53 protein-coding genes, 17 tRNA genes, 1 other RNA gene and 1 pseudogene (1 of these 72 running past the window's edge) are annotated in these 115343 nt (G+C 70.7%); 45 read left to right on the plus strand and 27 right to left on the minus strand.

Features of this window, described 5'->3' with window-relative positions:
* A partial coding sequence (locus G406_RS47295) for a hypothetical protein (protein ID WP_037076921.1) occupies positions 1-2935 on the minus strand: 2935 nt, incomplete at its 3' end.
* A gap of 1080 nt (positions 2936-4015) precedes the next feature.
* Entirely contained in the window at positions 4016-4504 is a 489-nt protein-coding gene (locus tag G406_RS0115910) for a GNAT family N-acetyltransferase (RefSeq protein WP_037076922.1), read from the minus strand.
* 224 nt (positions 4505-4728) lie between these two features.
* Between G406_RS0115910 and G406_RS0115915 the strand changes: the two genes are divergently transcribed.
* Positions 4729-5211, plus strand: coding sequence for a hypothetical protein (locus tag G406_RS0115915; protein ID WP_028934607.1), 483 nt, complete (start codon positions 4729-4731; stop codon positions 5209-5211).
* Between the two features lie 83 nt (positions 5212-5294).
* Here G406_RS0115915 and G406_RS0115920 read toward each other — a convergent pair whose 3' ends face one another.
* The gene (locus tag G406_RS0115920; RefSeq protein ID WP_028934608.1) at positions 5295-6173 is read right to left on the minus strand and encodes a metal-dependent hydrolase; all 879 of its coding nucleotides are present in this window, start codon (positions 6171-6173) and stop codon (positions 5295-5297) included.
* A 115-nt stretch (positions 6174-6288) separates the two neighbouring features.
* Between G406_RS0115920 and G406_RS0115925 the strand changes: the two genes are divergently transcribed.
* The gene (locus G406_RS0115925; protein WP_028934609.1) at positions 6289-6882 is read left to right on the plus strand and encodes a TetR/AcrR family transcriptional regulator; all 594 of its coding nucleotides are present in this window, start codon (positions 6289-6291) and stop codon (positions 6880-6882) included.
* A 357-nt stretch (positions 6883-7239) separates the two neighbouring features.
* Here the strand turns inward: G406_RS0115925 and G406_RS56890 are convergent, their stop codons facing one another.
* Complete coding sequence (locus tag G406_RS56890) at positions 7240-7389, minus strand: hypothetical protein (protein ID WP_156934923.1); 150 nt, start codon at positions 7387-7389, stop codon at positions 7240-7242.
* Positions 7390-7441: 52 nt separating this feature from the next.
* Here G406_RS56890 and G406_RS0115930 point away from each other — a divergent pair, with 52 nt between their 5' ends.
* From G406_RS0115930 to G406_RS0115940, 3 genes are all read left to right on the plus strand, one after another.
* The gene (locus G406_RS0115930) at positions 7442-29995 is read left to right on the plus strand and encodes a preprotein translocase subunit SecA (protein ID WP_156934924.1); all 22554 of its coding nucleotides are present in this window, start codon (positions 7442-7444) and stop codon (positions 29993-29995) included.
* 110 nt (positions 29996-30105) lie between these two features.
* Complete coding sequence (locus tag G406_RS0115935; protein ID WP_169736710.1) at positions 30106-31422, plus strand: cytochrome P450; 1317 nt, start codon at positions 30106-30108, stop codon at positions 31420-31422.
* Positions 31419-32471 carry a terpene synthase family protein gene (locus tag G406_RS0115940; RefSeq protein ID WP_028934612.1) on the plus strand — a complete coding sequence of 351 codons (1053 nt, stop codon included), beginning with the start codon at positions 31419-31421 and terminating at the stop codon, positions 32469-32471. The genes G406_RS0115935 and G406_RS0115940 overlap by 4 nt, the downstream gene beginning before the upstream one ends.
* 30 nt (positions 32472-32501) lie before the next feature.
* Here G406_RS0115940 and G406_RS0115945 read toward each other — a convergent pair whose 3' ends face one another.
* Together G406_RS0115945 and G406_RS59375 are read right to left on the minus strand one after the other, a co-directional pair.
* On the minus strand, positions 32502-33815 hold the full coding sequence (locus tag G406_RS0115945) for a hypothetical protein (protein ID WP_028934613.1): 1314 nt from the start codon (positions 33813-33815) through the stop codon (positions 32502-32504).
* Positions 33816-33870: 55 nt separating this feature from the next.
* Complete coding sequence (locus G406_RS59375) at positions 33871-34182, minus strand: DUF397 domain-containing protein (protein WP_281172446.1); 312 nt, start codon at positions 34180-34182, stop codon at positions 33871-33873.
* Here G406_RS59375 and G406_RS0115955 point away from each other — a divergent pair.
* Positions 34065-34580 carry a hypothetical protein gene (locus G406_RS0115955; protein ID WP_156934925.1) on the plus strand — a complete coding sequence of 172 codons (516 nt, stop codon included), beginning with the start codon at positions 34065-34067 and terminating at the stop codon, positions 34578-34580. The two genes, G406_RS59375 and G406_RS0115955, sit on opposite strands and share 118 nt — an antisense overlap.
* A gap of 144 nt (positions 34581-34724) precedes the next feature.
* Here G406_RS0115955 and G406_RS0115960 read toward each other — a convergent pair whose 3' ends face one another.
* Both G406_RS0115960 and G406_RS47300 read right to left on the minus strand, forming a co-directional pair.
* On the minus strand, positions 34725-35468 hold the full coding sequence (locus G406_RS0115960) for an MBL fold metallo-hydrolase (protein WP_051342188.1): 744 nt from the start codon (positions 35466-35468) through the stop codon (positions 34725-34727).
* A 103-nt stretch (positions 35469-35571) separates the two neighbouring features.
* Positions 35572-36162, minus strand: coding sequence for a TetR-like C-terminal domain-containing protein (locus G406_RS47300; RefSeq protein WP_051342181.1), 591 nt, complete (start codon positions 36160-36162; stop codon positions 35572-35574).
* Positions 36163-36258: 96 nt separating this feature from the next.
* Here G406_RS47300 and G406_RS0115970 point away from each other — a divergent pair, with 96 nt between their 5' ends.
* Positions 36259-37536, plus strand: a complete 1278-nt coding sequence (locus G406_RS0115970; protein WP_028934616.1) for an alpha/beta hydrolase family protein — start codon at positions 36259-36261, stop codon at positions 37534-37536.
* A gap of 35 nt (positions 37537-37571) precedes the next feature.
* Here the strand turns inward: G406_RS0115970 and G406_RS47305 are convergent, their stop codons facing one another.
* Positions 37572-38297 carry a molybdopterin-dependent oxidoreductase gene (locus G406_RS47305; RefSeq protein WP_064742940.1) on the minus strand — a complete coding sequence of 242 codons (726 nt, stop codon included), beginning with the start codon at positions 38295-38297 and terminating at the stop codon, positions 37572-37574.
* A gap of 55 nt (positions 38298-38352) precedes the next feature.
* Between G406_RS47305 and G406_RS0115980 the strand changes: the two genes are divergently transcribed.
* From G406_RS0115980 to G406_RS0115995, 4 genes are all read left to right on the plus strand, one after another.
* Entirely contained in the window at positions 38353-38928 is a 576-nt protein-coding gene (locus G406_RS0115980) for a TetR family transcriptional regulator (protein ID WP_028934617.1), read from the plus strand.
* A gap of 133 nt (positions 38929-39061) precedes the next feature.
* Entirely contained in the window at positions 39062-40369 is a 1308-nt protein-coding gene (locus G406_RS0115985; RefSeq protein ID WP_028934618.1) for a flavin monoamine oxidase family protein, read from the plus strand.
* Positions 40366-41739: an LLM class flavin-dependent oxidoreductase gene (locus tag G406_RS0115990; protein ID WP_028934619.1), complete on the plus strand. Its 1374-nt coding sequence runs from the start codon at positions 40366-40368 to the stop codon at positions 41737-41739. The genes G406_RS0115985 and G406_RS0115990 overlap by 4 nt, the downstream gene beginning before the upstream one ends.
* Positions 41740-41755: 16 nt before the next feature.
* Positions 41756-42601, plus strand: a complete 846-nt coding sequence (locus tag G406_RS0115995; protein ID WP_245607128.1) for an IclR family transcriptional regulator — start codon at positions 41756-41758, stop codon at positions 42599-42601.
* On the opposite strand, the gene G406_RS0116000 is transcribed toward G406_RS0115995, so the two are convergent.
* Entirely contained in the window at positions 42595-42816 is a 222-nt protein-coding gene (locus tag G406_RS0116000; protein WP_028934621.1) for a hypothetical protein, read from the minus strand. The two genes, G406_RS0115995 and G406_RS0116000, sit on opposite strands and share 7 nt — an antisense overlap.
* Before the next feature lie 176 nt (positions 42817-42992).
* On the opposite strand from G406_RS0116000, the gene G406_RS0116005 reads away from it, so the two are divergent.
* Positions 42993-43253: a hypothetical protein gene (locus tag G406_RS0116005; RefSeq protein ID WP_028934622.1), complete on the plus strand. Its 261-nt coding sequence runs from the start codon at positions 42993-42995 to the stop codon at positions 43251-43253.
* An 81-nt stretch (positions 43254-43334) separates the two neighbouring features.
* Here the strand turns inward: G406_RS0116005 and G406_RS47310 are convergent, their stop codons facing one another.
* The 3 genes from G406_RS47310 to G406_RS56895 form a co-directional block, all read right to left on the minus strand.
* Positions 43335-44219 carry a hypothetical protein gene (locus G406_RS47310; protein ID WP_051342182.1) on the minus strand — a complete coding sequence of 295 codons (885 nt, stop codon included), beginning with the start codon at positions 44217-44219 and terminating at the stop codon, positions 43335-43337.
* A gap of 20 nt (positions 44220-44239) precedes the next feature.
* Positions 44240-44440 (minus strand): hypothetical protein, encoded by a 201-nt coding sequence (locus G406_RS0116015; protein WP_028934623.1) that lies wholly within the window; start codon positions 44438-44440, stop codon positions 44240-44242.
* Positions 44441-44518: 78 nt separating this feature from the next.
* On the minus strand, positions 44519-44677 hold the full coding sequence (locus tag G406_RS56895; RefSeq protein ID WP_156934926.1) for a hypothetical protein: 159 nt from the start codon (positions 44675-44677) through the stop codon (positions 44519-44521).
* Between the two features lie 182 nt (positions 44678-44859).
* Here G406_RS56895 and G406_RS0116025 point away from each other — a divergent pair, with 182 nt between their 5' ends.
* The 5 genes from G406_RS0116025 (at position 44860) to G406_RS47320 (ending at position 92672) form a co-directional block, all read left to right on the plus strand.
* On the plus strand, positions 44860-45231 hold the full coding sequence (locus tag G406_RS0116025) for a hypothetical protein (RefSeq protein ID WP_156934927.1): 372 nt from the start codon (positions 44860-44862) through the stop codon (positions 45229-45231).
* Between the two features lie 162 nt (positions 45232-45393).
* Complete coding sequence (locus G406_RS0116030) at positions 45394-45801, plus strand: YciI family protein (protein WP_028934625.1); 408 nt, start codon at positions 45394-45396, stop codon at positions 45799-45801.
* A gap of 26 nt (positions 45802-45827) precedes the next feature.
* Positions 45828-46973, plus strand: coding sequence for an RNA polymerase sigma factor (locus tag G406_RS0116035; RefSeq protein ID WP_028934626.1), 1146 nt, complete (start codon positions 45828-45830; stop codon positions 46971-46973).
* 546 nt (positions 46974-47519) lie between these two features.
* A complete protein-coding gene (locus tag G406_RS47315) occupies positions 47520-91796 on the plus strand; it encodes a preprotein translocase subunit SecA (protein ID WP_156934928.1) in 44277 nt (14758 codons plus the stop codon).
* Positions 91797-91853: 57 nt separating this feature from the next.
* Positions 91854-92672 carry a hypothetical protein gene (locus tag G406_RS47320; protein WP_156934929.1) on the plus strand — a complete coding sequence of 273 codons (819 nt, stop codon included), beginning with the start codon at positions 91854-91856 and terminating at the stop codon, positions 92670-92672.
* On the opposite strand, the gene G406_RS0116050 is transcribed toward G406_RS47320, so the two are convergent.
* Positions 92663-93271 (minus strand): mycothiol-dependent nitroreductase Rv2466c family protein, encoded by a 609-nt coding sequence (locus tag G406_RS0116050; RefSeq protein ID WP_028934627.1) that lies wholly within the window; start codon positions 93269-93271, stop codon positions 92663-92665. The two genes, G406_RS47320 and G406_RS0116050, sit on opposite strands and share 10 nt — an antisense overlap.
* Positions 93272-93380: 109 nt before the next feature.
* Positions 93381-94040 carry a GntR family transcriptional regulator gene (locus G406_RS47325; protein ID WP_051342184.1) on the minus strand — a complete coding sequence of 220 codons (660 nt, stop codon included), beginning with the start codon at positions 94038-94040 and terminating at the stop codon, positions 93381-93383.
* Positions 94041-94116: 76 nt separating this feature from the next.
* Between G406_RS47325 and G406_RS47330 the strand changes: the two genes are divergently transcribed.
* Positions 94117-95316: a CaiB/BaiF CoA transferase family protein gene (locus G406_RS47330; RefSeq protein ID WP_156934930.1), complete on the plus strand. Its 1200-nt coding sequence runs from the start codon at positions 94117-94119 to the stop codon at positions 95314-95316.
* 16 nt (positions 95317-95332) lie between these two features.
* On the opposite strand, the gene G406_RS0116065 is transcribed toward G406_RS47330, so the two are convergent.
* The 5 genes from G406_RS0116065 to G406_RS0116085 all read right to left on the minus strand — a co-directional run bounded on the left by G406_RS0116065 (position 95333) and on the right by G406_RS0116085 (position 99529).
* Positions 95333-95809 carry a GNAT family N-acetyltransferase gene (locus tag G406_RS0116065; RefSeq protein ID WP_245607129.1) on the minus strand — a complete coding sequence of 159 codons (477 nt, stop codon included), beginning with the start codon at positions 95807-95809 and terminating at the stop codon, positions 95333-95335.
* Between the two features lie 36 nt (positions 95810-95845).
* On the minus strand, positions 95846-97174 hold the full coding sequence (locus G406_RS0116070; protein ID WP_028934629.1) for an epoxide hydrolase family protein: 1329 nt from the start codon (positions 97172-97174) through the stop codon (positions 95846-95848).
* Between the two features lie 129 nt (positions 97175-97303).
* Positions 97304-97774 (minus strand): MarR family winged helix-turn-helix transcriptional regulator, encoded by a 471-nt coding sequence (locus G406_RS59735; protein WP_084216112.1) that lies wholly within the window; start codon positions 97772-97774, stop codon positions 97304-97306.
* A 38-nt stretch (positions 97775-97812) separates the two neighbouring features.
* Positions 97813-98601, minus strand: a complete 789-nt coding sequence (locus tag G406_RS0116080) for an SDR family NAD(P)-dependent oxidoreductase (RefSeq protein ID WP_028934631.1) — start codon at positions 98599-98601, stop codon at positions 97813-97815.
* Between the two features lie 172 nt (positions 98602-98773).
* On the minus strand, positions 98774-99529 hold the full coding sequence (locus G406_RS0116085) for a phosphotransferase enzyme family protein (protein WP_211241169.1): 756 nt from the start codon (positions 99527-99529) through the stop codon (positions 98774-98776).
* Between the two features lie 368 nt (positions 99530-99897).
* On the opposite strand from G406_RS0116085, the gene G406_RS56900 reads away from it, so the two are divergent.
* The 18 genes from G406_RS56900 (at position 99898) to G406_RS56905 (ending at position 102755) form a co-directional block, all read left to right on the plus strand.
* Positions 99898-100038: a hypothetical protein gene (locus G406_RS56900; RefSeq protein WP_156934931.1), complete on the plus strand. Its 141-nt coding sequence runs from the start codon at positions 99898-99900 to the stop codon at positions 100036-100038.
* A 411-nt stretch (positions 100039-100449) separates the two neighbouring features.
* A tRNA-Arg gene (locus tag G406_RS0116090) sits at positions 100450-100527 on the plus strand.
* A 119-nt stretch (positions 100528-100646) separates the two neighbouring features.
* Positions 100647-100722 (plus strand) — tRNA-Glu (locus G406_RS0116095).
* Between the two features lies 1 nt (position 100723).
* Positions 100724-100795, plus strand: a tRNA-Arg gene (locus tag G406_RS0116100).
* A gap of 211 nt (positions 100796-101006) precedes the next feature.
* Positions 101007-101082, plus strand: a tRNA-Thr gene (locus G406_RS0116105).
* 41 nt (positions 101083-101123) lie between these two features.
* Positions 101124-101199, plus strand: a tRNA-Leu gene (locus G406_RS0116110).
* Positions 101200-101229: 30 nt separating this feature from the next.
* A tRNA-Gln gene (locus G406_RS0116115) sits at positions 101230-101300 on the plus strand.
* A gap of 22 nt (positions 101301-101322) precedes the next feature.
* A tRNA-Gln gene (locus G406_RS0116120) sits at positions 101323-101396 on the plus strand.
* A 15-nt stretch (positions 101397-101411) separates the two neighbouring features.
* Positions 101412-101497, plus strand: a tRNA-Leu gene (locus G406_RS0116125).
* A gap of 17 nt (positions 101498-101514) precedes the next feature.
* Positions 101515-101604, plus strand: a tRNA-Ser gene (locus G406_RS0116130).
* A gap of 56 nt (positions 101605-101660) precedes the next feature.
* A tRNA-Ile gene (locus G406_RS0116135) sits at positions 101661-101735 on the plus strand.
* Between the two features lie 40 nt (positions 101736-101775).
* Positions 101776-101864: transfer RNA gene (locus G406_RS0116140), tRNA-Ser, on the plus strand.
* Between the two features lie 28 nt (positions 101865-101892).
* A tRNA-Lys gene (locus tag G406_RS0116145) sits at positions 101893-101966 on the plus strand.
* A 27-nt stretch (positions 101967-101993) separates the two neighbouring features.
* Positions 101994-102066: transfer RNA gene (locus G406_RS0116150), tRNA-Arg, on the plus strand.
* Positions 102067-102081: 15 nt separating this feature from the next.
* Positions 102082-102156: transfer RNA gene (locus G406_RS0116155), tRNA-Asn, on the plus strand.
* A 144-nt stretch (positions 102157-102300) separates the two neighbouring features.
* Positions 102301-102372, plus strand: a tRNA-Val gene (locus G406_RS0116160).
* Between the two features lie 41 nt (positions 102373-102413).
* Positions 102414-102487: transfer RNA gene (locus tag G406_RS0116165), tRNA-Val, on the plus strand.
* Between the two features lie 194 nt (positions 102488-102681).
* Positions 102682-102755: transfer RNA gene (locus tag G406_RS56905), tRNA-Cys, on the plus strand.
* Between the two features lie 235 nt (positions 102756-102990).
* On the opposite strand, the gene G406_RS0116170 is transcribed toward G406_RS56905, so the two are convergent.
* Positions 102991-103773: an MBL fold metallo-hydrolase gene (locus tag G406_RS0116170; RefSeq protein ID WP_028934633.1), complete on the minus strand. Its 783-nt coding sequence runs from the start codon at positions 103771-103773 to the stop codon at positions 102991-102993.
* 92 nt (positions 103774-103865) lie between these two features.
* Here G406_RS0116170 and G406_RS0116175 point away from each other — a divergent pair, with 92 nt between their 5' ends.
* Positions 103866-104468 carry a TetR/AcrR family transcriptional regulator gene (locus G406_RS0116175; protein ID WP_028934634.1) on the plus strand — a complete coding sequence of 201 codons (603 nt, stop codon included), beginning with the start codon at positions 103866-103868 and terminating at the stop codon, positions 104466-104468.
* An 878-nt stretch (positions 104469-105346) separates the two neighbouring features.
* On the opposite strand, the gene G406_RS58865 is transcribed toward G406_RS0116175, so the two are convergent.
* Positions 105347-106027, minus strand: a complete 681-nt coding sequence (locus G406_RS58865) for a CocE/NonD family hydrolase (RefSeq protein WP_425414596.1) — start codon at positions 106025-106027, stop codon at positions 105347-105349.
* Between the two features lie 59 nt (positions 106028-106086).
* A pseudogene (locus G406_RS58870) lies at positions 106087-107340 on the minus strand (CocE/NonD family hydrolase); the annotation flags it as partial.
* Between G406_RS58870 and G406_RS47340 the strand changes: the two are divergent.
* The 5 genes from G406_RS47340 (at position 107225) to G406_RS56915 (ending at position 110175) form a co-directional block, all read left to right on the plus strand.
* Entirely contained in the window at positions 107225-107878 is a 654-nt protein-coding gene (locus G406_RS47340) for a TetR/AcrR family transcriptional regulator (RefSeq protein ID WP_051342186.1), read from the plus strand. The pseudogene G406_RS58870 and the gene G406_RS47340 sit on opposite strands and share 116 nt — an antisense overlap.
* 99 nt (positions 107879-107977) lie before the next feature.
* A complete protein-coding gene (locus tag G406_RS47345) occupies positions 107978-108496 on the plus strand; it encodes a nuclear transport factor 2 family protein (RefSeq protein ID WP_051342187.1) in 519 nt (172 codons plus the stop codon).
* Between the two features lie 12 nt (positions 108497-108508).
* A complete protein-coding gene (locus tag G406_RS0116195; RefSeq protein ID WP_156934932.1) occupies positions 108509-108820 on the plus strand; it encodes a ParA family protein in 312 nt (103 codons plus the stop codon).
* Positions 108817-109164 carry a hypothetical protein gene (locus G406_RS56910; RefSeq protein ID WP_156934933.1) on the plus strand — a complete coding sequence of 116 codons (348 nt, stop codon included), beginning with the start codon at positions 108817-108819 and terminating at the stop codon, positions 109162-109164. The genes G406_RS0116195 and G406_RS56910 overlap by 4 nt, the downstream gene beginning before the upstream one ends.
* Before the next feature lie 537 nt (positions 109165-109701).
* Positions 109702-110175, plus strand: coding sequence for a hypothetical protein (locus G406_RS56915; protein ID WP_156934934.1), 474 nt, complete (start codon positions 109702-109704; stop codon positions 110173-110175).
* A gap of 28 nt (positions 110176-110203) precedes the next feature.
* Here the strand turns inward: G406_RS56915 and G406_RS55720 are convergent, their stop codons facing one another.
* Entirely contained in the window at positions 110204-110371 is a 168-nt protein-coding gene (locus G406_RS55720) for an ATP-binding protein (RefSeq protein WP_084216113.1), read from the minus strand.
* Between the two features lie 558 nt (positions 110372-110929).
* Between G406_RS55720 and G406_RS56920 the strand changes: the two genes are divergently transcribed.
* The gene (locus G406_RS56920) at positions 110930-111085 is read left to right on the plus strand and encodes a hypothetical protein (RefSeq protein WP_156934935.1); all 156 of its coding nucleotides are present in this window, start codon (positions 110930-110932) and stop codon (positions 111083-111085) included.
* 61 nt (positions 111086-111146) lie between these two features.
* Here G406_RS56920 and ssrA read toward each other — a convergent pair.
* Both ssrA and G406_RS0116225 read right to left on the minus strand, forming a co-directional pair.
* Positions 111147-111535, minus strand: a transfer-messenger RNA (tmRNA) gene (gene ssrA, locus G406_RS55200).
* Between the two features lie 696 nt (positions 111536-112231).
* The gene (locus tag G406_RS0116225; protein ID WP_211241170.1) at positions 112232-112852 is read right to left on the minus strand and encodes a YwqG family protein; all 621 of its coding nucleotides are present in this window, start codon (positions 112850-112852) and stop codon (positions 112232-112234) included.
* A gap of 502 nt (positions 112853-113354) precedes the next feature.
* On the opposite strand from G406_RS0116225, the gene G406_RS56925 reads away from it, so the two are divergent.
* Entirely contained in the window at positions 113355-113636 is a 282-nt protein-coding gene (locus G406_RS56925; RefSeq protein ID WP_156934936.1) for a hypothetical protein, read from the plus strand.
* Here the strand turns inward: G406_RS56925 and G406_RS0116235 are convergent.
* Complete coding sequence (locus G406_RS0116235) at positions 113615-114211, minus strand: GntR family transcriptional regulator (protein ID WP_245607130.1); 597 nt, start codon at positions 114209-114211, stop codon at positions 113615-113617. The two genes, G406_RS56925 and G406_RS0116235, sit on opposite strands and share 22 nt — an antisense overlap.
* 154 nt (positions 114212-114365) lie before the next feature.
* Between G406_RS0116235 and G406_RS0116240 the strand changes: the two genes are divergently transcribed.
* A protein-coding gene (locus G406_RS0116240; RefSeq protein ID WP_028934640.1) for an MFS transporter crosses the window boundary here: on the plus strand, positions 114366-115343 show its 5' portion. Its footprint extends 342 nt past the window's final position; only the first 978 of its 1320 coding nucleotides appear in the window; its start codon is at positions 114366-114368; the stop codon falls past the right edge of the window.

The following is a 115343-nucleotide window of genomic DNA, read 5'->3' on the forward strand; positions in this document are numbered from 1 at the left end:
CGGACGGCTTGCTGTTCTGGGTGAGGGCCTTGCTGAGCTGGTCGGACAGTTCGTCGAGTGCGTGGCCGACCTTGGTGGCGGTCTTCTTGCCGGCGATGTCGCGGACGATGCCGGTGGCGAGGTCGGTGAAGCGGTCGTACGCGTCGCTCAGGTTCGGCGCGGGTCGCTGTGGGGTCTGGCCGTTGGTTCCGGTGTTGCCGCCGACCAGTGTGAGCAGCTTCTGGACGAACCCGGCGGTGAGGCCGCGGATGTCCTCGCCGAGCTCCTGGCCGTGACCGGTACCGGCCGAAGCGGGCCGGGTCTGGGCGGCCGGCCGCGTTCCACCGTTCTTGCCGGCGCCGGAGAGGAGCTGCTCGAACAGTGAGCTCAGTGCCTGCTGGGTCTCCTGGCCGGCTTTCTTGCCCGCGGTCTGGGACACGAGGCCGGAGGCGACGTCGACGAAGTGGCCGAGTGCGTCGCCCGCGCTGGGCCGCCGCGGGACCTGACCGGATCCGGTGCCGACCAGCTTCAGCAGTTTCTGGACGAAGCCGGTGGTGAGCGCGGTGATGTCCTCGGCGAGCGAGCCGCCGGGCTGCTGCGCCTGCGGTCGAGCAGGGGTGCCGCCGGTCGGCTGGTTCGAGGTGGGCTTGGTGATGCCGAGCTTGCCGAGCAGGTCGGTCAGGAAGGTGTTCACCGAGCGGCTGATCGTTGTGGCGAGGTTGTCGCCGGTGGTCGGTTTCTGCTGGCCCGTGTTGTTCTGTGTGCCGCTCGCCGGGGGCTTGCTGTTCTGGGTGAGGGCCTTGCTGAGCTGGTCGGACAGTTCGTCGAGTGCGTGGCCGACCTTGGTGGCGGCTTTCTTGCCGGCGATGTCGCGGACGATGCCGGTGGCCAGGTCGGTGAAGCGGTCGAACGCGTCGCTCAGGTTCGGCGCGGGTCGCTGTGGGGTCTGGCCGCTCGTTCCGGTGTTGCCGCCGACCAGCTGGAGCAGCTTCCGCGCGAAGTCGTGGGTGAGCGTGCCGATGGTCTGGCCGAGGTCGGCGGACGGACGCGACTGGGCGGGCGACCCGGTCTGGCCCGGGTTCCGCTGGCCCGCGCTGTTCTGGGTGAGGGCCTTGCTGACCTGCTCGGACAGGTCGTCGAGTGCGTGGCCGACCTTCTTGGCGGCCTTCTTGCCCGCCACGTCCCGTACGACCCCGGTCGCCGCGTCGACGAATCGGTCCAGCACGTCGGTCAGGCTGGGTGCGGCAGGCTTGCCCGCCGTCTGCGCGGAACCGCCGGAGGTGCCCGTTCCGGCCGATCCACCAGCCCGACCGACGAGCGAGAGCAGCTCGGAGACGAAACCCTGGGTCAGCTTCCCGATGGCCTGGCCCAGGTCCGCCGGGGACTGGGGCCGGCCGGCCGACCCGGGCTGCCCCTGGTTCGTGCCGCTCGGCCGTGAGATGAAGTTCTGGATCAGTGACGTGATCGCCGAGGAGAGCTGCGCTACCGCGCTCTCGACCCGATCGCCCACGTGGTTCTTGTTCTGGTCACCGCTGTTTCCGACACTGTTCTGACCGTCTGACGCGTGCGTCGCCGGAGGGCCGCGACCGCGCAGGGCCTGCAGCAGGTTCGATTCGAGCTGGTCGAGCCCGGCGCACCGGGTTCCGTTGTCCAGGTCGCACCCGGCCGTCTTCCGCGCCGAGGCGAGCATGCCGGTCAGCTGGTCCCGGTCGCCGTCACGCGAGCCGGCTCGCTTGTCCCGGTCGACCGCGATGGTCCGGTCACGGGTGGAGTCGGCCAGCGCGAGCTGCGCGGCGCCTCCGCCCTGGCCGGCCGCGTTCATGCCTCTGCCGAGCGCGGCACCCTGTTCCAGAGCCGACTCGACCTGGCCGGCGACCCGCGACAACGCCTGATGGGTTCGCTGGCCGGCGTCACGGCCACCGACGGTGGAGACGACCCCGGAGACCAGATCGACCACGGTGGAGAACAGCTGCTCCACACCCGGCCCGGTCATCGACGAGTTCGATCCGGTGACGCCGACCTTGCGCAGCCGGTCGGTGACCGTCGGGTCGGAGACCGGAGTCGTGGCGGCGGCCCCGTTCTTCCCGGGGCTCGACGCGGTCGGAGCGGAGCCGGCGGGAGACTTCTGGGCCTGCGCGAGATCGTTCTGGGCGAGCCAGCTCTGGACCAGTGAGGTGATGCGCTGAGCAAGCTCGTCGCCATCGGCCGACCCGGGCTGCTGCCGCTGTCCGGTGCCCGACTGCTGGGCCACCGGCTGGGCGCTGCTCTGGTGACGGTTCTGGACCGCCTGGTTCTGGTGGTTCTGCGCGGCCTGGTTCTGGTCTGTCGGTGTGCTGTGCGCGTTCGGCGCGCCGGAGCCGGTCGCACCGCCGGAGCCGCCGCCGAGCACCCGGTCGATCAGTGTGGTGACCAGACCGAGAATCCGATCGACGATCGACGAGCCGTCCGTTGCTGTCGGCGCCGAGTTCTGCGCGACGCCGGTCGAGCCGTTGTCCGAACCGGAAGTGGCGTCGCCGCCGAACAACCCGCGCACCCAGTCCAGCAGACCCGAGTCGTCGGCGGGCTCGGACACAGCCTCGGTGGAACCGATACCCGATGCGCTGCCACCGCCCCGGGTGGTGGCCGTCCAGTCCGGGAGCTCGTCGTCGGTGGGCTCCGACACGTAGCCGGTGGCGCCCGAGGTACCGCGCCCGCCGCCGGTGGAGGTCCACCAGTCGGACAGGTCGGAACCGTCGCCGCCGAGCCCGGAGTCGAGATCGGTGAGCGTGCTGGCCGCGGCCAGCCGGACGTCGTGGCGCTCGCCGCCCGCGACGTGGCCGCCGAGGAACACCGTGGCGATCAGCAGCATGCCCGCGGCCGCAAGGACCTTCCCGAACGACAGCGACAGCGCCACTCGCGACAACAGCGGCGCGACGATGCCGAAGCACCGCCTGCCTGCCGAGGTCGCGCTGATCACGATGCCACTCCGATACGAGAGAGCCGGACATGAGGAAGAGAGGAGATCGGAACCAGCCGCGGTGATCTCACGCGGGGAACATCCTCGGTGTCCGACGCCGTACGAGGGCTTTCCGGCGAACCGAGTCGATCAGATGCAGCCGCGGTGGCTGCGCGCTCTGAACTGGTCGATGCCAGCCGCGGTCGTCCTCACGCGGGGGCACATCCTCCGGCCGCGACGCTGACTACGCATCTACGAACGGCCGAGTCGATCAGCAATGTGGGCCATGACTTCTGACGTCACATCGGGGCCTTGAGCTGGCCTTCACTCGAAGTTAGCCCACATCGCTTCCGTTCGCAAACAAAAAACCGAACCGGCAGAGCCCCTTTCCGGCAGATCATCACCGGCCTTGATGACGAAACGTCGATTCAGGGCACGAGCAACGGGCGGTCATGGCCGCGTCGAATACGCGGCCACTCATGGCCACCTGTCCTCGGCGGCCGTTGCCGGGAGCCGTGGCCAACGCCGGTGGCCGTGGCCGCGACCGCTGGACGGCCACCGGGTGACCGGCCACCTGGCCTGGCCACAGGTCGATGAGCAGGCGGAATGGCCGTGGCCACACCGGCCGTGGCCACGGTGCGGCCGCGCCCGGTCAGGGTGAACATGCTGGACAGGACTGTGAATCAGCACGGTCGATGAATCACATCAGCTGTGCTGATCATCGGGGTCCGGCGGCCGCGGCCATCAGCCGCCGGAGTGATTCGCCGGCCGAATAATCAGCACGGGGACAAATCGCCGATGCGATTGTCCCGGCCGATTCCTTCGTCCGGTCCCGGACGGCCGCGGCCGTGGCCGGCGGGCTCCGGGGACGTGGCCGTCGCGGGAAAGGGGCGGGGGCTCGCCGAGGCGGGTCCGCGCGGCCGGTGAGGCATCAGTACACGTGATTCGCCGAACTCGAGCGAGTCTGTCCCGGATCACAGAACCGGGCGGGTGCCGTCGTCGTTGAACCGGGTGGGCCGCTCACTGGTATGGGATGTGGGTGGCGCGGGGCGCGGTAGCCGTTATCGACCCAACGGCGACCGCGCCCCGCACACATCATGGCTACCGCTGGGTGCGGAACCGCGCGATGGACGAATCCTCGCTCCAGCGTCGGAGCCCGGCCTTCTCCAGCACACGCACGGACGCCGGGTTGGCGAGTTCCACATCGGCTTCGACGGTGTGTACGCCGGGCGCGGTCAGCCCGTGAACCACGATCGCGCGAGTGGCTTCGGCCGCGTAGCCCCGGCCACGTCGTGACTCGACGATCCCGTATCCGACCTCGAGCGCCCCGTCGGTCGGCGGCCAGAACAGCCCGATGGACCCGACCACCAGCCCGGTCGATCGTTCGAGGATCAGTCGGTGGCCGTACCTGTCGAGGCCGGCGGGGTGGTCGCGCAGAAAGCCCGCGATGACCTGGTCACCCTCGGCGGGGAAGTCCTCCGCCCAGTGCGGCAGGCGGGTGTGGTCGAGAACAGCGGTGAGCTCGTCGGCGGACCAGGTCCGGAGGACGAGTCGGTCAGTGGTCAGGTCGGCGGGGATGAGGGAAGTCAAGCGACACTCCTGGTCGGGTGGGACGACCGGGCCGCTGCTTATCCTCGCGCGACCCGGACATGGGCATGCTGATGAACCGCCTGGCGGGCCATATTCATCAACCTCCTCACTCCGGGCGCAGCTACCTGCGACTTCGTGTGCCGAACAGTATCAAGCCGCACGAGACCCGGACCGCGTCCGAGGGTGCGTTGATGGCACCGTGAGAGGGATCCGAGGGGAGCGACATCGTGCGTATCGGAATCACCGGGCACTCCAACCTGGCCCCGGACAGCGTCGCCTCGGTACGGGCGGCGTTGCTGGACCTGCTGGCAGCGGCCGGGCGGCCGCTGGTCGGGGTGACCTGCCTCGCGCGCGGCGCCGACCAGCTGTTCGCGCGCGCCGTTCTCGACGTGGGCGGTGAGGTCGAGGTCGTGCTGCCGGCCGCCGACTACCGGGAGCGCAAGGTCGGGCCTGCCGATGCGGCCGAGTTCGACGAGCTGATCGGCAGGGCCGCCGAGGTGCTGACCTTGCCGTTCGAGAGGTCGGGCCGCGACGCCTATCTGGCGGCCGGCGAACAGGTACTGAGCACGGTGGACCGCATGATCGCGGTCTGGGACGGGCAACCGTCGGATGGCCGTGGCGGCACCGGCGACATGGTGAGCGCGGCCCGGGAACGCAACCTCCCGGTGTCCGTCGTCTGGCCGGACGGCGCCCGCAGGACACTCTGAGACGACCTCGCGGACCTTGATGTCGCATCGCAGACGCTGCGGTGTCTGCGACGCGACGTGTGGCTCTGCGAAGAGACGCGGGGTCAGGCGATGGGCCTGCGTAGCTGGTCGTTCAAGGTGCCCTGCTGGCCGAAGAGGCGGTCGCGCCACTGCGTTTCCAATGCGACCGTGTCGCGCTTCGCGGGGTGGAAGTCGCGCCGCCGGAACCTCGGCATGCCGCGCAGGACGCCGCGCAACGCCTTGCCCGGGCCGAGCATCGCGCGCAGGCCCTCGGCCAGGTCACCGCGCCGGGTCAGCGCCCCTTCGGTCACCAGCAGCCACCCCCAGCTCGCCAGGAAAGCGGGCCCGACGGTCGCCAGCACCAGCAGCTCGGCGAGGAGCCGTTCGGCGCGACGGTTGCCGACCAGCTCGTACACCTCGTAGCTGACCGACTTGTGCTCCAGCTCCTCCAACGCGTGCCAGAGCCACAGTTCGCGCAGGTCAGGATGGATGTCGCCGTCCGCGCCCTCGTACACGAGGGTCTCCTCGGCGTACAGGGCGGTGAAGTGCTCCATGAACGCGGTCGCGGCCAGCTGCGTGCGAGCCGGGAACCGGGACAGCGCCGCCAGCGCGAGACGGATCGCCCGGTCCGGCACGCCGAGCCGGAAGCCACGCTCGGAGAAGACCTCGTTGAGCCGCTCGTGCTCGCGGCTGTGGATGACCTCCTGGCCGGTGAACCCGGCCACCTGCGCACGCAACGTCGGATCGGTCACCCGGTTCTTGAAGTGGTTGACCGACTGCACGAAGAAGTCCTCGCCGGGCGGGAAGAACGCCGACAGCACGGCCAGGTAGGTGGTCGCGGTGACGTTGTCCGCGTACAGCCAGCGCGGCATGTCGCCGGAGAGCTGGAAGTTGAGCTGGCGGGCCGGAATCCCGACGTCGATCCCGCGCAGCGGTCGGGACCTGGGGGTCTGCTGCGTCATTGCCGCACCTCACAAGGCTCGTTTACAGTTCTCGCTCGACTGTAAGCGGGTGGTGTGATGGCGGTCAAGTGCGCGGCTTACACCCAGTAGGCTTCTGTCAACGACAGGAGGATGAGTGCCGCAGGCGCAGGAGATTCGAGCGCGAGTCCTGGCCGCCGCCGAACAGTGCCTGCTGGAGGGCGGGTTCGGCGACGCGCGGCTGCATTCCACGATCGCGCGCCGGGCGGGGCTGTCCCGGCCGACGGTCTACAAGTACGTCGGTGACCAGGATGCGATCAACGCGGCGCTCATCCAGCGTGAGCTCGGGGTGTTCCTCGAACAGCTGCAGCCGATCATGGACCGTCATCTCCCGTTCGCCGAGCACCTGGTCACCGTGATGGTCTTCGTGGTCGGCCATGCGCGGGAGCACCCGTTGCTGCAGGCCGCCCTGCGGGACGCCCCGCAGCTGCTGCTGCCCTGGTTCACCACTCGCGCCGGCGTGCTGATCGAGCAGGTGGAGACGGTCGCGACGGACACCGTGCGGCGCTACATCGACGACGGCGAGCTGCCCGACGTCGAGCCGCGAATCCTGATCGACGCGATGTGCCGGATCGCGCTGTCCCTGGTGTTCACCAACGGCGTGGTCGATCTGAGCGACCCGGACGCACTGCGTGCCTACCTGGTCGGCTTTCTGAACCCGCAACTGTATTCCAGGTTGAATAAAGGTTAACGAGCCGACAAGAATGAGCGGGAAGCCATTCCGGGTTTGCCCGCCGCGGGTGTGGTCGACTAACTTGAACGACGAACCGCAGTAGTTGGGTTCAGTGCGTCGTCGGGATTTCAGGCTCGCACAGAAGAACGACCCGACGGGTCTCCGCGTGACATCGACCGCGGCTGGTCCGGAGGGAGGACGACGGCTGCCCTCGGGCTGCCGGCCCATGGAGTCAACGCGGCTTCTGGGTGCGTTGCTGCTGGTCAATCGCATGCAACGCCGATCGACTCGGCTGTCGGCAGCCCGAGGATGTGCCGTGGTTGGGCCTGGGAGCCCGAGGCGGACACCGATCCCCTTTCGTTTCTTTCGCATTCTTCAGATGGAGCGGCAGCACATGATGATCGTGGCCACAGCAGACAGGCGGTGCACCAGCACCGTCGTGTCGCTGTTGTCGCGATTCACGTTCAGTGCAATTGTCGCCGCGGTCGGACTGGTCTGGATCGCGCTGACCGCGATCTCGACCAATGCCGAGTCGGAAAACCGGTCACCTATTGTTCACGTGGCATTCAACCGGCCTGTGTTGAACGCCGACACCGGATTCGGGACCGACGGCTCGGCCGACGCGGGCCTGACCGACTGGTGGGGCACCGCCGGCGGTGGATCGGCTCGCGGCTCCGCCACGGTCTCCGGCGGACAGCTCGACGCCGACGGCTCGGAGGACCAGCTGCCGACCTGGACGGCCACCACCCGGGGACGTTCGAACGGCGGCGAGCAGAGCGCACCGGCCTCCACGGTCGGCTCGTCGATCGACTCGCTCGCCGGTTCGATCCTCGGTGAGGTTCAGAACTTCGCCGCCGGGATCGTCCGGCGGACCGCGGCCACGGTGACCGAGGCAACCGGATCGGACGGCGACCCGGCCGAGGCTCTTCCCAGCCCGGTCGGCCACGCACCGGGCGCGATCCGGCGGCCGGCGGCCACGGCAGGCGGACCCACCGGCCTCGCCGCCGAGCCGGAGAGCCGGGGTCTGCTGGACTGGCTGCACGGTCTGCTGGGCGGGTTGCTCGGCGGCTCGGGTTCCGGAACGGGCGCCTCGAACCAGCCCGGTGTCTCGAACCAGGCCGGCGCCGTGACTCATCTGTCCGGTCGGCTCGACGATCTGTTCGGGATGATCGGCCAGGGGCTCACCGAGCTGGGCTCGGTCCTGCGACAGCTGGGCGGTTCGAACAACCAGCCCGCCGCGTCGCCCGCGCGGCCGACCGGTTCGTCGCAGAACAGCCGGCCCGAGGCCCCCGATGTGGAGGAGCTGGGTCAGCGGATCACCTCGGTGGTCCAGAACTGGCTCGCGCACGACGGTGCCGGTGGCGGCCTGCCGGACGGCGGCCGGATCGAGAAGGCGGCGTCGCGGTTCTCCGCGCGGCTGTCCTCGCTGGTCGACGATTTCGTAGCCGACGTCGCCGGAAGGGTCGGTGGCCAGCAGGGCGCCGGATCGGCCCGGCGCGTACAGACCGAGGCGCCCGATGCGGAGGAGCTGGGTCAGCGGATTTCCTCGGTCGTCCACGACTGGGCCGGACAGCACAGCACGGCGCGGCGCGACCCCTCGTCGTCCGAGGACGCGGAGCAGCTGACCGACCGGATCGCTGAGCCGAGGCGGACGGCGTCGAACACTCCGACCCGGAGCCTTCCCGCCGACCTGACGGGCCCGGGAGTGGACGAGCTGTTCTCCTCGGTGGTGGACATGGTCTCCGGCGTGGTGTCCACCGTCGGCGGCCGCGCCGCCGGGGAGCGAACGCATCAGGCGCTGTCCCACGTGGCCGATCAGGTCGAGACGGCGCTGGTGCGCGGCGCGGCGCTGGGCCGTGACGCGGGAGCGACGGGTTCGGGCCGCGACGGACAGCAGCCGGTCATGGCCGAGGGCCGGTCCCAGCTCGCGGGTCATCCCGGGCGGGGTGACCGTGGACCTGTGGACGGCGCGATCGCCGATGCGCGTGCCGTTCTCGGCTGCGGCGTCGACCGGGGTGTCCGCTGCGCGGACCCCGACAAGACGGCGTCGACCGTCCTCGCCGCGCTGCGTGGCCGAGGCCCACCGCACGGGACGGGCGATCACGACAGCGACAACAGCCGGAACGGTAGTGCGGGTGATCGGGCCGATCGGGCCATCGCGGGGCTCACCTCGCGGATCACCTCGGTAGTGAACGACTTCCTCTCGGAGCTCGCGGGCACCGACCGTGCGGGTCAGAGCTCGAGCGGATCGGTCTCACGGGCCGGTGGCTCTGGCAGCTCCTCGCGCAACGCGCCGGATCTGGGCGAGCAGATCAGCTCGCTGGTGCAGGACTGGCTGGCTGGCAACGGCTTCTCGAACAAGGGTCCGGCGTCGGGCGGTTCGAGTGACGGCTCCGGTACGACCGCGAGCCCCGTCCAGCAGCTGGTCTCCTCCATCCTCGACCTGGTGTCGCGGTTCGTGCGGAGCACGGTGTCCCAGGCGGGCCAGTCGCAGGGCGCGAGCGAGCAGCCCGGCCAGGGCGGCGGCAAGCAGATCTGTGGCGTGGCGTGCACGGCGGGCGAACCGAACTCGTCGGCGTTCCAGTCCTCGCTCGACCAGCGCCAGGCCCCGGACCTGCTGCCGGACGGGTCGACCGACGACCCGTACCGGCTGGCCTCGTGGTGGGGCCCGATCGACTCGCCGACGGCGGCCAACCAGGCCCTCGACGACCGGCTCGCGGCGGTGAAGGGCGAGCAGTCCCTGACCGAGGCGCAGGCGAAGGTCAAGGCCGGGACGATGACCCAGGCCGACTACGACAAGGCCGCCGCCGACCACGCCGCCCTGGTGAAGAAGGCCGACGACGAGGCCGCGCAGCTGTCGCCCTACACCAGCGGGCTGATCACCGATGTCGTCTCCGGCCAGCGGGGGCTGGCCAAGGGCCAGGCGACCCTGGACGCGGAGAAGGCCCAGGTCGCCGCCGGCACGCTGGACCAGGCGACCTACGACCAGCACGTGGCGGCGTTCCAGGAGCAGACGCGCCAGGTGAACTCACGGACCTCCGCGCTGGCCTATGCCACCGGCCACGATCCGACGACCGGCCTGCCGAACGACGGGTCCGGTTCGACGGCGGGCTGCGGCGCGAGTGGTGCGTTCACCACCTGCACGACCTCGGCTCCCGGCCAGGCCTCCGGCTGGTACGACCGTTCCGACCAGGACTACTGCATGGGCCTGACCGGGGTGTCCGGGTGCAGCGCCTCATCGGGCACCGGGGAGCAGACCGCCGCCGCGTCCTGCGCGGTCACCGGTGGCTGCACGACCGCGGTCGTGAACGGCACGCAGTCCGCCACGACCTCCTGTGGCGCCGGGGACTGCAACACCAACTCCCGCGCGACCGAGGACGAGGCGTCGACGTTGTGCCAGGCCAAGGGCGGCTGCACGGTCACCTCGACGACCCCGACTTCGGAGACCGCGGGGGACAAGTCGGAGTCGACGGGCACCTGCGTCGGCAACTGCGCGATGGACACCGACACCGACCGCCGCGCCGCCTACGTGACCTGCCGCGCCGACGCGGGCTCCTGTGACACGAACTCGACCGGCCACACCCACACGGCCCCGACCAGCTCGACCGACCTGCCGGCCGACAAGCCGGCGACCGCCGCTGGGGACGCGACGGGCGCGGCGCACTGCGTCACGAAGACCGGCGAGTGCACCACCAGCTCCAGCGCCACAGCCTCCCTCGTGAGTGTTGAGGATGGCTATGGCCACACTCACCACTCACGAGCTGAGGACGGCCCGCAGGCGAGGGCCGGCGCCCAGTGCGGGCAGGGCGCGACCGGGTGCACCGGCGGGACGAACACGGACACCACCACCAACGGCTCACACACCACGGCCCTGCCACTCACCCCCACCCCGGTTCCCGATGACACGAATGTGGCTTTGGGGACGTTGAACGTCCCTAAAGCCACATTCGTGCCAGCGGGGGCGGCGGGTGGTGCGGTGGAGACGACCGAGGTCAAGCGGGCCGGCAGCGGGCAGACCACGTGCACCGTCAGCGGGGGTGGCTGTGAGAGCCAGTCCGGTTCGGACGGCGTCTCGGCCAGTGGAGCCTCGGTGGCCGTCACCTGCGAGCCCGGCCAGGTCGGCTGCACCGGCAACGGCTCGTCGAAGACCTCCTCCACCGGTGCCGGTGACGTGACCGTCGACCCGCTCACCGGCAAGGCCACCCCGGCGGCGGCGAAGACCTCGACCGGATCCTCGACCTGCACCGCGACCGCCACCGATTGCCAGGCGCAGTCGAACTCGGCGACTCGGTTCACCGAGCCCACCGTCGACTACACGACGGACAAACCGGTCGTCACCGGTGGTCTGGAGAGCACCTCGGACGCCTCCGGGAAGGTGAGCTGCCCCGAGGGTTCGAGGTCCTGCTCGGGTGCGGTCACCTCGGAGGCGACCGGCTCGGACGCGGCGGTGGACAACGGCCGCGCCAAGTCGAGCAGCGGTTCGGGTGACTGCCAGGTCAACGGCGGGGCGTGCGACGCGGCCACCGATTCCCAGGCCTCCTCCGGTCCCGGTCTCACCTTGCCAGGCCAGAAGGCGGCGGCCACCGGCCCGTCGGCCATCTCCACCTCCCAGGCCGCCGTCCACTGCACCGAAGGAGCGAACTGCTCGGGCACCGCGAACTCGACCGCGACCAGCAACGACCCGGCGACGGGGCAGCCGCGCACCACCACCGGCACCGCCTCGTGCACCGCCGGCGGAGGCGCCTGTGACCCCCAGACTGTGTCGGTCGCCTCCACCGGCCCCGGTGCCACCGACTACCTGGCCGGGGATCACCCCACCGGCAAGGCCACGACCGGCCCCTCGGCCGCCTCGGCCTCCGGCGCGGCGCTGCGCTGCGGGCAGAACGAGTGCACCGGCAAGGTCACCAGCTCCGCGACCGGCACCGACCCCAACATCTCGAAGGACCCGCGCGGCTCCACCGGCACCGGGGACTGCCAGGGCGCGACCGGCGGCTGCACCGCGGTCACCAACTCCGGCGCCTCCGCCGGACCGGACGCCTCCACGATCGCACCCCTGGTCGACACACCCTCGACCCAGAACGCCACCACCACCTCCCAGCAGACCGGCACCCAGCAGCAGGCCACCCAGAGCGGCGACACCGACACCCCCACCGGCGGCGGGCAGAGCCAGCAGCAGCCGGCCACCCCACCCGCCGGTTCCCCGGGCGCCGGCGCCAACGTCGCCCCGACCGTCCCCGGCGCGTCCAGCTGGTCCAACGCCTCCGCCACCCTCGACTGCCAGGCCGGCACGACCGGCTGCGCGGGCAGCGTCCACTCGACCGCGGTCGGCTCGGACGGCCCGAAGACCGTCAACGGCGAGACGGGCTCCCGAGGGCCCCCGAGCGGAGACGCCTCCACCACCGCAACCTGCACGAACAGCACCGAATGCCAGGCGACCTCACGGTCCACCGTCGCAACCGGTCAGGTCGTCGCCGACACGATCGCGCTGACCAACCAGACCGCCGCCACCCAGGCAGCACAGCAGGCCGACGACGCCGAGCAGGCAGCCCAGCAGGCGCGACAGATCGCCGCCGCTGCGGGCGCCACCGCCGCACAGCGCACGGCCACGACAGACGCCGAGACCACCGCGAAGCAGGCCCGCGACACCGCCACCCAGGCCGCCGACGTCGCGGCCAAGCCGGTCACCGACGCCCCCGCCACCTGGTCCGAGTCCTCCGCCGCCGGCCAGTGCACCGGCCCGGGCTGCACCGCGACCGTCACCGGCGCCACCCAGGGACTCCCGGGCAGGTCGAACTCCACCGCCACCTGCACCGCCACCAGCGAAGGCTGCGGCGCGACCGCGTCGGCCACCGCACTGACCCGCGCCGCCACCGACAAGACCCCGGCCGAGGGCGAGGGGCGGACCGAGTCGGGCGTCCTGTGCCCCGACGCCGGCTGCGCGGCCGCGTCCTCGAAGACCGAGGCCGGTTCGTCGACCGTCACCAGCAACTCCACAGCGACCTGCACACCCGGCGCCCCGTGCCAGGCGGGCACGGACGGCGCGACCGCGACCGACTACGCCGAAACCGGCGTCACCTGCCCGGACACCGGCTGCGCCGAGGCATCCTCGAAGACCGACGTGGCAGGCACCGCCACCGCCCACGCCACCGCGACCTGCGCGCCGGGCACCCCCTGCCAGGCCAGCACGAACGGCGCGGCCGCGAAGGACTACGCCCAGACCAGCGCCGTCTGCGCCGGCACCGGCTGCACGACCCACACCGACGGCGCCGCCACCAGCGCGAGCAAGGCGGACGACACCACCAGGGGCGCCACCAACAAGGCCACCTCGACCACCGACTGCACCGCCGCGAAGGACGGCCAGTGCGCCGGGCAGAGCATGGTCGGCGCGAGCGAACAGCTCGGCGCGCGAGCCGGTGCGAGCTGCGCGGCAAGCGAAGGATCGACCTGCTCGTACGCCTACCGCGCCGAGAGCCACGCCTCGGCCAGCGGCGCGGACGCCGACGCGGTCGGCCACAAGGAGGGCACGACCGGCGGCGGCGAGGCCGCGACGTTCGCGATGGCCGCCGGTGACAAGACCTCCGCCCAGGCCATGGCCTCCTGCTCCGGTAGCGACGGCAGCAGCTGCAGCTACCACTACGAAGCCACCCGCGACGCCCACGCCCGCGACCGGAGCACCGGGTCGTTCGCCGACGCGCACGCACACGGCGTCGGCGGCGGCGAGATGGGCGGCGGCGGGGTCGCGGTGTCCGCGACCGCGATGGCGAAGGGCAACCAGGCCTCGGCGTCCGCGTCCTGCACCGGGCAGGCGAACTGCGCGGGCACCCGGTTCGTCGCCGAGGCGCACGACAAGGCCCGCGGCGGCGTCGCACCGACCTGGGACGCCCCCGGCGGCTACAACGACGCCACCAAGTGGGGCCGCTGCTCCGGCACGAACGGCGGCTGCGGCGTCATGGCGCAGGCGATCCCCGGCGACCCGAGCGGCGGCCGCGCGGTGTGCAGCGGCGACTGCGGCAACTTCACCCAGGGCGGCTCCAACACGTTCACCGCGACCGTCCCGTCGCTCAAGGCGCAGGCAGAGGCACGGGCGCGGGCCCAGGCGGAGGCGGCGCGCAACAGCAAACCCATCCCGATCGACAAGCTCGGGCCGAACCAGCGCGGCGTCGAAGGGGTCGACAAGGACGGCAATCGGACGCTCAAGGTCAAACCGGAAGGTGGCGCGGTCCAGTCCTGCACGGTCGGCGTCGACTGCCAGGGCACGAACAAGGACAGCCTGAGCACCCCGGGCGGGGAGACCATCACCTACGGCGACAACCACTTCAACGGCGCCGTACCGGTCACCCCGGGTTCGACCAAGCAGGACAAGGTCCAAGGCTCGCAGGGCATCTCCGCCTACCGCGACGACAAGGGCAACGGCGCCTACTCGGTCACCGGCGACGGCTCGGTCTACGACGGGGTGTCCGGCTCGACCATCACCTACCACGACTCGCGCCCGGTCCCGACGATCGGCAGCGCGCCCTCCGCGCCGTCGGCGAACAACGGCCGGTTCGCCAACCTGGAGGGCTCCCCGTTCACCACCACCTGCGCGGGCGGCTGCGTCGGTGACCTGAAGAGCCCCGACATCGGCGCGGGCACCTGGAGCGACCACGTCGACCTGGCCGGCTCCCCGGGTGTGCTGATCGGCCGCGACGGCGTCGGCAACGCCGCGACCCTCGACTTCACCGGCAAGGGCGAGGTCACCACCGCGGAGAAGGACGTCATCAAGGCCAACGGTGACGGGATCGACGCGAACCGCACCTTCATCACGACCCGCGATGCGTTCGGCGGGCAGGGCGTGTTCAACGTCAGCGACGACCAGACCGGCAGCATCCACCTGGCCAAGGAGAACTACACCCTGGTCAAGAGCAAGGGCGCCGGCGGTGTGCCCGCGATGCTGCAGACCTACGGCGTCAAGGACGCGGCGAACCTCAGCGCCACCACACCGGACGGCGACGGAAACGGCGGCCTGCTCGGCTGCGTCGGCGCGTGCGAGCTGACCCGGCCGGACGGCATGAAACAGGCCAACCCGAACGGCCTGTCCGCGGACGACCTGGCGAAGCCCGGCGCCAACCGCACCTGCGCGAACTGCGTCGTCGTCGAACCGATCGCCAAGCTGGGGCAGAAGCCCGACCACACCGGCGGCATCACCAACCTCGCCGACGGCACTGTGCACTGGACCGACCCGTACGGCAACACCCAGCAGTGCGACGACAAGACCTGCCACATCGGGATGGTCTACGGCGAGGGCGGCGGCGTCACCTGCACCGGTAAGAACTGCTCCGGTACGAACGTCGTCGGTCAGACGATGAAGGGCGAGGGCTGGCTGCTCTACCCGACGACCGACGGCCACGGGAAGATCACCGGCAACGAGGGCATGGCCTGCCGGGCGGGTGCCGGCAAGTGCGAGACCAACCTCGCCGCGGACAAGCAGCTGCGCTGGCAGGGCGACCCCAGCCCGTCGATGATGCTGGTCACCGACCCCACCTACACGCGGCCCTCACTGAACAACGCGCTGGACCGGGAGATCGCCAACCGTCTCGGCCTCGACCCGAACGCGGCCCTGCCGCCGCTCACCGCGTCCGACCGCGCGGCGCTGACCGACGACGAGCGCAAGCGCTACGACGCGAGCCTGCCCCCGCTGACCCAGGAGCAGAAGGACGAGGCCGTCCTGATGAGCGGCGTCGAGCAGAGCAAGCGCCAGCGGCTGCTCGGCCAGCTCGAAGGTGAGCTCAGCGGCACCGACCTGCAGAGCACCCTCGACGTCATCGCCAAGGCCAACGCGGGCGGGCTCACCGACGCCGAGCGCGCCGCGTTGGAGCCGCAGCTGACGAAGCTGGAGCAGGCGAGCGCGACCGGCAAGGAGCTGGCCGACGCGCACCGCTTCGTCGACGGCATCGACCGCGCCACCTACCTCCCGCCGACGATCGCCGACATCAACGCGAAGCTCGCCGCCGACCCCGGACTGGTGGACAAGCTCGCCGGACCGACACCCAGCGCGAACACCGGACCGCCGCGCAGCTTCGAGCAGATGCTGCTCCCGCCGACCGAGCAGCCTGCGCCGCAGCCGTCCGACCCGGTGACCGACGAGCTGGCGAAGATCGGCGACACCCCGGCCGCGAAGCTCAAGAGGGCCCGGGACAACGCCGCGAAGATCATGGGGATCGACCCTGATGCGGACCCGAACGCGCCGCGTCAGCCGATGACCGCCGAGCAGGCCAAGCAGTCGGCGAACGTCACCGCCGACCTGAGCATGATCCCGCGTGAACGCGCCCAGGCGGCGAAGAACGCCGAGCTGGACCGCCGTCGTCCCGCGCTGGAGAACGGGGACGCATCCCAGGAGCAGATCGACGCGTTCAACCACGACGTGGAGGCGGTCAACGCCGAGAGCAAGGCACTGCAGGGCATCCAGGCGCGGATCAACCAGAACACCCCGGCGCCCGGCTCCGACGAGGCGCGCAAGGCGGCGCAGCGTCGCTCGCTGGACCTGGTGTTCGCCCAGTACTCCGGCGACCAGGGCTTCTACCAGCGCCTGAACAACGCGAACACCGACCTGAGCAGGGTCACCACACTCGCCGACGCGATGGACTCCTCCGGCGACCGCAACCAGGTCGAGGTGGCCAAGACGCTGCACGGCTTCGGCGATGCGACCCTCACCCGCTACAACGCCATCGCCGGTGGACCCCGGTCGCAGGACAACAAGCTGGGCAGCGGCCAGTGGGTGACCGTCCAGGGCGAGCAGCACCCGGTGTGGCTGAACCTGCCCTCGACCGGGCGCGCCGACGTCGTCTACGCGCTGAACGCCGCGACCCGGCTGCCCACCTACGCCTCCGACCTGCACGTGTTCGGCGACAAGAGCCTGCTGCCGATCAAGAAGACGAAGGACGGCCCGGAGACCTCCTACTGGGACACGCTGTCGCCGGACGAGAAGGCCAACATCGCGGCGTACCACACGGCGGAGCAGTGGGAGGGCCCGCAGCTGTCCAAGCTGGACCAGATCAAGGCGCTCAAGACCGGGATCAAGGATTCCGACATCCACAGCGAGGGCGACCGGCGCAAGCGCGACGAGATGTTCGCCGGCTGGTTCGGCGAGAGCCGCGACCACCCCGACGGCTGGCGCGATTGGACCTACTACCTGCGCGGCGACCAGAAGAGCGCGGCCGAGGACGCGTTCAACGACGGCAAACCGAACGTCGTGATGAACGCGCTGGACAAACTCGGTGACGGCATCACCGCGGTGCACGACTTCTTCGCCTACGACATGCCGGACTGGACCTACGTCGGCGGCAAGGCACCGGACCGCGACAGCTGGTCCAGCAAGATCGACGACGGCATCGTGCACGCCGTCGCCTACGCGCCGAAGGGCGCCGCGCACCTGGTCGGCGCGCTCGGCGTGGAGCTGTTCAACGACGTCAAGTACGACCCGGACCTCGGCTGGGCGGACGCTCCGGGTCGGCTGAAGGACGAGTCGTGGGCGGAGTACCAGAACCGCGTCTACCCGTTCACCGGCATGTTCGCCAAGGCCGGCCAGGACACCTGGAACCGGTGGAAGCCGGTGTTCACCGACGGCGACTGGAACACCGTCAAGCACGGCGACTGGCACCAGGGCCTGTACAGCGGCTACGCCGAGGACCCGGTCGGCACGCTCATGGCGGACCTGACGATCCCGTCGCTGCCCCTCGCGGGCGCGGGCGCGATCCTGAAGATCGGCGGCGCGGCGGCGAAGGCGGGCGCGCTGGCGTCCACCGGGATGCGCGCTGGGATGCTGCGCGTCGCGGGGGAGGCGATGACCTGGTCCGGGCGGGCCGCGTCGCTGCCGATGCAGATCGTCGCGGCGCCCTACCGGCTGTGGGGCGGGGTCGGGCGGCTCACCTCGGCGGGTGTCGGCAGGGCGCTGCCGCCGCTGGCCGAGCTGGCCCGTTCGGGCGGCGGCCGGCTGACCGGCTACGCCACCGACGCCGCGGCGGCCGGTTCGCCCGGTCTCGCCGGGGCACTGGCCGGGGCGGGCCGGGCGCTCGGCGGCACCGGCCGGGTCGCCGAGGCGTCCGCGCCGTACTTCTCGATCATCGGCAGGGCCGGGCTGATCGGTCTGGTGAAGATTCCGAGGGCGTACGCGACGCTCGGCATCGACCGCGACGCGACCCCGGCGCAGATCCGGGCCGCGCGGATGCGCGCGCAGTTCGCGGCCGACGGGATGGACCTCTACGCCGCGAGCCGGACGGGCAAGGTCAGCCCGGCCTACCACCAGTGGCTCGCCGACGGCGCTCGCGCGACCGGCGAACGCGCCTACCAGACGGTGCTGCGCGACCGCGCCGGCCAGGTCCGCACCGAGATGCGCCTCGACCGCGTGCGCGACGTCCTGAGCAGGTTCTCCGCCGACGCCCAGCAGTCCCGCCGCACCCAGCTCACCGACGCAGCCACCCAGGCCCGCGCCTCCCGCTCCGCCCCCACCGGCACGAATGTGGCTTTAGGGACGTCCAACGTCCCTAAAGCCACATTCGTGCCACGGGAGGGGGACGGGCCGGCGCTGCGGGAGGGGTTGGACGGCGAGCTGCCGGCCGGGTCGACGCGGCCGGTCGTCGTGCACGAGGTCGCGGCGCGGTTGAGCGCGCAGCTGGGGCGGACCGTCACCGCGGACGAGGTGGCCGCCACGCTGCGCGCCGATCCGGGTGTGCGGGTGTACGAGTACCAGGGCCAGACCTACGCGCGCCGCGCCCCGGAGCAGGTCACCACCTCCAGCACCGAGCAGCAGGCCCCGACGTCGAGCACGAGCACCGGCGACGGCCCCGCCGCGAGCCTGCCGGAGAGCGGCGGACACCCGGGCCAGACCCCGCCGAGCCATCAGGCTGCGGAGACCCCGCCGGTCCCGGGAAGCGGACATCCGACACCCAGGCCCGCCGACCCGACCGACCCGGCACCCCCGCCCGGCTCCTCGGTGAATCAGCGCGGCACCGGTAGCGGCGACGGCTCAGGCACCCCGCCGCACGAGAACCGGCCACCGTCCGGCGCGCAGCCGGGCGAGCACACCCCCGGCGCGACCAGCGGTTCACAGGCAACGCCTCCGCCGCACGGCAAAACCGAGTCCGGCACGGATCCCCCGTCGAAGCCCACTGATCCTCACCAGCCGGACAACGGCAAGGTGCAGACGGGCGAGCCCGAGCAGTGGCGCGACACGCAACAGCAGTACGCGCACCTGATCGACCAGGCGATGGCCCGGGAGCTGCTGACCGGTCGGGCACTCCAGACCGACCCGACGGCGGACATCACGGCCCTGCGTGACCTGGCCGGACGCGTTCAGCGCGGCGAGCTGTCGCTGCGGGACGCGATGCCCGAAGCGGTCGGCATCCTGTCGGCCTCGGTCCGGGAACTGAGTGGACGGGAGCTCACCGAAGGACAGCTGACGACGGCACTCGCCACGGCCCGCGACCTGCGGGTGGCGGAACTACTCACCGGTGAGGGCAAGACGCTCGCCGGAGCGGTCGCCATCGTGGCGCGCACCGCCCTGGAGGGGCGACGCGCACAGTGGCTGACCCCGAACCAGAAACTCGCGGGCGACGCGATCGGCGAAATCCGGACGCTCGGCCGCAGGCACGGCCTGACCGTGGACCGCATCACCTCGGAACGCACCCTGGAGGGAACGGTCGCGGCCTACCGCGCGGACATCGTGGTCGGACCGGTTTCGGAGTTCCTGTTCGACGCGCTGCGCGACCGCAACGGACGGCCTGCGGTGCAGAGCAGGGGAGTCGGGTTCCGGCTGATCGACGAGATCGACCTGGTGCTGCTCGACGAGGGCCTCGTGCCGCACCGACTGGCGCTGGCGCTGCTGGGCGAGCAGCGTGCGGTCGCCGACATCGTGTGGGCCGACCGCATGGCCGCCCAGCTGGAAGCCGTCACCAGGGACAACGCCGGCGGTCACTACACCCCCGGCGAGCGACCCACCCTCACCGAGGCGGGCCGGACCTGGATCGCTCAGCTCGACGGCGGGCGTGACCTGGCCGTGAAGGCCAACCGGGGCTTGGACACCCGAATCGAACAGGCACTCGCCGCGCGCCGCCTGAAGGCGCTGCAGGAACAGGGCCCCCGCCGGTACCTGGCCGAGAACGGCCGGATCGAGATCGTCGACGAACCCAGCGGCCGGCGCCTCGACGGACGCCGCTGGAGCGCCGGCCTGCACGAGGCCCTGGAGTACCTGGAGTTCGGCGAGACCGGCATCGGCCACGCGAGCCGCACGATCGACTCGCTGCTGATCGGCGACTTCCTCGGCGGCACCCCGTTCGCCGGCATGACCGGCACGGTTGGCGGCGCCGCCGGCCGCGCCGAGCTGGCCTCCCGCTATGGGAAGGACGCGGTGCACATCCGGCCGGGTGTCCTGCGCCGCGACGACTTCACCCACACCTACCGCACCATCGACGGCGCCCACACCGACATGCTCGGCATGGCCATGGACACCCACCGGTCCGGTTTCCCGGTGGTGATCGCGGCCCGCTCGATCGGCGAGGCCCGCCGGATCGCGGCGCTGTTCGACGAGGCCAACGCCGCCGCCAGGGCACGCGGTGAGGCCGGTGTCGACTACCAGATGCTCACCGCCGAGCGCCGCTACGACCACACGATCGACGGTGTCGTCGCCCAGGCCGGACGTCCCGGCGCGGTCACCATCACGACCAACCTGCTGACCCGGGGCATCGACATCCGCCTCGGCGGTGACGTCCGCGCCCTCACCGACCAGCTGATGCTCGCGCGCCACGGCGATCTGACCCCGGGCACCCGCGAGTACCGCGACGCCCGCGCACAGGCCACGAAGGACGCCACCGCCGAGGTCGAGACGGCCCGCGCGCAGCTCAACGTCGAGGGCGGCGGCCTGCACATCTACGGCCTCGGGTTCCCGCGTTCGCTGCGCACCGAGATGCAGCTGCGCGGCCGCTCCGGCCGCCACGGCGACTACGGCACGTCCCGCATCTTCCGCTCGCTGGAGGACGAGGTGCTGGTGGAGGGCCAGCCGTGGGAGTACCGCCGCGACCTGACGGAGACGCCCGGCGCCCCGCTGACCGACGTCGAGAGCGCCGCCGCCGGGGCACTGTTCGACCTGGCCCGCCTGGAGCAGACCCCCCAGCGACCGACCGACAGCACGCGGTTCGACGACGCCCCGGCCACGGTCATCACCCACGACGAGGCGCCCACCCACAGCGCCTACCTTGACGGAGTCGACCCCGCACAGCTCGCCGCGGCCGTCGCCGGCACCGACATCCCGGGCGTGACCGGGCGGCAGGTTCACGACGCGGTGAACCGGCTGACCGAGCTGGAACGCTCGGGCGCCGACCCGCTGACCCTGACCGAGGCGGGCGCCGAGGTCGTCACGCTCATCCCGCTGCGCACCCTGGTGCAGGCGCCGATCACCTCGGCCGACCTGCTGGCGATCGACCAGCTGCGCCGCGCGGTCGCCGACGAACAGACCCGCCTCGAGCTTGAAGCCCGGTTCACCGAGCTATCCGGTCTCGACCACGACGGCATGGCCGCGACCCTGGCGATGGCCCAGCACCTGCTCACCACCCGGGGCGAGCACCCGTTCTCCACCGGTTCGGCCGCGATCGCACCGACCGACCGCCTCGCGGTCGACAGCCTGCCCACCCGCGAGCTGCACGCACTGGTCGCACTGCTGCGCGGCACCCCCGTCGAGGCCATCGCCCGCGACCTCGGGATGCGCCCCGCCCAGGTCGGCGACCTGCTGGACCGCGCCGCGACGCGCCTGGCCACAAGCCCCGGCCGCACCCCCGCCCCGGCCGAACTACCGACCCGCCAGGTCTCGACCACGACCCTGACCACCATCCGCCACTCAGCCGCCCTGGCCCAACGCTCCACCTGGACTCCCCACGACCACCTCCAAGCCCTCCGTCTCCTCGGCACGAATGTGGCTATGGGGACGTTCAACGTCCCTATCGCCACATTCGTGTCATCGGGGCGGGCGGTGAGCGGGGCTGAGGTCGGCCTGCTGCGGGTGCTTGCCGGTGTCGGGCGGGTCGAGTACTTCGCCGGGGACGCGCACCCGCTGCTGACCAGAGCCGCCGCTGGGCAGCTGACGGACGCCGAGCGCGCCACGCTCATCCGGACGGCCAGCGGCTACCCGTACGTGACCGGCGGCAACGGCGTCCCCACCCGGTTCGCGCTGCTGGCGCTGGAACGGGCGATGGGCGAGCAGTGGCGCCGGTTCGCCACCCCGGCCCGGCCCGCCGCGCCGCGCAACCGACGCGCGTTCGCCGCCGCGCTGACCGTCGGCGGGCTGGCCCTGCTGCCCGCGACCGCGCTCGCCTACACCCCGAGCCTGATCACGACGGCCGCCGTGGCAGGCGCCGTGGCCGTGACGGTCTCCCGTTCCCGCCACCGTCCGCGCGGCCCGCCGCCGGGACGGACCGACACCACGGGGCCGACCCGCCCCCACACCCGAGGCGCCCGCACCGTCTCGAAGGTCCTGCTGAGGGCCGCGACGGTCGTCGTCATCGGTCTGCTCGCCGCGCTGCCGCTGGTCAGCGCATCGACCAACGTCGCGGCCGCCGCCGAACGGCCCGCCTCTGTCCAGGTGCTGAGCAGCGCCGCGCACGACCAGGTGCTGCCGACCGGCACCCAGGTACGGCTGACCACCGACGGCACACGCCGGTTCACGGCGGCGCCTTCGGACCGCGCGATCGACGTGGCGACCGGACTGGGCGTCTCGTTCGACGCGTTCAACGCCGCGAACAGCGGCCGGTTCAGCGACCCGAACCAGTGGATCGGCGGCGAACCGGTCCTCGCGCCCACCCACTGGAACGGCACCTGGTACACGCTGTCGCCGCACCTGGACCGCGACGGCGACAAGGTCTGGGACTCGCTGTGGACGATCTACGTCACCCGCTTCGGCGACGAGGCAGGCTTCCAGCGCGCGGTCGCCACCCACTCGACACCGGACCTGATCCACCCGAACGACCAGCAGCACATCCAGGACGCACCGGTCACCCCGCCGACCCCCGGCCAGCAGCCCCCGCCCGGCACCCAGACCCCGGCACCGACGACGTCGACGCCACCCCCGACGACCAGCACGACACCGCCGACCACCACAGCGACACCCACGCCGACCACGACCACCCCGCCGACGACCGGCACGACCACCCCGCCGCCGAACCGGGGCCCGCCCAGCACCGGCGTCGGCCTCGGCGAGCTGGCCCTCATCGTGACCAGCCTGCTGGCACTGGCCGCCGGCATCGTCGGCCTGCGAGCCCTCCTGCGTCACTCCACCGGCATCAGAACGTTCCTGCAGCGGCTCGTGAGTGGTGCGGGCGCCTATAGGCGCCCGCACCACTCACGACCCTGGACGACCGTGCTCAACACCTGGCGTGCCCAGCGGATGGCGTCGCTCGCGGCCCGGCGCGCGGCTGTCGCGGACTGGATCGCCGGCGCGCCGGACCAGTGGCGCGACGGCGTGCAGGCGATCAACAGGTGGCGCGGCGAGCGGGTCGCGGCGCTGCGTCAGCGGTGGACCGACAGCACGTCGCGCGCCGCGCTCGTCGACACCGTGACCTGGCTGCGCGCGCTCCCCGGCCGGGTGCGGTCCGGGCTGGTCAGGGCGGTGCGCGGCACCTGGGTCCTGCACCGCCAGGCCCGCGCCGTCGCCCAGGTCGCGGCGAGCCTGCGGATCACCGAGCGCCGCGTCCGACGGGCCGAACGCGCGGTGGCCAGGGCGGACAACCCGGCGACGCGCTACGAACTGGCCACGGCGCGCCAGGCACACGACCGGCTGACCAGGGAACGGACCACCGCACGGCGCGCGGCCCAGTCCACCGCGACCGCGGCGGGCGCCTCGGACCGGCGGACCACCCGAGTCCTGGACCGGGCGACGCGCGGCGTCGGTCTCGGCGGCAGGCGAGCGCGGCTGTCCGCCCGCCTCGGTCTGGACACCGCACTGCCCGCACGCACCCGGGCCCTGCTGACCTCGCTGTCCCGGGTGGCGATCGGCGTCGGCTCCGGCCTGGCGGCCGTCGGCGGCGCCGCGCCGCTCACCTGGTTCGGCGCCGGACTCACCGCGGCGGGTGTCCTGGCCGGCCTGCGGGCCCGCGCGCCGCCGACCACCACCCGCAAGGCCCGAGCGCTCAGGGCACTGGCCCGGGTGCGGGCGTTCAGTCCGAAGACCGCCCTGGTCCTGCTCAGGTCCCTGAGGTCAGGCAAGGGCCTGCGGGCCGCGATCGGCCTGGTGCTGCGCGGCGGAGCACGCTCCACCGCGATCCGGGTCGCCGTCACCCTCGCCGTCTCGTTCGCGGTCGGCCTGACCAGCGTCACGGTGGGCGGCTGGCTGCTCGGTGGGCTGACCGCCCTCGGCGCGCTGCCGAAGTTCGCGGCGACGACCTCGGTGCTGTCCGCGATGGTCGTCTCCGCGTCGCTCACCTACCGCTACGTGATCCGCAGGCAGCTGTCCAACCAGCGCAAGGGCATGCAGACCCGCCCGAGGCTCGCCGCGTGGCGCTCCGCGATCCTCGCCGCGACCGTCACCGCCGGCTACAAGATCGTCGTCGCGTTCGCGGGCGGTTCGATGCCATGGCTGTTCGGCTCGATCGCACTCGGCGGCGCGCTGGTCGCGGTCGTGAACGCCGCCGTACAGAGCAAGGAGATGGGCCGCACCCGCATCTACAAGGCGGTCGTCGCCGGAGCGCTCGCGGTGCCGGTGGCGCTGCTGACCGCGTTCCTCGGCGGCGGCGGCGAGCTGCACTCGCTGCGCGACTGGGTCGCGGCGCTCCTGGTGTCCTCCGTCGTGGTCACCGGTAACACCCCGATCGCCGACTACCTGGTCGCCTGGATCGGCCGGGTCGCGGCACCCGCGGTGCGGCGCCACCACGACCGGACCGCGCGGCGTACCGACCTCACCGAGGCCCAGCAGGCCCGGCGGCTGCGGCGCATCGGCAAGGCGCTGCTCGACTACCTGAGCTTCTCCCGCGTCGACAACCGGCTGTTGCCGCGCAAGGCCCTCGACACGGTCATCGGGGCGATCGGATCGTTCATCGTCCTGCATGCCTGGGCACCCACCGACAGCCCGGTCGGCATCGCGGTGCGGACGATCGCGGTCATCGGGCTGATGTGGTGGTCGGGACGGGTCCGCGACTGGGACGAGCACCGCAACGGCTACTACGGCTACCAGAGCTCGCGCGCGCTGCGCGACCCGCAGCGCCCGTCGCGGCTGCGCGGCCCGCCGCTGCGTCAGCGCGAACGTGCCTACCGCGCCGAGCTCGCCGGCGTGCTCGACGCGTTCGGCATCGACGCCGGCGCCGCGCTCGACCGCGACCTCGCGGAACGGCTCGCCGAGCTGATGCTGCGCCGGCTGGCCACCCCGCTCCAGGAACGTCCGGACAGCTGGCGCCCGATCACCGGCGCCGACCGTGCCAACCTCGCGCTGACCGGTGAACGGGCGGGCCGGGCCGCCTGGCAGCAGCGGCAGATCGAGGACCTGGCCTACCTGGTCATGGTGATCGGCGAGGACCCGGGAGCGCTGGCTCGGGTCGCGCGGTCGCTGCGCGCCACCGGGACCGCGCGCGACGCCGCGACCGCCGAGGTGCTCGAGTTCCAGCTGCTGCTCGGCGAGGCGATGGTCAACACCGTGCTCGGCGAGCACGGGCCCCTCGCGGGTGCGTCGCGGTTCGCGGACTGGCGCACCCCGGCGGCCACGCGCATCAAGGCGGGTCAGCAGGAGTACGAGGAGTACCTGTCCGGCCCGTACTGGGCGCTGCTGGAAGCGGTCATCGCGCACTACCGGCAGGTCGACCCGGCGCACCCGAATGCGGTCCGGGCACGCCAGGAGCTGCTGCGCCTGCGGTTCCAGCTGGAGGGCATGGGCAAGCTGCCCACCCACCTGCTCGACGCACTCGCCGCCCGGCTCGACCTCGCGGCGCGCGCGGGACGCGACGCGGTCGACGCCGAACGCGCCGCGCTGGCCGAGGGGAACCCGGAGGCCAGCCAGGTGCGCCTGGTCGCCCAGCGCCGGTTCGCCACGAGCCTCGGCCTGCTGCGCGCCGCCGGTCTGCTGGTCTCCGAGGTGTCGCTGACCAGGTCCGAACGCGCCGTGACCCGCGACCGGTGGACGAGCCTCATCGAGCTGGCGATCAGCGGGTCCACCCCGCGCGCGACGCCCCGCTCGCTGCTGGAGGTGCTGTTCACACTCGCCGGTCGCCACGACCCGGTCACCGCCGAGATGCTCGCCGCGCAGTTCGGCGGCTCACCCAGAACCTGGCGCGCCAAACTGACCGCGCTGCACGGCCTGGGCGCGCTGACCGGCGACAACTCCGCCGGCTACCGGGCCGACGCCGCGCTGCGCACCCTGTGGCGGGCGGCGGCACCCGAGCTGCGCCACGCGCTGCGGGCGAACGCGACGCTGCTGCCCGGCGGGTACCGGCTGGTCCCGCTGACCGGCGCGAGCCTGCGCACGAAGGTCGCCACCCGCGACCCGGCGGCAACGAAGGACGCCTACCCGGCGCTGCTGCGCCTGCTGGGTGAAGCCGACCTGGCCATGCGCCACTACCGCGACGGCTGGGTCGACGAGGCCGGCATCTGGCAGCGTCGCGCCGCCGGTCTCGGCTACCGCTACCGCCACACCGAGGGGCGCACGAGCTGGCCACTGGCCCCCGACCACCCCGGTGACCTGGCGATGCTGTGGCACCGCACGCTCCGGGCCGTCCGGGAGACCGGCCACGCCGCCCGGCAGCGCGCCACCGTCCCCCGTCAGCACCGCCGCGAACTGGCCGCGCTGGTGCGTGCTGCCCGCGCAGCCGACCGCCGGGTCGACCGGGCCTGGTCGGTCGCCGCGAGCCTCGCCGCGCTCGGTGTCCCGCCCGCCGACCGGACCGCGCTGCTGGAGGAGGCCCGCGCCCAGCAGATCGCCGCGTACCTGGCGCTGGCCCAGGCACGGGAACGGGCGGAGGCCGCGCTCGGCCGCACTGGCGTCGACGCCTATCCGCACCAGATCGAACGCACCCTGCGCACGGCGAATCGAGCACTGGCGGGCGCACCCGGTACCGACCCGACGCCGGAGACGGCCGCGCGCTGGCTGCGGGAGAACACCCACGAGTTGCACGCGGCGCGCAGAGCGCTGCGACTGGGCGTGACCGAGGCGCGGCAGCGTCGCGCGGCACTGGCCCTGGAACGCTACGAGCTGGACCTGGCCCGAGGCTGGTCGGTCAAGCTGTGGCGCACGGTCGGCGGCTGGCGCGCGATGGACCGCGCCCGGCACGCGGCCGCTCTGCTGGAAGCCGAGTTCCCCGGCGCGCGGGCCTCCCTGCCGGTGCTCAGCCTGGCCACCGAGGTCCCGGTCCTGCCCGCGTCCCCGGTCGTCCCTCAGCCCGGGCATCCCGACGGCACGCACATCGAGCCGGACGGCGGCTCCGCCGTCACCACGCTGCGCGGCTTCGGTAACCGCACCAACGAGGACGCCGGCACCACCCTCACGATGCCGGACGGCTCCCGCGTCGTGATCAGCGCCGACGGCCTGTCCAGCACGTCCGGTTCGGAGTGGGCGTCCTACATCGTGGTCAGCGCCGCGCGCACCGAGCTGGCCCGCACCGACCGGCCGGGCCGCACCCCGGCCCAGGCGATCCAGGACGCCTACGCGGCCGCGGCCGACGCGCTGACCGAGGCCTACGCGGCGACCCACCCGAACCCGGTCGCCGACCCCCGCCCGTACGCCACGACCCTGGTGATCGGGATCGTCACCCGGAGCGGAGAGGTGACCGTCGGCTGGGTCGGCGACTCCCGCGCCTACTGGCTCGACGCCACGTCACCCGGGGACAGCAGGCTGCTCACCGCCGACCACACGGTCGCCGGGATCATGACCCACTGGCTCGCGCCGGACTTCCGTCCCGAGCTGAGCATGCGCACCGACCGCGTCACCGGGCCGGGTCTGCTGGTGGCCACCACCGACGGCCTGCACGGCCGGTTCGACGGTCCGGCCCAGCTCGCCGGCGTGTTCGACGGCCACGAGGCCGCCCGCCGCCTGCCCGTCATGGCCGCGCCGCTGCTCGCCGCCGCGTCCCGTGACGGTGGCGGCACCGACGACGCGACCGCCGCCGTGGCGCTGTTCGAACTCGGCGCGCTCGGTGCCGGCCCCGCCGCCGAGGGCGGGATGGACGACGCCGACGTCGACGCGTTCGCCAGGATCGCGCCCCGGCTGGAGGCCCTGGGCCGCCCGCTGGGTGCCGACGAGCTGCCGTTCTCCGGCCGCGGCCCGCCGAAGGTCGTCCTGGACGCGCGCGATCCGCAGGTGCGCGCGCTGCTCGCCGAGGCGGGGCTAGAGGACCTGCCGCGGCGGCTGCTGGCCTTCGGCGCGGGCGGTGTGATGTTCCTGTTCGCCCACCGGGTGCGGGAGCTGGCGGCGCTGAGCCACCGGTTGCCGGCCGACTTCTGGGACCGCCTGGACGCCCACGAGCAGCGCCACCTCGACGGTCCGTGGGCAGGCCACAACCACGACGCCGAGGTCGAGGCACTGTTCCGGGACCTGCGCAGGGCCCGCGCCGCGATCACCCGGCGCGGACTACTGACCGCGTTCGGCGCGGCGGTCGCCGGTGCCGCGGTGGGCTCGTTCGTCCCAGAGCTGACGGCATCGGACCAGGTGGCGACGACAGACGGGATGGAACCCGGTTCCGTCGAGGTCGGCGCAGCGGGTATGGCCGTTCCGGGGCCGCCCCGGTCACCGCAGCCCGACGCGGGCGCCGGTGTGCACGGCAGCGCCCCGCTGTCCGCCCGGGTGCTGGAGCTCGAGGAACTGGCCAGGCTGGCCGCGACCGGCGCCCAGGCAAGGGGCTGGCCGCACGCCGGTGGGTTCCTGCACCACTACCTCGGCAACACCGGTGCCCCGCTGACCGTCGAGGTCGACGACATGCTCCGCGACATCCCCAGCTTCTCCTACGACGTGCTCAAGTCGATCTCGGACCAGCTGCGCCGCGTCGCCGGCACGGGCGTCCACGATCGCCCGATCCGGTTCGCCGGCGAGTGGGGTGTCGAGGCGATGACCTCGGCGATCACCCCCGACTGGTTCTACGCCATGGGGACGTTCTCCTACGCGGTGACCGGTGTGGCGACGGTCCACCCGCCGTCCCGGCGTGGCGAGCGGTCGACGGTCAGCGTGGACTACCGGGTCCACGTCAGGGACCGCTACAACTGGGACCTGGGCGGCAAGTCCGTCACGATCGGCCCGGTCGAGATCCAGGACCAGGAAATGGGCTCGCTGCACCGCGCCGGCGTGGCCAGGGAGTTCGACGTCCATGGCTCCTCGGCGACCCAGCACTACACGGGCCCGCTGCCCCGCGACGGCGAGTACGCGACGCTGTCGCCGACCCCCGCACCCACCACGGCCCCGAACCTGCGCGACATCGCGATCCCGGGTCCCGCCGCCGCGATCCTGGGCGCCACCCTGGCAACCCTCGGCGCCCTCAACCTCCTGCGCACCCGCACCCACCTCGTGAGTGCTGGGTATGGCTATAGCCACACGCAACACTCACGAGCCCAGCAGCACCCCGTGAGTGCTGCGGCCGCCTATGACCGGCCGCAACACTCACGGGTTCAGCGGGTTCAGCGGCACTCACGGGGCCTGTTCTACGCGGGGGGAGTGGCCGTGGGGGTGGCGGCGGCGGTCAACGGCCTCGCGGTGCCCGTGTTGTTCGTGGGCGCGGCGGCTGTGCTCATGTCCAGGCTCGCCCGTCGTGGCGCTCGGGCCGGGCCGATCGGCGCCGGCCTGGTGGTGGGCGCGGGTGGGCTGCCGCTGGTCCTGGTCGTCGTCGCGGCGCTGCTCCTGTCCCGGGCCGCCCGCCTCGCTCCGGTCCGTCGGATGGCCACGGCGGTCGCCCCCTGGATGTCCTTCGGCGCGGGCCTCGTCGCGGGCGCCGTGCTCCACGGCTGGAGCGCTCCGATCGCCTTCGGCCTGGTCGGCGTGACCGGTCTCGTGGTGTTGGCCCGGCGGTGGGCGCGAGCGACCACCGCGCATGTGGTCGATCGGCTGACCGCGCACCTGGGTCGGCGGGTCCGCGAACTCGGCTATCTCCTGTGGTCGGGGGCGGTCATCGGAGTTCTCGTCGCGGCGGTGTTCATGCTCCTGAAGTGAGGAATGCGCACGCTGTTAATTGACTAGGCAAATACCCAGCGGTCGGCAGTACTCTCCCGCAACGGATCTTGGGATGGAAAACCCCTGTTCAGAGGCGGTACTGGCGCATGGTGCCCGTTGCTCCCCATCGAGTGCCCCTGCTCGGCCACCTTCCGGCGTTGCTCCGCGACCCGCTGGCGCTGTTGAGCGACGCGACGAGCCGGGGCGACATCGTCCGGCTGGCGGTCGGCCGAGGCTCGCTCTACCTGCTGAACTGCCCGGAGCTGGTCCGCCAGGTGCAGGTGACGGACGCGGACCGGTTCGACCGGGGACGCATCTTCGAGAAGGCCAGAGCGTTCGTCGGCCAGGGTCTGGCGACCTCGGACGGAGCGCTGCACCTGCGGCAGCGCCGGATCATCCAGCCCGCGTTCCATCGCGACCGCATCACCGCCTACGCCGAGGTGATGCGCGAGCAGGTCGAGTCACTGGTGGGGCAGTGGCAACCGGGTCGGACGTTGGCGTTCCACCAGGAGATCACGGACCTCGCGCTGGCCGTGCTGACGAAGTCGATCTTCCGCTCGACCGTCGGCGCGGACGTCGTCGCGGAGGTTCAGCACGCCCTGCCCATCGTGGTCGACGGGGTCCTGGCCAGGTCGCTCCTCCCGGATGCGTGGGAGAAGGTCCCGACCCCCGGCAACCGGCGGTTCGCCTCGGCCCGCACGCGGTTGCGGCGCGTCGTGAAGGACGCGGTCGTCGCACACCGCGCGGCCGGCGTCGATCACGGCGACCTGCTCTCCGCGCTGGTGGGCGCCCGCGACGAGCGGGGCGACCCCGCGATGGACGACGATCAGGTGCGCGACGAGGTCATCACGATCCTGATGGCCGGCACCGAGACCACGGCCAGTTCGATGAGCTGGCTGTTCCACGAGCTCACCCAGCGGCCCGACCTGGAGGCCCGCCTGCGCGCGGAGGTGGACGCCGCCCACGCGAACGGCCGGCCGACGACGGCCGAGCTGGTCGGGCTGCGGTTCCTCAACCAGCTGTTCACCGAGGTCACCAGGCTCCACGCGCCTGTCTGGTTCCTGATGCGTCGCGTCACCGCGCCGGTGCGGTTCGGTGAGGTGCTCGTCCCGGCCGGTGCCCAGGTCGTCTACAGCCCGACCGCGCTGCACCGCGACCCGGCGCGGTTCCCCGACCCGCTGCGCTTCGACCCGGACCGCTGGCTACCCGAGCGGGCCCGCGACGTGCCGCGATCGGCGTGCATCCCGTTCGGTGCCGGCGTGCACAAGTGCATCGGCGACGGGTTCGCCCGCACCGAGGCCGCCATCGCGGTGTCGACCATCGTGTCCCGCTGGACCCTGCGGCCCGCCCCGGGCCCCTCGGTCCGGCCGAGGGTCAGGGCGACTCTGCGACCCCACGCGCTGCGGCTGATCGCGGTCCCGCGATGAACGCGATCTTCTGTCCTCTCGACCCGGCGATCCATCCCGAGGCCGACCTGCTGGAACGCCGTTCGCTGCTCTGGCTGTCGAAGTTCGACCTGGGCACGGGCCACAGCGCCAGGGAACGGCTGATCGGGACCAACAGCGCCGAGTTCTACGCGCGCATCACCCCGCGCGCTGTCGTGGACAGGGTGCAACCGGCGGTGAACTGGTGCTACTGGGGATTCGCCCACGACGACGTCCACGGCGACGGCGCGTCCGTCAGGGGTGGCACGAGCAGATCGGTGGACACCGCCTCGCGCGTGCTGGACGTCCTCGAGTCGAGGGACCGGCGGACCACCCGAGGTGACGTGTACCTGGCCGCGCTCGCGGACATCGCCTCGGACTTCGCCGAGTTCGCCACCCCGACCCAGCTGCGCCGCTGGGCGCACGCCCACCGTGGCTGGCTGTTCGCGGTCGCCTGGGAGGCGGCCAACCGGGAGGCGGGAGTGCTGCCCTCCGTGCACGACTACCTGGTCATGCGCTTGAACTCGTGCGGCGGCGAACCGACCACCGCGATGATCGAGATGGCCAGCGGAGCGGAGGTCCCGTCGGCCGAGATGGACTCGGCCATGGTCGTCGCGTTGACCGAGTCCGCCAGGATGGTCGCGGCGCTGGACAACGACCACGTCTCGGCCCACCGGGAGGCGAGGACGGGCCAGTTCGCCCAGAACCTGCCCAGCGTCATCGCCCACGAACAGCGCTGCTCACCCGCTGAGGCGCTGGTGAGGTCGACCGCGATCCGCGACCGGCTGATGATGGTGTTCCTGCGCCTGAGCGAGCGTCTCCCCGCCGGTTCGAGTCACGAGCTGCGCGAGTACGTGCGCTGTCTCGGCCACACGATCAGAGGCAACCTGGATTGGAGCCTCCGGGTGCCCCGCTACCACAGCGACACGGAGACGGCGACGGACCTGACCCCGCCCGAGGGCACTCCGGCCTGGACGAACACCCCGTCGGACCCGAACCCGGCCCCGCTCCCGATCCCCCGCCTGTCCTGGTGGTGGGACCATCTGCGCTGACCACCCCGCCCCCGCGAGTCGGGGATTCCGTCAGCGCGAGTCGCGGAATTCGTCGGCGCGAGTCGCTGGATTCCGCGCGACCGAGGGCCTTGCCATTCGGATCAGTTGCGTCCCGACGGCCAGCACGACCAGCGCGCGCAGCAGACCACTGAACGGTGGAGTGTCGTAGGAGGCGTAGACGCCCGACCAGAACGAGAACTCCACGAAGAAGGTGCTCAGCGCCAGCCCGGCGAACAGCCTGACCAGCGGCAGCCGCCGCGAGTGCTCCAGCCCGCTGACCGCCACCAGACCGGCCAGCACCATGAACAGCAGCGGATCCAGCCCGGAGCCGGTCAGCGCGGACATTCCGTCGGTGACCTTCCACGACGGAGCGATCCCGGCGACCCCGGGCATCGCCACGACGACGACCGCGAGCGCCCACAGAACGCCCGTCCCCACGAGAAGGACCCGTCCCCACGGCGACGCCGGTGGGTGCCGGGCCACGATCACCAGAGCCGAGACGAGAGCCGCGGCGACGAGCAACAGCCCGATCCCGTGCAGCGCGGCGGCGCCCGGCAACGCCGGGGGTGAGTCGGGGAACACGTAGTCGTACCGGTGGTCCTGGCTGGTGCCGCAGGTCCGGTCGGAGCCCCACCGCCAGCCGAGGCAGGCGTGCCAGCGGATCAGCTGCGCCACGATCATCGACCCGGCACCGGCGAGCAACGCCGCGCCGACCACGGTCCACGACCGAGGCACCGCGCCACCACCCGGTCCGGCCCGGCCCCGACCGGCCGGCGCGAACACCGCGTACCCGACCAGCAGCAGACCCACCACCCAGGGCAGGGCCCGGAGAAGCCCATCCCCGACGAGAGAGGCGGCCAGTCTCAACGACAGCACGAACGCGCAGATCAAGCCGGCGACGGTCAACGCGGGCCGGTCGTCCTCCTGGCCGACGATCTGGCTGAGCAGCGCGGCCAGTACCAGGCAGACGATCGGCCACGCCTGCCACATCGGACCGTCCTGGTCGGTCAGCCCGGTGAGTACCTCCAACCGCTGGGCGATCCACAGCGCCGGGAGCTGGCTGCTCAGCACCACGGTGACCAGCGCGAATACCCACACCGCCCACGCGGGTGCGGTGCGTGGCCGCCGGGTCCGCAGACTCAGCAGCATCCCGGCCGCGATCAGCAGGTAGGCCAGTGCGAGCAGCAGCGTCGGGCCGTACTTGACGGTCAACCCGTACTGCCCGAACCGGACCTCGCCTTGCGGGCCGGGGTGCGCCGACATCGCCCACCAGCTGGCCGCGCCCATCATCAGTGACGCGATTCCCGCGGCCAACGCCGCGGGTCGCCTCGAGAGCAGCGTCATGATGGGACAGCGTCGAGGCGGAGTCAGTCGTTACTCGGTTCGTATATCAGCGAGGTCAGCGGCCGGGCCCGGACTTGGTCCTGCTGAGGAATGCGGCCCACTCGGTCGGGCTGAAGGCCAGAACGGGGCACGCGTCCCCGAGCTTGCTGTCCCTCGGGTACACGGTCCCGGGCCCGGTGGCGCTCTCGACGCGGTTCATGGTGAGTGCCGCTGACGTGGGACTCCGCGTGTGCGACGGCGAGCGAGCCCGTGAGCCCGGGCAAGGGCATGACCTGGACAGCGCCGCTGCTGCCGGCGTGTGGCTGGCAGTTTCGGCTTCAGGCCGCGAGCACAACCATTCCCGGGCGGGTCCCGTCTGAGTGGGCACGGGCGCTGAAACCCAGCGCCACGAAGAGGGGAAACACCATGAACCGAGGTCGCACCGTTGCACTGTCCGCGGTTGTGCTCAGCTGGCTGGCGGCGGGAATGGTCGCTACCGCGCCTTCCGCTCTCGCCGCATCCGCCCCGCTCGGCCCCGTCGCTGTGGCGTCCGCGGATCGCGTGCAGTCGGCGTTCCTGATGGGTGAAGCGGAATGGAAGCATGGCTTCGATGTCGGGTATCAGGCCGGTTTGAAGCAGGGCACCGAGGACGCCCGTCACGACTGTAAGCGATCGCCCCAGCCGGCCGTCGCGAATGAGAGCGGTGACTACATCGAAGGCTGGAAGGCCGGTTACCCGCCCGGTTACGACAAGGGGTACGGCTCGTGTAACCCCAACGCGAAGTAACAGCCGAGCAGCACCACGAACGCCGACCCGGCCCCGCGGCCGGGTCGGCGTCGTCTGCCCAGCCCGACCAGTGGAGCCGGGCGTCGAACACCGTGAAGGGCGATCGCCGAGGTCCGAGTCGATCGTGATAGCCGGACCGATGTCCTAGGCGAGGGTCCGGACCCGCGCGACCAGGTCGCTGAGGGCGCCGCGTGCCACGTCGCCGTGCCCGGGAACCAGGATGTCGGCGGGGAGCGCACCCAGCTCCCTCAGGCCGGTGATCATCCGTGGCTCGTCGTGGTTGAAGACGGACGGGAGCAGCTGCGGGCCGGGTGGCAGGGTCGACAGCGGATGCCCGGTGACCAGGGCGTCGCCGGAGAACAGCACACCGGCCGAGGGCAGTAGGTACGCGGTGTGCCCGTTGGTGTGGCCCGGGGTGGACACCGGGACGAGACCGCCTGGAACGTCCAGCGCGACGTCGAACGGCACGGCCCGGACGTCGGTCAACGCCATCTTCAGGTGCGGCAGGACGGCCTTGAGCGTCTGGCCGACCCATGTGACGCCGCGCAGGTGACGGCACTGGCCGAGCATCTCGGCGGGTGTCATCTGCTGGAGGTAGTCGCGGCGCGCATGCCGCACCTCCTCCTCTCCGGTGACCACCGGCGTGCCGTACCGGCTGGTCATCATGGGGATGCCGCCCATGTGGTCGAGATGGGCATGGGTCAGCACGATCGCGACGACGTCTTCCGGGCGACGCCCGATCGCGGCCAGCGAGGCCAGCAGGGCACGCGTGTCGTTGGGATACCCGGCGTCGACGAGGGTCACCGATGTTCCGTCGGTGACCAGCCCCCAGTTCACGTTGGTCCCGGTGGCCAGGTGGACGTTCGCCGCGACCTCAGTGACCTTCACACGCATCCTCCAGGTTCAACCGACGCTCGCACAGAGGTTGTCTACTCCGCACAGAGGCCCCGGCCTCTGTGCGGGGTGCACTCGGTCTGTGCGAGCTGCCCGTTCACCGGCTGCGGGCACCGTTGAGGACCAGGGTCGCCAGGTTGTTGATCTCGGCGGGGGAGAGGGGGGTGGGGCCGTGCAGCGCGCGGAAGTGGAAGGGGGCGATGAAGGTCTCCAGGAGCAGGAGGGTGTTCGTCTCCGGTGGGAGCTCACCCCGGGCGACCGCCCGGGTGATCATGGCGCTCGCGGCGTCGAATCGCCGCGTCCAGAAGTCCTCCCGGCTTGCGCTGAAGGCCGCGGCGGTCTCCGTGTCGAGCGTGGCCATGATCCGGGTCAGCGCCGCGCCCAACGGCAGTGACAGGTAATGGCCCAGCGCGCGGCCGAAGGCCACCAGGTCACCGTGCACGGCCCCGGTGTCGGGAATCGGGATGTGCTCGGCGCTGAAGTCGAGCAGCGCATCGAGCGCCAGTCGCTCCCGGGTGCCCCATCTGCGGTAGATCGACGTCTCGTGGACACCGGCGCGCGCGGCGACCGCCGCGACGCTGAACGCGGCCGCGTCCTGGGAGAGCAGGTCGAGTGTTGCCGTCAGCACCGACTCACGCACCCGCGCGGAGCGGCCACCGGTCCGGCGGCGTGGGACGGAAGGTTCCATACCTTCGATATTAACGCAAGTCAGCTTGCTTTTAGAAGAGGAGCGCGCCTATCGTCCCGGAGGTCCGGCAAGACCTTCGTGGACGGAGAACGATCGATGAGCCGTGCGACAGCCCTCTTCATCACCGCGTGCGCGCTCACCCGCACCACCGAGCTGGCCACGCACCGGCTCGGCGCCAGGTTCTTCCTGCCCCGGCTGTTCGTCGACCGGTTCGCTGTCCTCGGTGGCATCGACCCGGCCGTCTTCACGGATCAGCTCGACGGCTGCCGGTCGTTCCGCGACGAGGACTGGGCGGGGCACTGGACGTCGATCGCCGAGACCCACCTCGCCGCGGCCGACGAGGCCCTGTCGCGGCTCGGCGGGCCCAGCGTCGAGCAGCTGTTCCACGGGGCCCCGGGTGAACTCTCGGCGGCACTGGCTCCGGCCGCCGAGGTGTTCGCCGACCGTTCTCCCGCCGTCCTCGCCCGCCACCTCGCGGGATCGACGGTCGAGCGTGACGCGGCCACCGCCGTCGACAACCTGGTCAAGGCGATCACGTACCTGTTCGCGGCGTCCTGGCCGGGATGGAGCCCGGCGCGGCTGCGGGCCTACACCCGCTCCCGCCGGCTGTTCGAGGTTCTCCTGTTCGCGCTCGCGCAGGGGGTCGCGGTCGAGAAGCTGGCCATCCCGGTCGACGGCGGTGACACCGTGCACGCCTACGCGGTCTTCCCCGAAGGAACGGCGCGGGTGCCGACGGTCCTGGTCAGCAATGGTCTGGAGGGCACGGTCCAGGAGGTGCTGCTGCCCTCGCTGGCTCATCGCCCCTCGGGGCTGGGCCTGGTCGTGATGGAGATGCCCGGCACCTACTCGTACACGCGACCGCTCTCCGGCGAGAGCGAGAACGTCTACCGAGCCGTGATCGACCATCTCGAGGCGCACCCGCGCGTGGCGGCGGACCGGATCGGCATGCTGGGTGTCAGCTTCGGGGCCTACTGGTCGACCCGGATGGCGGCGGTCGATCGCAGGCTCCGGGCCGTCGTGTCCAACGGCGCCCTGCTGCATCACAGCTTCCAGGCCTCCGCGACCGTGGGCATGCCGGAGATCATGCTGTGGACGCTGGCCAAGACGACCGGTGCGCGCCACGACCTCGGCCTCGGCCGCAAGCTCAAGGCGCTGTCGCTACGCGGCCGGTACTCGCACATCACGGTTCCGCTGCTGGTCATCAACGGGGACAACGACACTCTGGTCAGCACCCAGGATTCGATCGACCTGGCGGATGCGGCCCCCCGGGGCGAGCTGGTCCTCTATCCCGACGACGACCACTGCGCCATGGGCCACTACACGGAGTGGCGCGCCCTGGCGATGTCCTGGCTCACCACACACCTCGCACCATGATCACCACCGTCTGAGGGCTGTATCCGGGCTCGAAATCAGCCCTCAGGCGGTGGTGATCTTGAAGCCCTTCGGTGGGGGTCAGTGACCTCGTGGTCGAGGGTGCGGGCGCGTCCGGCGTCGTAGGTCGCTCGCGCGGTGGGTAGCACGGTGCGCCACAGGGTGCGCCACACGCGCCCCGGCAGGTAGCGGCTGCGTTCCTCCCGGGCGGTGCGGCCGCGCGGATGACCTTTCCAACCGGCGGAGCCGGCGTCGTAGCTCGTGCGGTACTCGATCTGGCACACGTGCTTGACGTTCTTGTAGCCGTAGTGGGCCGGGGCGACCAGCCGCAGCGGCGCGCCCTGGTCGACGGTGAGCGGTGTGCCGTGCAGCGTGTCGACCAGCAGCACACCGGGATCGAGCGCGTCGTCGAGACGTAGCGTCGCGCGGTAGCCGTCGAGCCCGGTGACGCTCACCCACCGCGCGCCCGGGTGCACGAGCACACGACCGGCCAGGTACTCGTGGACCTCGGCGAACGGCACCCCGCGCCAGCACAGCCCGAGCGCGCTCCAGGTGGTGACGCAGTGCAGGTCGGCGACGTGCTCGGTGCGGCCGAGCCCGGACAGCTCGGCGACGGGAATCTGCGTGGGCAGCCGGACGGCGCCGGTGACCGTCACGACCGGGGCGGGATGCGGTCTCGGTACGACCGGCCCGAAGTCCGGCAGCCCGAACGGGCGGTGCTCGGCCGGGGCCTGGCCCGGCGGGAGGTTCGACGCTGAACTCACGCGAGCTCCTTTTTAGAGAGGCATCGCTAAAACTGTAGCAGGATAGGGTCGGCGCATGGGGCGACCGCCACGGCACGACCGTGACCGGCTGCTCGACGCGGCCCTCGACCTGGCCGCCGAGTCCGGTCCGGCCGGAGTGACCGTCGCCGCTGTCGCGCGCGCGGCGGGGGCGCCCAGCGGCTCGGTCTATCACCGCTATCCCAGCGCGGCCGCGCTGCTGGCGGCGGTCTGGCTGCGCACGGTCGAGCGTTTCCAGGACGGCTTCCTCGCCGCGATGTGCGCGAACGTGGCCGAGGACGCCGTCGGGGCGGCCGCGCGCCATGTGGTCGCCTGGAGCCGAGCCCATCCTCGTGAGGCACGGCTGCTGCTGTACGGGCCGACGGACTTCGGGGAGCGCGACTGGCCGGCGTCCGAGGTCGACCGGCTCACAGCCGACAACCAGCGTCTGCGCGACGCCCTCACCGCGCTGGCGACGCGCCTGGGGTGCCCGGACGACCTGGAACGGGTCGCGCTGGCCGTCGTCGACGTCCCTTACGGCCTGGTCGGTCGCCACCTGCGTGCCGGTACCGACATCCCGGCGTCCGCCGAGGCTCTCGTCGCGCAAGCGGCACTCACTCTGCTGTCCGCCTAAACGTTCACTATCCGAACGAAAACTTCGAATACTGCACGGTTTCCTTGACGACGCCCGCGTGTGCCCGCATCATCGCGATAGAAATAAACGCATCGTTCAGTATGTGAACGTTCACCGGATGAGGGGGTCGACCGTGGACACGAACAGGACCGACGTCGTCGTCGTAGGAGCCGGGATCGCGGGCCTGGTCGCCGCCCGGGAGCTGTCCCGGGCGGGCCTGGCGGTGGTGGTCCTGGAGGCCCGCGAGCGGCTCGGCGGCCGGGTGTGGACCGAGCATCGGCTGGGCCGCGACCTGGAGCTGGGCGGCACCTGGGTCCACTGGGTACAGCCGCACGCCTGGGCGGAGATCTCCCGCTACGGCCTCGGTGTGACCAGGGGTCCCCGATCGGCGAAGGCGTACTGGCTGGCCGCCGACCAGGTCCGCACCGGCACGCTCGACGACTTCATGACGCTCATCGACCCCGGGATGCGGCGGCTGCTGGCCGACACCATGACCTGGATTCCGCGCCCGGACCAGCCGACCGCCGCGCCCGGCCTGGAGCAGGCCGACACGTTCAGCGTCGCGGACAAGCTCGCGCAGCTGCGGCTGCCCGAGGAGGAGTACCAGGCGAACGAGGCCGCCTGGGTGGGGCACTTCAATGCGCCGCTCGAGGAGGGTGCCTTCACCAACGCGCTGCGCTGGACCGCCGCCACCGCCGGTTCCTGGCACCTGATGCACGAGGCGTCGGCGGTCTTCCGGCTCGAGGACGGCACGGCCGCGCTGGTCGCCGCGATCGCCGGTGAGGCCGACGCCGACATCCGCACCGCCACGGAGGTCACCCGCATCGAGCACACCGCCGACGGCGCGGTCGTGCACACGGCGGACGGCCGGTCGGTGTCGGCGCGACGTGTCGTGGTGACCCTGCCACAGAACATCCTCGGCGACCTGGACGTCGACCCGCCGCTCAACGCCGGCAAGCGCGCCGCGAGCAGGGAGAAGACCGCGTCGCGCGGCGTGAAGGCCTGGATCCGGGTCCGGGGCCCGATCGAGCCGTTCTTCGCCTACTCCTCCGGCGCGCACCCGCTCGCGGTCGTCCGCACCGAGTACCTCGGCGACGACGACGCGGTACTGGTCGCGTTCGGCCCCGACTCGACCCGGCTGGACCCGAACGACCCCGACGCCGTCCGCCGCGCGCTGGCGGTGTGGCGCGACGACCTGGAGGTACTGGAGGTCACCGGCCACGACTGGATGAGCGACCCGTACTCCCGCCAGACCTGGATGATGCAACGACCCGGGCAACTCACCGGTCATCTCGCCGCGCAGCAGGAACCCGAGGGCGTCCTGCACTTCGCCAGCAGCGACATCGCCAACCTGTGGGCCGGGTTCATCGACGGCGCCGTCGAGAGCGCGCTGCACGCCGCCCGTGCGGTCACCGCCTCGCTGAACGGAGCACGGCGATGACCCGCATGCGCCTGTTCGCCTTCGACTTCCAGGGCCCCGCCCACCTGTCCGCCGGACTGTGGCGCCACCAGGACGACCAGGGCGGCCGGTACACGAGCCTGCGCTACTGGACCGACTACGCCCAGCTCCTGGAACGGGGCCGCTTCGATGGCATCTTCTTCGCCGACAACGTCGGCTACCACGACGTCTACCAGGGCAGTGTCGCCGCGGCGCTCGCCGACGGCGCGCAGGTGCCGGCGAACGACCCGTTCCTCGTGGTGTCCGCGATGGCGAGCGTCACGACACACCTCGGGTTCGGGCTGACCGCGTCGACGTCCTACGAGCACCCCTACGCGCTGGCCCGTCGGTTCAGCACCCTCGACCATCTCACCGAGGGACGGGTCGGCTGGAACCTGGTGACCTCCTACGCCGACAGCGCCGCCCGCAACCTCGGCAACGGCCACCAGGTCCCGCACGACGAGCGCTACGACGTCGCGGCCGAGCACCTCGAGGTCTGCTACAAGCTCTGGGAGGGCTCCTGGCAGGACGACGCCGTGGTCCGTGACGGGCACAGGTACGCCGACCCCGCGCGCGTCCACGACATCGGCCACCGCGGCAGGTACTTCACCGTGCCCGGCCTCGCCCTGTGCGAAGCCTCCCCGCAACGCACCCCGGTGCTGTTCCAGGCGGGTGGTTCGTCGAAGGGCCAGGCGCTCGCCGCCGCGCACGCCGAGGCGATCTTCACCAACGCCGTGTCGATCCCCGCGCTCGCCGGTCAGGTCCGGAAGGTGCGCGGTCTCGCCGCCGAGGCCGGACGCGACCCGGGCAGCGTCAAGGTGCTGCAGATGCTCTCGGTCGTCTGCGCGCCGACCGACGAGGTCGCCCACGCCAGGTACGAGTCCTACCGGCGCCTGGTCGCCTATGCCGGTGCGATGGCCCGCTACAGCGGCTGGACCGGCCTGGACATGTCCCAGTTCGACCCCGATGTGCCGTTCGCGCACGTCCGGACGAACGCCGGGCAGACCATGGTCGACCTGTTCTCCAGGATGGACCCCGACAAGCAGTGGACGCCCCGCGACATCGCCGAGTTCATCGGCATCGGCGGCACCGGCCCCACGCTCGTCGGGTCACCCTCGACGGTGGCCGACGAGCTGATCCACTGGATGACCGAGACCGGTATCGACGGGTTCAACCTCGGGCACGCGGTGAAGTACCGCGACATCGCCGACTTCGTCGAGCTCGTCGTCCCGGAGCTGCAGCGGCGCGGCGTGGTGTGGAGCGAGTACGAAGGCCCCACGCTGCGGGAGAAGCTCTACGGGCCCGGGACGGTCCGGCTGCGTGGTGATCACCCCGGAAGCCGGTTCACCCGCACCTCGGTGTCCGCCTGGTGAACGAACCTCTCGTATGGTGACCGTCGCCCGGGTCCTCGCCCGGGCGACGACCCGAGGGGGACCGATGGGCGACGAGCCGGCCGACCTGACGAACAGGTCGGTCACGAAGGCCGTCCGGCTGCTCCGCGAGCTGGCCGCCCAGCCGCGCACCGGCGCCACCGTCACCGCACTGGCGAAAGTCGCCGGCCTGAGCAGACCCACCGCGTTCCGCCTGTTGTACAGCCTGCAGCAGGAGGGTTTCGTCGACCGGATCGGCACCAACTACGTCCTCGGCTGGGAGCTGGCCCGCATGGGCCGGCGCGCCGACCCCTACGCGGGCCTGGTCGCGCGAGCACAACCGCTGCTCCAGGAGCTGGCGGAGGAGTTCAACGAGTCGGTGACCCTGTCCGTGCCGAACGCCGAGGGCGGGCTCGACCTGGTGGCCGAGGCGGCGGGCTCACACGTGCTGGGAGTCCTCGGCCGCAACATGATCGGGCAGCGCTATCCGCTGCACGCCAGCTCCACCGGCAAGGTGCTGCTCGCGGAACGACCGGCCGAGCGGCTGCGCGCCACGCTGCCCGAATACCTCGAGGCGTACACCCCGCACACCATCACCGACCGGACCGCCCTGCTCGCCGAGCTGGAACAGGTCCGCGAACAGGGCTTCGCGATCATCGACAACGAGCTCGAACCCGAGCTGCTGTCGCTGTCGAGACCGATTCGGGACGGCAGCGGAACGCTGGTGGCAATCCTGACCCTGAACGGTCCGCGGAGCCGCTTCGGCCGAGAGCGGATCCCCGAGGCCCTCCAGCACATGCGCTCGAGCGTCGACCGCCTGATCGACCTGCTGTGGAGCGACTCGGGCGAGGGCCGGGCTCACTGAACGGCGCTGACCGCCCGGCATGCGGGGGAGCTCAGCGCGTCGTCGACGTCGTCGAGGGAGTTCCGGTCGGTGCTGCCGCCGCTCTGCGCGTCCTGGACCATCCGGATGCACGTCACGGCGTCGGAGTCACCGGACCAGCCGGCCGCGGCAGCGGTGCCGGTGCTCGCCAGCGACAGCGCGACGACCGCCAGGCACCCGGTCAAGAACTTGGCCATTAGTGAAAGCCCTCCACGTCAGAGTGACAATCTGTCACGCTTCAGGGAAACATCTGTGCCACGAGAGGCCTAGAGCACATCATGTGGGTGTCATCCGAACGGTGGTTTTGATGCGTTCAGTGACATAATGGGGGTACATCCGAGAACGAGGTTGGTCTCCGAGAGAGGCGCCGAACATGTCGAACCCCACCACGGGCCTGCTGGCCGTAGCGGTCACCGCCAGCGTGACCGTCCTGTCGTCACTGGCACTGACCGTCGGTACCGCGAGCGCGGCGCCCACCGATCAGGGCTGTCGCCCCAACGGCAGCCAGCAGCTCATCGACAACAGCTCGTACCAGACCTGCGCCGGCGGCACCTGGCGGCTGGACAAGTGCGCGACCGGCACCCACGCCGTCCAGCAGGGCCCCGCCGTGGTCCGCTGCAAGTTCGGCGGCTGACCTTCGACGGTCGGAGGTCAGGTTCCCTGCTCAGCGACCCGCGCCGGACCTTCGACACCTTCGACACCCCGGAGCCCGGCGCTACCGGCTCAACGCGACGGCGGCCTGGCGCGCGAGTCGGCTGACCGGTTCCAGCAGCGATCCGGCGTAGCCGGGATGGCTCAGGGGATCCGCCGAGAGCGCCAGGATCGCCACCTTCGCGGAGTGCGTTGCGAGGTCGGCCGCGAACGTATGGCGGACCTGCTCGGTCACCTCCGGGATCGCGAGCGTGTGCAGCAGCAGGGTGGCGGCGTCGAACCCCCGAGGCGCGCGGCCCCAGTCCTCCCAGTCGAGCAACCGGCATCGTGGGGCCGTGAGGTTGGCCCAGGTCAGGTCGGCGTGAGCGGTCACCCATTCGGTGACGCACGTATCGACGTCCCCGACGCCGAGGAGCCGTGCCGACCGGTTCGCCAGCTCGGCGATGTGGTCCGGCGACGCGGTCACGGCGCCGAGCTTGGCGAATCCTGGTGCCTGTTGTGGCGCCAACGCGGTGAGCGAACGACCCAACGCGTCCCACCACCGCCGGTCAAGGCCGGGGTCGGTCACGACGGGGCCGGAGGCCGAGATCGTGGGTTCGTCGACCAGCTCGGTCTCATCGGCCCGCCACCACACGTCATGCCTTCGATCGCGCCAGGAGAGCGCCCGGTACCAGTCGGGTTTGGCGATACCGGTCAGGGCCGCGGCCGACTCGACTCCGCCCCAACCCTGTGTCTCCACCCGCCGCCGGGTGCGGCATTCGATCCGCAGCCACGTCCCGCGATCCGTTGGTCCGCTGAGCGTCCGGCGCTTCCGGACCACCGAGTCGGGTAGCAGTCGCAGGCTGAGGTGGTGTGATGCGTGCACCAGGACAGCGGCGCAGTCCAACTCCCGCAGGTCGTCCGGTCTCGTGACCGTCCCCGGCCCGTCAGGAGGGTCGATGACAGTCATACCGATCGGGCCCCCTCTGCTCAGCTCATCGGCCCCTCGGCCGGGTCGTACGTCGTGAACCGCCCGGGCAGGCCCTCGGTGAACTGGGCGAACGCCTCGTTCGCCGCCGTGTGGTCCAGCCCGTTCGGGGTCAGGTTCCCGCGCGAGATCCATTCCTGCGAGCACACCCCGTACGCCTCGGTGACGTAGGTGTCTTCGGCGAGTCCGGTACGACTGTCCACGGTAGGCGGGCGGTGAACTGGTCGAGGGCGAAGTAGGCGGCGACCGGTGGTCCGCGATGCCGGTGCGTCGCCAGTGCTTCAGGACCGTGAGCATGTCGCCGCCCCGGTCGGTCGACGGATCGCCGGGACGGTGGCCAGGTAGCCGGTGCGGAGGAACTGGGCCAGCCGCGGCCGCCGGGCCAGTTCGTCGGGGTCGGAGGGGCGGCGGCCGAACCTCGGCGCGAACGGGGCTGTCATCGGTTCGCTCCTGGCAACTGGCGGACGACTGTCATTGTGAGAACGGGCATCGCTCGACCGCGATGCCCCGCCGTTCGCGATCGCGAAGACCATGCGGTTCGTGATCGGTTGTAAGGTGCGAGCCAATCGCCGGCCTCGGCATCCGCCCAGGTCGTCGCCCTTGCCGGAGAGCGGAGGACCGCATGCCGAGTCGAGTGGAGCGTGCCGAGATCGCGGCGACGGTGGTCGGCGTGGTGACCCTCGGCGCCGGTGCCGCGCTCACCGTCGCCCCTGCCGCGTCCGGGCGTCTCTTCGGCGTCCCCGGTGGCGCCGACGCCGGGCTGCGCGCCATCGGTGTCGTGGACCTGGTGATCTCGGCGGGCCTGCTCGGCGCCCGCCCCCGGTGGCCCTGGCTGCTGGCCCGGGCGCTGGCGAACCCGCCGACCGCGCTGTATCTGGCCGCGCTCGGCCGCCGGCACGGCGCGCGGGTGCTCTACCCGGTCGCGGCGTTCATCGCCGGAGCCACCGCCGCCGACCTGCACGCCTGCCGGGACCTGCGCGCCGAGGGTCGCTGAGCACCTCGAACCGCGTGCGGACTTGGCGTTGGATGGCATCCCGTGGTCGTGGGAAAAGTTTTCGAAGAAGATGTGCCGACGATGTCGAGACCGGTCCGGCGGCTCCGTCCCAGGGGCAGATGCGGCCAGGATGACCGCACCGGACCCGAGGAGAGACCCATCATGGCGAAGTACCTGCTGCTCAAGCACTACCGCGGCGCCCCCGACGCGGTGAACAACGTCCCGATGGACCAGTGGACCCCGGACGAGGTCACGGCTCACATCCAGTACATGCAGGACTTCGCCGACCGTCTCGAGACCACCGGTGAGTACATCGACAGCCAGGCGCTCTCGCCCGAGGGCACGTTCGTCCGGTCCGACGGCGAGGGCCGTCCGCCGGTCACCGACGGGCCGTTCGCCGAGACCAAGGATCTGATCGCGGGCTGGATGGTGATCGACGTCGAGAGCTACGACCGTGCGCTAGAGCTGGCCGGAGAGCTGTCGGCGGCTCCCGGGGCCGGTGGCGAGCCGATCCACGAGTGGCTCGAGCTGCGCCCGTTCATGGGTCACGCGCCGACGGTCTCGGAGTGAGCGGTCCGGCCAGGTCGGGTCGGGTCATGGACGAGTTGCTGCTGAGGGAGCTCACTCCCCAGGTGATCGGTGTGCTCGTGCGTCGCGGGGTGGAGTTCGCGACGGCAGAGGACGCCGTGCAGGAGGCACTCATCCAGGCGGCGCTGACCTGGCCGGACAACAGGCCAACCGACCCGTTGGGGTGGCTGGTCACGGTCGCCTGGCGCAAGTTCCTCGACGCGCACCGGTCCGAGGCGTCGCGTCGTGACCGGGAACAGCGGCTCGAGGCCGAGCCGGCGCCCGGACCCGCCGAGAACACCGACGACACGTTGCGGCTGTTCTTCCTGTGCGCCCACCCGTCGCTCACCCCGTCCTCGGCGGTGGCGCTGACGTTGCGCGCGGTCGGTGGCCTGACCACGCGGCAGATCGCCCAGGCCTATCTCGTGCCGGAGGCGACGATGGCGCAGCGGATCAGCCGGGCCAAACGCACGGTCCGCAACGTGCGGTTCGACGAGCCGGGCGACCCGGCGACGGTCCTGCGGGTGCTCTACCTGGTCTTCAACGAGGGCTACACCGGTGACGTCGACCTGTCGGCCGAGGCGATCCGGCTCACCCGTCAGCTGGCGTCGATGACCGACGACGAGGAGACGGCGGGGCTGCTGGCACTCATGTTGCTGCACCACGCCCGACGATCGGCCCGGACGACATCCGACGGCGGCCTCGTGCCATTGGCCGAGCAGGACCGTTCCCGCTGGGACACCGCGCTCATCGCGGAGGGTGTGGTGATCCTGCAGGCGGCGCTGGCGCGTGACCGGCTTGGCGAGTTCCAGGCGCAGGCCGCGATCGCCGCCCTGCACGCCGACGCGCCGCGCGCCGAGGAGACCGACTGGGTGCAGATCGTCGGCTGGTACGACGAGCTGCTGCGGCTCACCGGGAGCCCGGTCGTGGAGCTCAACCGGGCGGTGGCGGTCGGGGAGGCCGACGGCCCGGCAGCGGGCCTGGCCGCGCTGGCCGCGGTGGACCCCACCCTGCCTCGCCACACCGCCGCGTCGGCGTATCTCCACGAGAAGGCGGGTGACCTTCCGGCGGCGGCGCGCCTGTACACCGACGCCGCCCGCATCGCCACCACCCTCGCCGAACGCCACCACCTCACCACGCAGGCAGCGCGGATCAGCCAGACGCTGCGGGGGTGAGGGGCACGGCGCCGGCCATCTCTGCGGTCGTGTCGTGGCCACGGCCATGGCCGCGGCCATCCCGGCTGGTCAGCGGCCGGTGAGTGGCCACCGTCCGGCCACGTGGCCGGACGGCCGGCTCCGTGGCCACGTGGCCGCGTCCCTCCGGCGGCCATGGCCACACGGCCGCCGGTCCGACACTCGATGGGCCATCTCGTCCGCCGGGCACAACAAAACTTGGCAGGCGGAATAATTGGACTTCGTCCGAGACGGCAGGTAGCCTTCTGCTGCACGATGCGGTCGACTCGATGCCTGTGAAGGACTCGAGGATGCGCTTCCACGTGACATGAACCGTGGCTAGCGGCGACTGGTCGATGCCCTGTAGCTGGGGACCTTTCCCACGACAGGACGGATCGACTCTGCTGGACCTGGGCTTGCGGCCTGGTCGGCGAGGATGTTCCACCGCGCGGCAAGTGCCCGCGGTTGGTTCCGATCACTCCACGTTGTTCTGTGTGTTTCTTCCACACCAACCTTCCGAACTACGGAGTGACCTCCACGATGTTTCCCGTGACCTCAGCAGGCAGGCGGCGTGTTCGCGCCGTCGTGTCGCTGATGCTGCGCGGGCTCATCTCGACGGTCGGCTCGCTGTCGTTCGGGAAGGTTCTGCTCGGTGCCGCTCTGGTGTGGACGGCCGCGACGCTGGTGTCGATGAGCGGCGCGCCCCACAGCGGGTCGGCAGTCGCCGACGGCGAAGGCGCGCACACCGCCGCGGTGAAGACCGTCGCGGTGATGATCGACACGGCGAAGGCCGACTACTCCGACAGCGGCCTCGGCGACTCCGGTTACGACGACTCGGGGTTCGCCTGGCTCGGCGGCGGCAGCGTCAAGCCTTCGACGGCGACAGGTACGACGCCGGCGATGGAGGATGCGGAGTCGTACGACGCCGCGGCCGCTGAGTGGTTGTCGCCGGGCCGGTCCTCGGCGAGCAAGACCGCGGCCACCGACGTGGCCAAGGGTGGCCACGCGGACGGCCCCGCGGCCGCGGACGGCCCGTCGGACTCGGCGGCCGGTTTCCTCGTGGGGTTGTTGGAGCGGATCGGGACAGCACTCACCGGTAGCGGTCCGGGTTCCCCCTCGGCCGGTTCGGCCGAGCTGGCGGATGCGCAGAGCGCGACGCTCCGCAGCGCGGTCCGGTCCGGTGACCCGGCGACGATCCGGGAAGCGACCCGCAACACCGTGGACGCGTCGCTGAAGCACGCGCGCACCGTGACCCGCCACGCCCTGGCGAAGGGCGAGGCCGTGGAACGGGACGCCGCGGACGATCAGGTCGCCGAGCGAGTGAGCGATGTTTCCGGCCGGGCCTCGGCGGGTGTGCCCGGCGCGAGCCGGCGGCTCGACGAGACGGCCGGGCAGACCGTGGACCCCGCTCAGCTCGAGCAGTGGGTTGATCTCGCCGCCGCGCAGGGCAAGAACGCGGCAGCGTCCTCGTCGGCGAACACCGCGAACGGCGTCCGTGCGAACGGCGGCCAGGCGGTCCAGGCCCTCGAGGGTGTCGTCGACCTGGTGTCCGGGATCGTGGGCACGGTGGCGGGTCAGCGGGCCGGTACCGCGACTCGCCGGGAGCTGACCGAACTGACCGATCAGGTCACCGCCGCGATCGAGGCGAGCGCGAAGCTGCGTCAGGGCTCCGGGATGGGCGCCGCCGGCAACGGCGGTTCGAACACCACGATGGCCACGACCGCCGAACGCGCACCCCAGCACACCGGCTCGGGTGGCACAGCAGGGATGACCCCGGACCGTGACGCCCGGCCGCCCGGCCGGACCGGCCAGGCCCGGGGCGAGGAGCCCACCCAGCTGTCCCACCGCGAGCTGGCGGTCGACGGGGCACGTGGCCCACCGGCGTCGCCGCGTGACCTCACCCGGAACGACAAGCGTGATGACGTCTCGAAGATTCGCAAGGCTGTTGACAACTTCATCGGTCAGATCAGGAGCGACGCACAGGGCCACGTAGGTGGTCACCGTGCCGGCGCCGGTCAGACAGACCTCTCCGGGGTGAGCGAGCTCCTGGACTCGGTCTTCGACCGCACCCTGAAGATGATCGACAAGGCCCTGAGCAAGAGCGGCGACCAGGGCCAGGGCGGCCGGCGTCCCGCCGGCCCGGCTCAGACCGGTGGCCTCGAGCAGGACCTGACCACGCTGACCAACGACTTCGTCGCGGCCCTGCTGAAGCGTCTCGGTGTGACCGGTGGCGGCGCACCCGCCGGCGACAACCCCGGAGCGGACGACGAGCAGCAGCGGTTGGCGCAGACCGGTCACGGCCGGCCCACCGACGACAACTCCTCCTCGAACACCTCTGGCCCCGGCCGCGCGGTGCGCGCGGGACAGAACGTCGACCAGGTGCTCTTCGGCGTGGTGGACATGATCTCCGGGCTGGTCGGCGCGACCGCCGGTCAGCGGGCCGGCGCTCAGACCCGCCAGGTGCTGGGCGAGCTGGCCGAGCAGGTGTCGGTTGCGATCGGCACCGGCAACGACATCGACTCCCGAGGCCGGCGCATGGGCGACAGCACCAACGCCGGCTCGCCGGCCACTACCGGCAAGGGCGACACCCCGTCGGGTCTCGCCCCGGACACCGACCCGACCCGGATGCTCTGCGCGTGGATCGGCGGCTGCCCGGCCGACACCACATCCACCACCACGCGACCCCACACCGTGCAGGCGCGGGGCCCACCGGCGAAGCAGACCGCTACCAAGCCTGACAGCAAGACCGTCTCGACCCCGCTCCCGGCGGGCATCACCTCCGCCCAGGCCGCGAACGCGAAGAAGATCATCGCCACCGGCCAGAAGATGGGCATCTCGGAGGACGGCCTGCGGATCGCCCTCGCCGCGGCGATGCAGGAATCCGGACTCCGCAATCTCAACCACGGCGACCGCGACTCGCGGGGCCTGTTCCAGCAGCGCCCCTCTCAGGGCTGGGGCACCTCCGCCCAGGTCCGCGACCCGATCCACGCCGCCACCCAGTTCTTCACCCACCTGAACGACGTCGCGGGCTGGGAGAAGATGTCCGTGACCCGCGCGGCGCAGGCCGTACAGCGTTCCGCTCACCCTGGCGCCTACGCCAAGTGGGCCGACAAAGCCGAGAAGCTGGTCGACCACATCCTGGGCGCCGGACAGCACACCAAGCGGACCACCCCGAAGCAGACCGCACCCCAGGGTGACGACGAGCAGCTCGCGGCCACCGGCCGCCCCGGCGGTGCGCGCCCGGTGAGCACCACCGCGATCGGCGGCCTCGGCGAGGACATCTCGAAGCTGACGAACGGCTTCGTCGCCGAGCTGCTCAAGCGTCTCGGTGCGGGCCAGGGCAACGGTCAGGGCGTCCAGCCGGGTCAGGGTCGGCAGGATCCGGCCGAGGCGATCGGGGACTTCATCGACACCGCGTCCGGCATCGTGGGCGAGGTTGCCGGTGAGAAGGCGGGCAAGCAGACGCAGCAGGCGCTGGCCGGTCTGTTCGAGCAGCTGCTGTCCGGCAAGCAGAGTAGCCAGGGCCAGAGCGGCTCGCGCCCGGGTGGTCAGGGCCAGACCGGCGGCCAGGGCCAGAGCGGCCAGGGCAGCGACCTCGGTGAGGACATCAGCGACCTCACCGGCGACTTCGTGTCCGACCTGCTCAAGCGTCTCGGTGTGGGTGGCGGCGACCGGGGCAACGGCCACGGCGACTCCAGCGGCCGGGGCCACCATGACAACGACGGTGACAACGACCACGACAGCCTGGGTGACGGCATCGATGACTTCGTCGACGGGCTGCTCGACGATCTGGGCGTATCCGGCCGCCGCAACGGCTACTCGAACCACGCTTCGGGCGGCGACTCGGAGAAAGGAAGCCTGGGCAAGGACCTCTCCGAGCTGACCGGCAACTTCGTCACCGATCTGCTCGAGCGTCTCGGGGTGGGCGGCGTCCGACCCGGCCAGGCCGACGGTCAGGGCCAGGGCGACCAGACCGCTGGCCAGGGTCAGCGCGGCCAGGGCGGTCGGCAGGATCCGGCCGAGGCGATCGGGGACTTCATCGACACCGCGTCCGGGATCGTGGGCGAGGTTGCCGGTGACAAAGCGGGCAAGCAGACCCAGCAGGCGCTGACCGGCCTGTTCGAGCAGCTGCTGTCCGGCAACCAGAACAGCCAGGGCCAGTCCACCCGGCGCCCGGACCAGGCCGGCAACCTGGGCGAGCACATCTCGACGCTGACCGACGACTTCGTCTCGGAGCTGCTCGAACGCCTCGGCCTCGGCGGTCAGAGCCGGGGTCGGTCCGCCGGTCAAGGCCAGTCCGGTAGCCACGACGGGGGTGCCGACGCGCGTGGCGGTGTGGATGGGTTGCTCGGCGGCATCGGTGACTTCGTCGACGGGCTGCTCGGCGACATCCTCGGCGGTGGCTCGCGGGGCGGCGGTTCCGGTCACCGCGGCGACTCCGCGAAGGGTCGTCTCGGCGAGGACATCTCTCAGCTGACCAACGACTTCGTGTCCGATCTGCTGAAGCGGGTCGGCCAGGCCGGGGGCAACGGTCAGGGCCAGCGGCCGGGAGCGGACGAGGCGCTGGGCAACTTCGTGAACACCGCGTCCGGGATCGTGGGCAGGGTCGCGGGGGACAAGGCCGGTCAGCAGACCCAGCAGGTGCTGGGTGGTCTGTTCGAGCAGCTGCTGTCCGGCGGCCAGAAGCAGGGCAGCGCCGGTCAGGGTCAGTCCGGGCGCAACGGCAGCGACGAGGGCCGCGACTCTCGGCGGCAGAGCCTGGACGACGTGCTGTCGCGGTTCGTGACCTCGGCGTCCCGCGTCGTCACCGATGTCGCAGGGAAGAAGGCCGGCCGCAAGGCGGAGAAGGCCCTGTCGCGGCTGCGGGAGGACTTCACCGACTCGCTGAGCCAGAGCGGCTCCCAGAAACAGCCGCGGGCACAGAACAGTGTGCAGGCCTCCGGTGACTCGGCGCGCAGGGCAACGACCGGCCAGGGCGGTGGGTTGGCCGGCGCGGTCACCGACTCGGTGACCGAGTTCGTGGGGAACCTGCTGGACATGCTGGGCATCGGCGGGCAGAACAGCCAGGGCCGGGGCAACGGTCAGGGCACTCAGCCCGGAAGCGGCGCGGGCGCCTCCCAGACTCAGGGCGGCACGCGCACGGCGGGCCTGGAGGACTTCGCGCGGATCCTGGGCGGGGTCACCGATCTGGTGTCCGGACTGGTCGGCGCCACGGCTGGTGAGCAGGCCGGGGCACAGGCACGCGAGATGTTGACCGCCGCCGCCCAGGACGTGCTGGCCGCGTTGCAGAACGGTGGCCGCTACGGCCAAGGTGCGGACCAGAGCGGCGCCGCCCAGGCCGGCACCCAGAACGGAGCCGGTGAGAAGGGATGGGCGTTGAACAACGACGGCCAGTTCGCCGGCACCGAATGCCAGTCCGACGCCGAGTGCGCATTGAGCGACGGCACCCTGCGCACCCGCCAGCCCGACTCGCTGGGGTCGCGCGCACCCCCGGAGCTGCTGAGCGAGGACACTGATCCGAACGGCGGCGGTTTCAGGTTCGCGTCGTACTTCGACGACACCAACTACACGCAGCAGGCGCTGGACGACCGGCTCGCGGTGGTCAAGGGCCAGAAGAGCCTGGACGCCGCCACGCAGCAGCTGGCCGCGGGGAAGATCACCCAGGCCGCATACGACCAGCAGGTCTCCGCCCAGAAGGCGTTGCAGACCAAGGCGGATTCCTCCGCCGCCACGATCGACCCGTACGACGCCCAGCTGATCACCGATGTGGTGGCCGGGCAGCAGAAGCTGGGCACCGCGAAGACCGGTCTCGCCGCCAGCAAGGAGCAGCTGGACGCCGGGAAGATCACCCAGGCCGCCTATGACCAGAAGGTCGCCGAGTACAACACCCAGCGCGACACCGTGTACGAACAGACCGCGCAGCTGCGGCAGGCCACCGGGTACGGCAACGGCAACCTCGCCGATGCCGGCCGGGACGGTGCCGGCGCGGCGTGTGCGAACTCCGGTTCGTTCGGGTCCTGCTCGACCGCCGCGATCGACCCGAAGACCGGCAAGGTCGCCCAGGACGAGAGTCTCTGCCTGATCGGTGTGTCCGGCTGTGCGAGCACGTCGACGGCCGGTGACCGAACCGCGTCGGCGTCGTGCGATGTCGACAAGGGCTGTGCCACCAGCACCGAGGCAGGCAAGATCACCGCTCAGACCAGCTGCGGCGCCGGCGAATGCAACACCTCCAGCTCGGTGGACAGCCGGGGTGTGGACACCTTCTGCCAGGCACGCGGTGGCTGCGCGGAGAGTGGGGAGCTCCCCACCGCACCGGACGCGCGGGACCTCGCGGCGGGTAAGACCACCGGCATCTCCCGGACGTCCGGTACCTGCACCAAGGACTGCGCACTGACCGGTTTCGCGAACGCCACCGAGGCCGGTTCGGACTGCAGCACCCGCACCGGTGAGTGCACCGGTGACTCCACCGGCCGCCGCGCCACCGAGACAGCGCCGGCCGATGAGACCCCGGCCCAGGCCGCCGCCCGCGCGAAGGCCAACGGAGAGGCCTCCAGCAAGGCCCACTGCCAGGCGTCCTCGGCCGGTTGCGACACCACCACGACCGTGCGCTCCGGGGTCGACGAGAAGACCGGGCAGCGCGGTTGGCTGGTCGAGTTCCTCTTCGGCCCGAGCGAGCAGCGGACCAGCTCGCGGGTCGACCCGACCGCCGAGGCCTCCGTGCACTGCGCCCTCGGCGCCAAGGACTGCTCGGGCAACGCCACCACGACCATCGGTGGCAAGACCGAGAACACGACGACCACCCCGGCCCAGCAGGCCGGTGTCGGCGCGGAGACCCCGGCGAAGACCAACACCGACAACCGCACCCGCTCCGGTACCGCCGCCTGCGACGTCAAGGGCGGCGCCTGCACGTCGTCCTCCGGGCTCGGGGACGACGAGGACGAGGTACTGACCCACTCGTCGGTGGACTGTGAGACCCAGGGCTGCACCGGCAAGGGCACCACCGCGACCGCCGCGCAGGTCACCGCCGGCGGCAGCGACACCGCAGGGAAGACCGCCACCCGCGCGACCGACGCCCACCACGAGTGCAGCGCGTCGGGTACCAGCGGGGACTGCGCGAGCGACTCGTCCTCCTCGGTCACGAACGCCGGCCGGCAGCAGCCGGAGTTCACGCCGACCGCCTACGACCCCGACGGCACCGTCAAGCCCGCACCCCCGACCGACCCGGTCGCGGAGCTGGGCAAGGGCCTGTCCGCGCACTCCACGACCACCGCCACGCTGACCTGCGACTCGGCGGACTGCACAGCGTCGGGGACCGGGAAGACCTCCGGGCAGGCCACCGGTGACGTGCAGGGCACCCGGGACAGCGATGGCACCGACAGCTGCGAGCTCCACGGCGTCGGCGGCACCTGCGGTTCGGTCGCCGAGACCACCGTGTCCTACCGGCAGGAGCGGACCCGCGAGGACGGCACGCAGGTCCCGGCGGGTGTCGTGAGCGTCTCGAACGCCGACTCGCAGGTCCGCTGCGACAACGCGGCCGAGTGCGGCGGCAAGGCACACGCGGCCACCTCCGCGCTGGACACCGATGTGTCGAAGGACCGCAGAGGGTCGTCGGACACCGCCGAGTGCACGGTGCGCGGCGGCGGCTGTCTCGGGCAGGCCTCCTCGGACGGCTCCAGCGCCCCGGACTTCGTCAGGACCGACCCGAAGACCGGTCAGCCGCTGAAGGGCCAGCCCACCACCGGCCCCACCTCGACATCGAGGGCGTCGGCGTCGGTGGACTGCAGGTCCACCAGCTGTGCGGGGACCGCGACGACGACCGCCGCCGCCTGGGACGGCGCCGTCGACGGTGGCAGGCCCCGCACCTCCACCGGCACTGTCGGCTGCGAAGCGGGCGCCCAGACCTGCCAGGTCCAGACGCTGTCCAACGCCACCACCGGCCCCGGCGCCGCACTGAGCTACGCGGGCGAGGACGCGGCCGTCAATGACAAGCGCCTGCCCGCCGGCCCGTCCGCCGCCAGCAGCATCGGCGGGAAGATGATGTGCGAGTCCGACGGTGCCTGCGGCGGGAAGTTGTCGGGCACCGTCACCGGCACGGACCCGTCGGTCTCCGAGCAGGCGCGGGGCAACCGGGCCGAGGGTTCCTGCGGCGGTGTGGTCGGCGGGACCTGCACCTCGGTGATCAACGGTGGTGCCTCGTCCGGCCCGGATGCCAACTCGATCAAGCCGATGGTGGCCGACCAGCCCACCGCCAACGCCACCCAGAACGAGTCCCAGGTCGGCGGTCGGTCCGGTGAGGGCAACCAGCAGGCCCAGAACGGCAAGAACGCCACCAACGCCTCCCAGTCCGGCAAGGGCGGCCAGGACGGCGGCTCCGGCGAGCAGCCCAACCAGCCGGCCACCGCCCCCGGTTCCTCGGCCTCCTCCGGCGGCTCGTCCGTCGCGGGTGCCTCCAGCTGGACGAGTGCGTGGGCGAACCTGAACTGCGACGGGCAGACCGCCTGCAAGGGCACCCCGCACAGCTCCGCGACCGGCATCACCGCCGATGACCACCGAGGCGGCGGCACCGGATCCCGCGGCCCTCCGGCGGCGAACACCACCGCCGAAGCCACCGGCAAGACCACCAGCACGTGCGACTCCACCGGGTCCGCCTGCCAGGCGCTCTCCACCTCGAGCGCCGCATCCGGCCAGGTCGTCGCCGACATCTACACCGAGCAGAACACCGCGCAGGTCCGGCAGATCACGCAGCAGGCCACCGACGCGAAGGCCGCCGCGGCCAAGGCCGAGGAGGCCGCCGCCGCCCCCGGCGCGACCGACGCGCAGCGCGAGGCCGCGAGCAAGGCCGCGAAGACCGCCGAGCAGGCCACCAAGGCCGCCGCGGACGCGGCTGAGGCGATCAAGAAGCCGATCCCGGAAGACCAGCTCCCCGTCACCTGGTCGCAGTCCACCGCCGTCGCCCAGTGCGCGGGCCCGAACTGCAAGGCCACTACGACCGGCGACACCTCCGGTACCCCCGGCACCGCGCACACCGACGCCACCTGCACCGCCGGCACCGGCGGCTGCGCGTCCACCAGCGACGTCACCACCACCCTGATGCGCGACTCGGGCCAGCACACCCAGCCCGACGCGTCCAGCGACAAGAAGAACGAGGGCACGCCCATCCCCGGGGTCTCCGGCACCGCCGAGACCGGTTCCAGCATCGTCTGCCCGGACGCCGGTTGCACCGGCAAGGTCACCGGCAAGGCCAACGCCGCCGCGGGCCAGGGCGAGCACCACAGCAGCAGCGACGGCGACGGCAACACCGCCTGCGACGGCAAGACGAAGTGCCAGGCCGGTATCCGCGCCAGCGTCTCCACCGCGTCCAGCGCCGCGGACGTACCGGAGGCGCAGCGGTTCGCCAGCACCTCCGTGAACATGACCGCAAGCTGCACCGACGGTGCCAAGGGCTGCCCGGTCCACGCGGTCAGCCACAGCGACTCGGTCGGTTCGCCGAACGTGCACGCCAAGACCACCACCAGCTGTGACACCGCCGCCGGCTGCATAGCCGGCAGCTCCGCCACCGCCTCCCCGGAGATGGCGCAGACCTCGTTCCAGTGCGGTGGTGCCGAGGGCTGCACGGGCCACAGCGAGGGCAACGCCAAGGTCGGCGCCGCCAAGGGCGACGCCACCGCCGACTGCGGCCCGGCGAAGAACGGCCAGTGCGGCGGCGGGGTGCAGGTCGGGGCCTCCGGCGACGGCAGCGCGCTCGCCGGCGCCACCTGCCAGGGCACCGAGGGCACCAAGTGCCACTACAGGTTCGAGGCCAGCGCCTCGGACCGGGCACGCTCCGGGGCGAACTGGGCCAAGGCCGACGCGCACGGCTCCGAGGAGGGTGACAACGGCGGCGGCATGGTCCAGGTGATGGCCAAGGCCACCGCGGGCGCTGGTCAGGCACAGGCCTCCGCGACCTGCAAGGGCGCCAAGAACTGCACCAACCCCTACAGCGCGCACGCCGAGGCGCACGACTCCTACCAGGTGCGCGCCAGCAAGGCGAACCCCGACCAGCCCTCCGGCTACGGCAAGGCCGACGCCTCGGGCACCTGCCGAGGCGACAAGGCGGGCGGCGGCAGCTGCGGTGTGCAGGCGCAGGCCGACGCCCGTGCCGCGGCCGCCAAGGTGCAGTGCTTCGGCGACTGCTCCGGCTTCACCAAGGAGCAGGAGTCCGCCACCGGGTTCGTCAAGACCGGCCCGTCCTACAACGAGCAGCTCGCCGCCGCCCGCGCGGCGGCGGCCGCACGGGCCAGGCACCAGGTCCAGGACCCCGAAGCGTGGATGAAGGGCCTGAAGGACGGCGAGTCCGGCGACCTCGTCGTGAAGACCAAGGACGGCTACAAGCTCTACAGCAAGAAGGGCGACGGCGACGTCCAGGTCACCGACTGCCCCCAGTGCAAGGCCGGTGAGTCGTTCACCGGCGACGGCGGCACGAAGATCACCATCAACTCCGACGGTGGCGTCGCGGGCAGCCGCACCTCGAAGGAGGGCAAGGGGGACCACACGTGCGACATGAGCCTCGGCTGCGGGCTGACCGGAAACGACAAGGGTGACGGGGACGGCAAGTACTGGGTCAAGGGCACCGGCAAGGTCCACGACGGCATCACCGATTCCGACCTGCACTACAAGGACTCGCGACCGGCCGGGGGCACCACCCCGAACCTCAACGAGGGCAGCTTCGGCAACACCAAGGGCAAGGCGTTCGAGTTCACCTGCAACGGCGGCTGCGACGGCACGCTCAGCAACTACGACCTCGGCAAGGGCAAGTTCACCGACAAGATCGACCTCGAAGGCACCTCGAACATGATGTCCGGCCGAGACGGGCTGGGGAACCTGGGCAACCTCACCCACTACGGCCGGGGCACCATCACCCTCGAGGGCCGCGACCACAAGGCGATGGAGCCCCTCCAGTCCAAGACCGTGGACGGGCTGAACCCGAGCGACTGGGCGAAGGTCACCAACAAGTACGGCTACAACAACTGGGACCGCGAAACCCTGGACAAGGTCCTCGACGACGGCGACACGCTGACCGGTTTCCAGACCGACGGCAAGGGCGGCGTCCAGAAGGTCGTCAAGACCGAGAAGGGCAAGATCGAGGTCACCGACTGCCCCGAGTGCAAGGCGGGTGGAAACCCGGTCAAGGGCGGTGGCGACGGGACGATCACCTTCGGTCGCGACGGTGACGGCACCGTCACCCAGACCACGGCGCCCGGCAAGGACAAGAGCACCTGCACGTCGAACACCAGCTGTGCACTGGCCGCCGACTCCGAGGGCAACGGCTACTACTGGATGCAGGGCAAGGGCAACGTCCACGACGGCGCCACCGGCTCCACCATGAACTTCAAGGACGGCCACCGGGAGACCACCAACTCCGGCCGCCTCGGCGGCAAGGACGGCGAGCCGTTCAGCTTCACCTGCAACGGTGGCTGCGAGGGCGACGTCAGCAACCTCGACCTCGGCAAGGGCAAGTTCACCGACCACATCGACGTCGCCGGCAGCCAGACCATGATGACCGGCCGCGACGGCCAGGCAGGCCCGGGCAACTACAGCTTCGCCGGCAAGGGCAAGGTCGTCCTCCAGGTCGGCAAGGACGGCAAGGACGTCATCACCTCGGACGGCAACGGGGAGAACCCCGGCGACAACTGGACGGTCGTCCTCACCCGCGGCGTCGACACCCCGGGCTACTACGACCTCGGCGGCGGCCAGACCGGTGAGATCCAGCTCAACGAGGGCTACGGCATCAAGCAGGTCGACGCCAGCCACAAGATCCCGGTCTACAACGACGAGGACATCAAGGAAGACATCTACAAGTGCAACAGCATGTGCGGCAAGATCGGCCCGGTCAAGGACGGTGTGAAGACCTACAAGCCGGGCGAGAAGCAGGTCGGTGAGAAGGTCGTCGGCGAGGGCAACGGGCTCGCTGTGGTCACCCCCGACGGCAAGGGTGAGGGCGGCTCGCTGGGCTGTGACGGCGACTGCAACCTGACCCGCCCCCAGGGCATGAACCAGGTGGGCGAGCTGAAGGACGTCAGCCTCGTCGAGCCGATGGTCAAGAAGGGCGAGAAGCCGACCCAGCCCGCGGTGATCACGTTCCACGGCCCCGAAGACCCGTACCACATGCCGGACAGCAAGGTCCAGAAGTGGGTCGACCCGTTCGAGAAGGGCAACACGGCCCAGTGCGACTCGGCCAAGGGTGGCTGCCACTTCGGCATGGTCTACGGCCAGGGCGGGGGCACGGTCTGTTCGGGCGCGGGCTGCGACAGCACCAACGCCACGGGCGGGCGCCTCGAAGGCCCCGGCTACCTGTTGTTCCCCACCGTCGACGAGCACGGCAAGATCACCGGCAACGACGGTTACGGCTGCGAGACCGACCAGAACTGCAAGGCCAGCCCGGGGCTGAAGAACCTCGGCTGGGTGGGCGACCCGCATGCCTCCTGGATGGGCGGCATCGATCCCACCTTCCTGCGGCCGGGCCAGAACACCGAGGTCGACAAGCAGATCTACCAGGCGCTCGCCCCGCTCGGGGTCAAGCCGGGCGACCCGCTGCCGCCGCTGGATCCGGCCGGCGAGAAGCTGTTGCAGGACTACGACAAGGCGCACGGCACCAAGTTCTGGGAGCAGTACTCCGACGCGCTGCCGCAGCTCACCCAGGGCCAGAAGGACCTGGCGGTCCTCAAGGTCGCCGGCGCGCTGGACACCCTGCAGCGCCGCAGCGCCGCACTGCAGGACCAGCTGCCCGGCCTGCAGGACGCGATCACCGCCCAGAAGCAGTACAACGCGGGCAAGATCGGCTTCGACGAGCTGCAGCCGCACCTGAAGGTGATCGACAAGGCGCTGGAGATGGACCAGGAGTACGCGGGCGCCCGCGCGCTGGTCGACGGCATCAGCGGCCTGTCCTACCGGCCGGCGACCAGCGAGAGCGACCAGGACCTCGGCGGTAAGCCCGGGGTGGTCGGCCAGACCGAGGGCGAGCGCCTGCAGGACGCCCAGAAGCGCTTCTACGAGGACAAGCTGCCCAAGTTCGGCATCGACCCGGCCACCGGCAAGCCGAAGGAGCTCACCCTCGACGAGCGGGCGAAGGGCAGCGCCGCGACCGTCGCCGGCCTGAGCATGCTGCCCCGCACCCAGGCGCTGAACAAGGAGTCCGGCGACTGGCACACCGAGAACGACAAGCTGACGAAGGCCGGCGGGGCCACCCCCGAGCAGGCCAAGGAGATGAACGACTGGTCCGACCGGCTCGATGCGAAGAAGGCCGCGCTCGACACCGTTCAGAGCAACATCGAGAAGCTGCAGAAGGACCTGCCCGGTGGGGTCACCATGTCCCGGGACGAACAGCGCCGCGATGACCTCGACGCGGTCAGGGAAGCCGGCGACGACAAGCTCGCCGGAAAGCTCGTCCAGTGGGACAACCTGCAGAAGGACGCCGAGAAGCTGACCGGCGAGATGGAGAAGTCCGACAGCAAGTACCAGCAGAAGCTGGCCAAGGACTACTACAAGCCGCTGGCCGGCCTGGCCGGGCTGAACTACAACACCCTCGCCCGCGACCAGGGTTCACGCGATCCCCGCAGCGGGCTCGGCGACATCCCGCTGCCCTCCTCCGGGCACCCCGACCTGTACTTCGGGGCGCGCTCGGCGTACTTCGAGGGCGCCCAGAACGCCTCGGCCAAGGACGACGAGGTTCTGGCGAAGACCTTCAACCAGGGCGGCCTGCTGCTGGACAAGGACGGCCGGCCGCTGACACCAGGCAAGACCGACGCCGACCGTCGCGCCGAGCTCGCCGCCCAGGGCATCACCGACCGGGAAGGCGTCAAGAACCAGTACCTGAAGGCCATCGGGATCAAGGACATCAACAACCTCACCGAGGACGAACAGAAGAAGCTGGGCGCGCCCATCGACAAGATGCGTGAGTACCGGGAGGACCACGACGGCAAGGGCAAGGTCTCCGGGAACATCGTCCTGGTCGAGGTCGACGGCAAGGTCGTCGCGGACTGGTCGTTCAGCGAGACCTACCGGACGCCCCCGGACACCCATTCGGGCTTCTACGAGGCCAAGGTCGGCCACCCCCCGGGTGAGAAGCCGAAGCCCGCGTGGGAGGTGAAGGTCTTCGACCGCAGCGGTGAGCGCTACAACGGCTTCGACGACTTCTACGAGAACAACCACCTGTACGGCGTGGATACCAAGATCTCCACGTCGAAGGACTGGACGGGCAGCGGCACCGGCGGCAACTACGTCGGCGGTGGGCACGAGGCACCGAGCTGGTGGGACAAGTACGGCGCCTACGTCCTCGGCATCCCGATGGTCGTGGGCGGCATCCTGACCACCCCCATCGGTGGTACCGCTGCCACCGCCGTCGGTCTCGGGATGATGGGGGCCGCCGGGACGGTGGGCGCCGTCAACGAGATCAAGCACCTGCAGAACATGGCCGACCACGGGCTGAGCCTCAACCCGTTCGCCTCCGGCCCCATCGGCACCGAGGCACGCAACGCCTGGCTCGGCCTCGGCGGTGACCTCATCTCGTTCGGCACCCTGGGTGTCGCGGGCGCCGTGACCAAACTCGGCGCGGGCGCGCTCGCCGCCCAGAAGGCCGGAAACGAGCTTCTCGCCGCCACCAACGCGGCCAGAGCGCTCGAGATCTCCTCGATGAAGTCCTTCAGGGTGGCCAACGGGGTTGCCATGGCCGACTTCGTCTACCTCAGCGGCGACGCCACCTACCGCTACATCTCCGATCTGCGAGGCGGCGCGCCCTGGGACTGGAACAGGGCCGGTCAGATCCTGATGGGCTGGGGCATGCTCGCCATGCCGCTCGCGTCGCACGCGGTGGTGAACCGCGTCAAACCAGGTTCGGACCTGGGCTCGCAGATGCAGGCACTGGTGCTCACGGGCGGAAAGAGCACCACCCGGCCCTCGATCATGAGTCTCCTGCCCGGCGAGTCCGGCACCACCGAGGTACGCCAGGGCGGCAGCGGCAGGGCTCGGTTCGTGGTCGACTCGAAGGGCGAGGTCCGGGAGGTCAGGGACGCTGAGTCTGGTGGGGTTCCGCCTGGGCGTCGGGTGTTCGTGGGTGATTCGGATGGCGTGATCCGGGAGGTCAGGGACGCCCCGTCTGGCGGGATCCCGCCCGGGCGTCGGTTGTTCGTGGGTGACTCGAATGGCGTGATCCGCGAGGTCAGGGACGCAGCGTCTGGTGGGATTCCGCCTGAGCCTCGGTTGTTCGTGGGTGACTCGAATGGCGTGATCCGCGAGGTCAAGGATGCCCCGTCCGGCGGGATCCCCAGAGGAGTGAGCCCGGGCACCGCGTCGATGGCCGGGACCGGAGGCCAGGGCCTGCCCTCGGGTCAGGTCGCCGGCCAGGGCCAGGGTGGTTCGGCCGGGACCGCCGGTCAGGTGGCCGGGCAGGTCCAGGGTGGTTCGGCGGGTCAGGCGCCTGGGCAGGCCCAGGGCGTGCCGTCGGGTCAGGTGGCCGGGCAAGGCCAGGTCGGTCCGGCCGGGACCGCCGGGCAGGCCCAAGGCGGTTCGGCGGGTCAAGCGGGCGGGCAGGGCCAGGCCGGTTCTGGCGGGACCGCCGGTCAGGTGGCCGGGCAGTCCCAGGGCGGTTCGGCGGGTCAAGCGGCTGGGCAGAACCAGGCCGGTTCGGCGGGGCAGGCCGCACAGGGCCAGGGCGTGCCGGCGGCTGGCGGCGACAGCAAGCCCGCCACCCCGGCAAGCACTCCGAGCATTCCGAGCACCCCGGGCGAGTCGCATCAGGCCGGCCAGGCCGGCGCACCCGGTGCCGCCGGCGCCACCTCCGGCGGCGACCACTCGAGCGTTCAGCCACGTGGTGGCGGGGACGGTCACGGCCCCGGTGGTCAGGGCCAGGACCCGGCCACACCGCCCAGCCCGGCCGGTTCGTCCGTGCAGCGTTCGGTTGGTTCCGGTGGCGACGGCGGGTCGATGGCGGCCGACACCCCGGGCGGTCAGCCCGGCACGGGGCAACACGCGGGCGCCCCACAGAAGCTCGGTACCGAGGGACATGACCCGGTGAGCCAGCTGGACAAGGCACCGAAGCAGGGGCCCCCGACCCACTCGACCCCCGACAACACCGCCGCGAAGAAGGGAGACCGGCCAGGACAGAGCAGCGACCCGTCCACACCCGCACGCGAGGAGGTCCGCCCAGGACAGGACACACACGGAGAACCCTCAGTTCACCGCCCGGACGAGCAGTCCGGCGGCAGCACGAAGGACGCCGAAGCACCCCTCGGCGCGGACAAGAACTGCGGCTGCGAGTCGATCGAACGCGTCATGCGCGACGACCCGGGCTCAGTCGATCCGGACGGGGTACGCAAGGCGGGATACCACGACCAGAAGACCGACGAGGTCCAGAAGACCGCGGAGGACACCCTCGATGGTCGTACCGAGAAGGCCGACTCCGACCAGTTCCACCAGTGGCTGGACGGTGCCGCACCCGGCACCAAGTTCCTGCTCTGGCTGAAGGGACCTGAGGGTCAGCCCGGTCACGTGGTCGGTGGGTGGAAGCACCCGCAGACCGAGAAGACCCAGATCTTCGACGGGCACGAGGTGTCCGACAGGGCCCCGGACAACACCGTGGGCTTCACCGAGATCGACGGCGGCAAGAACCCCGACGCGCCGAGGATGGCCGACGAGGTCGGCGAGTACGTCGGCGCCCGTCAGAGCGAGCACGGCACCGGCGACGAGCCGAAGCTCGAACTAGTACCGCGGCTGCAGGAGCGCGACCCGTCACGCGTCGTGCGCGACCGGGAGCCCCCGGAGTCCGAACGCATCGTCGTGAACGACGACGGCCGCTTCTACCGGGCAGGCACCGGTCTGCCGCTGGAGCAGGGGCTCTGGTCCTTCGTCGTCGACGGACAGGCACGGATGTACGTGGCCAAGCCCAACTTCGAGTTCGGGCGTCTCGTCGGGCACCGGGCGATCCTCGGCGAGAACGCCCCGGTCGCCGCGGCGGGCGAGATCGTGATCGGCTTCCAGCCGGGGCTCGCGGTGCACCTGAACCTGAAGAGCGGGGGCTTCTCGTTCAGCTCCAAGCCCCAGTTCGTGCGGCTGCTCCTGGGCTGGCGGGCGGATCTCAGCAAGCTGACGCCGTTCGCCGAGGACGGCTCCCGAATGCCCTACAGCATCAAGGCACGGCCCCGCGACGTGGCTGGTGAGCGTCCGATCAGCATGACCACCGACACCGCCGCGCAACGTCCCGGCCCGGAGCAGAACTGTGGTTGCGAGACCCAGGCACGGATCCACACCCGCAACCCGCACGACGTCGACCCGTCCACGGTCCGCCCGGCGCAGCCCTGGGAGCAGGTCACCGACGGCCAGCAGGCTCACGCGGAGAACAACCTCAACGGCCACACGGCCGCGACGGGCGCCGCCGGTGTCCAGCAGCGGATCGATTACGCCATGCCTGGCACCCGATTCATCGTGTGGATGAAGGGCGCCGGCCCGAACGTCGGGCACATGATCTTCGCCTGGCGTAACCCGTGGACCGGGAAGGCCGAGTTCTTCGACGGCCACCAGGTCACGAACGAGGCCCCGAGGAACACCGTGGGCTTCACCGAGATCGGCGCCGGCAAGAACCCGGATGCGCCGAGGATGTCCGACCTGATCGGCGAGTACGTCGGTGCACAGCACGCCAAGCCGGGCGAGCGCGGCGCCGGCGAGGAGAACCGCAAGACCACCGTGGCCCCGGGTGAACCGGCTTCGAACGCACCCGGGCGCGACCCGGAACCGGCGGACACGACCAAGCCCGGCCAGGGGGCCGACCCCAGCGCGCCGCCGCTCTCCCGGGCCGAGGTCGAGCAGAAGGCCGATGAGGCCGAGCAGCTCCGCGTTTCCGAGCTCGTGGGCATGGGCTGGAAGCAGCTGAACGCGTGGCTCCGGGACGCCGAGAGGCCGGACTCGCCGTACGACCCGGTGGTCGCCGGGGTAGCGGCGTGGAAGGCCGCCGTCCTCCTGAAAACCGGCAAGGTGCTCTACAAGAGCCAGATGCAGACCGCGGTGGTCATCGCACACGAGATGATCGCCGGCCTGCCGCCGAGCGGTGGCAAGACGCTGAGCGCGCCGGGCGCCGTCGTGGCGGAGCTGATTCGCCAGAGACGGGCCGGTACCAGCGAGGGTGTGGCGGTAGAGACGCACACCGCCGACCGCGCCAAGGCTGACTATGACGAGGTCTCCCCGATCCTCGGGAAGCTGGGATACCGGGCCGGCCTCAACGAAGCCGGTCTCCACGGCACTCAAAAGAAGACGGAGTGGGGCAACGACGTCACCTACACCCACTACGTCGAGCACGGCCACGACATCGTGCGCGACCGCACGGCTCCGGCAGGCTCCGAGGTGTTGGGTGACCGCAAGCCGTTCGTGATCGCCGACGAGGCCGACCTCATCGGTGTCCACCAGAGCGACGAACCGCTGGTCACGGCCGAGGAGGGGATCGGCCCACCGAAGCACGCGGACGACCTGGCGACGGCGGCGAAGGTTGCGCCGCAGCTGCAGCGCAACGAGGGTCAGCCGAAGCCCGACTTCCAGGTGTCCGACCGGTCGCATGCCCAGCTGACCAAGGCCGGGGTCAAGAAGGCCTCCAAGCTGACCGGGAAGAACCTGAAGCTGAAGAAGAACGAGCCACTGCGTGCCGCGGTGGAAGCGGTGCTGACCGCCGAGCACGCCCTGAGGCCGGGCCGCGACTACAACACCGACGACCTGATGATCAACCCGCTCGGCTGGCAGGACACGGTGCGTCCGAACAGCCGGTTCGGTGCGTTGCTGGACAACGCGCTGCGCCAGAAGCACGACATGGAGCTGGGGCCGGACTCCACGATCATCGACCAGATCACCCCGAAGGAGATCTTCAGCGGGCACCGTTCCGGCGGCATGACCGGCACCCCGGATGGTCCAGGTTTCCTCGAGCTCTACGGCAAGCACAGCCTGGTGATCGCCCCCGAGCACGAGCCGCTGCTGACGGTGAACGACGCGATGCTGTTCGAGACCGGGGGCGACGCCGAGCTGTTCGCCGCCACCGCTGCGGCGAACGCGCGTCGTACCGGTCGGCCGCAGCAGATTTTCGTGGAGTCCCCGGAGGCCGCACATGCGGTCGCGGCCCATCTGCCGCCCGGCACCCGCTACCAGATGCTCACCAGTGAGACCCCGAAGGCGGATGTGCCGTTGATCGAGGCGCGCGCCGGTCAGCCCGGGATGATCACCATCGCCTCCCCGCGCGCTACCCGGGGCTTCAACTTCCCCCTCGGCGGTGACGCCGCTACGCTGGCCGCCGCCGAGATCAGGGCCAAGGGGCTCGACGAGAACAGCCCGGCGGCGAAGGCCATCCTGGATCGGGTCACCAAGCAGTCCGAACAGGACCGGCAGTCGATCATCGATCAGGGCGGCTACCAGCAGTGGCGAGTCGGCCGGCGTGGCCACCGGAACGACGACCTGCAGGAGCAGATGCGGGTGGCGCGTGCCGGAGAGCCGGGCGAGACGACGGATCTGCTGTCGCTCGGCGACTCGCTGGTGCAGTCCGGGCCGGTGGTCTACACCGTCGCGAAGGTCACCGCGCCGACCGGCCGCCCCACCACCACCCGCAACGCGAGTGCGATGCACGACGCGGCGCAGCAGCAGAGGATGAAGCAGGAGCTGGCCGCCAAGCAGAACGCCTCCACCACCGAGCGGCAGAACAGCCCCAGCAAGTCGGTCACCCAGCTGGGCGACACGGTCGGCACGGTGGACGTGAACGGTCCGCTCGCCGGCCGCTACGACCTGACCCGGCTCGCGCTCGCCGGACTCGGCGAGCCGGTACCGGGCCTGACGGAGGAGCAGAACGAGCAGCTGCGGCGTGACATCACCGAGTTCGACGTCACGCAGACACCCACGACCGTCCAGCACGCCGAGGCCAACGCCCGCGTCCTGGCGCTGGCCCCGCACCGCGACCTGGTCCGCAGGACCCCGACGTCCCAACAGGTTCAGGCGATGCAGGCCGAGTTCGAGCGTGCCGGGCGGGCCTTCGACCACTCCAGCGAGCTGGCCGGCCGGCTGGGCATGGACGCGGGCGAGTTCGCCGCGACCCTCACCGTGGTCGTCCGGATGGCCGCCGGTGCCACCGACGCCGACTCGGAACTGTGGCTGACCGCGCTGAACCCCGACGAGCTGCGGATCGTGCTCGGTTACGCGACCGGGCTCACCCGCGCGGACCTGGCCGCCCGGCACGGTAAGAGCCTCGCCGAGATCGACGCCGCCCTCGATGGCTTCGAGGCCGCCAAGGGCCTCGGCCACGACATCCGCACCGAGCAGTCGGAGCGGGAGAACGCCGTCGCGGGTCTCGACGAGAACACCGGGAACGTGTGGACGACGGTCCGTGACCACCTGCGCGCCGTCCAGGAGACGCTGCACCCCGCCGAGAAGGCGATGTGGAACGGTGAGGACCGCATCGAGGAACTCGCCGACCACCTGCCCGACACCCTCACCCCATTGCAGTGGGCGACGATCTACCGGACCCTGGTCGAGGCCGGCGTCACCTCGATCGCCCGGTTCGACGACCTGCACACCGACGAACTCATCGCGCTCGGGCTGTCCAAGAAGCAGATCGAGGCCCTGCGCTCGGCGTTCATGGAGTTCCGCGACGGCCGGCCGGACGGCACCCTGTCCCGGCCGGTCGGGGTGGACGGCTCGCAGCTGGAGGCCCGCCGCCAGCTGGTCGACACCGCCGACTGGGGCCACCGCGAACTGGTGACCGCGCTGGCACTGGCCGCCGGTCTGCCGGTGCCCGCCGACGAGGACATCACCGGTGAGGCACTCGATGCGCTGCGGTCGGCCAACGGGCTCGACCGGTTGGCTCTGCTCACCGCGGGCGTGGGCGCCCTCGGGGTCACCCACGCCGAGACCGCGATGATCGCCACCTTCGCCGGTGTCGGTGTCGGTGTGAACACCTCACCGGCTCTGCGTCGCCAGGCGCGGGCCGCGCTGCTGGTGCTGGACGCGCGGGTCAACGCCGCTCACGGGGAGCTTCCGCGCAAGGAGACGGACAGCACCGACCCGCGCGCCGGGCAGGTACGCCGGACCCGGCGCGCGGCCGCGGTGTTCACCGGCGCCACTCTCACTGTGGCGGGCGGTGGCATCGCGCTGGCCGGCCTGCCGTTCGGTTCGGCGGCACTGCTCCCGGGTGCGCTGACCGCGGCGCTGGTCACGCTGATGTTGCGGCCGCACCGGGGCCCCAGCAACAGCCGTGGCCCCCCGATGGTCACCGTGCTGCTCACGGCGGCGAAGAACCTGCCGACCGTGGTCATCGCCGGCGCGCCCATCGCGCTGGTGTTCGGAACGGGCCCGGCCGCCGTCGCGGCGACCGGCGCACTCATCGGCCTGACCATCAAGGGTTTGGAGACCTCCTGGACCGGCCGAGTCGGCCCGGCGCGTCAGGCGCTGCTCCCGGTCCTGCTGACCGGGACCGGGCTGGCACTGCTCGCGGTGCCCGGCGCCGCGATGGTGACCGCGACCGTGGCGAGCTTCGCGGCGGTCTCGTTCGTCGTCGGCGCGGTCGGCCGGGGCGGCGCCACCGTCTTCTACGCGTTGAGCCGGACGGGCAAGGCTCGCACCGGAACGACCGCGGTCAGCCGGGGCGGCGCGATCGCCGACATGGACAGCGGCGAGGCCCGCGACCAGCTGCTCCCGGTGATCGACGAGGTGCTGGAGCACGTCCGCGCGCTGACCGGCGCGGAGTTCCCGAACCTCGTCGGTGCTGAGCACAGCGACCTGGTCCGGATCACCGACGAGAACCTGCTCGGTGGCACCCTGGTCGGCTTCGGCTACCGGCCCGGCACCACCACCGACGGCGCCGTGATCCTCGTCCCGGCGCACATCGCATCTCTGGTCGACCGGCTGATCGAGCTCGACCCGTCGGTCGCCGACTGGTGGCAGCGGTTCCTCGGCCACGAGTGGGACTTCCACATCAATGGCGACCTGCACACCGGCCCCGAGCACGACCGTCACGCCGGCGACCTGCTGAAGGAGCTGCGGGCGAAGGCGCGGGCGGCCGGGCTGCTCCCGCCCGGTTCGCCGAAGCGGCGCGGGCCGGGCGCGCTGGGCAAGGGCCTCGGCGTGGTGATCGGTGCCTTGACCCTGTGGTCCCACGGGGCGACCGGTCATGGGCCGGTGGCCAACGCCGCCCCGATGGGCGGCGGCCAGGGTGCGCCGCTCGACGCGGGCTGGAGTTCTCAGGACCTCCTGCAGGTCGGCGTCGGCGTGGTCGTCGTCGCGGCGGGGGTGGTGCTGGCAATCCGGGCGCTGACCGGCGGTGAGACGATCCGCGCGCCGACATGGCTGAGGAGGAACACCACCGGCGGCGGCGCAGCGGCCACAGCCGGCGGAGTGCCGCTGCGGCGGATGGGCGCACCTGAGCACCGCGAGACCCTCAAGGGCGGCAAGAGGACGCTGAAGGTCGTCCTGGTCGAGATCGACGGGCAGCGGTACGTGCTCAAGCGCGGCAGGACAGCGAAGTACCCGGTGGTCGAGGTCGCGGCGAACCTGCAGTTCCGGCTGCTCGGTGGGCTGGCGCCGGTGATGCGTCTGGTGCTGGCCGAGATGCCGATCGAGTACGACGGCAAGTTGCTCGCGGACCAGGGCGACCTGATGGTGCTGAGCGACGTTGTGACCGGAACCGATCACAACGAATGGTGGGACCTCGAGCGTGAAGACCGCGACGACGTCTTCGACCAGCTCACGGCAACGCTCGTGGCGAACGCCCTCTCCGGCAACTGGGACGGGACGTCGCCGAGCAACGCGATGGTCGACGAGCACGGCCAGGCCGTGCAGATCGACTTCGACCTGGTCGACCGCTTCTGGCTGAACCACGAGTTCGACCCCTACGCGCTGAACCCGTTCATGCAGGGGTTCGTCCCGGACGGCTCGCTGGAGAGCTACCTGCGGGTCATCGTGGCGTCGGACCCCGCCATCTACGGCCGGCTGAGGGTGGACGAGGTCCTCACCCAGCTGCGTGACGTGTTCAGCCGCCGGGACACCCTGCTGGCGACGTCGGTCGACGACGCCGCGTATCAGCGCACGCTGGCCGACCTCGCGTGGATCGCCTCGGTGCTGGCCGCCGCCGACGCACACCAGCCACAGCCGCTCGGTGCCGCGCTGACCCGGACACTGGCCGAGGCAGCCGACTTCATCCGCGACAGCGGCGAAGGTTCCGGGTTCGGTGACCGTGCCCGCCGCGACCGGTACCGGGCCGAGATGGTCGCGCGGGCGGATGCCTTCACCGGCTCGTTCACCTCGGGCGGAACGATCGAGAACCTCGACGCGGCCGGACTCGCCGAACGGCTCGCCCACGGTTCGGTCAGCGTGCACGACGTCGACGTCGAGACCGGTCAGGTGACGGCCAGCGTCGACAACGGCGGTCAGAACACGCCGAAGCGGCGTGGGCCGGGCGCACTGGGCAAGGGCCTCGGCGTGGTGATCGGCGCGCTGACCCTGTGGCTCTACGGGGCGACCGGCCCGGGATCGGTGGCCCAGGCCAGCCCGATGCACGGCGCCCAGAGTGCTCCGCTCGACACGGGCTGGGGCCTCGCCACCGGGCTCGCGGTCGCTGGGCTGGCGGTGGCGACCGGTGTCCAGCTGGTGCCGCTGGCCAGGGCATGGGCGCCGGCGTGGCTGCGATTCCTGGCCGACGGCCAGCTGACCCGTCTGGATCAGGTCGAGCTCCCCGCGCGCGTTCGTGACGACCTGAACCGGCTCGTCGCCCAGGGCCGCCTCGACGACGCCGGGCTGGGTGACCTGCTGAAGCTGGGTTCCTGGAAGGGCCCAGCCGCGGCCGGAGCGATCACCGGGTTCGCCAAGCAACACGGTCTGGACTGGACGAAGGGGGAGAAGCAGCGGCTGCGTGCGGCGCTGAGGCTGCTTCCCTCCGGCGAGCTGGGCCGGGCGGCCGGTGCACGGTCGGTGCTGGGCCGGTTGGGCTGGCTGGCGGCCGAGCACCGGGGCGGTGTCTGGACGGTCGCCGTTGGCGCCGGTGTGGGCGGGATCGTTGCCACCGTGGCCCTGGGTGGGACGCAGGTCGTGGTGCTGTCGGCGGCGGCGGGTGCACTGGCGCAGCTGGTGCGCGGTGCCATCGGCAGTTTCCGAGGCACGCGGTGGGTGGCCGGCTGGTCGGCGAGCGCGGTGGCCGGGTTGTTCGTGGTGGTGGCGCTGACCCGAGGGGTCAGTGTCGACACCAACATGGCCGCTGTCGCCCCGAGCGTGGGGGTGTGGGCGATCGGCGCCGCGGTGCTGACGGCGGTCGCGCATGCGGCGACCGCGATCCACTTCGAGATACCGTCCTCGACCAGCACCTGGACCGGTCATCAGGGCCAGAACCCTCGGCATTGGGGCTGGTGGTCGGTGGGTCTGACCGGGCTGGTCACCACAGTGGTCGGCGTCGGGTTCGCCATCGTCGACTTCGGCCTCGGCCACTCGACCGCGGGCCCGGTCAGCGTGACGATCTCGGTGGCCACGATGGCGTCGATGGGCCTGGGCGTGGCCTACCAGACCCACCACATGTTCCGGCAGGACACGTTGGGCCGGGAGAACAACCAGGCGCACGAGCGCATCGGTCTGCTGTTGCACGACCTGGCGCTCGCCGCGTACGGGATCAACAGCCTCGCGGTGAACTCGCCGACGCTGTTCGCGGTCGGCGCGGCCGCACTCGGGTTGATGATGATCGCCTGGTCGATCGCCCCACGCGCCCCGCCGGGCGCTCAGCGTGACGGCGCGATCTTCGGGTTCACCGCGCTGGTCAGCGTCGTGGGCATCGTGGCCGGGCTGGTGGCCTGGCGGTACACGGGCAGCTACGCGTGGCTGGCCGGATCGGCCACCGCGGCTGAGGTTGTGGTGCTCGGCGCCGGTTGGGCGGTGCACCGTTGGTTCTCCGACGCGGCCCTGGAGTTCGGTCTTCGGGTGCGGGTCGGTGTCGCCTTCGTGCGGGCGACGGTCGACGACTGGAGTTGGTCGCTCTACTCCCTCGGCACTCGGCTGCTGGGCGCGTTGCCGAAACTGGCCGCGCGGGCAGCGGTGGTGCTGGGCACGACGGCCACCACCCTGCTCCTGGTCGCGGCCCCCGCCCACGCCGAGGACGGCACGGGCTGGACGCCCGGTTCGCACGGGTGGATCGTCACCGGGCTGGCCGTGGCGATCGGCGCCCAGCTGCTGCCGCTCGCCAGGATGTGGGCGCCGTCCTGGCTGCGGTTCCTGGGCAACGGCCAGCTGACCCGCCTCGCCCGGACCGACGTGCCCGCCACGGTGACCGACGACCTGAACCGGCTGGTCGCCCAGGGCCGCCTCAGCGATGCCGGGCTGCGTGACCTGTTGAAGCTGGGTACCTGGAAGGGGCCGGCCGCCGCCGGGGCGATCACCGAGTTCGTCAAGAGCCACGGTCTGGACTGGTCCAAGGGTGAGCGCACGCGGCTGCGCAGGGCGCTCACGACGCTTCCGGACGGGCAGCCGGGCACCGCGGCCGCCGTGCGCGCGGCGCTCGGCCGGCTGGGTTGGCTGACGGCCGAGCACAAGGTGGCCGTCTGGACCGTCGGGGTGGGTGCCGGCGTGGGTGCGATCGTCGCCACCATCGTGCTCGGCGGGTCGCAGGTATGGGTGTTGTCCGCCGCGGCCGGTGCGACGGCGCAGCTGGTGCGAGGAGTCATCGGTAGCTTCCGCAACACCCGGTGGGTGGCCGGCTGGTCGGCGAGCGCGGTGGCCGGGTTGTTCGTGGCCGTGGCGTTGACCCGGGGCATCAGCGTCGACACCAACATGGCGGCGACGTTCACGAGCGCGGGTCTGTGGGCGATCGGTGGTGCACTGCTCACGGCGGTCGCGCATGCGGCGACGGCGATCCACTTCGAGATCGCGTCCTCGACGATGACGTGGACCGGGCACAAGGGTCAGAACCTTCGCCACTGGGGCTGGTGGTCGGTCGGGCTGACCGGCCTGGTCACCACGGTGGTCGGTGTCGCATTCTCGATCATCGACTTCGGTCTCGGCCACTCCACCGCGGGCCCGCTGAGCGTGACGATCTCGGTGGCCACGATGGCCTCGATGGGCCTGGGCGTCGCTTACCAGACCCATCACATGTTCCGGCAGGACGTCCTGGGCCGGGAGAACAACCAGGCCCATGAACGCATCGGCCTGCTGTTGCACGACCTGGCGCTCGCCGCGTACGGGATCAACAGTCTCGCGGTCAACTCACCGGCACTGTTCGCGGTCAGCGCCGCGACGCTGGGTCTGCTGATGATCGCGTGGTCGATCGCGCCACGTGCCCCACCGGGGACGAACCGCGACGGCGCGGTCTTCGGGTTCACCGCACTGGCGAACGTGGTGGGCATCGTCGCCGGGCTGGTGGCCTGGCGGTACACGGGTAGCTACGCCTGGCTGGCCGGGTCGATCACCGTGGCCGAGGTCGTGGTGCTCGGTGGCGGTTGGGTCGTGCACCGTTGGTTCTCCGACGCGGCCCTGGAGTTCGGTCTTCGGGTGCGGGTCGGTGTCGCCTTCGTGCGGGCGACGGTCGACGACTGGAGCTGGTCGCTCTACAGCCTCGGCCTCCGCGTGTTGGGCGCGTTGCCGAAACTGGCCGCGCGGGCAGCGGTGGTGCTGGGCACGACCGCGGCGACCCTGCTCCTGGCCGCGGCCCCCGCCCATGCCGTAGACGGCACGGTGTCGACCGGGTGGATTCACGACGCCGCCCAGACCGGCATCGGTGTGGTGACGGTCGCGGCCGGTGCGGTGCTGGCGATCCGGACGCTGGCCGGCGGCAGGACGATTCGCGCACCGACATGGGTGCGCCAGGTGGGCACGCGGCTCGGCTCGATCGCCCGCACCGTCGGCCGCTACCTCGCCGCCGGCGTCGCCACCGGGCTGCTGGTGGCGACCTTCACCCTGTCCTCCTGGACCGGCTCGACGCCGGCCCAGGCACACGCCGCCACGTCGTACAGCGTCTCGACGCAGACTCAGCACGCCCCGGTGATGGGCGTCAAGGTCGCGTTCACCGGCGCCGAGGGTGACACGGTGCAGACCGCGATGGACGCGCTCACGGTGAGCTTCGCCCAGTTCAACGCGGCCAACGGTGGCAGGTTCACCAGCCCGGGCGACTCGATCGCCGGCACGGAGGTGTTCACACCGGAGAGCTGGACCGGTGTGTGGATCGCCCAGCGTGCCGAGTACCGGGGCGTCGAGTACTCCGACTCGCGGTCGAAGATCCTCGAGATCCGGTTCGGCGACCACGCCGCCTACGTCACCGAGATCAGCGGCCTGCGCAACCCCGGCCACCTGGAGGTAGGCGACACCGTCAGGGTCAAGACCCCGCCCCCGGCCAAGCCCGGGCACGACCCGGCCAAGCCGGGCGAGAAGCCGACCAAACCGGGCGACCCGACCCCGTCGGCCACCCCGACGCAGTCGCCGACCCCGTCGGCCACCCCGAGCCACACCCCGACGCCGGACACCTCCGCGACGCCGACCACCACCCCGACCGGTACGCCGGACAACAAGGGGCCCCCGACGGTCGAACCGTCCGATCACCAGACGCCGTGGACAGTGCTGAGGACCATCGCGGGGATCGCGCTCGTACTGGCGGGCGCGCTCACCGGTCTGCGCGCGCTGCTGCGGCAACACGGCCTGACCGTGCGGGAGGGCCTGAGCAAGGCGGGCGCGTGGCTGCGCACCCCGGACGGTCGTCTCGGCATCGCCACGGGCCTCGCCGTGGTGGCGACCAGCGCGAGCGGGTTCGCGCTGCCGCTGACGTTGGCAGGCGCGTTTGTCATGTTCGCGATGCGCGGTCTGATCGGCACCGCCCGCGCGCTGGTGACGATTCCGGCACCACTCGCCAAGGTGCTGGACGTGCTGGTCGCGGGGACCTGGCTGGTCAACCTCTACATCCACCTGCCCGCGACATTCGCCAGCGGCGGACTGCCCGCCTGGGTCAACGGGTTCTTCACCGCGGCGGACCTGCTGTTCCTGGTGGCCGCCCTCCCGGCGGCGCTGGCCGCGTTCGGCAAGAAGCTGACGCTGCCCGACGCGCTGGCCGACGGCGCCGGGCTGGCGTCGTTCCCGACGATCACCGTCGCCGCCGGTCTGCTCGGTGTACAGCTGGGGCTGGCACACATGTGGGTGGCCCTCGTGCCGATCGTGACGCTGACCGCCGCGTTCGCGTTCCTGTCCGGGGTGAAGCTGCACGCGGCGCACACCCGCCGGCCGTTGTCCGCGCCGAGGGCGTCGGCGGTCAAGCGTGCCGGTGGGTTCGGCGCGTTCTCGCTGATGACCTACGGCCTGGTGCGGCTGTGGATGGACTTCCCGCTGACCGCGAGCATCACCACCACCGTGATGGCAGGTGCGCTCGCGGTGCTGATGTGGGCGATCGGGCGCCGAGGACCTCCGCCCACTGCTCCGGTGAAACCGACGGGTTCCTGGCTGGAGCGCAACACCGCATGGCGTGACGGGTTCTCCGCCGGTCATCGACGGGCGTTCCTGTCGGTGGTGTCGGCGAGCATCGGCGTGGTGCTGTCCGGGCTGTACGCGACCCGGGGTTTGACCGAGGCCGCTGGAATGGCCGAGGGGACGATGTTCGCGCAGGCCCTGTGGGGCAACGTGGCCGGCATCTTCACCGTCGCGATGGTGTTCGACTACCTGCCCCGGCGTGGGCGGATGGCGACGGTCATGGCGCTGTCGGCGGCGACCTACGTGGCGCTGGCGCTGGTGTCCGGGCCGGGCGCGTTCCTGGCGGCGTCGTTCGCGGTGGGTTTCGTGGCCTCCATGTGGATCAAGATGTTCATCCAGGCCGACGACTGGCTGGTGGAGTCGAAGGAGGCACGTAAGGCAGCGGGTGAGCCGGTGAACCGGCCGGCGACGCTGCTAGCGATGCTGGGCCTGGGGCTGGCGGCGGCGTTGGCGACGACGCTGGCGATGCAGAGTGTGTTGATCCACGCCGGGTTGGACGCGACGGTGCTGGTCACCGCCGCGCTGGCCGGCCTCCTGGCGGTCGGGCTGTGGCTCACCACGCCGTCGCAGCCCGTTACGGACGCGGAGTCGTCCGACTCGACGAAGAACTCGTTCCGGACGGTGGTCCTGTCGATGTTCGTGTGGCCGCTGCTGTCGCTGCGCGACCGGTTCGTCGCGGCGGTCATCGCGACCTATGTGTTCTCGGCGATGATGCTGGGCTCGTTCGACGAGCTGTGGCCGAGGGCGTTGGAGCACGCGCACGCACCCGGCTGGCTGGCGGTGGCGCTCAACTACGGGCTGATCGCCGGGGACGTGTTCATCGTGGTGATCTCGCTGCTGGGCGACCGGGCCAGCAGAAAGAGCGGCTCGGAGGTGGACTTCCTGGAGTCCAAGCCGCGCCAGTTCACCTTGGGCATGGCGTCGGTGATGGCGTTCGGTGCGCTCAGCGTGGCGTTCACCGAGCACGTGATCGGCGACCCGACGGTGGGCATCGTCATCAACTCGGTCGCCGGTGAGGCCGGATCGGTCGGGATGATCGTCGCGGTCACCGCGCTGCTGCGCGGCCACTTCAAGGCACAGGCCGCCGAGCTCGTCGCCAAGGGCATGAAGGCGAGCGAGGCCGCCGCGCTGACGAAGCAACGTGACAAGGCGGCGAACAGCCTGGCCCAGCAGCTCAAGGCTCTGGCGATGGTCGTGCTAGGCGCTGAGCTGGCCGGCGACACCTGGAAGGGTCTGACCGCGGTGCTGCCGTCGGGCTGGGCGGGTGTGTCGATCCAGATCGCCGCTGCCGGTAGCGCGATGCTGGCCTCGGCGATCCTGGTCTTCCGGATGGGCCGGACCGCCGGTGACGGCCCCACCACCTCGACGAGTCTGGTGCAGCGGGCCAAGCATCTGCTGCGGTGGATTCGCGGACCCACCTCGCCGGTGGTTCGCGGGTGGGCCTGGCTGGTGTCGGCCCAGGGCCGTTGGTCGGCCCTGGTGGCCGGGATCATCGCCGGTGCCGTGGCGTCCGGGGTGTTGTTGCCCTCGGTGTTGGCGCCGCTGTCGCCGGTGACGGCGACGGTGGCCGGCGCGTTGGCCGCCGGGTTCACCGGGTTTGCGGTGCGGGGCGCGGTGAACCTGGCGACGAAGGTCCTCGGCTGGGGTACGACCGGTCGCTGGCCGGCGATCGCGGCGGTGACCATCGCGGTGTCGTGGTGGGTCAACCTGGTGGTGCACACCGTGGGGATCGGCCACACCTCCGGTCTGGCGCTGGTGACCAACCTGGTGTTCGCGGTGGCGGACGGGTTGTTCTTGATGGGCGCGGTGCCGGCGGCGTTGACGGCGCTGTTCAAGGCTCCGGTGCTGACCGGGAAGCTGTGGGCGCGTGCGGCGCTGGTGTCGTTCCCGACGATCACGGTGGCGGCGGTGCTGCTGGGCGTGCAGCTGGCCATGACCGGGTTGTGGCTGGGTGTGGCGCCGATCGCGGTGCTGGCCGTGTCGTTCGGGTACGTGTCGCTATCGGGTCTGTCGGTGGCGGCGGGCAGGGCGGCGTGGCGGTTCGCCGGACCGGCCGGCGCCGTGGGTGCCGCGCAGCTGGCGTACTACGGGGTGCTGCGTCTGGCGCTGGACTACCCGGGTACGGCGGTGATCACGGCGGCGACGCTGGGTGCGGTGGGGACGTTGCTGTGGAGCATCTCCCGCCGAGGGCCACCGATCCAGGCGCTGGTCATCACCGGCCTGATCATGTCCGCGCCGCTGACCGTCGGATTCATGACGCCGCTGTCGCTGGCCGCCGCGTTCGTCGCGTTCGCACTGCGCGGACTCGTGGGTGTCCTCCGGGCGACGTCGGTGCCGATCCCGGCCTGGCTGTCCAGGACACTCGACGTGCTGGTCGCGGTCACCTGGCTGGTCAACCTGGCCGTCCACGGCCCGGCCATGTTCGCCGCGGACGGGCTGGCCGCCTGGGTCAACGGGCTCTTCGCCGCCGCGGACCTGCTGTTCCTGCTCGCCGCCGTCCCGGCTGGTCTCGCGGCACTCGGCGAGACGGCGGCGCTGCCCACCACGCTGGCCGAGAAGGCCGGTCTGGCGTCGTTCCCGACGATCACGGTCGCCGCCGCGCTGCTGGGTGTGCAGCTGGGGCTCGAACACATGTGGGTGGGCCTCGCTCCGATCGTGACTCTGACCGGCGCGTTCGCCTACGTGTCCTGGATGAAGCTGCGCGCCGCCTACACCGGGCAGCCGCTGTCGCCGGAGCGGACGTCGACGGTGAAGCATGCCGGCGGGTTCGGCGCGTTCTCGCTGATGACCTACGGCCTGGTGCGGCTGTGGATGGGTTTCCCGCTGACCGCGAGCATCACCACCACGGTGGTGGCCGGTGCGCTCGCGGTGCTGATGTGGGCGATCGGCCGACGGGGACCCCCGCCCGCTCCGGTTGCCGGGACCCCGTCGCCGACCACGCCGCCCGGTTCGTGGCTCGCGCGTAACACGACATGGCGGGACGGGTTCTCCACCGGTCACCGCCGGGTCTACCTGTCGTTGGTGTCGGCCGGTATCGGGGTCGTGCTGTCCGGGCTGTACGCGACGCGCGGCCTGACCCACGCCGCCGGTATGGCGGAAGGAACGATGTTCTCCCGGGCCTTGTGGGGCAACGTCGCTGGCATCTTCACCGCGGGCGTCCTGTTCGACTTCCTGCCCCGCCGTGCACGCATGGCGAGTGTCATGGCGCTGTCCGGCGTCGCCTACGCGCTGCTGGCGCTGGCGTCCGGTCCCGGGACGTTCCTGGCCGCGTCGTTCGCGCTCGGCTTCGTCGGGTCGTTGTGGATCAAGATGTTCCTCCAGGCCGAGGAATGGCTGGTGACGTCGAAACAAGCCCGCCAGGACGCGGGTGAGCAGGTGAAACGGCCGGCGACGCTGCTGGCGATGCTGGGCCTGGGGTTGGCGGTGGCGTTGGCCACGACACTGGCGATGCAGGACCTGCTGATCCACGTGGGGCTGGACACCACGGTGCTGGTCACCGCGGCGCTGGCCGGGACGATCGCGGTCGGGCTGTGGCTCACCACGCCGTCCCAGCCCGGTGAGGGGTCGGAACCGTTCACCTCGAAGAAGCAACTGCTGCTGTCGGTGGTCCTGTCGATGCTCGTGCGGCCGCTGCTGTCGCTGCGCGACCGGTTCGTCGCGGCGGTCATCGCGACCTACGTGTTCTCGGCGACGATGCTGGGCTCGTTCGACGAGCTGTGGCCGAAGGCGCTGGAGCAGGCGCATGCACCCGGCTGGCTGGCGGTCGTGCTCAACTACGGGCTGAGCACCGGTGAGGTGCTCGTCGTGACGATCTCGCTGCTGGGTGACCGGGCCAGCAGGCGCAGCGGTTCGACCGTCGACTTCCTGGAGGCCAAGCCCCGCCAGTTCGTACTGGGGATGGCGTCGCTGATGGCGTTCGGCGCGTTCAGCGTCGTGTTCACCCAGCACGTGATCGGCGACCCGACCGGCGGCATCGTCATCAACGCCGGCGCGGGCGAAGCCGGCGCGGTCGGGATGATCCTCGCGGTCAACATGCTGCTGCGCGGCCACTTCAAGGCCAAGGCTGCCGAGCTGGTCGCTCAGGGCATGGCCGAGGACGAGGCGTCGAAGAAGACGAAGCAGGAGGACCGCGCCGCGAACAACCTGGCCCAGCAGCTCAAGGCGCTGGCGATGGTGGCACTGGGTGCGCAGCTGGCGGGCGACACCTGGAAGGGCCTGACTTCCGTGCTTCCATCTGGCTGGGCGGGTGTGTCGATCCAGATCGCGGTCGCCGGTGGGTTGATGTTGGCGGCGGCGACCCTGGTGTTCCGGATGGGCCGCGCCACCGGTGATGGTTCCGCCACCTCGACGAGCCTGGTGGAGCGGGCCAAGCACCTGCTGCGGTGGATTCGCGGACCCACCGGACGCAAGGTCACGGCCACCGTCCTCGCCGCCGGCCTCATCGGGCTGGGTGTGGCGGTCGCACCGAACCTGCCGTTGCTGTTCGCCGGCCTCGGCGCGGGCGTCGGCGTCGGTCTGGTCATCGGGTTCTTCGGAGCCGGCGGCGCGCTGGTCACCATCCCGGCGCTGACGTTCCTCTTCGGCCAGAGCTCGACACACGCCGCGGCCGGCAGCCTGGTCATCGTCGGTGCCGCCGCGCTGATCAACACCTGGCACGGCTGGCGCAAGGGCGAGCTGAACCTGAAGGTCGGTGCCTGGGTCGGCGGGTTCGGCTCGCTGACCGCGCTCGCATCCGGCTTCTTCGCCGTGCAGCTCAACCCGCAGAGCCTGCAGCTCGGGCTGGTCGCGCTGATGGGCACGGCCGCGGTGATGATGTGGCGCGGAGGTTCCCCGCACCCGGGCACGTTCGTCGACGGCCGGACCCAGATCGTCCGGCTCGTGGCGATCGGCCTCGGCGCCGGAGTCCTCACCGGTCTGCTCGGCGTCGGTGGTGCGTTCCTCGTGGCGCCGGCACTGGTACTCGCCCGGGTCACCGACATCAGGACGGCGACCGCGACGGTGGTCATGGTCACCGCGATCAACTCACTGTCCGGGCTAGGCCCCCGGGTCGGGCAGCTGGCCGCGCTCGACTGGAACCTCATCGGTCCGTTCGCCGTCGCCGCGGTCGTCGCCGGTCTGGTCGGTAAGCGGCTGAAGAACACGCTGTCCGTCACCGGGCTGCAGCGCGGTTTCGCCGGGTTCCTCACCGTGGTCGCCGGCTACACGACCTTCCAGGCGCTGAGCATCCTCGTCGGCTCCACGCTGATCGCGGGCCTGGGCGCGGGCGCGGTAGTGGCCGCGATGGTGATCGCGGCCAAGCCCGACCTGCTGCGCCACGCAGGCAGCTGGATTCGTGGTCCTACCGCGCTCCCGACCGTGCTGTGGGTGGCGATGGCCGGGGTATTCGTGCACGCCGTGGCCGGGCCGGTGGCGTGGTTGTTCTCCCCGGGTGCCCCGTCGGTGGCGGGGACGCCGGTGGCGCACTGGCTGGTCACCGGCGCCGTGGCGGCCATGGTGACGGCCGGGTTCTTCGGGGTGCGGGGCTGGCAGCGGGCCAGGGCGGCCGCCGAGGAGGGCGAGGAGCACGAGCACTCGCACGGTTCGCTGGATCCGGAGATCGCCCGGTCGAAGCCGGCCACCAGGGTGATGTTGCTGTCGCTGGGTCTGCTGGCGGTGACCGCCGGGCTGCAGGCGTTGCTGACCACCCTGCTCGGACTGGACAGCGCCGCTCTGGAAGGCGATATCTGGCACAACCTGGGCGATGCGTTCACCGCGGTGCCGGTGATCGCGGCGTTGAACTTCGCGCGGGTCGCGGCGGCGAACCCGGCCGGTCTGCGCTGGCTGACCGGCTGGGTCGGGTCGACGCAGCGGGCGGACCGCGCGTCGTTGTGGGCGGTGGTCGGCGCGATCGTGGTCTCGGCGGGCCTGGTCGCCGTCGAGGCGATCGAGCGGATCGTGCACCCGGAGCCGATCCACGACCTGGGCGGGGTCGTGACGGTCGCTCTGGTGGGTGCGGCGCTCAACGAGCTGGTCGCGCAGATCAGGCTGCGCCAGGGCAAGGCGTTGGGCATTCAGGCGTTGCAGGCCGAGGGACACCACGCCCGGATCGACGCGCAGGTCAGCGTCGGCGTGGTCGTCGCCGCGGTGGTGGGTACCGGTTTCGGTGCCCTCGCCCGGGTCACCGATGGTGCGCTGGCCGCTGCCCTGTCCTGGCTGGCTTCCTACACGGATCCGATCGTGGCCGCCGGTGTGGTGTGGCTGATCCTGCACACCGCGTGGGAGACCGTCGAAGGTATCCGTGGGCCGGTCGGTGAGCTGCGCGGCACCATGGTCGAGGCCGACAAGCTCACCGGTACCGACCGGGACGACGCGATCCGCGCCGCGGTCGTCGAAGCGGTCGAGGTCGACGGGTTGTCGGTGCGCGCAACCGCGAAGATGACCGGCCTGACCCAGGCCGAAGTGCTGGCCATCGTCCCGGGCGCCGCGTCGACCACCCGCATCCCGCACGCGGTGACCGCCGCGTGGAAGTGGCTGGCCACCCAGCAGGCCCGCCTGTCGATGGCGGTGGCCGGGGCCATCGCAAGCGCGGCCGCGACCGGCGCGCTGCTGCCGGCGGCGCTGCCGGACGCAGTGGCGGTGACGACCACGGTGTTCGTCGCCACCGGATTCGGGTTCGCCGGGTTCGCGGTGCGCGGCGTGGTGAACCTGGCGACCAAGGTCCTCGGCTGGGGCACCACCGGCCGGTGGCCGGCGATCCTGTCGGCGACCGTCGCGGCGACGTGGTGGGTGAACCTCGTGGTGCACACCCTCGGCGCTTTCCACACCTCCGGTCTGGCGTTGGTGGTCAACGTGCTGTTCGCGGTCGCCGACGCACTGTTCATGGTGGGCGCCGTATCGGCGGCCCTGACCGCGGTACTCAAGAAGCCGGCGTTGACCGGGAGCTGGATGGACCGGGCCGCGCTGGCCTCGTTCCCGACGATCGCCGTGGCGGCCGGCCTGCTCGCCGTGCAGCTCGCCCTGCACTCCACCGGGTTGGGCGTTGCGCCGATCGTGCTGCTGACCGCCGCGTTCGGCTACGTCGGGCTGTCCGGGCTGTCCGCCGCGCGCGGCAACCCGGCATGGCGGTTCGCCGGGGCGGCCGGCGCGGTGGGCGCCGCGCAGCTGACGTTCTACGGGCTACTGCGGATGGCGCTGGACTACTCGGGCGCCGCGGTACTCACCGCCGCCGCGCTGGCCACACTCTGGGCACTGCTGTGGAGCATCCACCGACGCGGCCCGCCGCCGGCTACCAGCACGCCCACCCCCACCGCCCCGGCCGCCGGCGGGCCCACCGTCCCGACGGCCGTACCACCCGTTTCCCGGCGGGCGACCGGCACCGCGGCGGCGGTCCTCACGGCCTCGGTGCTCGGCATCCAGACGCTGCTCGGTTCGAGCACGGCCCACGCCGACACACTCGGGTCCGGTGTCGCGGCTGGGCAGGCCCTGTCGACCTGGACGGTGGTGACCGCCGCCCTGGTCGTGGTCACCGCGATCCTGGCGTGGTCGGCGCACCGGGTGCGGCCACCACTCGCCCAGATCAGCGCGGTGGTCGCCGGGGCAGGTGTGGTGCTGGCGGCGGGGTTGTGGCCGACGGTGACGAGCTTCGTCGGGTTCGTGGTGCGCGGGTCGGCCACGGTGGCGAGCCTCGTGGCGAAGCTGCCGCCGTGGGCGAAGACGGTGGTTGCGGTGCTGACGCCGGTGACGTGGCTGGGGCACGCCGCGATTCACCTGCCGGGGTTGTTGGGTGCGGCGCCGTTCGCTCTGGGTTTCTGGGTGAACGGGTTCTTCGCGGTGCTGGATGTGTCGCTGCTGGCGGTGTCGGGGACGGCGCTGCTGCGGGGCGGGCCGGACAAGGTGCCGGGTTGGCTGGACCGGTGGGCGAAGGTACGGATCGGGTTCCCGGCGCTGGTGGTGGCGTTGGTGCTGCTGGATGTGCAGCTGGCCGGGCAGGGTCTGTGGGCGGCGTTCGTGCCGATCGCGGTGATGGTCCCGTCGATGGGCTGGGTGACGCTGTCGGGTCTGCGCGGGTCGTTCGGGGGTAAGGCGTTCGCGGCCGTGAAGCCGATGCTGGTGACCGGCCAGTGGGCGTTGGCGACCTACGGCGTGGTGCGGTTGATGCCGTCCACCACGTGGTCGTGGGTCGCGTTGGGCGTGTCGGCGTTGGCTGGCCTGGTGACGGTGGCCTGGTCGATCTGGCCGCACGCACCTCCCGGCGGGCCCCGCGCTGGCGCGCTGTCCGACCAGCCGTACGACACGGCGTTGCTCGACGAACTCGAAGCGCGCATCGCCACCGGCGAGCTGACGCGCCGCGCCCCGTACACAGCGGAGCACGACCCGTCCAACCGGGAACGGGAGATCCTGGGCGAACAGTCCCGGGTCGAGCTGATGTCCCCGGCCGGATTCGACCCTCGGAACGAGGAGCTGCTGGCGGGTCTGATCGCGGTCACCCTCTCCGACGGGTCGGTGCTGCTCAACGAGCGGGTGGTCGCGGAGACAGCCGACATGGTCGAGCTCGCCGGCCAGATCTCCGCCGAGATGCGCGCCCGGGTACTCGCCGAGGTCCAGGCGTTCTGGGACCGGGTACTCGGACACGAGGCCAGGTTCCACCCACACGGCCCCGCCACGGACGCCGCGCACGAGCTGGACCGGCTCGACATCATCGACGACCTGCGTGACCTGCGCGGTGACCACGGCGCCCGAATCCTGCGGCTGGTGGAGGAGCTGAAAGCCGAGGTCCTCGGTGTCTCCCGCGAGCCGCGCGGCTTGGAGCCCGTGCCGGGCGACCCGGTCGAGGAACTGCTGGCGCGCTGGTACGCACAGGACCTGCGCGAGCTGACCGGCGCGACCGGCACGTGGCGCGAGGACCTGCTGGCTTCCCGGATCCGGGACCTGATGGTGTGGTGGTCGCTGCGCGGGGACGGCGCCCGGCTGCGCGACCAGCTGACGGAAGCTTCGGCGCTGGTCGAGCGGGTCGAATCGGCGAACGCCACGCTCCCCGGCTACGCGGGCATGCTGGCCACCGACCACCCGGCGACGCTCGCCCGGTTGGAGAGCGCCGCCCGACTCCGCCTCGACCGGCTCACGGCGCTGCTGGAGACCTCCGAACAGGGCGCTGGCGCGGCGGACATCCTCAACCTGGTCGAGCGGGAGGTCATCGAGGCCTACCAGTCGGTGGGCCTCATCTGGCCGTCCGAGACACACGGGGTCACCGTCGAGGCGTCGCTGACCGCCCTTGAGGACTGGGCGGCCCGGCTGGACGCCGTGTGGGCGATGCTGAGCGGTCTGACAGGTGCTGACCGGTTCGTCGGTGCGGTGGCGGATCTGAGGGAGAAGATCACCGAACGGCACGCCGCCATCGACCCGCTGGTCGCGGCCCCGGCGGCGGATCGGATCGTCGCCGTCCTCGGCCGCACGCCCGGCTCGGCCGTCCCGGTGGACCGCCTCGCGTGGCTGCTGGACCTGCGCATCGACGAGATCCGCGCGGCGGTCGCCCAGAGCCGCGAGCTGACCCTCGACGCCGGCACCGTCACGCTGACCACGCCCGGCACCGGCTGGCTGGGTGGCGCATTGAGCATCGCCGGGTTCGTGCTCGCCGGCGGGGCACTGCTGGCGGCACTCGCACTGTGGCGCGACCCGACGGCAGCGGCCGCGATGGTGCTGTTCCCGGCGAAGCGCCTCGCGGCACAGCGCACCGCGCTGGCCGACCCGAGCGGGCGGAGCCCACGCGCCGCCTCGACCAGCACCGACCGGCGGCCGGACACCGAGGCGGGTGACGAGTTCATCGGCCTGCCGCTCGAGGTGCTGGACATCGCCACGGTCGAGGCGATCGAGTCGCCCCTGTTCGTGGAGCGCAAGCCGAAGGTGCTGAAGGTCATCGACGGTTCCGGACGCGTGCTGCGTGTCAAGCACGCTCCTCGCGACGATCACCACCGGCTGGTGGACTGGGTGGCGATCTCGCTCGTCAACCGGCTGTTCGGTGTCCCGGTACCCCGCACCTGGCTGGCGATCGCCTCCGACGACGTGCGCTACGACTCGCCAGGTGGGCAGCGGTTACTGGTGGTGCGTGCCGGTGACGTCGTGGTCGTACAGGAGTCCCTGCCCGGCCGGGTGTCCCAGTTCGATGAGCTGGCCGCCTGGCTGCGGCATCTCGCGGGCAGGTTGCCCGCGGTGCTGGTGACCCGGGACATGGACGGCAGCCGACGACCCAACCTGCTGCTCGACCCCACCAGCCCGGCGGACCCACCCGCACAGTTCGACTTCGACCGGGGCCTGCCGAAGCTGACGGGGTCGCGCGATGCCGATGCCGGGCTGCTGATCAGCGGGAACTGGACGAACTTCGGGTTGCTGACCGCAGCGGACGTGCTGGCGTTGTTGTCACGCTCGCTGGGGTTGCGTGACGTGTTGTCGGCCGTCATGCCGAGCGAACGGTTGCGTGCCGAGATCCTCGCCGCGATGGACTGGATGGCCGGCCTGGTGTCGGCGAACGAGCTGCCCCGTGAGGTCCTCGTCGGCCTCGAACAGGCGCGGGAGGGGGCAGAGCGGAGCGCTACGTACTTCGGGTACCAGACGGTCAGCGGGTATGAGCCGCTCATCCCGCCGAGTGATCCTGGCCTGTGGGCGCCTCTACCTGGCGGGCAGCGGCGGCTGGTCGACGTCGATGAGCTGCGTCGGCTGCGGATCGCCCAGGGCCGTGAGGTCCAGGTCCACGATCACGGGCCGGACGGACGCTGGGACGTCACCGTGGGCCGCGGCGCATTCGTCGGCCGCAGCGGTCCGGCGGCGGCTGCGCGGGCAGCATTGCCGCTGGGCCTGCCGGTCCTGGGGTCGGACGGCCGCCCGACCGTGCTGCTCACAGCCGGCGTGATCGGGCTCGCCGTGATGGGTGCGGCGGTGCGGTGGAACCGCGCGGGCCGCACTTCGCTGTGGGGCCTGCCCGGTGAGCTGCTCCGGCACATCCGGACCTCCCGCGCGCTGTCTGCCCCACGCAGGTTCCCGCTGACCTGGCGGGGACGGTCGTTCACGGTGCTCACCGGCACCGCGCTGCTACTGGCGGCCGGTGCGCTGTGGGCGCCGGCCGCCGCCGCCGACCCGGGCCCTGTCCTCGTGGCCGCCGGCGAGCGCGGGCCCGCCGACTGGGTGAGCGTCGCGGTGGCGGTGGCGGTCATGACCTGGTGGTACCTCAGGGGCCCGCCGCGTCGCGCCCGTGCCGCGACGGCCGCGATCACAGCGGCCTACCGGGTCACGCTCGCCTACGCGGCACCGTTCGTGGTGAGGATCGCCCGTCGGATGCTGCCCGACTTCCGTTCCGACGCCGAGCAGGGCGGCGTGATCGTGTTCGTCGGCAGGGACGGCACGAGCCTCGGGATCGCGGTTCGGGAGCTGGACCACGAGCTGTGGCAGCAGCACACCACCGACGTGTTGCTGCCCCGCGCCCAGGTCGAGGCGGCGATGCTCGACGTCGAACAGCGCACCGGCGTCTCGTTCGCCCACCTCGACGGATTCCGCCGGACGCCCAGCAAGGTCGACCCGAGCAAGGTGCCCGGCGCGTTCGATCGACTGACCGACTACCTGCTCGGCATTGACGAGGACGCCCCGACCGACCAGCACGAGCCCGGTGACCAGCCCACCAGGCGCATCCGGATCCCGGTCGACACGCCCGGCGCGCGGGTGACCCTCGTCGACGTGGTCGGGTTCAAGGGCTCGATCCAGGTCATGCTCCAGGCCCTCTACCCGCATGTCGTCTTCCAGGGCCGCTACGGGTTCTACGGCCGGTTCCCGAGCGACCCCTATCCCGGCACCAAGCAGGGCTACGCGGTGCATCTCGACGATCCGAGGGGCACCGACAGCCTCAAGGGCCCGCTGCCGGCCGACCCGGAGCTGACGTTCGCGCACGAGCAGGCGATGCGGACGTTCGACATGCTCAGCGGGCCGTTGACCAGCCCGAGCGAGGTCGATGCCCAGGGTGCCGTGCAGTTGCCGCTGCATCTGGCGCCCGAGCCGCTGGACGGACTGAGCCCGGCCAGGATCGCCCGGGAGTACGCCGATCCCCGGGTACGCGAGCAGGTACAGCGGACCAACCTGGTCGCGGTCGCCGACTACGCACGGCGTACCGCGGAGAGGCTCGCCCGACACGATTCGAGCGTCGACCGGGAGCTCGACGCCGGCTTCGCCGCCTACACCGATCAGGTGCGGCGCTGGATCGACCACCACCACCCGGACCCGGCGTTCGCGCGGCTCGCCGACTCGTTCGTCCCGCGCGACGATCGACGCATCGTCCGCAAGATCGTGGCCGCGCTGCGTGCCACCGCGGCGAGCAGCACCCAGGAACGGCAGGTGTGGGAGCGGTTCGATCAGCTCAGGACGCTGCGGGGCAAGCAGGCCTTCGCGGACCTGGTGCAGCTGGACGACCACCGGTCGAGCAGGCTCCGCGCCGCCGTCCGCTGGTCGTTGCGGGTCGCTGTCCTCATGGCCGCGACGGCGTTGTTCGTCCTCCTCGGCCCGGCCGTCGCCGCTCAGGGAACGGCCACGAGTTCAGCCGATGTCATGGGGGTCGCGGCGCTGGCCATCCTGATGAAGTGGTGGCGGCCGAGGCACCCGGGAAACGTGGTGGTCGGGCTGGTCGCGGTGGGGACGCTCGTCGCGTTGCTGTGGCTGGGGCCGGATGCCGCGGCCGGGGTGTCCGGGGCGGCGATGGTGCCGCCGACCGGCGCGGACGGACCGGTGCGCCGGGCGCTGGACGCCGCCAGAGCCGTCACCCGGACAGTGCCGAGGGCGAAGCCGATCACCACGTACGACAGCGTGGCATCGGTACTCACGCTGCTCGCCCGAAACCCCGGGATGTCACTGGAGCAGCTGCGGGAGAGCGCACTGCCCGGTGAGCAAGCCGAGGTGCTGGTGACCCGGCTCGTGGCGAGTGGCCTGATCCGCCGCGGTTCGACCGGCCAGACCTACGGGCCGTTCGACTGGGTGACCGAGCTGATCCGGCGGGTCGAGGGAAGGGGGAAGGTCCCGGACGGGCCGCGGCGCGAGCTGCTGATCGAGCTGGACGTGCTGCTGTCCGCGCCGGGGGCATCCCGGTGGTCCGATGCGCGCTGGGAGCGGGTCGCCACGTTGATCGATCAGGTTCGGCGGCTGCCCGAGCTGAGATTGCCGCAACACGACACCAGCTACCTCGACGTCCTGCACCGGGTGGCCACCGAACCTGCCGGGTTGCCGACCGAGGAGCTGGCCGGCGCCCGGGAGCTGGAGCACGCTCGGCTGCTCAGCCGCGTGGGACGACCCGCGAGGTATCGGGTCAGCGGCGCCGGTCGCGTGCTGCTCGCCGAACTCGCCGAGGACGAGCACGACCCTCGGGCACGGGTGCTGCGCAGCCGGTCCGGCAGCAACAAGGACCAGGTCCGGACCCTGCGCCCAGCGACAGACCAGCGGTCCCTGCTCACCATGTTCGAGGCACTGCTGGACCTGGCGGGTACGTCGGGCCGCGCGGTGTCGGCGCGTGAGCTGACCGGCGTGACCGGGCTGAGCGAGCGCGCCATCCAGCTGCGGCTGGTGACGCTCGCCTGGTGGGGCGTCCTCGAGGTACACCACGCCAGCGGCGTCGGCTCGGACCCGCGCAGGCTGGTCTACCAGGTGTCCGAGCCGTTCGGCCAGCTGATCGTCGCGCTGCGCGACCCCGCCGGCCCGCAGCTGCGCGAGCTCGCCACCGTGCTCGGCCGTCCCGCCGCGTTGGGGGCGACCCGAGGCACCGAACGAATCCGGCAGGCGCTGCTCGCGGCGGCCCCGGGGCTGGTCGACGTCTCGACGAGAAGCCCACGCCTGCTGCTCGAGGTCGTCGAACGCACCGAGGGCCCGGTCACCACGGAGGTGGTGGCCGCCGCGACCGGGCTGGATGTGGACACCACCGCGCGCAGGCTCCGGCTGCTGAGCGAATGGGGACTGCTCGACGAGCACCATGGCACCTACACACTGAGTGCCCTGGGCACCTCGGTACTTGCCGGGACGCGGACGGTGCCCACCGCCGCGTGGATCGAGGTGCGCCGCCTGCTCGACGAACCGGCCGTCCACCCCGGCCGGGACCTCCCCGAGGAGCTCTACCTCGCGGTGTGGGACGCACTGAACTCGACCAGGGACGGCGGCGCGGTCGCGGTCCGCCGCCATGACGGCGTACCGCTGACGCTCACCGACAGCGAGTACGACGAGGTGCGTGCGGTGCTGGCGGACCCGCCGCCGGGCATGGTCGAGGCCGCCGCCGAGCAGATCGACCGGTTCCCGGGTGCGCGGCGCACCGTTGACGAGCTGACCCGAGTCTGGCGCTCGATGCGGCCCCGGCTGTATCTCGTCCCAGGGCTGAACGACGACCTGCCCGACCGGTTCGCGGTCCTGCTGTTCGTGGCGAGGGACCCGAAGAACCCGGCACGGAAAGCGGTGTTCGTCGATCCGCTGGTCCTCGCCGAGATGTCCCGGCTCACCACCCGTGAGCGGCGGCAGCTCGCCCAGCGGGAGTTGGCCCGGTTGCGGGGTATCCCGGAGCGGGAGGTGGCCGCGATGCCGCTCCCCGCGCCGGCGCGGTTGTTGCCGCTGGTCCCCGACCCGCTCACGGTCCGGCGGGCGCCGGTCCGCGCGGAGCTGCAGGTGTTCCTGCGGCGCACAGGGCACGCGTACGACGTGGTGCTGGCGAAGGTGGCCGATCACCATGGCAGCGACGCCGAGCGGATCGCGGAAGCGGGTGCCCTGCTGCACGGCGCGCGGCAGCGGGTCGAAGCACTGAACGCGATCGGCGCCCGCCCTGACGACGACGCGCAGCGCGAGATCACGGCACTGGAGTGGGTGCACTCCCTGTTGGCGGTCTGGAGATACGAGGGCCCGCTCGATCTGGAGTTCTGGGCCACCGCGCGCCAGGTGCTGGTCAGGAACGCGGACCTGCCTGCCTCGACGCGTGAGCTGGTGCTGTTGCTGCTGGCTCGCAACGTCCGCAGGACCTTCGCGGAGAGCCCCCCGACCGCATGGTGGTTCCTGGCGCAGCCGTTCTGGCCGGCAACCGCCGGCCGACAACCACGCTGGTTGGCCTCGTGGTGGCGCCGGGCATCGCATCGTGACCAGCTGGCCCTGATGGTCCTGGCCACCACCGTGGGGCAGCAGCCATGGCTGGTCGAGCTGCCGGGCAGCCGGCGGGCCTGGCGTCATGTGATCGACCAACTGCGGCTGTGGACGGAACCGGGGCTGAGACCTCTGCGCCAACCACTGCTCGAGCTGGTGGGTGACCAGCAGCCCTCGGCCTTACCGGCACCCGGTCTCCCCGAGCGCGGCGAGTTCCTGCTGGCCTGGATGGATCTCGCGCAGGTGGCGTCCCGGCGCGCAGCGATCCTGGCTCGGCTCGGCCGCCCTGACCCGGGCGCCGGCGATCTCGCCGCGTTGGCGCGGACGCTGCCGGCCAGAGGCCCGCCTCAGCGGGTGCGGCGCCTCCAGGACGAGGCCCTGACCGCGCAACGCGGTGTTGTCACCGCCGCGGGCGCCCTTGTCGGTGTCGACCTGACCGGCTATCCCACCTCGCGCATCGTCACCGGGTCGCCGCTGTGGAACGCGCTCGTGGAGAACCCGCTGCAGTCCAACGGCGAAGAGATGGCGCCGCCGTTGGCGGCCTATCTGGCAGCCCTGCGTGACGGCGGCGACAGCAGGACCGCGAAGAAGGCGTTCTGGCGCGTCGCCAGGGCGGGGTTGGCCGCGCAGCGGAGCGAACCGGTGCGCTTCGCCCACGAAGGAGCCCCCTCGGATGTGCCACACGTCGTCACGCGCCGGGTCAACGGCGTCGCCGAGCAGATCCGTGCACGTATCGGGGTCAGCGACGACCCGATCGAAAAGTTCAACATGGGCTATCCGGACCGGCACTGCCTCGACTGCGTCAGCGGTGCGATGGGCGCCCTCGCCGCCGACATGACCCTCTACCCGGAGCTGACGGTGCTGCGGATCTGGGCCGAAGAAGGACTGCGTCGAGGCCCGGAGCTAGCCCAGATCATCGTGCTGGTCACCGACGACCTCATCATCCCGATGGACCATCCGACCGCGGACAGGAGCCTGGATCTTGGCGACGGTATCGGCCGGTATCTGCTCGACTGGGCGGCCACGACCGAGCGGACCCTGCACAAGATCGTCGATCGGGAGGCACGGTACGACCCGGACCTTCTGCCCATCCCGGGGTTCGACCACCTCACTGCTCGGCCACTGACGGTGACCCTGCCCGGCAGCGGCTACGCGGCCTGGCTGGACGCACTCGGCGGGCTCGTCCTCATGCCGCACACGGTGACTGTGCTGACCCAAAGCCTCACGGGACCGGACGTGTGACTCACGCACGCCGCGGGCCAGGGTGAGATGCTGGCGAGCGGCGGCGAGAGGTGGTTGATGGCACGGCACGACGCTGAGGCGTTTCACTTCCCCGATCGGTTCGACCCGATCCCCGGTCTGTACGAGCGGCTCCAGGAGCTGCACCGGGTCGGCCGGGAACGATCGGCGCTCGATCTCGTGGTGGCCACGCTGCGCCGCGACGGGCGCTCCGCCGCCGCTTTCGAGGGTGTGCTGCTGCTCTGCTCGGGACGGACAGCGGGCTCCGGCTCCGGCGTGGCCGAGCCGATCACCTCCGAACAGCTCACCAACCCCTACCTTGCGCCGGTGGCGACGGAGTGCGTGTCGTGTCAGCTGCACTGGTTCTCCAGCCACATCCTGACGCTCGGCCAGCGCATGGCGGTCAGCAACCCGATCGGTCTGCAGTGCCAGGTGTGCCGCTACACACTGTGCCGCGACTGTCTCGCACCGAACGACCGTGACTGCCCCGAGCCGGGCTGCGGGGGCACGCTCGGCACGCCGGTGCTCCCGACCGGACGCCCCCGGCGTCAGCCGGCGAACCGGCGCGTCGGGGACATCGAGTACGTGCTGGTGCTCTGGGAAGGCACCGAACCCGACCAGGCGGAGGTCGTCGGACTCCTCGACCTGGTGTGCACCTGGCAGGACCGGAGCGCGGCCAGGGTGACCCTCGTCGAGGACCCCGAGGTGCGCAAGGCTGTCGGGGAGGCCCTCGTTCACCGGGAGGAGCGCGAGGGCCGGGTCGGCCTGCGCGCGTTCGAACGGACCCGCGCCGTGCTGATCAGCAACCCGAGAACGGGCAAGCGCCGAGTCCTGGTGGTGGCGGGAGACCGGAGTGAGCCCGGCCGCCCTCACTCGTAGTTCAGCTCGCCGCTCCGGGTTCGTTTGAGCTCGGAGAAGTGCGGGTTCGAGGCCAGGAGCACCGCTCCGTCGAATGTGTCGAGCGCGGCCTGGCCTCGGGGGACGGCGCTGAGTACCGGGCCGAAGAACGCGACGCCGTCGACATGGATGGTGGGGGTGCCGACCTCCGTGCCGACCGGGTCCATGCCCTCGTGGTGGCTGGTACGCACGGCCTGGTCGTAGCGGGTGGAGTCGGCGGCCGGGGCGAGGTCGTCGGCGTCGAGCGCGGTCAGCACGGCGGCGAGCACCGCGCCCCGCGGCCTGATGCCTTGGTTGAAGTACCGGGTGCCGAACTCGGTGTAGTAGTCGCGCAGCGCCTGCTCACCGCGGCGGTCGGCGAGCGCGGCGGCCACCCGCACCGGACGCCAGGCGCTGTCCGGTCCCTTGTCGGCCTCGGGGACATGTCCTGGCCGGCCCTCGTTGAGCACGGCCAGGCTCATGATCCGGAACCGCAGGTCGATCGGGCGCAGCTTCTCCACCTCGAGAATCCACCGTGAGGCGATCCAGGCGAACGGGCAGACCGGATCGAAGTAGAAGTCGACGCGGGTCGCGGTGTCCATCGTGCGTTCCCTTCTCGCGGCGGGCTCGTCGCTCGTGTTGATCCACACGCTCTTGAGCCGGGTGTGTTCGCGCACCACCTCGGTGCCGTGCTCGCGGCCGGACGGTGCGCTACCTGGTGGCGGCATGTTTGAGCAGCGGTCCGATCTGGTCGTGGATCGGGCCCCGATGATCGTCGGCCAGCCGGATGAGCGCTTCGGTGTCGCCGCGTCGCAGTGCCTCGATGAGTCCGGTGTGTTCGGCGACGATCCGTTCGCGCGCGGCCTGGTCGTACAGGTAGACGGCGCGGTAGGCGTCGGTCAGCTGCCAGATCCGCAGGAGCTCGTCCACGACGAGGTCGAGTCCGGAAGCCCGGAAGATCGTGAAGTGGAACTTCTGGTTCAGCTTGAGCGCGGTCAGGATCTCGCGGCGCTCACCGGCCAGGGCGAGTTCGTCGTTGATCCGGGCAAGCTCGTCGAGCTGCTCGGTCCCGAGTGGCGGTAGGGCCCGAAACACCTCCGTCTCCAGCGCTTTTCGGATCAGATAGGCCTGTTCGAGCTGGGATGCGGTCAGGCGTGCGACCGCGTACCCGATGTTGCGGCGGTACTCCAGGATGCCTTCGCTCTCCAGTACGCGCAGCGCTTCACGGACGCCGGCGCGACTGGTTCCGAGGCGCACGGCCAGTGCTTCCTGGCGCATCGGCTGACCGGGCAGCAGCTCCATGGTCAGCACCATGTCGTGAAGCTGATCGACAGCCGCCAGTACCGTGCCCCGCGCATGCCGGTCGGTCACGGTTGCCTCCCGCTCGACGCCGTTGACCCTCGGAACAATAGGTGCCTATATTGGCGCCAATTCTACGGAGGGTCCAGTGACCGACGCACAGACCGGTGACACTCGTGGCCATGGGCCGCTGCACGGCTTACGCGTGCTCGACCTGACCACCACGTTCATGGGCCCTTACGCCACGATGCTGATGGCCCAGATGGGCGCGGACGTGATCAAGGTCGAGGCCCCCGCCGGGGACATCACACGGGGCATCTCGGACTATCGGGGCCTCGGGATGGGGCCGGTCTTCCTCAACGCCAACCGGGGTAAGCGATCCATCACGCTCGACCTCAAGCAGGACGCGGACCGTGCGTTGCTGCTGCGTCTGGCCGGCACCGTCGACGTGTTCGTGCACAACATGCGGCCGGCGGCGGCGCGCCGGGCGGGAATCGAGTACCCGGCCATCGCCGAGGTGAACCCGGGGTGCGTGTACTGCTCGCTACCTGGTTTCGACTCGACCGGGCCAGAACGCGACAGGCCGGCCTACGACGACGTGATCCAGGCCGCGAGCGGCTTCGCCTGGGTCCAGGGGAACGCGTACGTGCGTACCCCGGTCGCGGACAAGACGGTCGGCACGCTGGCGCTGGGCGCGATACTGGCCGCGCTCTACGAACGCTCCGGCTCCGGAAGAGGTCAGGCGGTCGAGGTGCCGATGTTCGAGTCGATGGCCGCTTTCCTGTTGCTGGACCAGCAGGGCGGCTGGGTGTTCGATCCACCGGCGGGCCCTGTCGGGTACGCCAGGACGTCCTCGCCGCATCGCCGGCCGTATGAGACCAGCGACGGTCATCTCGGCGTGCTGGTCTACACCGACGCACAGTGGCGCGCGTTCTTCTCCCTCGCCGGGCGACCGGAGATGGCCGATGACCCTCGGTTCCGTTCGATCGCCGGGCGCACCGAGCACATCGACGAGCTGTACGCACTGGTGGCCGAGGTGCTTCGAACGCGGTCGACCGACGAGTGGCGGCGGGTGCTGGAGGCGGCCAACATCCCCGCGACTCCGGTCAACAGCGTGACCGACCTGTTCACCGACCCCCAGGCCTTGGCCAGCGGGCTGTTCGAGACCCACGAGCACCCCACGCTGGGCACGCTGCGCCAACCTCGGCTGCCGGCCAGGTTCTCCCGCACCGGGGCCGCTCCGGCCGCCTCGGCTCCGGAGCTCGGCGAGCATGCGGAGCAGATCCGCGCCGAGCTCGACCAACGTCACCGGACGGCACACACCGTGCCCGGAAACGGTGTGTGCTGACCAGCGGGAAGAGGCCTCAGCGGCCGGCGCGGTCCACCCGTCGCCAAGGCCACTGCGCGGTGAGCCAGCCTGCGATGGCGTCGGCGAGTGGAACGTCCAGTTCGGCTCGGCTGGCGCGTACCCACGACTGCACGGTGACGTCGTGGTCGACGGCCGGGTAGAGGTAGACGCAACCGATCACGTCACCGTCGCCGGGGTCGAGCACGGTGAACGTGAACCCTCTGCGAGCGGCGAAGTCGTCGGCGTGGCGGCGCAGGTCGGAGAGGTTGGCCTCGAGCGTCATTCCGTCGACAGGGGGCCAGCTACCGTCGGGGAACCCGGGTGTCGCCCGGATGTGTTCGATGCTGGAGCTCCACGCCCTGTGGTCGTCCTCGTTGTGCCGAGGTCCCAGCGGCTCGAGGCGGAAGTCGTCGGTGGTGAGAGTGGTCGGCGGCGAGAAGTCCGCCGGTACGAATGGTGAGCTGGCCACGGTCTGGAACGTACCCGGGAGCATTCGTGCCACCTTGCGGAGTGGGCGCGCGACGCCGGCCTAGGCCCTTAGGGACCTGAACGCGGCGCGCATCTCGGCGCTGAACAGGTCGGGCACCTCCCACGCCGCGAAGTGGCCGCCCTTGTCGACCACTCCGAAGTGGATCAGCTTGTGGTAGCTGCGCTCGGCCCAGCTGCGTGGGGTCCGGTAGAGCTCGCCCGGGAAGACGGTGATCGCGGCGGGCAGGGAGATGTCGACGGCGTTGAAGTTGTTCGCGTTGTTCTCCCAGTACAGCTGCGAGGACGAGTTCACCGAGTTGGTCAGCCAGTACAGCGTGATGTCGTCGAGCATCTCGTCCTTGGTGAGCGAACGCTCGGGGTCGCCGCCGCTGTAGGTCCACTGGGCGAACTTGTCGTACATCCAGGCGGCCAGGCCGGTGGGGGAGTCCGACAGTCCGTATCCCACGGTCTGCGGGCGGGTGACCATCATGGCGGAGTAGCCGCTGCCCCTGGTGTAGAGGGCCTTGAGCGAGTCGAACGCCGCCCTCTCGTCGGGCGCGAGCCCCTCGGGGGCGGGCCCACCGTCGTTGAGGACCTTCGCGATGTCCGCCGGCACGGTGGCCGGCATGTTGACGTGGATGCCGACGAGTCCCGGCGGGGCTTGGCGGGCCATCCGGTCGGAGATCACCGCGCCCCAGTCACCGCCCTGGGAGACGTAGCGCCGGTAGCCCAGCCGGTCCATCAGCACGGTCCAGGCACGCCCGATCCGGTCCGGTCCCCAGCCGGTGGCGGTGGGCTGCCCGGAGAAGCCGTACCCGGGCATCGAGGGGATCACCAGGTGGAAGGCGTCGGCTTCGGTGCCGCCGTGCGCGGTGGGGTCGGTGAGCGGGCCGATGACCTTCAGCATCTCCAGGAACGATCCCGGCCATCCGTGCGTGATGATCATCGGCAGGGCGTTGGCGTGCTTCGAGCGGATGTGCAGGAAGTGGATGTCGAGCCCGTCGATCTCGGTGAGGAACTGTGGCAGCGCGTTGACCCGTTCCTCCAGCTTGCGCCAGTCGTAGTCCGTTCCCCAGTAGCGGACCAGCTCCTGCAGTCTGGCGAGCTGGACGCCCTGGGACTGGTCCGGCACGGTCTCCCGGGTCGGCCAGCGGGTCGCCACCACGCGTCGGCGGAGGTCGTCGAGCTGTTCCTGGGCAACGTTGATCCGGAAGGGTCGGATCGCCTCCCCGCCCCCGCCTGCCGTACCCGCGGTGGCGGTGGCGGTGGCTCCGTTCGATGCACCCGGCCGCGCCGGCCCGCACGCCGCGGCGGTCGCGGTGACCAGCAGCGCGGCCGCCGAGGTCGCCAGGAATCCCCGCCGGCTCGGCGAGGACAGAGACTCGGACATGCGCTCCTCCTGCTGGGAATGCGGCAGACCAGGTTGATCGACTCCGCACGGGCACGGTAGGTAGCTGCGCGCCTGCCTCGCGCCCGTCACATCACGCCATGGCTGTACGTCATCCCCGTGCCTCAGCCCTCATGCGTGGACGTGCTGGAGGGAGGGGGTGAGCCCCACGTGACGGGCGATGCGCTGCAACACCTCACGCAGATGATCATGTTCGGCCGGGTCGATCCCCGCGAACAGGGAAGCCTCGCACTCTTCGGCTACCAGTTCGGCGCGCGACAGCAGCTCGAAGGCAGCTCCAGCCAGATGAATGGCGTGGGCGCGCCGGTCTTCCGGATGAGATCGCCGCTCTACGAGTTCACGTCGTTCGAGGTCGTCGATCAAGCCCACCATGACATTGCGGTGCACCCCGACCAGCTCGGCGAGCCGCTGCTGAGACTGACCTTCGCTGCGTGAAATCTGAACCAGGACATCGAAATGAGCTGGCCGTATCCCGAGAGGCTCCAGTCCCTGAGCGAACCGCGTGGCGACCTGGGAGCCGATTTGAGAGATCAGGAACACGGTGTTGTGGCTGATCCCAGCCGTGCCGATGAATATCTGCACTGGGGGTGTGTTCTCGCCGTGATCGGGAGGGCTGTCGTCTAGTAGTGGATCGGGCCGCGCATGCCGCCGGCGGTGGCGATGGCGTCGCCGGTGATCGATACGCTGCGCGGCGAAGCGAGGAAGGCCGTCACGGCGGCCACCTCCTCGGCGGTGATTATCCGGCCGATGCTGGTCATGCTGTTCAGTCCCGCCAGCACCGTCGCCTCGCTCACTCCCTGTGCGGTGGCGATGGCGCCGAGTACCGTGGGGGTCCGCTCGGTGACTGTGTAGCCGGGATGCACCACTGTCACATTGATGCCGGCCGGACCGAGTTCGTCGGCGAGGTTCTTGGTCATCGCGGCGATCGAGACATTGCGGACAGAGCCGATCAGCGAACCCGTCATCCGCGCGTGAAGCCCGCTGATGTTGATGATGCGGCCCCAGCCGCGTTTGATCATTCCCGGTGCCAATGCTCTTGCACAGCGCAGGTAGCCGAGAAGCTTGATCTCCAGTTCGTCGCGCAACTCGGCGTCGGTGATCTCGCTGAGCTTGGGCTTCGCTCCTGGGACACTCGGCCGCGCCGCGGCGTTGACGAGGATGTCGACGCCGCCGAGCAGCTCGATCGCGCGAGTGGCCATGTCTCGCACCGACCGGTCGTCACCGGTGTCCGCGGTGATGGCGACGGCGCGCTCACCGAGCGAGCCCGCGATGGTGTGGAGCGTGGCTGCGTCCCGCGCGACGATGGCGACACGGGCTCCTTCGGCGAGTAGTTCCCTCGCCACAGCCAGGCCGATGCCTCGGCTGCCGCCGGTCACCAGCGCGCGTTTTCCCTCGAGTTGCAGGTCCATGCGGTCATGGTGGTGAAGTCGTGCCGGGCTGTCTTGAACGTTTCAGCCACCGCGGACCCCGAGGTGTGTTGCGTTCATCTGAGCCACCGGCCGGAGCGGTGCTGCGCAGCGGTATCTGTCACGTCTCGTCTGATGTCTCGACCGAGCCGACGTCCATGGTCACGGGAGGCGTTCAGACTGTTCGGACTTCGGCGAGTCGTTGGGCCGCGAACGGGTCGGTTGCGGTGGGGTCCCAGCAGATGGCGGCGTCCCAGGCGGCCCGTGCTTGTGTGGCGATGTCGTAGGTGTGGTGGTCGAGGCCGGCGGCGTTGTGGGGCAGGGCGAGGTCGAGGTCGGGGGCGTCGAGGTGCGCCTCGTCCCAGTCGATCAGTGCGACGTGGTCGTTGGTGATGCGGATGTTGGTGGGGTTGGGGTCGCCGTGGACGACGCAGCTCGCACGGTTGGTGAGTCGGGCCCACGCGGCCCGGCATCGCTGGACGCTTTCGGCTGGCATCGCGGCGAGGTTGACTCTGGTCCCGGTCTCGGTGTGCAGGAGGTCGGTCGAGGATCGCCAGCCTGGGCGTTGGGCCCAGCCGCGGGTCAGCCGGTGTAGTCGGCGGAGTGTGTCGGCGACGCGACGCCAGTCGGTTTCGGTCTCTGGTGTCCGGCCGGGTATGTAGGTCATCACCACCAGTCCCTGGGCGAAGTACCGCCCGTGTGTGGTCGGGATCGGCGCCGGCACCGTCATCCCTGCCCGGGCGAGGTGTCGCATTAGGTGGGTTTCCCACGCCAGGTCCGCGTCGGTGCGGTGGCCGAGCCGGGCGACCGCGCGGTGTCCGTTGACGCGCACGCTCCGTACCTGGTTGACGCCGGCCCCGTCGGTGAGCGGCTCGCCGAGCACGACGTCCGTGTCCCACTGCTCGAGTGCCTCCCAGCCCACCCGCAACATCTTCGGCCACGGTGGCGAAGCGCGCGAGGAGTTTAGGGTCTGGACCGCCTGTCTCGCCGCCTGTCTCGCCGCCTGTCTCGCCGCCGGTCGACGCGCAGATCGGACCGCGATCGCGGCCGGCGCCATCCGCCTGGCGACCAGGTCAGCCCCTACTTCCCCAAGGCCTGGTACCGCTCGCGCGAGGACCTGGTCCGCTGGAGTGAAGGACCTGACGCGACGCCGACCAAAGGCAGTTCCTCGCGCGAGCGCAACCAACGCCGCCGTTTAGCAGGTGAATCAACAGCGGTCGAGGAAAAATATTCGAAAACACGATTGACGACTCGATATCAATCATGGATGATGGAATCACACCGATTGAAGGAGCCCCAATGGCAAGCATCTGGACGCGAAGCGGACAAGGCGATCAGCGCCGCGCCGCGATCGCCGCCTCATGCCTGTCGCGGGGCTACCCGAATATCTTCGTGCTGCCCGAACATGTGCTGCTGAGCAGCACCGGCTCTCCGCCCTGACGCCTCCAGCGTCTGGTCAGGGAGCCGCCCGTCGGGAAACCGATTAGGGCGGCTTTTCTATTCGCCGTGCCCGAAAAACGTTTTCCGGGTTGATGTCGGTGAGCTTTGGAAGCGGATCGGTCTCAAATCCGTGCCTTGGGGGTTCGACTCCTCCCGCCGGCGCAGTGCACTCATTTGTGTGAGTGCTTGTTGTTTTGACAATTCCACAGTGGAGCACATAAGCACGCTCGCCCCGACCGTTCCGGCTGATTCTTGATGCCTGGCCTACGCGGTGGATGGTGGCGAGCTTCTGCCCGCGCGCCGACGCGGGCACCCGGTGCCGGGTGGACTGGGGGAGCCCCTGCCCGGCACCGGAAGACTTGGGGAGGCAGTGGGGCTGTGGCGGTTCAAGTCCGTCCCTCACCACCGTCTGCCCTTGTAGCTCAACGGACTTCAGCACCGGCCTTCTACGCCGTGGGATACGGGGTTCGACTCCTGTGAAGGGCACCAAAACGACGGAACCGGAAGCCGTCGTGGTTGTTCGTGCGGTCGTGGTGAACTCGGCGGACACGCCAGGCTTCCACCGGAGGAGAAGCGGGTTCGATGCCCGCCGATGCACCACCGAGCATGGCCGATGCGGCTGACCGGCTAGGCCGCCGCGCTTTCAACGCGGAAGACCGGGTTCGAGGCCCGGATCGGTCACCAGACCCCTGTAGCTCAACGGACAGAGTACGGCGCTACGAACGCCGGGATCGAGGTTCGACTCCTCGTGGGGGTGCTCAGAAATCCCGGCCATGTGACCGGCCTCGGTCACGTGGCTGTTCGCGGCGGCCCGGTCATGTCGCGGTTCTTGCTCATGTAGCCCAACGGTCAAGGCACCGCGTTGTCAGCGCGGGAGGCACGGGTTCGACTACCGTCACTCGCTCCAACCCAGCGGTTGTAGCCCAACGGGGAGAGGCGACCGCACGCGACGCACACACCGTGAATGTGCCTCTCAAGCTCAACCGGCAGAGCGCCCGCTTCGTAACCGGGAGGATTCGGGTTCGACTCCCGAGGGAGGCTCCACAGCCGCCACAGATGACGAACACGGTCACGATGGCGGACTGGCCCCTGTAGCCCAACGGCAGAGGAGACGCGCTCAGAACGCGTTCAGTCCAGGTTCAAATCCTGGTAGGGGCACCACAACCCGGCAACGTCCGGGCAGCATTTCGGTCCCGGTTGGTGTAGCGGCAGCACGCCGGACTTTGGTTCCGGAGTTCCAGGTTCGAACCCTGGACCGGGAGCCCGACTCGACGAGCTGGTCGATGCCCGTTGGTCCAGATCGGCACGGACGCCGGACTCTGAATCCGGAGACCGAGGTTCGAACCCTCGCCGGGCAGCAGTAGTGGTTCGAGGCCTCTGTGGCGCAACAGGCTGACGCACGCGGCTCAAACCCGCGCACCCCGAGCGGGGTTTGCAGGTTCGACTCCTGCCAGAGGCACAAGCAAAACCCACGCTGGAGGGCTGGCTGAGTCTGGTAAGGCACCGGATTGCTAATCCGAGGTCCGGGAAGAACTCCCGGCGCGCGTTCGAGTCGCGCGCTCTCCGCAACACACGAAAACACGCGCAAACACACACGAACACACGCGACACACGCAAGTAGACGAGGTGGAGCATGGCGGTCTGTGCAGCGCCCTGATAAGGCGCCGGACCAGGTTCGACTCCTGGCACCTCGACCACGCGGCACGCGATGCCCAGCCGGGCATTCGGTGCCGTCGAGGAGGATTGGCCGAGCCTGGTAGGGCAGCCGTCTCGAAAACGGTGGTCGGCGTCGACGCGCCGCGCAGGTTCGAATCCTGCATCCTCCGCTCCCGCCCGGGCCCCTGGTGCGGGTATGGGTCGCTAGCTCCAACGGTCAGAGCAGCCGGCTCTTAACCGGCGGGTTCGGGGTTCGAATCCCCGGCGACCTACGCGGCACACGGTTCGGAACACGCCACGCCCCTGTGGCCCAGCGGATAAGGCACCGGCCTCCGACGCCGGGGATCGCAGGTTCGACTCTTGCCGGGGGCACGCCCAACCCTTCATTCCCCCGCGGTGCGCTCGGCGGCATGCCCGGCTGTTAACCGGGAGGACCAGGTTCGACTCCTGGCGGGGGAGCCACACCCACACGACACCTGTGGGTGTCGGGTGCTTCGGGGGACGCGCCGGCGCGCGGACGATCCTTGCAAGATCGTTTCGAAGGGTTCGACACCCTTGTTCTCCACCAGCCCGCCTTTCGACGTTGGTCGAGGGGTGGGGTATTTCGCGCGTGTAGCTCAGCGGCAAGAGCGACCCGCCTACACCGGGTTGACCCAGGTTCGAGTCCTGGCATGCGTACGCCACACCCTCGCCAACCCCCTCGGGGGTGGCGAGACCAACGTCCCGTAGCTCAGAGGCAGAGCGCCCGCCTGACAGGTGGGAGGTCGCGTGGTTCGGTTCCCGCCGGTGACGACTGTGATCGAGGCCGAAGCAGTCGAGGCACCAGGTTGTGGGCCTGGTCCAGGCCGGTGCGAGTCCGGTCGGTCACCCCACCTCCCTTTTCGCCGAGCTGCTGCTCGGTGTGGGGAGTCCATCGCGCGTGGTCCGGCGGCCATCCGGAACTCATATCTCTGGTGTGCCCGGTTCGACACCGGGGCGCGCGAGCAGGACCTACGTCGCGACGGTCGTGAGACGGCCTGCAAAGCCGTCGTTTCCGGGTTCGACTCCCGGGTAGGTCTCCAACCCCTGCGCTCCACTGTGGAAGGCACACTCCGCGGAAGCCGGGTCTGCCCCGGCTCGTACTCGAAACGATGGGTACGAACCGCTGACTGGGCATGCGACACGTTGTGCCCTGTCTGCCTTGGCGCCTGTTGCGTATCGTCGCCGGTGGCCGCGACGCCCCTAGTTTGTGTACTCAGTCGAAGTGCTTTCCCTCGTCCTGGCCTATATCGGGCCTGTGTGGCGAAGGTTTGCGTCTCATGCGGCGAGGTTCAGCCATTGCCCGGTGGGCAGCACGTGTGCGCGTTGTCTGGCGTGTGTGCGGAACTCGTTCGCGGGTTCGGTGACCTCGGCGTAGCCCGCGATCTTGTCCGGCTGGTCTGTCTCGTAGTGCATCGGCACCGCGTGCCGGGCGTCGAGGATTTCCGCCGCGGCGGCGGCCTGGCTCGGGTCCATGGCGGCGGGTAGCGGGCTCGGTGGCTGGAGGTGCGGTGCGTCGACCACTGCGCCGTTGACAGGCAGGAACACCGCGTCGAAGGGGCTGAACCGGCGGGCGATGAGCCACCAGTAGCCGTGGAACATCGTGTCGCCACCATGGAAGACTCGCTGCCCGTCGGCCTGTACCACCCAGTTGAGCTGCGGGTCGCCCAGTCCATCGACGGCGGGTACCGCCGTGATGTGGAACGGCCCGAGCTCGCGGCTGGACCAGGCATCCACGACGTCGGTGGCCAGTCGATGTCGGGTCAGCTCGCGCTCGGCCAGCAGTGTCGTCACGTTGTCCACGTCGTCGCCGTGCCCGGGAGCGGGCCGCAGCACCGGTGCCCCCGGCGCGAGAGCATCGGCGAGCGCGGCCGCGTCGGTGTGGTCCCGATGCAGGTGGGTGAGCAGCGCGGCGGTGACCGTGCCGCTCGGCACCGCTAGTCCCTCGCCGCGCGGCCATCCCGTGAACAGCGGGGACAGGTCCCGCACATAGTCGATCACCAGCCGCGCGCCCCCCGCCTCGATCTCGAGACCGGCCCAGCCAAGTCTGCGCACTCGCATTCCGCACTCCCTCGTTTCGGTCACTGTCGCGGATTTTAGTGTACGAGCGTTCGCCAAATCAATAGCGAACGGCCGTACGGTATCCTTGCGCTATGTCACCTCGGCGTTCAGCGGCCGAAGCGCGGGCCACCCGGGAACGGATCCTGGACCGTGCCGCGGCGATCGCCTCCGAGGAAGGCCTGGATGGCATCACCATCGGCCGGCTCGCCGAGGAGCTGGAGATGAGCAAATCCGGGGTGCACAAGCACTTCGGCGCCAAGGAGACACTGCAGATCTCCACGCTGGACAAGGCGTTCCTGGACTTCTGGCACCGGGTGGTCGAGCCCGCACTGGCGCAGCCGCCGGGCCTGCGGCGGCTGCGCGCGGTGTGCGCCAACTCCGTGGGCTACCTGCACACGCCACTGCTGCCCGGCGGCTGCCTGATGACCGCGGCGCTCACTGAGTACGACGGCCGCCCCGGTCGGGTCCGTGACGCGGTGGCCGAGGTGTGGTCGCGCTGGCGGGAACAGCTACGGGCGGATCTGTCCTCGGCGGTAGACAGCGGCGAGTTGCCCGCCGGGTTCGACATCGACCAGGCGCTGTTCGAGATCATCGCCGCCGGTCTGGCGCTGAACGCGGCCATGCAGCTCCAGCACGATGAAGCAGCCGCTGGTCGGGCCCGCCGCGCGATAGAACGGGCCCTGAATCAGTCCTGACCGCGTTCCGCCGGTCAGCGTGTGTCAGCCCAGAACTTGTCGGGCTTCACCGGGTCGGACCGCACCTCGAGCGCGCCTCCGGGAGCGCTGGACCGCCGCCAGGGATGTGCCCCGTGGAATCGACCTGCCCGCCACGGCGCTCGTCAGGTGGATAGCCGCTCGCCCTCTGGTGTCAGAAAGAGGGTGTCGTGCCTTGATCGAGAACCAGGAGTTCGTCTTCGACCCGGTGACACCCTGCAGGTGGTCAGTGGGGTCGTCGCTGACCTGCGGTTGTTCATCTTCGTTGAGGAGGTCGATGGTGTTGATCAGGTCGGGTGAGGTGTCAGCGGGTTCGGGGGTCTGAGTCCCGACCATGGCTTAGCGGGGTGGCTCGGGAGGGTGCGGCGGCTTGTCGCCGTGGTGGTTGATCTCGTGGCGGGCTAGCGAACGCGCGTTCGTCCTGATAGCGGCCGGGTTGTTCCGATGCGGTGTGTGCGGCGACGATGGTGTGGGCGAGTTCGGCGGGGTTGAGCACCCCCGGACATCAATCCGTACAGCACGATCCGAAAGGTGCGACGGGACCTCCGGGGCCTGGTGTCTGGAGAGTTGTCACCCCCGCGATGGCACGCGCCTACGGCAAGTTCGATCCCATCGATGCGCTCGCGGTCATCGGATTGGTCGCAACCGCTGTGAGGTCGTCGACCACGCCGTCGCCCGGGCACCGGAGAGAATCGCTGACCTGCAGGTTGTCATCTTCGTCGAGGTGGTCGGTGGTCGGTGATGCTTGGGTGATTGTCTTGGGAGGCGGTGAGCGATGGGGCGGTTCGACGGCATCGTGGCCAACCGAGAGCGTTGGAGCTCGGTCGTTGCCGCGGACTTGTTCGGCACGCCCGGCCTGGTCAGTTTTCGACGGGGAGGGTCAGTTTCGTGTCGTCGTGGTGAATGGTGTGGCGTGTGGTGTGCGTTGTGGTTCCGTGTTCTGGTGGTTCTCCGGTGCCGAGGTTGCGTGCGAACCGTGGGTGCGCTCCGCCGGCGATCTGCAGGCGTAGCCGGTGGCCGGCTTGGATGCGGCGGGCGCAGGGATCCAGGTCGAGAGACACTGTTTGTCGTCGTCCGGCGGTGACGTTGGGGTCGAGGCGTCGGATGCCGTCGGCGAAGTTGGTCGACATTCCGTTCTCGTCGACGTCACAGAGGCGGACGAAGAGGTCGGCGTGCGGGTTGTCGACGCTGACCGAGACTTCGATGTGCGGAATGCCGATGATGTCGAGTGATTCACCGAACGACTCGCTGGTGAACACGATGACGTCGTCGCGGGTTTCGACAGGGGCGTTGTCGAATTGTCCGGCCTCTGTGGAGTTGCGTCGGCCGCCGAGCGCGGGTGTCGCTCCCCGGGGGTTGTAGGTGCATGTGGTGGTTGCGGTGTCGGCTGCCCCTGGCCGAGGCGACCGGCACCGGTGACGGCCCACGTGCTCTGCGCGGTGGGCCATTCCGGGTGTTCGCGCCACTGCTGTGCTCCACGGACGTAGAGCCGCAGCGGGGACCGGTCCGAGGGGCCGCCGTGCAGGCGGTGATCGAGCCATGCGATCGATTCCTGGATGAGTGTCGGCGCCGCCCTTCCCACCAGGTCGAGGTGTTGCCAGGGGCCGATTGTGAGGGCGGTGTCGACCCCTCGATCGCGCAGTGCGGTGAACGTTTCGACTGTCTGGTCCAGGAACACGTCGTCCCAACCGCCGATCAGCAGCACCGGCGTCGTGATCCGGTCCAGCGCATGGGTGGCTCGGTAGGGCGCCCAGAACTCGTCATCCAGATCGGTGTGCCGCAGCCACTCCCGGTACCAGGGCGCGTCGCGGTGCATCAGGCTATCGGCGGCGTCACCGAGGGGGAGCGCGCCGGCGTCGAGTTCGGCTCGGGCGACCGCGTCCTCGACTCCGCCGGCGGCGATCGCCCGCTCGAGCTCAGCCATCCGAACGCTCCAGTCGAGCCAGGTCTGCAGCTGGAAGACTCCGTGCTCGAACACCACACGACCGAAATCGTGCGGGCCCATCGCGATGAGGCTCGCGCGCAGTTCCGGGGGCGGATCCTGGAGCAGGGCGTACTGGGTGAACGCGTGGTACGAGGCACCGCCGGTCACGAGGTTCCCGTCGAACCACGACTGCTCGCGTAGCCACGCCACCGTGTCCTGAGCGTCCTGGGCTTCGCGCACCATCGGCTGGAACACGTCCGATGAGCCGGCCGTACCCCGGCAGCTCTGGAACAGCACGTGGTAACCGTGGGCAGCGAAGATGCCCGACCACACGTAGGTGAACGGGAAGGTCAGGCCATAAGGGGTGCGCACGAGCAAGGTGCCCTTGGGGCGGTCGGTGTGCGGCACGTAATGGTCGCCGGAAAGCAGGTGACCGTCCCTGGTCGGCGTCTGCACATCGCGTTCGACGTGATATCCGAACGGGGGATGCGGCATCCCGAGTACCGCCGCAACTTCGTCATACGTGCTGTCCGGAGGCAGCGCCATCAGCTCGTAGCGTGGCTTGTCGTCGTGCATGCCGGGTCGGCCGATCACGACCGACGCGCCGGAGCGGTCGAGCTCGGCACGGCAGGCGTAATACCGCCTCCGCAACCGTCCTCCGTGGATTCCATGGCACGGTCCTCCGTGATGCGTGAGCAGCAGCCGCGCTGAGACGGATGGTCGCGACTCGATCGACCCGGACCTCACCGTAACACAGAACGGACGAACATCGTCCGTTCGGACGTCAGCTCTCCGTTCTGATACGGTCCGGCGCATGCATCCTGACCGTCCGGCCGAGTCGCCGCCGCGAGAACGTGCGGACTCCCGCCGGAAGCGACTGCGACTGCTGGACGCCGCTCGAGTCCTGGTCGCCGAGCGGGGCCTCGACATCACCAGTGCCGACCTGGCCGAACGCGCTGAGGTCGGTGTCGGCACGCTCTACCGGCGCTTTGGTTCGAGAGAGGCTCTGCTCCAACAGACGCTGCTGGACGTCCTCGACCGCTCCCAGGATGCAGCCGATACCGCCCTGGCCGGTTCGGCGCCGCTGCCCGACCTCGAGCGGTTCCTCGGCGTCATCGTCGACCAGTGGGTCGCCAACCGCGGGCTCGCCGAGCTGGTCGCGAGACCGGAGACCTACCGGGCTGAGGTATACACCCCCTACATTCGAAAGCTGCGCGCCTCATTGGCGGAGATGGTCGAGCGCGCGCAAGACGCCGGCGCGATGCGCCCGGACGTGACCTGGCGAGACGTACTGGGCCTCACTCAGGCCGCGTCGACCGCTGTCGACGCGTTGGGATTGGCTCCGGCGCCCGAGCAGGGACGCCGGATGCTCGCGGTGATGCTGGACGGCCTGACGGTCCGGAGTGGACGATCGCTGCCCGGCGACCCACCGGCCGACTCCGATCTGGTCACGGACGACCTGTCGTGACCTCCTCGCGGTGGCCCAGGACGTCGCCGTGCCGCGGAACCTGAACAGATCGATCGGCTGGCCGCGCCGCACAGCCGTCATCACACCGAGGGAGAGCACATGTCACTCGAGTCGGACGTCCGATACCTGCTGGACCGCATCGAGATTCAGGACGTGATCGCGCGCTACGCGCTCGGACAGGACCTGCACCAACCCCACAGCGACAACCTGAACGTGCTGGAACACTGGTCGGATGTGTTCTCCGAGGACGCGGTGCTCGACTACTCCGAGGCCGGCATGCCGGCAGCGATGAGCCGAGACGATCTCGCTGACGTCATGCGCGGTCCGAACCGCGACGCCGGCATGGCGGCCATCTTCACCGTGTGGCAGCACGTCGAGGGACACGCCACTGTGACGATCGACGGGGACAAGGCGACGGCGCTCTCCCCGCACCTGCATAGCCACGAGACGAGGACCGGTCAGCCGGCCAATGTCATGGCCGCCGGCATGTTTCACGACGACCTGGAGCGCCGCCCCGAGGGCTGGCGGATCGTCCACCGCCGGCTGAAGAATCTCTACGTGCACACCGTTCCCCGATCGACGGACGCCGAGGATCTTCGAACATCTGATCGGGTGTGAGTCGCAGCGTCTATGCCCGCCGCCACTGGGCGGCCGGTACGACAGCGGGTGCACCCGCTGGTGTGGCTGGGTGTGGTGCTGTCGGGGTTCGACAGTCGGGTCAGCATGGATATTGCGATCCGGGAGGAGGTCTACAGCCGTTTCCCGGGCGAGGTCCGCGCCGAGGTGCCTCGGCGCGCGAGCGTCCACGAAGCGTTCCAGCTCGGCGAGCGCCTCGGTGACCGCTCGGACGTCGCTTCTCGTGGTCCCGCTGGAATCTTCGAGACGTTCCTGCACGAGCGTGTGTTGAAGGACCGGCCGGTCACGATCGAGATGGCCCGATGAGCCAGGCGAAAGCGGACCGGCTGCGGGCACGGGCGCGGCTGCAGATCGACCCGGACGCACCGGTCCCACCTGTCCCGCAACACGTCGCACCGGCACCTACACCGGAGCTGGGGGCGGACCAGCCCAGCTCACCGATTCGGCCGCCATCCGACCAGCCCTCGGCCGGCTCCCCGACGGGCACTAGCAGCGAGGTGGTCGAGGCGGTCGTCTGGCTGTCCTGTCGGGTGTCTAAGAGCCTGCGTGACGAGGTACAGCACCAAGCGATCCGTGAGGGGCGCTCGGCTACGGCGTTGGTCCAGGATGCGGTGCTGGAGTATCTAAAGAGCCAGGCTTCGAGTAGCTAGTGACCGGTGCCTCGGTCAGGGCGGGGTGGTGTCGGCGAAGTCGTCCAGGGAACTGGGCCGGATTGTCGGTGGGCACCGCATGACGTCCGCCCTCGCGGAATCCTTCTACCGCGAGACCCTTACCGTTGCGCTGCGTCTGCTCGCGGCGGCGGAGACACGGTGACACCGGAGAAGGGAACTGATCCCGTAGTGCTAACGCCAACGCCAACGCCAACGGACAGGATCACCCGACACGCGCGGCACACATTGTCCATGTCGCCTCCGACATCGAGGCCGGTGTCTTCGCCACCTCGCTCCGCCGCTTTGGCCTGGCATAGAACGCAACGAGCGCACACCGGTCACGGTGTCCTCGGCTAAGGGGAACACCACAAACATCTGGCCCAGCAGATTGGGTGACAACGGTTTCGGAAATTTGACCCCCCAGCGGGACGCTGGATCTTGACCCCGGTCTGTTGTTAAGAGCTTGCGCCGGCGGCGCACGATGGGTGCATGCGTGTTCGGTTCCCTCGGTTGCGAGATGGTCTGCGGAGCTATTGCGTGGTCGAGCGTGACGACGGTGTGCGGTATCGCCTTGAGGAGGGCGTGGCCGGAGCCCAGGTTCCGCATGATCTTGTGCATTTCGTGGTCGAGCGCCAGCTTGGCGAGGATCGTGGGTTCTGGGGCGCCGTCGCGGCGGGCGCGGTTTTCGCCTCGATGAAGCATCTGGATGGCCGTCGGCCGCCGCGGGCTGAGCACCGGTCCCGGGCTGCGTTGGCTGAACGCGGTTCTCATTTGACACGAGCGGAGTTGCTTGCCGGGTTGGTCCAGGATCTCGCCGACGCCGGTGTGCGACACGGTGACGAGGTTCGACGACGGACCCGTGAGGCACTGTCGACGCAGGTGGATGTCGAGGTGGATCCGGTTGTGCTGGTGCGGGCTGCGGACGAGCTCCAGCGAGTGGGCCAGCGCTGGCGAGAGCTGGCTGTGGGTGAGGAACTGGTCATCGAATGGGTGGGCCGACTTCGACGGTGATCTCGCCGCTGGCAACGGGCGCGGGTAGTCAGTCCTGTCGGACGCGGTTGTCCTTGGCGAGCAGTTCGCGGCGTTGGCGGGTGCGGGAGGAGCCGCCGGTGAGGGTGAGGACCTCGGCGTGGTGGACCAGCCGGTCGATCATGGCTGCGGCGACGACCTCATCGGAGAAGGTCTCGCCACAGCGCCCGAACGGCAGGTTCGTGCCCTTTAGCCGAGCATCCGGCTCTCCACGTGATCCGAGGGTTCAGTTGAGGTATTCACTGACCTGTCCGATGAAGCCGACATCGTCGTGGCTGGTCCGTGGAAACGTGCTCCGGCGGGGTCGACCTCGTCGATGTTGTAGGGCGTGCTGATCTGCGCACCGCGGAAGCGGTAGCGCTAAACACGCATCTTCGCGGGGTTGTAGAGGACCACTCCGTCCGCTACGGGTAGCCCGCCGGTCGCGGTGGCGGGGCTGTAGCAGCGGGGCCAGGCGGGCGCCCGCGATGCGTGTGTGTACTTCGGTCTCGGGTAGCCGGCCCTGCGCCAGCGCGGTGGCGGCCTGGCGCACGCGGTCGTGGCCGATCCCTGGCAGGTTGCGGTGTACGGCCGAGGCCTGGATCGGGCGGGAGGAGCTGACCGTCAGGCTGGCCGGCACCACCTGACTCGCTGGCGCTCAGGGCGCCGAGCGATCGGTCCACGCAGCACGGCGAGGTTGCGGGCGGCGGCCGAGGCGGCCCGGCGGGGTCGGATTCGGGCGTCGCGGGTGCTAAACGTGACGGTCGCGGCGGCGTGGCAGACCTCGCGGACGAGGTCGATCGGGAAGGCGGTCGCGGACCTGACTGGCGAGGACCTGACCGGCTTCTTGGCTGCGTTGGAGCAGGGCGATTTCGTCGGCGCGATTGGTCGCGCCGACGGTGCACAATGGTGATCCAGGCGAGCGTGCTGTCAGGTTGCCGCGTGTGGTCGAATGGTATTGAAGTGGTGTTTCTTTGTGGAGGTGCCGGGAATCGAACCCGGGTCCTCTGTCGTGTTGCCAGGGCTTCTCCGTGCGCAGTCCGCTGGGTCTTTTCTTGGCTCCACCGCTCACGCGGACGAGTTCGGTGTGACGAGCCCAGTCGCTGTGTGATGTTCCGCCGAGCCCCGCGACCGGGTCAGGTGGTGAGTCTCCTTGCTGATGCCGGATTCCGGAGCGGAGACGACTCCGGGCCGACAAACGCTAGATCAGATCATGCACCAGCGAGCTCGTACTGATCTTGAGTAGCGTTGGCGTCAACCTTGTTGGCGCTTATTCATTGTGCGATGACTCTTGAGGTGGTCTCTCGCCTGCACCTGCACGCTTCCCCTGACTCAACGTCCAGAGTCGAAACCGTTCACCCCCGTCGTGGGACTGCTCGAGATGGACGGAAACAAGATTGGATATATCTTGTTTCCGTCCATCTCCAATTAAGCGCCAGAAGCTTCGCGGAACCGCGTGGCTCTTGACGAGCATGACCGTACTCGACCGCACGACCATGCCAAAGAGCAATTAACATTAGCTGAAGAAAATGGTGAGGTGGGGAAGTTGGAGTGAACTCGAAGATTGGACGAAAGTTTACGGATCGGTCCTTTCGGATGAGGCGCTGCGTGAGAGGGTCTTTTCTTACTGTCCTTACCGTGGCCGATCTACTGTGCTAGAGATGAGTTGCGGGCAGCATGGCCTGCTCTCGATACTCAGTGCAGGTGATCAGTGGGGTCGTCGCTGACCTGCGGGTTGTTCGTCTTCGTTGAGAAGATCGATGGTGTTGATCAGGTTCGGTGAGAGTTGTCCAGTTTGACTGAGAATCGGTTGTTGGTGTCGACGGTTTCGGGGGTTTGAGTCCTGACCCTGGCTTAGGGGGGGGTGGCTCGGGAGGGTGTGGCGGTTCGTCGCCGTGGTGGTTGGTCTCGCGTGTCAGCCGCCTCTGAGGATGCCGATGTAGTGCCGGGTCGCGGGCGGGGCCTGCTGGGTGGAATTGGGGTTGGTGTTTCTCGATGTCGGCGGCGGCCTCTTGCCCTCTTCCGGGACCGTGGGGAACAGCCGCGGTGACCGTTCCGGTCAGGAGCATTGGGTGAGGAAGCGGGCCTCCCCGCAGGCCCGGCAGGCGAACGCGTAGCCACAACCGGCGTCCCCGAAGTTGATCGCCGTTTGGGGATCGTGACCCGTTTCCCACTGAACGAGGAACTCCATCGACCGCTCGCATCCCGGGCAGGTCGGCGTCTCGTCACCTTGGATCCAGCTCGGCTCGCCGCCGACCTGGCCGAGGATGTCGTTCACGGCGCCGCCGGCCGCCTCCCACTGCGCACGGGCCGCGTCGTAGTCCTGTTCGTCGGCCATCTCCCACCGCACCCCGGACACCTCGTCGAGCAGCGGAACGCCGTCGGCCGGAACGTGCGCGGGACGCAGTGCGTCGCCGGTGAACAGCAGCGCCCGGTTGCCTCCGCCGTCCGGCTCCCACTCGTCACACATCCCGGGATCATTTCCGCACATGAAGATGGACAGCGCCGGGTAGTCGTCCCGTATGAGCTGGGCGAGAAATTGCATCGGTCGCCGGCAGGTGGCGCAGGTCGGCCAGTGAAAGTTGGCCGGTACGAGGGGAACACCTCCGGTCCGGGTCACCTCGGCGTCCGGAGACACGGTACCGGCGTAGACCATGAGCATCGCCACAAACAGCGACACTAGTCCACCGGGGGGTGTCCCTATGGTGTCAATGAGTGACACGAGCTGGCCGCGACCGGTGCACAGCTGGTCGTGCTGGTCGATGGGGAGTGGCGGGGTGCTGGTACTGGCTGGTGGAGTTCCGCCAGGTTCAGCGGGCCGCGGCGCGCTACCCGATCACCTACTCGGCCGGGGTGATGCGCGGCCACCTACTCACCGGTGAGGGCGAGCGGTCCCATCCGACGACACCGGGTGTGTTCGGCATCGTCTACCGATTCCAGCCTGAGTGCGCCGAGCGTGTGACCGTCCCGGCGCCTCCACGAGCGGCGCCAGCCCGGACGGCACGCAGGCCCCGCGCGGCGCCCCCGTGCCCGAGTCTCAAACCCGAGCCTGCGGATGAGTATCGGCACCGGTACGGGCCGCGCGGTTGAGATCATGACCGAGCGGTGGGGCTGGCAAGCCGTTCGTCTGGATCTAGGGTGGGCTGCCGACGTGGCGCTGGCGTGGTGCGCCGGCTGGGTTGGTGACCCGTCGTCAGATGCGCGAACTCGGCCGCGCGCACGGCGGTGCCGAGGTGGCCGGTCAGATCGTGTCCGGGGACCGGGATGAAAAGAGCTTCCTGACCGCGAAGCATCTGGCTGTCTGTGGCCGTTTCGACGGTGTTGTCGGCCTGGCATGTGGGAGTCTCGGTGAAACTTCGTATCGTGCTGATAAGCCGATGTGTTCGCCGAGCATGGTGGTGATCGTGCTGCCCGCGAGTTCGTTGCGCGATCTTGATGGCAGTTATTGGTCGAGGAATGTTTGAATGTGTTTGACGACCTCTGTGTCGACGTGCTCAGTGGGTGCGTCCCTGAGCGTGGCCAGGAGTTCGCGGTGTTGGTCGACGACTTCGCGAGCTGATTCGTGTTGCGGTGCGTCGCGCAGGAAGTAGGCGCGTACTCGGGGCTGGATGGCCTTCCAAATCTGTCGTGACTGGACGTGGCCGGCAGCTATGATCACTGTCTCGTGAAATTCGATGTCGAGGTCGGCGAGTGTTTCGGCATCGGGAGAGCTGCTTGATGCCCTATCCATCGCGGCGACGATTTCTTCGAGTTTGGTCATTAGGCCTTCGGGGCGGGACGCCGCGACTGTCCGGAATGCGGCGCGTTCGATGACGACGCGTATGGGGACGAGGATGTCGGTGATCTCGTCTTGTTCGATCTCGGCGACGACCGCGCCTCGGTAGGGTTGGGTGACGACTAGGCCCTCGTGTTCCAGCACCATGATCGCCTCACGCACCGGCCCTCGGCTGAGGTTGTAGACGGCGGAGAGGTCGCGTTCGACGAGCCGGTCTCCGGCGGCGAGCTCGCCAGTGGCGATGCGGTTGCGGATCTTTCGCACGACCCAGTCCCGTCGGGACTCGGGTGGGAGCTCTGTAGTTGCCGGCGCCTGGTGCACGAGTGGAGACTAGCAAAGTGCAGATGGTTGACCATCTGCCATTTTCGACTTACGGTCGCTTGAGTTCGCCGGACATCGAGGATCGAGGGAGATGGCGATGAGCACGGAGGACACCTCCGCCGCCGAGGTTGGGACTGACCAGGCCGAAGCGCTGAGTCGAGTTCCGATCAAGGTCACCGTGGCATCGGTGCTGGGCACTGTGCTGGAGTGGTACGACTTCGCTATCTACGCGGCGATGGCGACGGTCATCGCGCGCCTGTTCTTTCCGGCGCAGGACGCGAGTGTGTCGTTGCTGGTGGCGCTTGCGTCGTACGCGGTGGGGTTCTTCTGCCGTCCGTTGGGGGCGGTCATGTTTGGCCGGATGGGCGATCGAGCGGGCCGCCGCGGCATGTTGGCGGCCACGATTGTCGTGGTCGGGGTGTCGAGTGTCTTGATCGGTGCCCTGCCGACCTATGCCTCGATCGGGGTCGTCGCCCCGGTGTTGCTGGTGGCACTGCGGATGGTGCAGGGTCTGGCCGTTGGTGCCGAGTGGACCGGCGGGGCAACGTATCTGATCGAGCATGCCCGGACCGGTCGTCGGGGTTTGTACTCCGGGATCGTCCAGTCTTCGACTGTGGCCGGGTTTCTGCTCGGAGTGGGTGCGGTCACGGTGATGACCGGCGTGCTGGATGACAGTTCCATCGACTCGGGATGGTGGCGCCTACCGTTCGTGCTCGGTGGGGCGGTCGCCGCGGTCGGGGTGTTCGTGCGGCTGCGGCTCGAGGAGTCTCCGGAGTTTCGCCGAGCGGGGCAGGCGTCCACTGAGCCGCTTTTGTCCGTGTGCCGGGCCGCTGTGCCGCTGGGTCGGAACTGGATGCTGGTCTTCGGCAGCATGTTCGGGCTGGCGGTGCTCGGTTACACGGCCACGAGCTTCCCGGCCTATATCGCTGGGGTGACAGGGCTTCCGCTTCGGTTTGCGCTGATGACGAATGCGGTCGCGCTTGTCATCGAGGTTCCTCTGATCATCGTTGCCGGCGCGTTGTCGGACCGGGTCGGCCGGTCGAGGGTGATGACGATGGCTATGGCGGCATTCGTG

It is taken from the genome of Actinospineispora spinosispora DSM 44797 (genome assembly GCF_000429025.1).
GTDB lineage: Bacteria > Actinomycetota > Actinomycetes > Mycobacteriales > Pseudonocardiaceae > Pseudonocardia > Pseudonocardia spinosispora.

Coding starts and splice junctions, on each gene's coding strand:
- G406_RS0115920 (WP_028934608.1), bottom strand. CDS start 6,173: ATGACGCAGCAGACCCCCAGGTCCCGACCGCTGCGCGGGATCGACGTC.
- G406_RS0115940 (WP_028934612.1), top strand. CDS start 31,419: ATGAACGCGATCTTCTGTCCTCTCGACCCGGCGATCCATCCCGAGGCC.
- G406_RS0115945 (WP_028934613.1), bottom strand. CDS start 33,815: ATGACGCTGCTCTCGAGGCGACCCGCGGCGTTGGCCGCGGGAATCGCG.
- G406_RS47300 (WP_051342181.1), bottom strand. CDS start 36,162: ATGGAACCTTCCGTCCCACGCCGCCGGACCGGTGGCCGCTCCGCGCGG.
- G406_RS0115970 (WP_028934616.1), top strand. CDS start 36,259: ATGAGCCGTGCGACAGCCCTCTTCATCACCGCGTGCGCGCTCACCCGC.
- G406_RS0115980 (WP_028934617.1), top strand. CDS start 38,353: ATGGGGCGACCGCCACGGCACGACCGTGACCGGCTGCTCGACGCGGCC.
- G406_RS0115990 (WP_028934619.1), top strand. CDS start 40,366: ATGACCCGCATGCGCCTGTTCGCCTTCGACTTCCAGGGCCCCGCCCAC.
- G406_RS0116000 (WP_028934621.1), bottom strand. CDS start 42,816: ATGGCCAAGTTCTTGACCGGGTGCCTGGCGGTCGTCGCGCTGTCGCTG.
- G406_RS0116005 (WP_028934622.1), top strand. CDS start 42,993: ATGTCGAACCCCACCACGGGCCTGCTGGCCGTAGCGGTCACCGCCAGC.
- G406_RS47310 (WP_051342182.1), bottom strand. CDS start 44,219: ATGACTGTCATCGACCCTCCTGACGGGCCGGGGACGGTCACGAGACCG.
- G406_RS56895 (WP_156934926.1), bottom strand. CDS start 44,677: ATGACAGCCCCGTTCGCGCCGAGGTTCGGCCGCCGCCCCTCCGACCCC.
- G406_RS0116025 (WP_156934927.1), top strand. CDS start 44,860: ATGCCGAGTCGAGTGGAGCGTGCCGAGATCGCGGCGACGGTGGTCGGC.
- G406_RS0116030 (WP_028934625.1), top strand. CDS start 45,394: ATGGCGAAGTACCTGCTGCTCAAGCACTACCGCGGCGCCCCCGACGCG.
- G406_RS0116035 (WP_028934626.1), top strand. CDS start 45,828: ATGGACGAGTTGCTGCTGAGGGAGCTCACTCCCCAGGTGATCGGTGTG.
- G406_RS47320 (WP_156934929.1), top strand. CDS start 91,854: ATGGCACGGCACGACGCTGAGGCGTTTCACTTCCCCGATCGGTTCGAC.
- G406_RS0116050 (WP_028934627.1), bottom strand. CDS start 93,271: ATGGACACCGCGACCCGCGTCGACTTCTACTTCGATCCGGTCTGCCCG.
- G406_RS0116065 (WP_245607129.1), bottom strand. CDS start 95,809: ATGCTCCCGGGTACGTTCCAGACCGTGGCCAGCTCACCATTCGTACCG.
- G406_RS0116070 (WP_028934629.1), bottom strand. CDS start 97,174: ATGTCCGAGTCTCTGTCCTCGCCGAGCCGGCGGGGATTCCTGGCGACC.
- G406_RS0116080 (WP_028934631.1), bottom strand. CDS start 98,601: ATGGACCTGCAACTCGAGGGAAAACGCGCGCTGGTGACCGGCGGCAGC.
- G406_RS0116085 (WP_211241169.1), bottom strand. CDS start 99,529: ATGTTGCGGGTGGGCTGGGAGGCACTCGAGCAGTGGGACACGGACGTC.
- G406_RS56900 (WP_156934931.1), top strand. CDS start 99,898: ATGGCAAGCATCTGGACGCGAAGCGGACAAGGCGATCAGCGCCGCGCC.
- G406_RS0116170 (WP_028934633.1), bottom strand. CDS start 103,773: ATGCGAGTGCGCAGACTTGGCTGGGCCGGTCTCGAGATCGAGGCGGGG.
- G406_RS0116175 (WP_028934634.1), top strand. CDS start 103,866: ATGTCACCTCGGCGTTCAGCGGCCGAAGCGCGGGCCACCCGGGAACGG.
- G406_RS58865 (WP_425414596.1), bottom strand. CDS start 106,027: ATGGCTCGATCACCGCCTGCACGGCGGCCCCTCGGACCGGTCCCCGCT.
- G406_RS47340 (WP_051342186.1), top strand. CDS start 107,225: ATGCATCCTGACCGTCCGGCCGAGTCGCCGCCGCGAGAACGTGCGGAC.
- G406_RS47345 (WP_051342187.1), top strand. CDS start 107,978: ATGTCACTCGAGTCGGACGTCCGATACCTGCTGGACCGCATCGAGATT.
- G406_RS0116195 (WP_156934932.1), top strand. CDS start 108,509: ATGCCCGCCGCCACTGGGCGGCCGGTACGACAGCGGGTGCACCCGCTG.
- G406_RS56910 (WP_156934933.1), top strand. CDS start 108,817: ATGAGCCAGGCGAAAGCGGACCGGCTGCGGGCACGGGCGCGGCTGCAG.